This is a genomic window from Allochromatium vinosum DSM 180 (genome assembly GCF_000025485.1).
GTDB lineage: Bacteria > Pseudomonadota > Gammaproteobacteria > Chromatiales > Chromatiaceae > Thermochromatium > Thermochromatium vinosum.
In genome coordinates, this window is record NC_013851.1 from 457,297 (window position 1) to 570,267 (window position 112,971).

The window sequence follows — 112,971 nt, forward strand, 5'->3', positions numbered from 1 at the left end:
GCCGAGACCCTCGACGAGACTCTGCACGAACGCGTGGCGCGCTTCGATCTGCATCCAACGGGTCCGCTCTGGGGCCGGGGTGAGCTGCCGAGTCGTCTGGACGTGCAGGGATTGGAACACACCGTCGCCGCTGGGCTCGACCCCTGGCCTGAACGACTGGCCGGGCAGGGTCTGGAACAGGAGCGCCGTTCACTGCGTCTGATGGTGGCGGATCTGACGGCGGATCTGGCCGATGGCTGCCTGAGACTCGAGTTCGGTCTATCATCAGGCGCCTATGCAACCAGTGTGTTGCGCGAGATCGTCGACACTTTCGAGCAGCTTCAACGACGGGACGGTTCTGATGGCTAAATTACTGGTAGTGGACGATGAACCGATCAACCTCGAGATCATCGGTCATTGCCTGGAAGACGAGCATCAATTGGCCTTCGCCGAAGATGGTCTGGAGGCCTGGGCCATGCTGGAGGCCTCGCCACAGGCTTACGATGGCGTGATCCTCGATCGCATGATGCCGCGCATGGATGGCATGGAGGTGCTCAGGCGACTCAAGGCCGACAAGCGCTTTCGGGACGTGCCGGTCATCATGCAGAGCGCGGCCGACAGCTCCGAACAGGTCGCCGAGGGGCTGGCCGCCGGTGCTTGGTACTATCTGGCCAAGCCCTATGCACCCAAGGCGCTGCGCAGCATCGTCAGCGCCGCCCTGGACGATCGGCGCAATCGCAAGGATCTGGCCCAGATCGGCGGCCGGCTCCAGACGATCCTCGATCTGGCTGATCGGGCCAGTTTCCGCTTCCGCACGCTCGAAGAGGTCTCGGTCCTCTCCTCGACCCTGGCGCAGATGTGTCCCAATCCGGAGACAGTCGCCATGGGGCTGTCCGAACTCATGCTCAATGCCGTGGAGCATGGCAATCTGGGGATCGACTACGCCCAGAAGGGCCGCCTGATCGAGGATGGGCTCTGGCAGGATGAGGTCGAGCGTCGACTGGCCGAACCGGCTCAGAGCACGCGCCATGCCAGTGTCGAGCTGGAACGCGATCCCGAATGCCTGATTTTTACTATCCGTGATCAGGGGCTGGGTTTCGACTGGCAGCGCTATCTCGATCTGGACCCGGCGCGCGCCTTCGACAGCCATGGACGCGGCATCGCCATGGCGCGTCATCTGGCCTTCGCGCACATGGAGTATCGCGGCGCGGGCAACGAAGTCCGGGTCAGTGTGGCGCTGACCGATCCCACTGATAGCACGGCATGTGACGATGACTCGATCTGACGCGCGTCGTGCGCCCTGGATCGCCACACGCGATGACCATGGTGCTCCGAATCTGGCGCGGCTCGCCGACATCGCCCAGACGTTCGTCGCGCACGCGCCAGTCTGTGACGCCTGGACCCTGCGCCTGGTCGCCGAGACCACGGATCATCTGGAAGTCCGTCAGGGCGTGGTCGAGCCGAGCCTGATCGGCTGCTCGCTCGGCGCCATGGTCACGGTCGTCGAGGGCGCGGGCAGCGGCTATGCGGCCACTAGCGACCTGAGTCGGGCCGGACTCTGCGCCGCCGCCGAGCGTGCACGCGACTGGGCGCGCGTCCAGGCCCGGCTCGGACTCTTCGACGCCCGGCTCCAGCCGCCCGGCGCCACGGTCGCCGACTATCGCACCCCGGTCGAGGAATCCTGGGAGTCGCGTCCGCTGGCCGACAAGCTGGCGCTGCTCCAGGCGGCCAATCAGGCGCTGGACATCGACGAGCGCATCCAGGACTGGTCAGCCTGGCTGACCCACCGGCGCGTCGAGCAACTCTTGATCGGCAGTGCCGGCGCCCGCGTGACCCAGGTGCTCGACTATGTCCATCCGGGCGTTCAGGTGGTGGCCAATGCCGGCAGCCAGACCCAGCGTCGCCATGGCGGCGGGGCCGATGGCGGGCTTCAGGGCGGACTGGAGAATCTGGTCCGGCTCGGTTTCCTGGAAGACGCCACACGTCTGGCCGAGGAAGCCATCGCCCTGCTCGATGCGCCCGAGTGCCCGAGCGACGTGCGCGATCTCATCCTCATGCCCAATCAGATGGCGCTCCAGATCCACGAGAGCATCGGCCATCCGCTCGAACTCGACCGCATCCTCGGCGATGAGCGCAACTATGCCGGTACCAGCTTCGTCACGCCTGAGATGTTCGGTCACTATCGCTATGGCTCCGAGCTGTTGAACGTCACCCATGATCCGACCCTGCCGGGCGAGCTGATCTCGGTCGCGGCGGATGACGAGGGCACGCCCGCCGCCCGTGAGGTGCTGATCCGTGCCGGAATCCTGGAGCGTCCGCTCGGCGGTGCGCTGTCGCAGGCACGCTCGGGGCTGCCGGGGACGGCGACCAGTCGCGCCAGCGGCTGGGATCGTCCGCCGATCGACCGCATGGGCAATCTCAATCTGGAGCCGGGGCAGGGGAGTCTGGCCGATCTGGTCGGGCAGGTGGAGCGCGGCATCCTGATGGACACCAACCGCTCCTGGTCGATCGACGACAGTCGCAACAAGTTCCAGTTCGGCTGTGAGCTCGGACGCCTGATCGAGGATGGTCAGCTCAAGGGGCTGGTGCGCAATCCCGGTTATCGCGGGCTTTCGGCCGAGTTCTGGCGCAGTCTCGCCGGTGTCGGTGGACCCGAGACGCTGGGTGTCGGTGGTGTGCTCAACTGCGGTAAGGGTGAGCCGAATCAGGCCGTCTATGTCGGCCATGCCGCGCCGCCCTGTCTGTTCCGGCGGGTCGCGGTGTTCGGGGGTGGCGAATGACGCCGGAGGCCTTCTTCACGCTGGCCGAGCGGCTGTCGGCGGGGCTGACCGGCGACGAGGTGCTGTTCTGCAACCTGGGCGGTGAGGTCTCGGATTTCGTGCGGCTCAATCACAACCGGATGCGTCAGGCCGGTAATGTCCGTGCCGCCGGGTTGACGCTGACCCTGATCGACGGCGCGCGTCAGGCCGAGGCGGCGTTCGATCTGAGCGGCGATCCCGAGACGGATCTGGCGCTTGGCCGCACGCTGATCGGACGGCTGCGCGAACGGCTCGCCGTGCTGCCCGATGATCCTTATCTCCAGTATGCGACCGAGCCGAGTACCGGGATGGCGCACCAGGAGCCTCGGGCGCTGCCGCCGGCTGAGGAGGCCGTCGCGACCCTGATCGAGGCGGCCGAGGGGCTGGATCTGGTCGGGATCTGGGCCAGCGGACTCATCCGGACGGGGCTGGCCAGCTCGCTCGGTCATCGTCACTGGCATGAGCGTGCGAGCTTCAATCTCGACTGGAGCCTCTATCTCAGCGGCGACAAGGCGCTCAAGTCGAGCTACAGCGGTTTCGACTGGAACCCGGATGTCGTGCATGAGCGTCTGCGCACGATGCGCGCCGGTCTGGAGATTCTGCGCCGTCCGGCGCGCCGTCTCGATCCGGGGCGCTATCGGGCCTATCTCGCGCCCCCGGCGGTCGAGGAACTCATGGGGATGCTGGCCTGGGGCGGCTTCGATCTGCGTGACCACCGCACCCAGCAGACCCCGTTGCTCAAACTGGTCCGGGGCGAGTGCGCTTTCGACCCGCGCATCACGCTGCGCGAGGACCATGCACGGGGTCTGATGCCGGGATTCACGCCCGAGGGCTTCATCCTGCCGCCGTCCGTGACCCTGATCGACGCTGGGGCTTTCGGTGACTGTCTGGTGGATGCACGCAGTGGGCGGGAGTACGGCGAGCCGGTCAATGCCGCGTCCGGTTCGCCCGAGTCGCTGAGCCTGGAGCCGGGCGACCTGCCCGAATCCGAGGTGCTCGCCCGGCTCGACACCGGACTCTGGATCGGTCATCTCTGGTATTGCAACTGGTCGGACCCGAACGAGGCGCGCGTCACCGGCATGACGCGCTTCGGCACCTTCTGGGTCGAGGACGGCGAGATCCAGTGCCCGATCGATGTGATGCGCTTCGACGACAGTCTCTATGCACTGCTCGGCACGCGACTGGAAGCGCTCACGCGCGAGCGCGAGCTGCGGCTCTCGCCCGAGACCTACGAGGGGCGTTCGAGCGCCAGCGTTCTGCTGCCGGGCGTCCTCGTCTCCGGGATCGCGTTGACGCTCTGAGCGGATGCCATCCCGATTCCCCTCAACCAGCCGTATCCCCACAACGCCTTGAACCCACTCAAACGTCTCGCCTCGCAGACCGCCGTGTATGGTGTCAGCAGCGTCCTCGGGCGCTTTCTGAACTATCTGCTGGTTCCCTTCCTGACCTATACCTTCGCCCCGGCCGAGTATGGCGTGGTGGCCGAGTTCTATGCCTACATGGGCTTTCTGGCCGTGCTCCTGGCCTTCGGGCTGGAGACGGGCTATTTCCGCTTCCGTGCCGGCGGCGAGTGGCGGCCCGAGACGGTCTATGGAACGGTGTTCTCGTTCCTGGTACTGGTCAACGCGCTCTGCTTTCTGGCCTTCCTGCTCTGGAGCCAGCCGCTCGCCGCACTGCTGCGCCATGCCGAGCATCCCGAATACATCGGCTGGTGCGCGGCCATCCTGGCGCTCGACTCGATCGGAGCACTGGCCTTCGCCCGGCTGCGCGCCGAGGAGCGCGCCGGTTATTTCGCGACCATCAAGCTGATCGAGATCGGCGCCAATGTCGGTCTGACGATCTTTTTCATCTATGTCGCCCGTCAGGCGCATGAGGCCGATCCCGGGTCGCTGCTTGGCCGGCTCTGGGATCCGGACATCGGCATCGGCTATGTCTTCATCGCCAATCTGGCGGCGAGTGCGCTCAAGCTGCTGCTGCTCACGCCTCAGTTCGTCAGCGGACTCGGCGCCTTCGACACTGGACTCTTCAAGCGGCTCATCCGCTATTCGCTGCCGATGGTGGTCATCGGCATGGCCGGCATCGTCAACGAGATGCTCGACCGGGCGGCGCTCAAGTATCTGCTGCCCCACGACGACGCGACCAACATGGCGCAGCTCGGCATCTACAGCGCCTGTTACAAGCTCTCGATCCTGATGTCGCTGTTCATCCAGGCGTTCCGCTATGCCGGCGAGCCCTTCTTCTTCAGCTATGCCAAGCGGCACGACGCCGGGCGGACCTATGCCGTCGTGCTCAACTGGTTCGTGCTCTGCTGCGTCTTCCTGTTCCTGCTGGTGACGCTCTACATCGACGTCTTCCAGTACTTTGTCGGCGCTGATTATCGCTCCGGGCTGGACGTGGTGCCGGTGCTGCTGCTGGCTAATCTGCTGCTCGGCGTCTATGTCAATCTCTCGATCTGGTACAAGCTCACCGACCGCACCCTCATGGGGGCGGGCGTCTCACTGATCGGCTCGGCGATCACCATCGGACTGCTGTTCTGGTGGGTGCCGGTCCACGGTTACATGGGCGCGGCCTGGGCGCATCTGGTCTGCTATGGGACGATGGTGGTCCTGTCCTACGCACTCGGGCGACGCTACTACCCGGTGCCCTACGATGTCTGGCGCGTGCTGGGTCATATCGCCTTTGGCATCGGACTCTATCTGGCCAGCCGCTGGCTGGTGACGGAACAGGGCTGGCACTGGCTCGTGGCGGGTACGGTCTGTATGGCGGCCTTCTTGGTCGTGGTCGGCTGGGAGGCGTGGCGGTTGCGGCGAGGGGCGTCGGCCATCCCTGGCGTCTGACGCCGGTGCTCAGATCTTGTATTGATGCACCAGTCCCATCAGTCTTCCGGCGAGATCCTCCAGATGACTGGTGGCGCCCACCACGTCGTCGGTGCTCTGGAGCGTCTGGACCGAGAGATGACGGATGCTCTCGACGTTGCGGTTCATCTCCTCGACCACGGCGCTCTGTTCCTCGGCGGCGGTGGCGATCTGGTCGCTCATGTCGTTGATGTGCTCGACCGACTGGGTGATGGCCTCCAGTGAGTGATCGGTTTCATTGGCCTCCAGCACGCTCTGCTCGGCCTGTTCCTGGCCGCGCTGCATCATGGACACCGCACTGCGCGCGCCCTGCTGCAAGCGCGCGATCATGTCCTGGATCTCCTGAGTCGATTCCTGGGTGCGTTGCGCCAGGGCGCGCACTTCGTCGGCGACCACGGCGAAACCGCGTCCCTGTTCACCGGCGCGCGCGGCCTCGATGGCCGCATTCAGAGCCAGCAGGTTGGTCTGACCGGCGATGCCGCGAATGACATCGAGGATCTTGCCGATGTTCGCCGACTCGATCTCGAGCTGGTGAATGGTCTGGGCCGCCTCGCCCACGCCTTCGGCCAGTTCGCGGATACCGTCGACGCTGTGACGCACCACCATGCGGCCTTCCCGTGCCTTGTGACTGGCTTGGTGCGCGGCATCGGCGGCGGCCGTGGTGTTGTTGGCAACCTCGGCGACCGTGGCCGACATCTCGTTCATGGCCGTGGCGACCATGTCGGTCTCCTGGTGCTGCTGTTCCATCAGGTTGTGGGTCGAATTCGACGCCTGAGCCAGTTGCGCGGCCGCCGAGGCGACACCGGTCGCCGACTCCTGGATGTTGCCCATCACAGTAGCGAGGCGCGCCTGGAGCATCTTGATCGCCTGCAGGATCTCGGCGGTCTCATTGTTGTCCTGGACCAGGATCGGTGAGCTGAGATCGCCGGCGGCGATCTTTTTGGCCACGTGCACCGCCTCGTGGATATGCTTGAGGATGGCGTGGGCGCTGATCCGGGCCAGGATCAACGCCAGAATCAGCGTACCGATGCCGACCCAGAGATTGCCCAGCCAGGCGGCCAGGATCGCCCCCAGTCCAACCACGCCAAAGGCGGCGCTCAACCAGGCTGTATGACTGAACTCCGGGATGAGCCGGTTTGGCAGATCCTCCAGATTGCGCGCACGCACGCGGGCATAGAGCCGTTCGGCGGTCTCGATCTGGGCGCGCGTCGGCTTGGTGCGTACCGACTGATAACCGACCAGGGTCTCACCCTCGTAGACCGGGGTGACATAGGCGTCCACCCAGTAGTGATCGCCGTTCTTGCAGCGATTCTTGACGATGCCGCGCCAGGGTTTGCCCTTCTTGACCGTATCCCAGAGATTCTTGAAGGCCGCCGGCGGCATGTCGGGATGCCGGATGACGTTGTGATTGACGCCGATCAACTCATGCTCGCTGAAGCCGCTGATCTCGATGAAGGGTTTGTTGCAATAGGTGATGACACCCTTGATATCGGTTGTGGAGACGATGATCCAAGACGCTGGGTAGTCGTATTCTTTTTGCGTGACCGGCAGATTGATCTTCATGTGGGGTGCAGGCGCGGCTGAGCGTTGGTTGATGGATGTTGAGCGCCATCCCTGAGTGAGCGTTGTCCGTCGCGACCAAATCACGCATCCCGTTCCCCGAACAATGGGGGGCGGGATGGGGCGGACCGTGAGTTTGGCGTGGGCCGAATGGAACGCATGTTAGCGCAACCAGGCTTAGGCCGTTAGTCGGACGTAGGACTTTGGATCTCTGGCGTGGCGCTCGCGTCGCCGACGGGTTTTCCGGATGCGTTCATCCCGGAGCGGTTTACAATGGAGGGGCCATCAAATACCGGAACCCTCGCTTCATGAACCCAGAAAAGGTCGTCTTCGGCTTCTTCATCGTACTCGCCCTGACGCTCAACTTCGGCTTCTTCGTCGGCGAGATCGACAACCCCGATCACCATCACGCCTGGGAGCTGTTCTTCGTGGTGGTCGTCAACATGATCGCCACCGTGCTCAAGTTCGGCGACCGCACCCAGATGGGGGCCGTGCTGCTGGCGACCAGTCTGGTGGCCATGCTGCAACTGCTGGCCGCGTCGCTGATCTGGACCATCGCGGCCCATGCCACCGAGACCGGCCTGACGCCTTCGATCATGGCCAGCATCGTCTCGCTCTCGGGCGGCGCCATGATCGCCAACGTAGTCTCGGTGGTGCTGCTGGTCATCGAGACCGTGCTGCTGCGGCGCTGAGCGATCGAATGTCGAGCGGCTGAACCTTGGACACCATCTTCTTTCTCGTGCTGCGGCGTATGCGTACGCCGCTGCTGACGCTGATCGTGGTCTATGCGATCGCCATGGCCGGGCTGGCGCTCATCCCGGCCCAGGATGCCGATGGGCAGCCGACGGCGATGAGTCTCTTCCATGCCTTCTATTTCGTCAGCTACATGTCGACGACCATCGGGTTCGGTGAGCTGCCCAACGCGTTCACCGATGCCCAGCGGATCTGGGTCTCGCTGTCGGTGTTCTTCACCGTGGCGGTGTGGATCTATGCCATCGGCAACCTGATCACGCTTCTGCAGGACAGCACGCTCCAGCGCGCCATCGCCGAGCGGCGCTTTCGCACCCTGGTGCGACGGCTCGGTGTGCCCTTCTATCTGGTCTGCGGCTATGGCCAGACCGGCAGTGCCCTGGTGCGCGGTCTCATGGAGCGCCACATCCAGTCGGTCGTGATCGATGTCGATCCGGAGCGCATCAGCCTGCTGCAACTCGACAACCAGCGCGAATACGTACCCGCGCTCTGTGCCGATGCCCGCAGTCCGCAGGCGCTGGAGGCGGCCGGACTCAAGCATCCGCTGTGCCGGGGCGTGGTGGCGCTCACCAACGTCAACGAGGCCAATCTCAAGATCGCCATCGCTGCCAAGCTGCTGCATCCTGAAGTCAAGGTCATCTGTCGCGCCGACTCCCACGAGGTCGAGGCCAACATGGCCTCTTTTGGCACCGATCACATCTATGATCCCTTCGATGCCTTCGCGTCCTATATCGCGTTTTCGATCCAGTCGCCGTGTCAGACTCTGTTGATCGACTGGCTCTCGGGGCGTGGCGGTGAGGAACTCGATGAACCCAGGTATCCGCCGCGCCAGGGGCGCTGGGTCATCTGCGGCTACGGGCGCTTCGGCAAGGCCATGTACAAGCACCTCAAGGCTCGGGGATTCGAGCTGTCGGTCATCGAGGCCGAGCCGCACAAGACCGGCATCCCCACCGAGGGCGTGGTGCACGGACGTGGCACCGAGGCCGTCACCCTCGAACAGGCCCGGATCCGTCAGGCCGTCGGGCTGGTGGCGGGAACCGATCAGGACGCCGACAATCTATCCATCATCATGACCGCGCTGGCACTCAATCCCGATCTGTTCGTGATCGCGCGCGAGAACCACATCCAGAATCAGGAGCTCTTCGATCGGGTCGGCGCCCAGGCGATCATGAATCCGAGCACCATCATCGCGCACCGCATCCGCATGCGTCTGATCACGCCGCTGCTGTCGGATCTGTCCCGGCTGGCGCGTCTCCAGCGCGACGAAGCCTGGGCCAGTCAGCTCATCAGCCGCATCATCGCCCTGGTCGATGGGCGCAAACCCTATGTCTGGGAGGTGAGCCTCGACACGATGCAGGCTCCGGCGATCCAGGACGCCACGCGCCGGGGACAGACCATCACGCTCGGAACCCTCCTGCGCGACCCGCTCGAACGTGAACGAACCCTGCCGGCGATTCCGCTGCTGTTGATCCAGGGCGAAGAACGCCGACCGCTGCCCGCGCTCAAGGCGCCGATCGGTCCGGGCGACCGCCTGCTCTTCTGCGGGCGTGAAGAAGCACGCTGGCGCATGGATTGGGTGCTGTGCAACATCCATGCACTGCGTTATGTCATCGACGGCGAGAGCCGGCGCGAAGGACCGGCCTGGCGCTGGCTCGCCGCCTGGCAGTCGCGGTTGAGGGGCGTATAGACCACTAAAACGAAGAGGATGGAGTAATGCACGCAATCATGACACGACTCGGCCAGGACCATGCGCGACTGAGCCGGGTACTCGACCTGCTCGAAGAATTGCTCGACCGTTTTCACGACGGTCAGGAACCCGATTACGAGCTCATGGACGAACTGCTCGAATACATGGACAGCTATGCCGACATCGTCCATCACCCGATCGAGGATCTGATCTTCCAGCGTCTGCTCGACAAGGGCGTCGAGCCGTCTGAGGTCTTCAGCATCCCCATGCGCCAGCATGCGGGACTGAGCCAGTTGGCCAAGGATTTCCGCCAGTCGCTGCTGGGAATCCTGAGTGAGGAGGTGTTGCTGCGCGAAGATGTCGAGGCCGCCGGTCGCGCGCTGGTCGGCAACCAGCGCGGCCATCTGATCCAGGAGGAGCGCGAAGCCTTTCCGCTGGCGATCGAACACCTGACCGAAGCCGACTGGGCCGAGATCGAGGCTGCGGCGCCGGCGGTCGAGGACCCGTTGTTCGGGGCGCCCGATCCGCAGCGTTTCAAGGCGCTCTATCGTCAACTCGTCGAGCAGGTTCAACCCTGATCGCCTCGGCGGCGATCGCCGACGGCGACAGGAGCACGACATGCACGCGACCACGACCGCACTGAAGTCACCGCCCTGGCTGGAGAACGCCGAAGGCCGGCCGAGGCGCATCGGCGTCGAGATCGAGATGAGTGGTCTCAAGCTCGATGCGCTGGCCGCCGAGGTGGCCGATTTCTTCGGACTCGACATCCGCGAGCGCGGCCGCTACGAGCGCGTGCTGCACGGCGACCCGGCGGGCGACTGGGTGGTCGAACTCGACTACGACCTGCTCAAGCGGCTCGGCCGTCAGGAGCGCACCGACGCGACCCTGGCCGACGAAATCGGTCGCTCGGCCGAGGAGATGCTGGCCTGGGCCGCCGAGGCCATGGTTCCGGTCGAGCTGGTCGGCCCGCCGCTGCCGCTCCAGCGGCTGGGTGAGGTCGAGGCGCTGATCGCGCGGTTGCGCGCGGCCGGGGCCAAGGGCACCTCCGACGCCCTGGTCAACGCCTTCGGACTCCAGTTCAACCCCGAGGTGCCGGACACCGGGGCGCCCGTTATCACAGCCTGTCTGAAGGCGTTCCTGTGTCTGTCCGACTGGCTGGTCGCACGGGCCGACATCGATCTCACGCGCCGCGTCACCAGCTATGTCGATCCCTTTCCGCTCGATTATGTGCGTCGCGTGATCGCGCCCGACTACTGGCCCGATCTGGCCACGCTGATCGACGACTATCTGGCCGACAACCCAACCCGCAACCGGATGCTCGATCTGCTGCCGCTGTTCCTGTTCCTCGATGAAGAACGGGTGCGGCGGGTCACGCAGGATAGTCTGATCAAGGCGCGTCCGACCTTCCACTATCGCTTGCCCGATTGCGAGATCCATCGGCCGGACTGGGGGCTGTATCTGGCCTGGAACGACTGGGTGGAGGTCGAGCGTCTGGCGGCGGACGCGGCGCGCCTGAACGCCTGTTGCGCGGCCTATCAGGCGCATCTCGACCGTCCGCTCGACCGTTGGCTCGGCGACTGGGCGGCGATCCTGGAGGCCGAATGGATCGGCCCGTGATCGCCATCACCGGACCGGCGCGCGGGGCTTTCGGTCCGCGCGCCCTGGTGGCGCTGGCGGTTCGTTTATATGGTGGTCAGCCGCTCCAGGTGCGTCCTGGCGACGACCTGGAGCGGCTGACCTATCACGGCGTGGTCGTGACCGGCGGGCACGATGTCGAGCCGGTGCTCTATGCCGCCGAACCTGAGGTCGAGCCGAACTATGACCCGGCGCGCGATGCGCTGGAGATGGCGATGATCCGGGCGGCACTGGCCGAGGGATTGCCGCTGCTCGGGATCTGTCGCGGGGCGCAGTTGCTCAATGTCTGCCGGGGCGGCACCCTGTTCCAGGAATTGCGCTCGCGCCGCAGCAAGACCTCGCACCGCTGGACGGTGCTGCCGCTGAAGACGCTGTGCGTGACGGAGGATTCGAGGGTGCTGGGCCGAATCCTGGCGCCGTGTTGCCGGCGGCACATCAACAGCCTGCACAATCAGGCCATCGATCGCGTCGGCGAGGGCTTGCAGGTGAGCGGGCGCGATCTCGACGGCATCGTCCAGGCGATCGAGGACCCGGAGGCCGGCTTTCTGCTCGGCGTGCAGTGGCATCCGGAGTTTCTGCTTTATCTGTCGCGCCAGCGCGCCCTGTTCGGCGCGCTTGTGGCACAGGCCCGCTGCGTACTCGTCGCCGGAACCTCAGCGAACTGAACCGATCTGTGCAGCCGCCGAATGGATTCGACTGGAACAGTCAGCGGCTATACTGTCTGATCAGGTACAGTGATCGACACACCGCATTCGCGGAGCCTGGGGGTTTTTATGAACGAAATCGGTTTATCCGGCAGCATGCCGTCTACAGGCGCGACCAGGGCCTATACGCCACCGCGTGTCGACTCCGGGTCTGAAAGCACGCCGGCCACTCCCGGTGTGACCACGTCGACGCCGGATCGCGGCTCCAGTTCCATTCCATCGACGCAAACGGTCGGTTCCGCCAGCGAAACCATCTCGATTTCCTCGGACGCCTATCGTCTGCAGCAAGCCGGCGCATCCACGACCGAAGCTGTCGATTCGGCATCCGACACCGGTCTGAACTCCGAGCAGGCGATGGCACTGGCTCAGTCTGCCCGGGATGCGATGACGCAGAATCCACCACTCGCTTTTCAGGCGCAGAGCGGCCAGATCAGTGCGCAGCAGGTGGCGAGCGTCCTCAGGGCTTGAGGTTCGCAGACCCATGCCGTGGAGCGGCGACCGTCTCTGCCATACGGCAGGGCCGCGCCGCCACGTCCTTCTTCGCGCACTGGGCGCCATTCCTGCCCCTGCCTTGAGTGCGATACGCTCAGCCGACTACACTTCAGTCATCCGAGCTGCCGGAAGTCTTTCTTATGTCCCCCACATCACCGCCTCCAGACGCAGAGCGCCGCACCCAGGCGCGTTTGCCTGTCCAGGTGCCTGTGCAAATGCGCTACGGACATACGTCCTCGCCCAGTCAGGCGACCTTGCTGGATCTCTCCTGGGGGGGGGCACTCTGCCAAACGCCAAGGGCGCTCCCTATCAGTGATCGACCGCTGTGGCTGATCCTGCCTTGGGCGCTAGGGGAAACCATCGAGATCGAAACGACGCTGTTACGTCAGAAAGATCTGGCGAATGGGCGTCATTTGCTGGCCTTGCGCTTTCAGCGTTTATCGCTGCTCCATCAAGCCCGACTGGAAAAATTGCTCGGCCGTCTGCAAGCGGACGATGTCCAGAGCAACGCACCGATGGCGCCGGTGCTGGTGGCGACCCTGGAGGTTTCGATCCAGACGGTCGACGAGTGGCGCTGGGCGCTCGGTGAGATCGCCAAAGGACGTCTGCGGATCAGGGCCCCGGCCGACTTTACACCCGGCCAGAGTGTCGGCCTGCAATTCAACGGTGTCCCGACACGCGCGCGCCTGCGGTTGCGGGCACGGGTCTTGGCCACTGAGTCCAAAGCCATGCTTGGAATCCGTGTCATGCGTTCAACGATACTGACCCTGGAGTTCGAGCACCCCCTGGAAGTCTTGCGCCAGTGGGTCGAGTGGCTTCTGAGACAGATACCACCCGATGTCAAACCATCCTCGCCTCTAGCCGACCTCCAGCAACAGACCTCACAATCAGCGGTCATCCCGGCACGGCTCGTGCTGTCTGAAGGTGAACGCTGTGCCTTGGAAATCGGCTTCCCGGAAGCTCTTGACTATCTGATGACGGCCTGGGGGGATGTCAGCACCTTTGAGATGGTGTTTCGTCAGCTCCTCTTTGGCGACACGGGTGCATCCGGAACCTGGACGCCGGAGGCCTGGGAGGAATTGCAGCTGCTACAGGATGTGCATGATCAAGTCTTTGGCCTTTCCGAAGCGCGTCGTATTCGGCTAAAAGTCGGCCGCGACGTGCGCTGAAGCGCCGGACGACCCGGCTGATGGGCGCGATTTCACAGAACACTGTGGAAATCCAAACCCGCGAACAGCATCTGCTCATCCAGTGTGTGTGATTCTCCGTATAGAGCCACATAGTCATGCAAGAAAAGCGCTTACAGCGGCGGGTTGGCATCGAGGTTCCCATTCGGGTCTGCCGGCCTGACTCGGACGTTACCATCATGGCACGCTATCAGGATCTCTCCTGGGGCGGGGCCAGCTTCGTCACCAATGATCTTACGATTCAATGTGACCATCGATTGATCATGCGTCTGCCCTGGACTAACGGGCAATTTTTTGCGATCGAGGCTGATGTCGTGCGGTGCGAACCGCTGGAGTCCGGGCACCAGCGCGTGGCGGTGCGATTTTCTAGGGTCGGGCACCAGGACGACCGACGGCTCGCCAAGCTGATCGAATTGCTGTCCAGCACTCTGCACGAGACGGCGCAGGCGACCGCGCCGGCCATGCCCTTGCTGGAGTTGGTACTCGACGACCAGGATGAGGTGCGCGAAAAGCTGTCCCAGGTCGCTGAGGGATATCTGTTCATAACCGCCTGCGGAACCTATCGGATCGGTCAGAGCCTATTGCTGCTGATCGAATATACCGATGATTTCCCGGGCCTGCGCCTGCGCGCCCGTGTCAAATCCCAATCCATCGATGATCAGGGTGATGGCGAGCGTCCGTGTCTGGTCACACTGGAATTGGGGTTCGAGCATCCCCTGGATGAACTGCATAAACTAGCGCATCTCTCGATGCGCTATCAGCGCAAGCGGGCGCGTTTCATGGGGCCGTATCCCGGTCCATCCTCATATCAGTGAGGATCAAGCCGGGACGGCCTCTGGAGCGATCAGCAGCCTCTTCGTTGCAACAGAAAGTCCCGGCCGCTCAACGACAGCTGCGCTCACAGGATCGGGCGCGCGCGACACGCTTGGCCAGTTCATCGGCCTCGGCGGCGGGGCGCTCGATCTCGGGCCAGCCGCTGCAATGACACACCACCAGATCGGCGATCAGTTCCATGTGATCGGCGTTGTCGTTGAGACAGGGGATGTACTCGTAGGACTGGCCGCCCGCTTCGAGGAACAGCTCGCGATTCTCGACCGCGATCTCTTCGAGCGTCTCCAGACAGTCGGCCGAGAATCCGGGCGAGAGCACCTGGACCGATTTCACCCCGGACCGCCCCCAGTCTTCGAGCGTCGCGTCGGTATAGGGCTTGAGCCATTCCTGTTTGCCCAGGCGCGACTGGAACGACAGCCCCCAGCGCTCGGCGGGCAGTTCCAGCGCCTCGGCGAGCAGGCGCGCGGTTTTGTGGCAGTGGCAGAAATAAGGATCGCCCTGGTCGAAATAGTCCTTGGGGATGCCGTGGAAGGACAGCAGCAACCGCTCGGCCTGACCGTGCTCGGCCCAGTGGGCGCGAATGCTCGCGGCCAGCGCGGCGATATAGCCCGGCTCGTCGTGGTACTGGTTGACGAAACGCAGCTCGGGCAGCCAGCGCCAGCGCATCAGCTCGCGCGCCACGGCGTCGAAGACGGTGCCGACGGTGGTGGCCGAATACTGCGGATAGAGCGGCAGGATCAGCACCCGCCGCGCATTGGCCGCGCGTAGCTCGGCCAGCCCCGAGGCGATCGACGGCTGACCATAGCGCATCCCGAGCGCGACCGTGACCGGCCCGCCCAGACGCGCGTCGAGCCGGCTCTGGAGCGCGGCGGCCTGACGGCGCGAGATCTCCAGCAGCGGTGAGCCTTCCGGCGTCCAGATCGACTGATAGGCATGCGCCGAGCGTGCCGGGCGGGTGCGCAGGATGATTCCATGCAGCAGCAGCATCCAGGGCAGACGCGCCATCTCCACCACACGCCGGTCGGAGAGGAACTCGGCCAGATAACGGCGCACGTCCGGCACGCTCGGGCTGTCCGGCGTGCCGAGATTGACGAGCAGCACCCCGAGCCGTTCCGGGGTGTCGTGACGATAGTCGGGCGTGTTCATGAAAGTCATCGGACGAGGCATCACTACTGGCAAGGGTGGCAGGAGGCGGCGCTCGGGCCGTCGGTGGGTATGAGCCGGAATGGTACCGGAGATCCGCCGCGGATGCGCCTCTCTGGTCGTGCCATGGAGCCGAGGGGGCGGCTTGGCCTATACTAGCGCGCTTCGTTCAGCGTTCAGGTCCGATCCAGCGGCCGACGCCTCCACTCAGGTTTTGATGGCTATCGATGAATCCGGATCTCGGCCGACTCCAGTCCTATCCCTTCGAGAAGCTCGCCGCGCTCAAGCAGGGCATCGATCCGCCGCGCGAACGCGACCCGATCGGTCTACAGATCGGCGAGCCAAAGCATCCGACGCCGAGTCTGATCGCCGAGGCGCTGATCGCGCATCTGCACCGGCTGTCGGTCTATCCGACCACGCGCGGTCTGCCCGAGCTGCGCGGGGCCATCGCCGATTGGCTGGGCGCGCGCTTCCGGCCGGAAAGCGGCGCGCCGCTGGCGGTCGATCCCGAGCGCCACGTCCTGCCGGTCAACGGCACCCGCGAGGCGCTGTTCGCCATCGCCCAAGCGGTCGTCGATCGCACGCACCCCGCGCCGCTGGTGCTGATGCCCAATCCCTGCTATCAGATCTATGAGGGCGCGGCGCTGCTGGCGGGCGCTGAGCCGCAGTATCTGGCCTGCCGGCCCGAGAACGGCTTCATCCCGGATTTCGACGCTGTGGACGCCGCGATATGGGATCGCTGCCAGTTGCTCTATCTCTGCTCGCCCGGCAATCCGACCGGAGCGGTGCTCGACCGGCCGACCCTGACCCGACTGATCGAACTGGCCGAACGACACGATTTCGTCATCGCCTCCGACGAGTGCTATGGCGACATCTACCAGGACGAGGACGCCCCGCCGCCCGGTCTGCTCCAGGCCGCCGCGGCGCTGGGCAACGACGGCTTCGAGCGCTGTCTGGTGTTCCATAGCCTGTCGAAGCGCTCCAATGCGCCCGGACTGCGCTCGGGCTTCGTCGCCGGTGACGCCCGACTCATCCGCGACTTCCTCGCCTATCGCACCTATCACGGCTGCGCCATGCCGCTGCCGACCCAGTACGCGAGCCTTGCCGCCTGGCGCGACGAGGCCCATGTCCGCGAGAATCGGCGTCTCTATCGCGAGAAGTTCGCCGCCGTGACCGAGATCCTCGGCCCGGTGATGCCGGTTACAACGCCCGCCGGCGGATTCTTCCTCTGGCTGGAGACGCCGATCCCGGACACCGACTTCGCACGCGATCTCTACGCACAGGAGAACGTCACCGTGCTGCCGGGACGCTTCCTCTCGCGCGAGATCGACGGCTACGATCCAGGCGCCGGCCGGGTGCGCATCGCCCTGGTCTCCCCGCTCGACGAGTGCGTCGATGCCGCCAAGCGCATCCGCGCCTTCGTCGAACGTCTCTGAATCCAACCGCACCCCACAGACCCAACAGGTATCAGCCCATCATGAGCGACCAGCAGAACATCATCCTCGAAGCCTTCGAGCGCCGCGCCGAGATCACCCCGCGCAATGTCGAGACCCATGTCCGCGACGCGGTGCAGGACGTCATCGAGCGTCTGGATCAGGGCACGCTGCGCGTGGCCGAGAAGCGCGACGGCGACTGGGTGGTCAACGAGTGGGTGAAGAAGGCGGTGCTCCTGTCCTTCCGCATCGAGGACAACGCCTTCATGAAGGGCGGTTTCACCAACTACTACGACAAGGTGCCCTCCAAGTACGCCGACGCCAACTCGCGCGAGTTCCGCGAGGGCGGGGTGCGCGTGGTGCCGCCGGCCACGGCGCGCAAAGGTTCCTACATCGCTTCCGGCTGCGTGCTCATGCCGTCCTATGTCAACATCGGTGCCTATGTCGACTCGGGCACCATGGTCGACACCTGGGCCACGGTCGGCTCCTGCGCCCAGATCGGCAAGAACGTCCATCTCTCGGGCGGTGTCGGCATCGGCGGCGTGCTGGAGCCGGTGCAGGCCGCGCCGACCATCATCGAGGACAACTGCTTCATCGGCGCGCGTTCCGAGATCGTCGAAGGCGTGATCGTCGGCGAGGGCGCGGTCATCTCGATGGGCGTCTACATCGGCCAGAGCACCAAGATCTACAACCGCGAGACCGGCGAGATCACCTATGGCCGCGTCCCGCCCGGCGCCGTGGTGGTCTCGGGCAACCTGCCGGCGAAGGACGGTAGCCACAGCCTCTATTGCGCCGTCATCATCAAGCAGGTCGACGAGCGCACGCGCGGCAAGGTCGGCATCAACGAACTGCTGCGTGATATCTGATCGCTCTGAGGTCGCCGCAATGTCGCCCACGCTCGAACTGGCCTGTGAACTCGTCCGCCGTCCCTCGGTCACGCCCGAGGATCAGGGCTGTCAGGAACTCATCGCCGAGCGTCTGGCGGCGATCGGCTTCACCGTCGAGCCGATGCCCTTCGGCGAGGTCACGAATCTCTGGGCGCGGCGCGGAAGTGAAGGCCCGCTGCTCTGTCTGGCCGGACATACCGACGTGGTGCCGGCCGGGCCGCTGGATCTCTGGGACTCGGACCCCTTCGACCCGGTCATTCGCGACGGGATGCTCCATGGTCGGGGCGCGGCGGATATGAAGGGTTCGGTTGCGGCCATGGTGACGGCGGTCGAGTCCTTCGTCGCCGCGCACCCGGACCATCCGGGTTCGCTCGCCTTTCTGCTCACCAGTGATGAGGAGGGACCGGCGGTCAATGGCACGGCCAAGGTCATCGAGCGGCTCCAGCAGCGCGGCGAGCACATCGACTATGCCCTGGTCGGCGAGCCGTCGAGTCGCGAGCAACTGGGGGATTCGATCAAGAACGGACGGCGCGGCAGTCTCTCGGGCTTCCTGACCATCCACGGCAAACAGGGCCATGTGGCCTATCCGCATCTGGCCAAAAATCCCTTCCATGCGGCGGCGGATGCACTGGCGGCACTCTGCGCCGTGGTCTGGGATCAGGGCAACGCCTACTTCCCGCCGACCAGCTTCCAGATCGCCAATCTCAACATGGGCACGGGCGCCGAGAACGTCATCCCCGGCCAGCTGGAGGCGCAGTTCAACCTGCGTTTTTCGACCGAACTCGACCCCGAAACCATCAAGCGCCGCGTGCGCGCCATCCTGGACCAGGGCGATTTCGACTACGAACTCTCCTGGCGCCTGTCGGGCCATCCCTTCCTGACGACGCCCGGCGAGCTGGTCGACGCTGCGCGTTCGGCCATCCGCGAAGTCTGCGGCATCGAGACCGAACTCTCGACCAGCGGCGGCACCTCGGACGGACGCTTCATCGCTCCGACCGGAGCCCAGGTGCTCGAACTCGGGCCGCTCAACGCGACCATCCATCAGGTCGATGAATGTGTCGCGGTCGCGGATCTCGATCAGCTGCACCGGATCTACGGTCGAATGATCGAACGGCTCCTTCTGCCGGCCGCTTGAGCGGCGTCCATGATCCAGTCGGCCTCAGGCACTCGATGCCGAGGCCGACTCGGGCAGGATGATGTTGAGTTCCAGCACCTCGTGCGACTCTTCCTGCTCGTACGTCACCGAGACGGCGTCCATGTCGACCTCGACATACTTGCGGATCACCGCCAGGATCTCCTGCTGGAGCTGTGGCAGATAAGAGGGCTTGTCCCGCGCGACGCGATCATGGGCGACGAGGATCTGCAAGCGCTCCTTGGCCACACTGGCATTGCCCGTCGTCTTGGCGCGCGAGGATACGAAATAGTCGAGCAGACCCATGGTTCACCCCTTGAAGATGCGGCTCAGCAGGCCTTTTTTCTCCGGATGCAGGAAACGGTGTGGAACATCGTCACCCAGATAGCGCGACACCATGTCGCCATAGGCTTGGCCGGCGTCGCTCTCGCGGTCGAGGATGACCGGGATACCGGCGTTGGAGGCATTGAGCACCGCCCTGGACTCAGGCACCACGCCGAGCAGCTTGAGTGAGAGGATCTCCTGGACGTCGTCGACGCTCAGCATCTCGCCATTGGCCACGCGCATCGGGTCGTAGCGGGTCAGCAGCAGATACTCGCGGATCGGATCCAGATTCTCCTCGGCACGCTTCGAGCGGCTGGAGAGGATGCCGAGCATCCGGTCGGAGTCGCGCACCGAGGAGACCTCGGGGTTGGTGACGACGATGGCGTCGTCGGCGAAGTACATGGCCATGTAGGCGCCATGCTCGATGCCGGCCGGCGAATCGCAGACGATGAAGTCGTAGTTGTCCCCCAGATCGGTGAGCACGCGCTCCACACCCTCCCGGGTCAGGGCGTCCTTGTCGCGCGTCTGCGAGGCCGGCAGCACGTAGAGGCTGTCGCAGCGCTTGTCGCGGATCAGAGCCTGATTGAGGTTGGCCTCGCCGTTGATGACGTTGATGAAGTCATAGACGACGCGCCGCTCGCACCCCATGATCAGGTCCAGGTTGCGCAGACCGACATCGAAGTCGATGACGACGGTGCGCTTGCCGCGCTGAGCCAACCCCATGGACAGCGCGGCGGCCGTGGTCGTCTTGCCGACCCCGCCCTTGCCCGAGGTGATCACGATGATTCTTGCCAAGGTCACACCCTCCTTCGGGGGTTCCGCTCCGTTCGACGGCGTGGCGGATATTCAAAGTTTCTCGATACGCAGAATCTTCTGGTCCAGGAAGATCTGGACCGGGACGCCGCGCAATTCGTGTGGGATACCTTCGCTGACACGATAGTGCCCAGCGATCGAAATCAGTTCGGCCTGGAGATCGTGGCAGAAGATACGCGCCTCCATGTTGCCGCTCATCCCGGCGAGCGCGCGTCCGCGTAGCGGTCCGTAGACGTGGATGTTGCCGTCGGCCATCAACTCGGCGCCCGAGCTGACCGGCGCGATGATCGACAGATCCCCGCCGGCGGCATAGATACGCTGGCCGGAGCGCACCGGCCTGGTGACCAGCATGAAGCCGGACTGTCCCGTGATGTGCGGCTGGGCCGTCTCGGTCGGTGCCTGGGGCTTTCCGGGTGCCTGAGATGCCCTGGAGACCGTCGCGGGAACGGGTTCGGGTTCCGTCTCGGTTGCCAGCTCGCCGACCGATTTGGTGCGTCGCACATAGGACTCGCGCAGGATCGCCAGTTCGAGTGCTTCGGCGGCGGCCGTCTGTTCGGCATTCGCGCCACGCACACCGAAGGGGATCATGCCATAGCCACGCAGCAGGCCGACGAGCTGCGGGAGCGCGATCGGCTTCTGGTCCCTGGCCAGATCGCTCAGGTCGATCACCACCGGGGTGTTGCGAAAGAAGTCCGGCGCCTTCTCCACCTTGGCCCCCAGCCGCGACGCCACGGTCTCGATGTCGTTGTCGAGCAGGCGAATGATGGGCAGGGTGAAGCTGGCCGCCTTGAGTTCGAAGGTGCCGGCGCCATCGGAAGCGTTCGTTGAAGAAGTCGGTTTCTCGGCCATGTCGTTGGGATCGAGCGACGAGCGCTGTTGGTCTCCGGCTGTGTTCGACGCACATCCGGCCGTCAGCACGGGGGCTGAGCCGGATCTGGACGGAAGCGTCTCGGGACGTCCGCCACGTCCTCCATCCTGAGGACGCTTAAGATAAGCAAATCCTACCTAAAGCGAAATACGGACGATGCCGTCGGCACGCGATCAACCCGGCGGCCACTGCATGGGACGCCCGCCGAGGACGTGCAGATGCAGGTGGAAGACGGTCTGTCCGGCCTCCGCGTTGCAGTTGATGACAGTGCGGTAGCCGCGCTCGGCAATCCCGGCCTCGCGCGCGACCTGGGCCGCGACCAGCAGCAGCTTGCCGAGCAGCGCGGCATCCTCCGGGCCGGCGGCATCGAGCGTCGGGATCGGCTTGCGCGGGATCACCAGCAGATGCGTCGGAGCCTGCGGGCTGATGTCACGGAAGGCGACGACATCCTCGTCCTTGTAGACGAGATCGGCCGCGATCTCACCGGAAGCGATCTTGCCAAAAATCGTATCGGACATGGGTTCGTTCCAGTTGGAGGTGGTTCAGAGTGCGTGCCGCCCGGAGAAGGCCAGCGCCAGGGTTCCGCCGTCGACGTATTCCAGCTCGCCGCCCAGTGGCACGCCGTGGGCGATACGGGTCACGCGCACGCCGTGACGCGCGGCGCGATCGGCGATGAACTGCGCCGTGGCCCCGCCCTCGACCGTCGGACTGATGGCGAGGATGACCTCGGCGATGGACTCGTCGCGCAGACGCGCCTCCAGTACATCGAGTCCGAGTTCGTCCGGGCCGATGCCGTCGAGCGGCGAGAGCCGCCCGCCGAGCACGAAATAGCGCCCACGATAATCGGTCGCCTGCTCGATGGCCACCACTTCCGATGGCTGCTCGACGATGCACAGCAGCGAGCCGTCGCGGTTGGGGTTGGCGCAGAGCGCACAGACCTCGTGCTCGGTCAGGGTCCGGCAGCGCGAACAGCGCCGGATCGCGACCATGGCCTCGGCCATCACCCGCGCCAGACGCGCGCCGCCCTCACGATCGCGCTCCAGCAGATGGAAGGCGATGCGCCGCGCCGACTTGGGACCGACGCCCGGCAGACAGCGCAGGGCCTCGATCAACTGGTTCAGCAGCGAACGCTCGCCCACCCGGCTCAGGACCAGGGCAGCTTCATGCCCGGAGGCAGCGGCATCCCGGCAGTCAGCTCGGACATGGTCTCCTTGGTCTTCTCGGCGATGCGCTGGCTGGCGGCATTGATGGCGGCCGTGATCAGGTCTTCGAGCATCTCCTTGTCGTCGCCCATGAGCGAGGGGTCGATCTCGACGCGCTTGGCCTGATGCTGGCCGTTCAGCGTCACCTTGACCAGACCGCCGCCGGCCTCGCCGGTGGTCTCTTCCTGCGCCAGACGCGCCTGCGCCTGCTGCATGTCTTCCTGCATTTTCTGCGCCTGCTTGAGCAGGCCACCCAGTGCCTTCATCGTGGATATACCTCAAGGGTTGTGACAAGGCGCCCGACGGCTCCGGGCGCTCGTATTCGACCGATCGATCCCGTCGGGGCCAATCATGCCTGAAATTCTGATCGCTGCCATGTCTGAGGTGCAACGCGCGCCTCAGTCGGCTGGACGAATGCTCCCCGGCGCCCAATCCGCGTCGAAGGTCTCGCGCACCGACCGGGCGACCGGGTCGGCATGCATCTGCTCGACGGCCATCTGCTGACGCTCTCCGGCCTCGCGCGTGCGCCGCTGCGCCAGGGTCTCCTGCTCGGGGTGCGCAACCTTGATTTCCAGTTCGATCGAACGGCCGAGTGCCTGTTCGAGCGCGCTCTTCAGGCGCGTCACCGTGCTCGGGGCGCGCAGACGCTCGGCGGCCGGATCGAGCTGGAGGCTGAGCCGTCCGTTGCTGTATTCACGAAAGGCGCAATTGTGGGCGAGCTGATTGGCGATACCGCCGATCGACAGACGCGCGGCGAGCCGCTGCCAGTCGGCGGCCGTCTCGAGTGTCGGCGTGCCGGACTGGATGGGCGCTGACTCCGAAGCGCCGGGTTCAGTCTGTGGCGGTGCGCCGGCCGGCTGAAGCGGCACCGGCGATGCCTGAACGTTCGGGTGCACGCTGGCCGTTGGCGCGTGCTCCGTGGTTGCGGCGGTCCTGGGGCTGTCGCTCATGCGCGTCGCACGGGGCGCAGGCCGGAAGGCGAGTGCGCGCAACAGGACCATCTCCAGCCCGCCGCGCGGATCGGGCGCCAGCGGCAGATCGGCCTGTCCGGTCAGGGCCACCTGATAGAAGAGTTGCACGTCCTCCGGGGCCAGCCGCCCGGCGAGCGCCAGCAGACGTGTGCGATCCGGGTCGTCCGCCGTCAGGGTCGCCGGAACCTGCTGGATCAGCGCCAGCCGGTGCAGGAGTCCGATCAGCTCGCGCAGCAGTTCGGCGAAGTCGGGCGTCATGGCCGCCACGCGCTCGACCGACCCCAGTACGGCAGCGCCATCGCCGTCGGCCAGCGCGTCGAGGATGTCGAGTGCCAGATCGCCGCTGACGGTGCCGAGCATGGCGCGCGTCTCGGACTCGATGACCCGCCCGCCGCCGAAGGCGATCGCCTGATCGAGCAGACTGAGCGCGTCACGCAGACTGCCGTCGGCGGCGCGTGCGAGCAGGGGCAGGGCGGCCGGCTCGAACGCCAGCCCCTCGTGTTCCAGGACGTAGGTCAGCCGATCGGCGATCTCGCCCGGCAGCAGCCGGCGCAGATTGAGCTGGAGACAGCGCGAGAGCACCGTGACCGGGATCTTCTGCGGGTCGGTGGTCGCAAGCAGGAACTTCACATGCGGCGGCGGCTCCTCCAGAGTCTTGAGCAGCGCATTGAAGCTGTGCGAGGAGAACATGTGCACCTCGTCGATGAGGTACACCTTGAAGCGCGCCCGCGCCGGAGCATAGGGGACGTTTTCGAGCAACTCGCGGGTCTGGTCGACCTTGGTGCGCGAGGCGGCGTCGACTTCGAGCAGATCGACGAAGCGACCGCTATCGATCTCGCGACAGGCCGAGCAGACCCCGCAGGGATGGGAGCCGACGCCCTGCTCGCAGTTGAGTGCCTTGGACAGGATGCGGGCGAGTGTGGTCTTGCCGACGCCGCGGGTGCCGGTGAACAGATAGGCGTGGTGGAGCTGATCGCGGTCGAGCGCATTGGAGAGCGCGCGCACGACATGCTGTTGCCCGACCATATCGTCGAACGACCGGGGACGCCATTTGCGGGCAAGCACTTGATAGGACATCACGCGATTATATCAGTCCGGGCTTGGGCCGGGTGGAGGAATCGCGGGCAGGGGGCGAAGTACGGCCTATGGGGGCGGCGACCCGCGCCAGCCACACCCCGGCACACGATTCCACCGCTGCGGCTGCTCCCTTCCGGGCCTGACCGGGTTCACGGTTTCACGTTGCGAGGGGACCGGCACGGGCCACCATAACGCTCGCTCGACAGCCGGGGCCGCCGGAGCGAGCGCGGAGATTAGCAGAGACATCCCCGGAACACAAACGATCCAGGTCGCGCGGCGGCCGGCTCCAGATAGGCGCCGAGGAGTCCGGAGGGTACGCGAGCACCGGTGTTCCATGCGAAGATAGAACGCATCTATCTACCTCGCGACGAGAGGCTTGGTCATGTCCCACGACTCGACTCGATTACTCGGTGCACTGGCGCTCGGTCTGCTACTCCTGACCTCTGGTGCCGGCGCGCAGACGGCGGATTCCACTGAGGCCGGAGCGAACGCCGATCTCTGGTCACAGACGCGCGAGCGCGCGGCTGGTTGGTGGGAGCAGTCACGCGATCTGGCCGGGCAGACGATGCGCGATGCGCGGGGCCTGTTCGACGGCCAGGAACCGGACTTCAATCAGATCTGGCAGCGCGCCCTGCCGACGCTCGACCAGGCATTGCTCCTGGAGCAGCGTCATCAGACGTTGCCGGAGAGCGCCTGGTTCGGTCACGACCAGAAGGCCAACCAGGCCGAGATCGATGCTCTGCTCGACGAAGCGGTCTCGATCCTCTCGGTCTCGCCGGCGCTCAAATACCGTGATCGCATTCAGGCCCAGCAGGAGCAGATCGTCCGCTGGCGCGCCGAGATCGCCGATCATCGCCAGAAACGGGTGACGGCCCCGTCCGAATCGACCTTCAAGAAGACCATCGCCGACTATGACGCCCTGATCGCCGCGCGCGAGGCCGATATCCGGCGTGCTGCCCAGGAGGTCGAGGCACTCAAGCGCGAGTTCGCCCAGTCGCTGCGCGCCATCGGACTGAAGCTGGAGGATGAGCAGCTCGACCTGCTGCTCTCGACCGTGGTCGGCGACAATCTGGTCGACCTCGGCATCCTGTTCGACAACGTCAAATCCATCACTCTGCAACTGGAGGAGCTGCTGGAGCAGAGCGGCGAGGACTTGCAGAGCGCGCGTCGCTACTACGGACTCTATGTCGTGCTGCTCAAGTCGCTCGACCGCATGCACGTCCAGATCGATGAGGCGATCGACGAGCGCTATCTGCCCCAGATCGACGACATCGTCGGCCAGACTCAGACGCTCGCCGCCGACACCGAGCGCCTGCTGCGCGAGACCCCCGACCGGCGCACCCTGCTGGAGGGCAATCTCCAGGCCCAGCAGCTCACGCTCCAGGCGGCCGGATTCTATCGGCAGTATCTGGTCGATCAGGCCGCACAGGTGCGCCAGGCACGCGAGGAACTGGAGAAGGACATCGCCGCCGCCTGGAACACCTATGAGACAGTGCGCGTCTCGGGCGAGCTGGTCGGGCTGGTGCGCTCCAGTCAACTGCTGCTCGAAGGTCTGATGAACCGTCAGGCCCCGGCGTTACGCCCCTTCGAGAGTCTGGAGATGCAGCGCGAGATCCAGAAGCTCACCCGGCAGTTGCGGGGCGAGGTCTCGGGCTAGTCCGCCGGCGGGGTCCAGTGCACATAGGGATAGGGTTCGGCCTGTCCCAGCGCCGTATAGCCGTAGACGATCTCGGCCTGGGTGCCGTCCTCCAGTTCGAGACGCCCGATGCCGTTGCGCCCGTCGAGGGCCGAGGTCAGATCGGCCCAGCCGCGGCGTCCATCGGAACACTGGACGTCGAGGATGGCGTCGGTCGAGCCGGCGAAGGCATCGTAGCCGCCCTGGCAGGACTGGTTGCCGTGAGTGACGCGAAAACGCGTCACCAGGGGCGAGCCGTCGTAGCGACCCAGATAGACCCGTCGATCCAGGACCAGGGCGATCGGCCCGGCGTTCGAGTTGCGACCGTAGGGCAGGTCGTCGGGCCTGGGTTCCTCGAAGTAGCCGAGCACCTCGCTCAGACAGGCCGCATAGTCTTCCAGCTCCAGATGGCGGCACAGACGCCGACCGTACTCGTCAGGAGTGACCGGCGTGGCGAACGAGCCGAAATGACCCGGCGGTGGCGGTAGACAGCCGCTGATCAGGACGGATGCGGCGGCCGTGGCGACGGCGAGGATTCGAAACATAGCTGGCTCTCCCGATAGACCACGTCCAGGGTATCCAGACACTCCCGGCCCATGGTGGAACACGATTGACGGTTGCGGCTGCCTGGAGTCACAGCCGATTTTGCAGGATCAGGAACCAGGGGCGGCGAGGAATCGGCTGCAGGCGCCCCCGGCCGTCGAGTTCGAGCCGGACCTTGGAGACGGAGTTGCGCACGTTGCCGCCGATGACCTCCAGTGTGCGGCCGTGCTTGGCCGTCACCAGATCGCAATGCGCCCTGAGTCCGGTGAGTGTGCCGGCGCGTACAGCGCCGTCGGTCATGATGACGCGCGATGGCTGACGGTAGGCGCAGATCAGGTCGCCGGGCTCAGGGCTGTAGTCCTGGAGACGACGCGGCACGAAATAGCGTCCCGGCAGGCTGGCGGACTCGATCAGGTCCGCGAGGTAGACCCAGTGGGCGATCGCGGGCCGGAACTGATGTGTCGGAACCCCCGCGTTACGCATGATCCAGCTGATGAAGGCCGCCGACCAGGGCTTCTGGCAGTCCATCCCGGTCAGTCTGGACTCGCCGACCGAGCGCCAATAGACATTGACGCGGTTGCTCTGGCGCGCCCCATCGTCCTCCCAGTCGCCGACGAGTGGAATACTCTCCACCGCCCCCTTGAAGACGATCTCCTGCCGGCCGAAGTAGGCCCATTCCTGCTCGGCGCGGGCGATGATGGCGCGCTTGAGCGCCGGATTCGGAGCCGGCGGCGTACCGATGGGATACCCGGACCAGGTGCCGGTGCGCCCCTCGGGTCCGACCGATTCCGGCGGCGCCGCACAGGAGAGGAGGGCCAGACTGGCGACCAGGATCAGCCACCGACCCAGTCGGTCGACAGCGGCGATGCGTCCGGATCGGCATCGGGTCTGGGTATGGAAGCGGCGCATGGGCATCCTCTCAGCGCGGTGGGCGGGTGGTGTCGCGGAACCAGGCGCGGTACGACTCCATCCGCGTCTGTTGATCCGATGGTGCCCGGCGGCCACAGGTCGCGGCCTCGGCGCTGCCCGGTGTCGCGCCCCAGCGGATCTCGACGCAATCGTTGGGATTGTAGCCGACCTCCAGGTTGGCGCGCCGGGCATAGAGTTCGCGCAGACTCAGACGCCAGGGGCTGCCATCGCTGCGCGTATAGGTGATGGTGCGAGCATCGAGTCGCTGCTCGTGCAGGCGTGCGACCCGGTCGGCCGCACTAGCCGTGTCTTCGCCCGCGAGCGCATAGAGTTCGGGATGGCGGCGAATGCGCTCGGGCAGTCCCTCGACCACCTTCAGGGCGATCAGCAGCCGCATGTCGCGCGAGGGGGTCGCATAGTCCTCCCAGGGGCCGACGGTCTCGAAGATCGCCGGACCGCTCGGCATGGGCACGACGGCGCCCGGATGTTCGCGCATGTAACGCTCGCCCGTGTCGACCGAGGTCACGCGGGTCTCCAGTTGCTCCATCAGCGCCTCCAGAACCGAGTCATAGGCACGAACGGGGTCGAGTCCGCGCGGATCGATGATCCGCGCGACGCGCGCGTGGAAGCTGTCTGAATCGAGGTCGGCCTGCTCCAGCGAAAAGGCCGGGCGACCGGAGCGTCCATCGAGTTCGGCGTTGGAGGCCAGTCGCCAGCCCGCGCCTTTGGGCTCCAGCGGGCGGAAGACCTTGAATCCGGGGCCGGCGCTCGCCGTCTGAGCGAAGAGGAAATTGCCCTCCCAATAGCGCTTGCGTGCCACCGAATTGTCCGGCTGGGCATCGACTGCGAGCAATCGACCGGCGGTCCGGCCATCGCCCGGCAGCCACTTGACCAGGATCAGGACATGACCATAGGGATCGGCATAGAGGGTTCCGGGCCAGAGTGTCTCGCGTGAGAGCGCAACCGGATAGACATCCGTGGCCTCGTCGCGCAGCCCGGTGCGCGCGCTGCCCGAGTGCACGGTGTCGACCAGTCGGCGGGTGGCCTCGCGGAAGGTGCCGATCGGAGCGCGCGTGCCGACGAAGCGGGTGTCGACGATGGGCGACTCACAGCGCGGTGGACGGCTGCGGCTGCCGCGGTTGCAGGCACGATAGCTGATGGGCAGACCAAGCTTCCAGGCGAAGTAGGCGCGCAGATAGTAGGGCAGGTCGGCACAATCCGGCTCGGAACGCAGCGAGTTGTCCTCGTTGGCACCCAGATAGCCGAACAGGAAGTTCTGTGCCGGGTCGCTCAGCACCGGCGTGAGCGACTCGAACGTCAGCGCTTGCTCGGGCGGGGCGTTGAACAGATGTTCGATCCAGGCCGCATAGAGCGCCTCGGTGGCCAGATCCCACCGACCACTGCCGCGATCACTCATGCCGTTGCCGATCGTGATCTCGGTGCGCGCGACGACCTGGCCATGGCGCATCGCTTCGAGACGGTAGGTGCCGCGCTCGGGACGAAAGACGGTGCCATAGAGACTCCAGGGTGGGCCGCCTTGGGCGAGGGTGCGCAACGGGCGTGTCTGGCCGGCCGGATCGGTCAGGTTCAGACGCTCCAGCGCGCCATCGGTCGACACCGCGAAGACCTCCAGCGGCTGCCCTGGCCGGGGTTCGAGCGGTGCGGTCCAGATGCATGTCCCGGACTCGGTCGCCAGTCCAGGCTCCCAGGAGCGCTCGGGAGCGGCGGGTGCCGGAGCGCATACCAGGAGTCCGAGCAGGATCAAACCGATGAATGCCTCGCTGCCGTGTCGTCGCATCCCGATCACCTCGTCTGAGCCGTGTCTGGACTAATTCTATAGAATTCGCCTCGAACAGGGCGTTTGGTTTTCTGATGAGGTCGACGCGATGCAACAGTGGGCGACGGATGGGGCTGAACCATGATGACGCGCTTCAGCCGCCTGTCGATGCGCGACAAGGTCATCGCCGTGGTGATGCTGGTCAGCGCCCTGGTGCTGCTGGTTCTGGCGCTGCTGGTCGTGATCGCCGACATCATCGAGCGGCGCGGTGCCTTGGTCGAGCGGGTCGGTGCCCTGACCCGGGTGGCCAGCATCAGCACCTCGGCCGCACTGGCCTTCCAGGATGCTCCGGGGGCTGAGGAGATCCTGGCGGCGCTGGGCACTGAGGCTGAGATCATCGGGATCGAGATCCGCGACCTCGATCGGGTCTCCTTCGCCCGTTACCGGAGTCCGCATCCACATCATCGGACACTCCAGAAACGTATCGAGATCAGCGAGCAACGCGAGCGCGAAGCCGGCGACGCACCCTGGCCGTCGGACACCCAGCCGAATGCGCGTTTCCAGCGTGGTTATCTGGATGTGCACATGACGGTACAGATCGACGGCCGGCCGCTCGGTTACATGGATCTGCAATACGATACGACGGATCTGACGCGACGCATCTGGCTCCAGGTCTGGTTGGCTCTGGTGGTCTTCGCCGGGGGGCTGGGGCTGGCCTTTCTGCTTGCATCGCGCTTGCACCGTCTGATCTCCGAGCCGATCGCCAGAGTGGCCGTCGCCATGGAGCGCATTACCCTGGACGAAGACTACGGGGTGCGCCTGGGATCGATCGGGACCGACGAACTGGCCACCCTGACACGCGCCTTCGATGCCATGCTGGAGCGCATCGAGCAGCGCGACGCCGAACTGCGCGAGGCGCGCGACGCGGCCGAGCGGGCCAATCGGGCCAAGTCGCACTTTCTGGCCAACATGAGCCACGAGATCCGCACGCCGATGAACGGCATCATCGGTATGACGGAGCTGCTCCAGGAGACCGATCTGAACGCCGCTCAACGCGACTGCACGCGGGTGATCCAGGATTCGGCGGCGGCCTTGATGCGGATCATCAACGACATCCTGGACATGTCCCGTATCGAGGCCGGACGGCTCGAGCTGGAGCGACTCGATTTCGATCCCCGTGAATCCATCGAACGCACCCTGGAGCCGCTGCGCGAGATCGCTCAGCGTAAGGGGCTGGAGTTTGCCATCGAGCTGGATCCGGAGCTGCCGGCGCGGCTGCGCGGCGATCCGGGCCGGCTGCGCCAGATCCTGACCAATCTGGTCTCCAATGCCATCAAGTTCACCGAACAGGGCCGGGTGTCCGTAACCCTGGACTGTCTGGAGCGTACCGACGACTGGGTGCGTTTCGTGATCGCGGTGCGCGACACCGGCATCGGTCTGAGTACAGAGGAATGTTCGAGGCTCTTCGAACGGTTCTCTCAGGCCGACGTCTCGACCAGGCGCCGCTATGGTGGAACCGGACTCGGCCTGGCCATTTCGCGTCAGCTCGTCGAGCTGATGGGGGGGGGCATCGACGTCGAGAGCAAACCGGGGCTGGGCTCGGTGTTCCGGGTCGAGCTGGTACTCGAATCGAGCGAATCGCCGCCGGCCGTCGATCGGCGTCTCGCCGGTCTCCAGACCCTGGTGCTGGTTCAGGAGCCGTCGCTCGCGGCTCAATTGGGGGGCATGCTGGAAGACTTGGGGATGAGCGTCGAACACCAGACGTCCCTGGCCGCCGCGATCGAATCGGCACTCACGCGCGCCGCACGCGGGCAGACCTTCGATGTCCTGCTCCTTGAGCACGAACAGTTGCCCGCCCCGACGAGTCCGGCCGGAAGTCTGCTGCACGAAATGAGCGCGCGCGCCCTGGCCGTTCTTCGCCTGCGCGCCCGTGGCGGCGCGGCCGGCGATGACCCGGTCTGGGGGCGGCTGCCGGAGATCGGCTTGCCCCCGACACACGTTGAGCTACAGAACGGGCTGAGTGCTATCATCCGATCCCGTGGCGCGGGCGGTCATGGCGAGGGCGCGAAGCAGCGGCCATCCCTCGGGTTGCGCGTCCTGGTGGCCGAGGACAACCCAGCCAATCAGCGCGTGATCGAGTGGATGTTGACGGCACTCGACTGTGAGGTGGAACTCCACCCCAATGGCCGCAGTCTTCTGGAGTCGTTCACGGCTCGCCCGGCGGATCTGGTGCTGATGGACTGTCAGATGCCTGTCATGGACGGCTATGAGACCACTAGACGTCTACGCAAGCTGGAATCGGCGCTCGGGCGGCGAGTCCCCATCATCGCCGTGACCGCACAGGCCATGGCGGGCGATCGTGAACGGGTCATCGCGGCCGGCATGGACGATCATCTCTCCAAGCCGTTCACGCTCGAGGCCCTGGCCACGCTCCTGACGCGCTGGAAGACAGAACGGACCTGGATATCATCGGAATGAACACATCTTCACCACAGAGGCTCGGTGCCGGACACGCCCCGCTGGCGGATCTGAGTCATGCGCTCCATACCCAGTTGAATGGCCTGCTCGGCATGAGCGAGCTGCTCATGGAGACGGTGCTCGATCCCACTCAGCGCGGCTATGTCGAGACCCTGGCCCGTGCCGGCCGACGTTTGCAGGACGTGATCCGCGATGTGCTGGATCTCGCGCGCATCGAAACGGGCCAGATCCAACTGGCGCCGCGCGAATTCGACCTCATGGGTGCGCTCGAAGCGGTGCTCGACTCCGCCGTCGAGCAGGCCGAAGTCGCCGGACTCGAACTCGCCGGCGATCTCGCGCCGGACCTGCCGTATCGTGTCCTCGGCGATCCGGACCGATTCGGGCGACTCCTGCGTTATCTGATCGAGGATTTGATCGATCTGACCCCCGCCGGGGAACTGCTGGTGCGTGCGAGCTGGCTGGAGGATCGGTTGCGCGTCGAGATCCTGACCGGGCAGGCGAATGGACTCGTGCTTCCAGCCGACAGCGGCGCCCCCTGGACGGGACGCGCCGCCGGTTCGGGGCTGGGGCTGACCGTCGCCTGTGCCTGGGCCGAATGCATGGGAGGGCGGATCTGGTCCGAACCGGAGTCGCTGGATGGCCGGCTCACCTGTGTCGAGCTGCCACTGGCGGTCGCCTCCAGCGAACGGCGTGGACGCCACTTGGGCGGGATACTGGCCGGCGGCCGGGTGCTTCTGCTCGCTCCCGAGGGCCTGATGGCGCAGACGCTCGAAGCACGACTCGACGACCAGGGGCTGAGCGTGAGTCGAGCGACCGAGGTCGAGGCCGCGCGCCGGGCCGTGCGCGAGGCCGCCAGCTCGGGCGCACCCTTCGATGCGCTGCTCGTGGATGCGCGGGTCAAGGGGTTGGAGCCGTTGCTCTCGGAACGGTCGATCCAGTCCGAACCCGCGCTGGCGGCGCTCCAGCGTCTCCTGCTGGTCCCCCGGAGATCCGGATGGCGCGACGATCAGGCCGCCGCGCTTGCGGTCACGGCCCAGTTGACCAAGCCGGTCACGCCGGGCGTCGTGCTGGCGGCTCTGAACGGCTCCGGTGCCGAACCTGTCCGCGCCGAATCCTGGATCGCCGAGGATGAGCCGCCCGTCGCAACGCCTCGTGCGGGGCTTGGACTCAGGGTGCTGGTCGCCGACGACAATGCCATCAACCAGGATACGGTCACGGCCATGCTCAGATCGCTCGGCTGTGAGTCGCGCATCGTATTCGATGGTCAGGCCGCCATCGAGGCCCTGAGCCGCGAGTCCTTCGATCTGGTGCTCATGGACTGCAAGATGCCGCTCATGGACGGTTACGAGGCCGCGCGACGCATCCGGCTCCAGGAAGGTGAGTCCCGTACCCGTCTGCCCATCATCGCCCTGACGGCCCACGCCCTGGAAGGCGACCAGGAGCGCTGTCGCGCGGCGGGCATGGACGACTATCTGACCAAGCCGCTCTCGCGGCGCGCACTCCGCGCGATGCTCGAACGCTGGTCGCCCCGGCGCTGGGAAGGGGGGGCGACCGGACCCGATCCCGAGTTCGGCTCCGGGCCGCTGTATGCGCTCTCGGCCGGCGTCGAAGCCTTCATGGACTGGCCGATCCTGGATCCGGGACCGCTCGACAGGGTGCGCGCCCTCGATGCCACGACGGGGAGCGCGTTGCAGGCGCGTCTGATCGGCGGCTTTCTCGAGGCCGAGTCCGGACTGAGCGCGGCGCTCCGTTCGGCCTTGGAGGCTCGCCGCTCCGCGCCCCTGACCGAGGCGGCGCGTGCGCTGGGAGCGAGTGCGGCGACGCTCGGTCTGAGGCGTCTGGCCGGACTGTGCGAGCACCTGGAACGTCTCCCCGAGTCGGCGCTGACGCCCCGGATGAGCGTCGAGTCCATCGCGACCCTGGACGCACTCCTGGTCCAGAGTCGCGCCGCCGTCGAGTCGCTCGCAGTTCGTTCGACGACGGATGCGGCCTCGACCGCCGATCCCGCCCGGTCCTCGGGTTCGATGGACGCGCCCGATGCCCTGGACGGTTCGCCGCAACGCCACCCGGTCGAGCCGCCTTCGATCCTGATGATCAGCGTCGATCCGGTACTCGAGTCCGGTGTGCGCTCGCAGCTTGCGGAGACTGAATGGCAGATCGTCTTCGCCCATGACGCCCAGAGCACGCTGGAGTCGGTCGCGCGCCGGCGTCCGGACCTGATCCTGCTCGATCTCATGGCGCCTGGGCTGGATGGGCATGAAATCTGCCATCGGCTCAGGCAGTACCCCGGCCTGGAGCTGATCCCGATCCTGGCCCTGATCGAGGACGAGGATCACGCGGCCATCGAGCGCGCCTACGAGGCCGGTGCCACCGATTTCCAGTTCAAACCGCTCAAGTGGCCGCTGCTGCTCCACCGCATCCGGTATCTGCTGCGCGGCCAGGCGACCCTGGAAGCGCTGCACCGCAGCGAAGCCAGCCAGAGCGCGCTGATCGCGGCCATCCCCGATGCCCTGCTGCGGCTCGACAGCCAGGGGCGGGTGTTGCAGTTCAAGTCCGGCTGGTTGCCGGGACAGGCCCGTGCGCGCCCCGAGTCGAGCGTCTCGACCCTGTCGGATCTGCTGCCGGAGTCGGCCTGTGCGGTCATTCGGCGCGAACTGGCCGCGACCCTGGTCGAGCACGGCGTGCGCGAGCTGGAGATCGATGTGACGGACGAACACGATGAGGCGCGCGTCTTCGAGGCGCGGCTCATCGCCATCGACGCCGATCAGATCATCCTGCTGTTGCGCGATATGACCGAGCGTCAGCGTCGTCAGCGTGTGATCCAGCAACTGGCCTATCAGGACAGTCTCACCGGCCTGGCCAATCGTCGCCGCTTCAATCTGGATCTGGCGCGCGCCCTGGCCCACGCGCGCCGGCGCGACGATCGGCTGGCCCTGCTGTGCCTGGATCTCGATCGATTCAAGCGTGTCAACGACTCGCTCGGGCATGGCATCGGGGATGATTTGCTGCGCGTGGCCGCACAGCGGTTGCAGGATGCCGTCGACGAGGTCGGCACCGCGCTCAAGCCGCAGGGCATCGCCTTCGCCGGCACCATTGCCCGGCTCGGGGGCGACGAGCTGACCCTGATCCTCAAGGGGCGCGATGCCGAGCGCATCGCCATGCGGGTCGCTGACGCCATCCTGAACAAATTCCGTCAACCCTTCCGGCTCGGCGGCCACTCGCTCGTCTGCACCGCCTCCATCGGCATCGCCTTGAGTCCGGACGATGGCGACACCCCCGAGATCCTGCTCAAGCACGCCGACACGGCGCTCTATGCCGCCAAGCTCCAGGGGCGCGATACCTATCGGTTCTTCACCGCCCCCATGGGCGCGCGGGTCCGGCAGCGCCTGGAGACCGAGGCGCGTCTGCGCCATGCGCTCGAGCACGACGAGTTCAGACTCCATTATCAACCCATCCTCGACAGTCGCACGCGCGCGCCCATCGCGTTGGAGGCGCTGTTGCGCTGGGAGGATCGCGAGCAGGGACTGCGCGAGCCGGAGAGCTTCATCCCGGTGGCCGACGAGTCGGGACTCATCCTGCCCATCGGTGCCTGGGTGATCGCGGAGATCGGGCGTCAACTGGCGCACTGGGCGAACCAGGGTCATGTCCAGCCGGTCTCGATCAACCTCTCGGAGGCCCAATTCAGCGATCGTGGTCTGATCGAGCGGTTGTTCCGGCTCGCGCGTGCCTGTCCGCCGGGGACGATCGAACTGGACGTCACTGAGAGTCTGCTGCTGGCGCGTGACGCGCGTCTGCTCGACACCCTGGCGCGTCTGCGTGAGCAGGGGATGCGGGTGGCCATCGACGACTTCGGGACCGGCTATTCCTCGCTCGCCCTGCTCAAGCATCTGCCGATCGACACCCTCAAGATCGACCGCACCTTCATCCAGGAGATCGGGCGCGAGCACACCACCGAGCTACTGATCCGTACCATGATCGGTCTAGGGCATGGGCTCGGTCTGCGGCTGGTCGCCGAAGGGGTGGAGACCGAGGAGCAGCTCGCCTTTCTCGCGCGCGAGGGGTGTCACGCGGTGCAGGGCTTCCTACTCCAGCCTCCCGTTCCGGCTTCCAAGGTCGTGCCGGGTTGCGACGGTTCTTGACAGGCCGGCCGCGACCACCAGATCACCCCAGACGTTGACGGCCGTGATCGGATAATCGAAGAAGCGATCGACGATCAGATAGAGTGCGAGATACGTCTGGGGCAGTCCCAGCAGATCCAGCATGAAGGCCATCATGGCGATGCCGCCGCCCGGAATCCCGGCCGTGCCGGCAGAGGAGGCCATGGTCAGCAGCACGATGAACAGCGCCTGCCACGGCGTGAGATCCACTCCGGCCAACTGCGACATGAAGATCAGCAGGATCGACTGATAGAGCGCCGAGCCGTCCATGTTGAGCGTGGCGCCCAGCGGCAGGGTCAGGCTGGTGATGCGCTCGGGGACGCCGAAGCGTTCCAGTGCTCGTTTCGAGACCGGATAGGTCGCCGAGCTGGAGGCGGTCGAGAGCGCCGTCAGCAGCGGTTCGCGGCAGGCGAGCGCCAGACGCCAGGGCGCGCGCCCGGTGAGCAGGTGATAAAGCAGGGGCAGGACGACCAGCGCATGGAGTCCGGCGGCCAGTGCTACGGCCCAGACGAAGGCGTGCAGTTGCAGGATCTCGGCCCAGTCCATGGCGGCGAGACTGGTATAGACCAGGGCGGCGATGCCGATCGGGGCCAGGGTCAGGATGCCGGCGAGCAGCTGCATCAGGAGCGCGTCGAGCGCCCGTGCGCCGCCGAGCAGGGTGTCGCGCTGGTCGGCCTGCAACCGGCGCGAGGCGAGCGCCGCCAGCATGGCCACGACGACGATGTGCAGGATGTTGCCCTCGGCCAGTGAGGCGAAGAGGTTGGTCGGGATCAGGTTGGCGATCAGGCGCTCCAGACTGAAGGCCGCGCCGTCCGGCGCCACCGCCTCCAGATCGAGCAGACCGACCGGGACGTTCTGCGACAAGGTCAGCCCGATCCCGGTTCCGAGCGCAGCGGCGATACAGGAAGTGATCAGGTAATAGAGCAGGGCGCGCCCGCCGATATGCCGCAGATCCCGCCCGCCGGCGAGCGAGGCATAGATGGAGACCAGGATCAGCGGCAGCATCAGGAGCTTGAGCAGCGACAGAAAGATCTGCCCGATCCAGGCCACGGTGGGCGCGCCCTGGGGGAGCAGGAGCGCCAGCGCGATGCCGAGGATCAGACCGCTGGGGATGGAGTAGAGCCGGCGCATGGATCGTGGTTGCCTTGTCTCGGTCAGGAAGCCGATGTCCAGCCGAGTCGTTGCAGATTGGCGTCGACCTGTTCCTGATCGCTGTAGGGCGTCTTGTGTCCGTCGCGATCGATATAGCGCTCGTGGCCCTTGCCGGCGATGAGTGCGACCCAGGGTTCATCGTCCGGCCGGGCGGCGAGCTGGTCGAAGAGCCGGGCGATGGCCTCGGCGCGGTCGACGACGACGCTGTAGTCCTGATCTTCGGGGAATCCGGTCAGGATGTCGTCGATGATGCGCTCGGGCGGCTCGTGGCGCGGATTGTCGGAGGTGACGATGATCGCGTCCGAGTGGCGGGCGACGGCGGCGCCCATCAGCGGACGCTTGGAGCGGTCGCGATCGCCGCCGCAGCCGAAGAGCGTGACCACGCGCGCGTCGGGGAAGCCCTCGCGAATGGCGCCGAGGATGGTGTCGAGCGCGTCCGGGGTGTGGGCGAAGTCGATGACGATGGCGCGGTTGCCGTGGACGCGGCAGTCGAAGCGTCCGTCAACCGGCTGGAGATGGCGCCAGTGTTGGCGTGTCTCGTCGGTCGGCATGGCATCGAGCACACGCTCGGCCAGAGCGACCGCCAGCGCATAATTGGCGCGATTGTGCGCGAGGGCGAGGAAGGGCTTGGCCGCGATCGCCTCGGGCGGGAGCCGGGCCGGCTCCAGCACCTCGACCGGAACCGGCGTCGGACCAAGCGCGGCGAGCCGATCGGCGACGGCGCGGCTGGTGCAGTAGAGCCGTCCGCCGGGCCGGATCAGATCGAGCAGATGCGCCTTGGCCGCAAAATAGCTGGCCTCGTCGCGGTGATAGTCGAGATGATCCTGGGTGAAATTGGTCCAGCCGGCGTCCTGGAACGGGATACCCGCGACCCGACCCTGATCGAGTGCATGACTGCTGGCCTCCATCACCACCACGTCGGCCTGATCCTGATGGGCGTGCAGGAGCCGGCGCAGTTCGATCAGCGGCGGCGAGGTGAAGCCGGTCTCGACCTGACGCACGCCATCGAGGAAGACGCCGAGCGTGCCGATCGACAGCACGCGCCGGCCATGCGCGGCGAGGATGGATTCCAGATACTTCACGGTCGTCGTCTTGCCGTTGGTGCCCGTGACACCGATGAAGCGCAGCGCACCGGGCGCGAGCGGATAGACGACATCACAGAACCGGCGCACGACCTCGGCCCAGTCGCCCGGACGGGTGACATGGAGCGCGACTCCTGGCATCCGGTCGAAGCAGTCGAGCGGACGGTTGGTGACGAGTGCGGCGAAACGTCGTCCGGCGAAATAGCGCCGATGGATCTCGCTGTCCGTCAGGCCATCATCGAAGCGCTGGAAGAGGAGGATGGAACCGTCGTCACAGGCATCGGCGCGCCACTGGATGTTGGTCGGGCGCGGCGCCTCGGGCGCGGGGCGGCTCCAGGCGAAGTCGGTGGTGGCGAGCAGATGGGTGAGGGCGTCGGTGAGCATGTTCGGGTCGTCGCTGGGGGTGGCGAATTTTGGTGCAAGTCGCCTTATACTGGCAGCGCGGTCTGTCCGTCCATCTTCAAGCCTTCGTGAACTCGAATCCGGGAGTCCATCATGCGTCGAATCACCGTCACCGCCGTGGCCCTGTCCGCGTTCCTGCCGACCCTGGTCCTGGCTCAAGCCTGGACGCCCTATGGCCCCTATGCGCCGGGTGTAGCTCAACCCGCGCCCTATGCCGGCTATCCGGGAGCCTATGGACCGCCCGTTCCGCCACCGTCCGGATTCGAATCGGCACCCTGGCCGTCTCAGGGCGCCGCTGAGCGGATGGCACCCCGCGAGCGTCCGGCCTGGCCGCGTCTGAGCCTCACGCGCCGCGCCACCGATGACGCCTATCTGATCGAGATCCAGCTCCAGAACATCCAGCCGGATCAGGTCGAGATCCGCCCGGCCGGTCGCGGTCTGGTCATCACGCACAGCGCCACGGTCCGCTTCAGCCAGAACGACACCCTGCCGGGTGGTGACGGCTATCAGAGCCGTTACAGCATTTCGCGTGACACCAGCGGTCGGCGCGTGGGCTTGCCGCCGGATGCCGATCTGGCCGGCATGACGCGCGAGGTCTACGAGGACGGTCGCATCCTGATCCGCGTGCCCAGAGTCGCCGATGCCTGGCGCGGCGGGCGCTGGTGAGTTCGCGCATGCGCTTCGAGACCCCTCAGGACGTCGAGGACGCCTACTATGACGCGCTCGAAGCCGGCGATGCCGAGGCCATGGCCTCGGTCTGGGCCGACTCGGACGCGATCTTCTGCCTGCTGCCGATGACGCCTCTGGCCGTCGGCGAGCAGGTCGGGCGCCTGTGGCGCATCCTCTTCGAGCAGGGGCGGGGCTTCGATCTCCAGGTCAGGCATCTGCTCTGGATCGAGGAGGGCGATCTGGCGGTGCATCTGGTCGAGGAACGGCCGCAGATCCAGGCCGATCAGTTCCAGCCCGGTGTGCCGCTGCCCCCGCCGCTCTATGCCACCCATGTCTTTCGGCGTGCGGCGGACGGCTGGCGGCTGCTGATGCATCAAAGCTCACCGACTCCGCCGCCGGCGCCCAGCATGCCCTCGGCGGGGCGGACGGCGCTGGCCTGATCGGAGCGGCGATGCGCGTCCGGCTCCAGACACTCGGCTGCCGGCTCAACGAGGCCGAGCTTGAATCCTGGGCGCGTGACTTCCAGGCGCGCGGATTCACGATCGTCGAGGACGAGACGGCTCCGGCCGAGCTGATCGTGGTCAATACCTGTGCCGTCACGGGCGAGGCGGTGCGCAAGTCGCGCCAGATCCTGCGGCGTGCCCAACGGCGTCATCCGGGGGCGCGCCTGATCGTCAGTGGGTGTCTGGTCTCGCTCGACGGGGGCGCGACCAGTGCCGGTACGGCTCAGGCGTTTCCCCTGTCTTCGTTGCTCCCGACATCCACGCCGCCCGCGTCCTCAACGGTGGCCTCCGATGGACTCATCGTCGTCAATCGCGACAAGGATCGGCTGGTCGAACTCGTGCTTGCGGCACTCGGTCTCGATTCGGGCCTTCCACATCCGTCGGCAACCAACGCGATGGATCTGGCCGCGCCGCTTTTTGCGCGCGGACGCCAGCGGGCCTTCGTCAAGATCCAGGACGGGTGCCGCTATCAGTGCACCTTCTGCGTCACCACTCAGGCGCGCGGCCCGGAACGCAGCCGTCCGCTGCCGGAGATCGTGCGCGAGGTCGAGCGCTTCCAGGATTCAGGCATCCGCGAAGTGGTGCTGACCGGCGTGCATCTCGGCGGCTATGGGGCCGATCTCGGGACGGATCTGACGCACCTGATCGAGCGCCTGTTGAACGAGACGGCGATTCCGCGCCTGCGTCTCGGCTCACTGGAACCCTGGGATCTGCCCGAGCGCTTCTGGTCGCTGTTCGCCGACCGGCGGCTGATGCCGCATCTGCATCTGCCGCTCCAGAGCGGTTCGGATCGGGTGCTCAGACGCATGGCGCGCCGCTGCAAGCGCGATGAATACATCCGCTTGGTCGAGGGGGCGCGGGCGGCGATCCCGGATCTCAATCTCACCACCGACATCATCGTCGGCTTCCCCGGCGAGGACGACGACGACTGGCGTCAGACATTTGAACTGGCCGAGTCGCTGCGTTTCGGGCACATCCATGTCTTCGGCTATTCGCCGCGTCCGGGTACGCCGGCGGCCGGCTTTGCGAATCCGGTGGATGCACGCACGCGCCGGAGACGTGTCGGTGAACTGGAGTCGCTGGCGCACCGCTCGCGGCTCCAGATCCTGCGCGATCAGATCGGCAAGACGGTGATGCTGCTGCATGAGCGTCTGCCCGATGCGTTCGAGGGACGGCCAAGATCGGGCTACACGCCCAACTATCTGCCGGTGCATGTGCATTCAGCGGCGCCGATCGGGGAGGGGAGTTTGATACAGGTGCGGATCACGGGACTCGACGCGGCGGCCGGCCTGCTGATCGCTGAGCCGACCGGCGTCGAGCCGATGGCGCCCGAGTGCATCGAGCCGGCTCAGGCGTAGACATCGATGCCGGATTGACTCGTACTCTCCGCGCCCGGTCGCGAAGGCGGCGTCGGCGGCGAAGGTTCCGGCGGCGGCTGCCGGTTCTCGATGTTGCCTCCGGGCGGCGGGGTGGGCGCGGCCGGCTGGCTGGGTTTCATCGGTTGGATGTGGACTGAGCCGATTTCCATGACACACCTCTCAGTGCAGTAGGTTGGCTGGAATCTCTGCTTCAAGCATAAGCGCTTTCGAGGATGATGGTGTGCAGCCTGATGCATTGACTGCGCTGGCGCATGAAGTGCTTGGGTCGTCGCGAGTCATGCGCTATGATTGCCGTCCCGCATCGCTGGGGCGCTTGTCGAGCGCTCCATTCTTCGGAGAGGTGGCTGAGCGGTCGAAAGCGGCGGTCTTGAAAACCGTTGACTCGAAAGGGTCCGGGGGTTCGAATCCCTCCCTCTCCGCCAATCAAATCAGGCATTTGCAAGAGCTTCACCCCGCCAGGCCTGATCCAAAATCCCCGATTTGAGCGCACTACTCAAAAGCTACACTGGCGCCCACCGCAGCACACCAAACGGGGCGCGCGATGGCATCGATTCGCACGTTCGACAATCGCGCCAAACCCTGGCAAGTCAGCATCCGGTGCAAGGGTCAGCGATTCGTCGAATGCTTCCGCACCAAGAAAGAGGCCGATTTCGACCGCTGGTCCAAGATCTTTGGCGGAGAACTCGACCAGCTGGTGAAGCTGGTTTGCCGTCCGATATCGCCTGAGCCAGTCTCTATCTGATCGCGGCTCCTCTCAGCGCGAGCAAGAGGGGTTGCGGCTATCCTAGTTTGGCGATCTGCACGCTTGCGGCTTCGATGTGCTGCGTCAGCGAATGGAGGCAAGGATCGAACCGACGACTAAACACACTCTGACGCTGGATGCGAGCCAGGAAATCGCGTGCCAGTTGCCCAGCCAAGCGCCATGTTTCGTTCGACACGTCCGAATGGATGGTTGCTTTCTGAATCGTGTCGGCCATGCCGCCGCCGCTGCGGGGGGCAAAACACATGGGTGACATGTCATACGCTGGGGCGATGCCGTAAGGGCGGCCGTGCTCCGAAACAAAGGACAAGTTGTAGAGGTGCATGTCAGTGTTTCCAATCAGCGTGCCGAAAGCCCAAAGGAGATCCGCCTCATCGGCAGCCTCCGAGCGGATTTCGCCGGACGCGGACAGGCGCCGCACAACAATAGGCCAGCGATCCCTTCCAGACCCGACGAATTCTGCGTCAAAAGCGCCTAACGAGATGATTGCTCGTCGTCCGGCGGCTCCAACCCGATCGAAACGCTCGACTTCGAGAAAGCGCTGCTGTCCGTGATCGATGACGCGCGTTCTGGCGGCTGCCACCCCGGCCTCTCGCAACGTTTCCAGTGCAAGGTGCTCTGCAAGCAGAAGATCGCTCCATCGCTCGCTCACTAGCCCGTCGACAGGTTCCGTGAACTTCACAATGACATGGCGCGGCCCGTCCGGTGTTTCGGCGAACGTAGTGAACTTCGGTTGCTCACCACCTGCGGACGAACCGGGCGTGTCGCCGCGGGCAGCTTCTGCGGCTAGTTGCACGTAATGGCCCGCCTTCTCAGCCATAGGCACGGGTGTCGGGGGCGGGGCAGACAGGAAGCGCTCACGAGCCATCTCCCCAAGAAGGAGATTGCCTACGACGTCATGGCCGTGCACCAGCAAGGCCCGTAGGGCGTGAGTGTCCGTCCAGTCAGAAAGGCTGCCAGGTAACCCTAGTTCGGCCCCGTAGCGTACAGCATAGGCTCGCCCTAGATAGCCTTGTGGACGCATGTCGAGTAACCACCACGGAAGTCCGTCGCTATGGTGAGCAGCGCCGTTCTCCTGACGCATGACGAACCCCTCAGGGCGCACCGGGATGAGCATTCCGAGCCGCCGAATTTGCCCTTCGACGTCGACACGGTAGATTGCGATGTCAGGTAGCCCTCGTGCCTCGTCGCGCAGGGCATAGTGAATAGCTCGTCCCGAGCCGAACCGAACAACTTCGCCGCCAAGGGCTTTTAGGGCGCGCGACCCAGTCGGCTGACTAACTCCTATTTTTTCAAAAAGTTGTCTGCTGGCCAACGGCCCCCTGGAGAGCTGAAGGCGGATGGGGTCAGCGTGGCGAGACATTAGGTGAATAGATAAGTGAATAGATAAGTGAATAGAGATTCTGTGCTTTTCCTAAGTCTGGCGTCAAGAACAATGCGGTCGCAGCGGTGCGTTAGTTGACCGGCGCAACAAGTCGGCCTCTCTCGTTTGAGTGGGTAAACGTGAAGGGGGCAGGGCGAGTCGGCGACGGCCTAGCGCGGCTGCACGCCGAGAGGAAAGCCGCCTGATCGCTATTGACCCACGGATGGTTCACACTCACATTCGAGACACCGACACCCCGAGAGGGATACCCCATGACCACCTTTGTGCTCGACACCCTGGCCTATGCCGAAACGCTCAAGGCCGGCGGATTCAACGAACAGCAAGCCGCGACACAGGCCCGCGCCTTGGCCGAGATCATTGACCGGCAGATGGCGACCAAGGCCGAGGTCGAGGCCCACGAGAACAACCTGCGGCGCGACATCGAGGCACTGCGCCTGGAGATGAAGCGCGACATCGCGGAGACGAACGCCCGAATTGCCGAGAGTAAGGCCGAACTCATCCGCTGGGTCGTCGGGGCGGGATTCCTTCAGACCACGCTCATCATCGTCGCGCTGATGAAGATGGGCGGAATGGTCTAAGCGAGACCCAAAAGGCCATGATCCCAGACCGCTCAGTGCTACTGGTGTGCGCACGCCGGTATTGACGGAGCCTGGGCAGCCGCACAGAATCCCTTCACTCGATCCTGCTGTGCTTGATCGTGGGAACCCGGTCTCTTCAAGTCGATTATGGCGGAACCTCCAGGGATGCCAAACGATCTCCCCGACCTCGATCAGTGCGCGTCCGAGCCGATTCATCTGGCGGGTGCGATCCAACCGCACGGCGTCTTGCTCGCCCTCCATGAGTCGCCGTGGCGCATCGTCCAGGCGACTGCAAACTGCAAGGATCGGCTCGGAATCGCGCCGGCGGCTCTGCTGGAGCGTGAGCTGGACAGCGTACTGGGAGTGGAACTGCTGACAGCCGCCCAAGCCGGTTTGGCGACGTACCGCGAACAACCCAGCGCCCCGGTCTCGTTCGCTTGGTGCTCGCCGCTGGATGGCGTCGCCTTCACCGGTTATGTGCATGAATCCGAGGCATTGGTGATCCTTGAACTGGAGCCGGTGCCGTCACCTCCCGGTGCCTCCGACGACCTGCTCGCCCGCGCCGTGCGCGGACTCGTCGGGGTCCGCGCCCAAGCCGATCTGCCGCTGAAACTCCAGCAGGCGGCGACCTTGCTGCGCGACCTCACCGGCTATGATCGCGTGATGGTCTACCGCTTCGATCCGGTCGACTGGCACGGCGAGGTCGTCGCCGAGGCGCGGCGTCCCGACCTGGAGCCTTACCTGGGACTGCACTATCCCGCGTCCGATATTCCGGATCAGGCCCGACGGCTCTACCTGATCAACCGTACCCGCGCGATCGTCGATATCGACTATGTCCCGGTACCGATCGAGCCGGAACCGAACCCCATCACGGGCCGGCCGCTCGATCTCTCGCGCAGTCTGCTGCGCAGTGTCTCCCCGGTGCATGTGGAATACCTCCGCAACATGGGGGTCCGTGCCACCCTGACGCTGTCCCTGTTCCACGACGACCGGCTGTGGGGCTTGATCGCCTGCCATCATCTCTCTCCCTATTGGGTTTCAGACGAGATCCGTCGGGTCATGGACTGGATGGCCCAGGATCTGGAGACACAGATCCAGGTGGCCGAGGATCGGCGCCGTCGTCTGTATGAGCAGCATCTGAAGACCTGCCGCGAGCGGGTGATGGCGGCGATGCGTCAGGGGGTGAGACTCCAGAACCTGCTGACGGGTGCGCATCAAGCCGACCTGCTTGGAGCGGTCGGTGCTGAAGGCATGGCCCTGATCGCCGGCTCCCAGGTTTATACGGCCGGCACGACGCCTGAGGCCGAACGGATCTCCCAGTTGGCTGTCGACCTTCGCCGGCACATCGATGATGACCATTCGTCGCTGTTCGCCACCGACTGTCTGAGTGACCATCTGCCCGAGACGGTCGATCTGGGGCCAACGGCGGCCGGGCTGATGTTCCTGCGCCTGGCGTCTGCTCGGGATCTCGGGCTACTGTGGTTTCGGGCTGAGCAGGTGCGGCATGTGACCTGGGCCGGCAACCCGGATAAGGCGGTCAACATCGGGCCGGATGGTCGCATCGGACCGCGACAGTCATTCGCCGCCTGGCAACAGACGGTGCGGTTGCGCAGCTGGCGCTGGGCGCAGGAGGAGCTGGCCTCGGCGACCGAGCTTGGCGCACTCATCGATATCGAGCTGCGCCATCAGGCCGAGGCGGCCTCCCAGGCCAAGTCGATCTTTCTCGCCAATATGAGCCATGAGATCCGCAACCCGCTCAATGCCGTGCTCGGCATGGCGCGCCTCATGCGCCAGCAAGCCCTCATCCCGACACAGGCCGAGCGGCTGGACAAGATTGAGGTGGCGGGGCGTCATCTGCTCGATCTCATCAACGACATCCTCGATCTCTCCAAGATCGAAGACGGTAAGCTGACGCTGGAGGAATCAGAGGTCCGTATCGAAGCGATCATGCGCAATCTCGTGGCCATGCTCTCCGATCAGGCGGCGGAAAAAGGCTTGAAGCTCTGCGTCAAACTCCAGGCTTGGCCGTCGCATCTGCTCGGTGATTCAGCCCGTCTCCAGCAGGCGCTGCTGAACTATGCAAGCAATGCCATCAAGTTCACCCAGTACGGTTCCGTCACATTGCGTGCCTTCCCCGAAGCGGACCTGGGTGACAGCGTCCTGGGGCGTTTCGAGGTCGAAGACACAGGTATCGGGATCGCGGCCGAGCATTTATCCCGTCTGTTCAACGAGTTCGAGCAATTGGACACCTCGATCACCCGTCAGTACGGCGGTACCGGACTCGGGTTGGCCTTGACCCAGCAACTCGCCCGGCTGATGGGCGGTGAGGCCGGGGTCGAGAGTACCCTGGGGGTCGGCAGTACCTTCTGGTTCACCGTGCGCTTGCGGCGCGGGACTCCATCCATAGCGCCTGTGTCGGCACCGGCGCCCATGGAGATGGATGAGCTGATGCAGGTCTGTGCAGGACGCCGCCTCCTGCTCGTCGAGGACGAGCCGATCAACCGCGAGGTGACGCTGGAACTGATCGCCGATCTGGAGCTGCACACCGACACCGCCGAAAACGGGGTCGAGGCGCTGGAGTACGTGCAACGACACCGCTATGACCTCATCTTGATGGACATGCAGATGCCTGTCATGGGCGGGCTGGAAGCCACACGTCGGATTCGCCGACTCCCGATGGACACCCAGCCTCCCATCGTGGCCATGACTGCCAATGCCTTTGCCGATAACCAGACACAATGCCTGGAGGCTGGCATGAACGATTTTCTCACCAAGCCGGTCGAGCCCCAGCAGCTCCTGGCCACCCTCCAGTATTGGTTTTCACGGACTGAGCATCAATCGTAGCGCTCGTCCTTCCAGCGTCTGAGGGCGGTGAAGACCTCGGCGCTCGTGGCCATCCTGTGCCCGGCCTGACGCTCGGCGGCGGCGATGACCTTCGGTTCGCGGGTGCGCAGAAAGGGATTGGTGGCGCGCTCCAGATCCAGACGCGAGGGCACGGTCGGTTGCCCTCTGGCGCGCTGCAACTGGGTCTGGCGTACCCGTTCGGCCAGTGCCGGGCTGTCGGGCTCGACCCATTCGGCGAAACCAAGATTGGCCTGGGTATATTCGTGCGCGCAATAACAGAGCGTGTCGACGGGCAGGGCCGCGATCCGTTCCAGCGAATGAGCGAGCTGCTCGAAAGTGCCGTCGAAGACCCGTCCGCACCCGGCCGCAAACAGCGTGTCGCCGCAGAACAGCCGGCCGGCGCCCAGATAGGCGATATGGCTTGAGGTGTGACCCGGAACCTCCAGCACCTGGAAGGGCGTCGTCAATCCAGCCGGAACGAAGGTCTCGCCCTCGCGCCGACGGTGAGTGAGAGCACGGATGCGATCGTCGTCCGGGCCGTTGATCTCCAGTCCTGGGAAGGCCGCGAGCAACTCATCCAGCCCGCCGGTGTGATCATAGTGATGATGCGTGATCAGCACCGCCGTCAGAGTCAGATGCTCGGCGCTCAACCGTTCCAGCACCGGCTCAGCGTCACCCGGATCGACCACGACCGCGTTTCCGCCCCCTTCGGTCAGGAGCCAGATGTAGTTGTCCTCGAAAGCCGGGATCGGTTGGACAGCGAGCATGGTGTCAGCCCGCGTGTTCGTGCCGTTCGAGTTCGGCCTGGAGACTGGCGATGATGCCCGGCGCATCCAGTCCGACACTGGCGAGCTGCTCATGGTGCTCGGCATGATCGATGTAGCGATCGGGCAGACCCAGATGCAGACAGCGCCTGACCACGCCCTGCTCCGACAGCAGCTCGGCCACGCCACTGCCCGCGCCGCCGGCGATCGCGTTCTCCTCCAGCGTGACCAGGATCTCGTGGCGCGCGGCCAGATCCAGGATCAGCGCCGCGTCGAGCGGCTTGACGAAGCGCATGTCGGCGACCGTGGCATCGAAGACCTCGGCGGCTTCCAGCGCGGTCTTGACCAGCGGACCGAAAGCGAGCAGGGCGATCCGCGATCCTTCGCGCACGATCTCGCCCCGGCCGATCGGCAGCGCCGGAGCATTCGGGTCGATGGCCACACCCGGACCGCCGCCGCGCGGATAGCGCACCAGCGCCGGGCCTTCGTATTCATAGGCCGTCCTGAGCATCCGCCGGCATTCGTTCTCGTTCGATGGGGTCATAATGACCAGGTTCGGGATCGGTCGGCAGAAGCTCAGATCGAAACCGCCGGCATGGGTTGCACCGTCCGCCCCGACCAGTCCGCCGCGATCGACGGCAAAGGTCACGTCCAGGTTCTGGAGCGCCACGTCATGCACGAGCTGGTCGTAGGCGCGTTGCAGGAAGCTCGAATAGATGGCCACGACCGGCTTCAGTCCCTCGCAGGCCAGACCGGCGGCCAGCGTCACGGCATGCTGCTCGGCGATGCCGACGTCGAAATAGCGCTCGGGGAAGCGCTTGGAGAAGGCCGTCAAACCCGAGCCTTCGCACATGGCCGGCGTGATGCCGACCAGACGCGGATCGGCGGCGGCCGTGTCATGGAGCCAGCCGCCGAAGATCTGGGTATAGGTTGGTCCCGCGCCCTTGGCCTTGAGCAGTTGTCCGGTCTGGCGATCGAAGGGCGTGACGCCATGGTAGATCACCGGCTGACCCTCGGCCGGCTCGAAGCCGCGTCCCTTCTTGGTCACGATGTGCAGCAGGCGCTGGCCGGGCATGTCCTTGATATTGCGCAGGGTGCGCAGTAGCCCGTCCATGTCGTGTCCATCGACCGGGCCGATGTAGTTGAAACCCAGTTCCTCGAACAGCGTGCTGGGCATCAGCATGCCCTTCATGTGTTCTTCCCAGCGCCCGACCAGATGGCGCAACTGCGGCATCCCGGCCAGGGCGTGCTTGCTGCCTTCGCGCACGCTGGTGTAGAGCTTGCCCGAGAGCAGACGCGCCAGATGGTTGCTGATGGCTCCGACCGGCGGCGAGATCGACATCTCGTTGTCGTTGAGGATGACCACCAGATCGATGTCCATCGAGCCGGCATGGTTGAGCGCCTCGAAGGCCATGCCGGCGCCCAGCGCCCCGTCGCCGATGATGGCGATCACGGTGCGCCGTTCGCCTCTCTGCTTGGCGGCGAGCGCCATGCCGAGCGCGGCGCTGATCGAGGTGCTGGAGTGGCCGACGCCGAAGGTGTCGTATTCGCTCTCACCGCGCTTGGGGAATCCCGAGATGCCGTCCTTCTGGCGCAGCGTGCACATGCGGTCGCGTCGCCCGGTGAGGATCTTGTGCGGATAGGCCTGATGACCGACGTCCCACACCAGCCGGTCGTGCGGCGTGTCGAAGACATAGTGCAGACCGAGCGTCAGCTCCACCACGCCGAGTCCGGCCGCCAGATGTCCGCCGGTCTTGGAGACGCATTCGATCAAAAAGGAACGCAGCTCGCTGGCGAGTTCGGGAAGCTGGCTCTCGGACAGGGCGCGCAGGTCGGCGGGACTGTCGATCGAGTCCAAGAGGGGACGTCGGTGCGCGCCGACGCCGGAATCGGTCAGGGTGCGATGTGGCATGGTCTCTGGCGGCTATCGTGTGACAAGGCGGGGTATCTTAGTGCAATCGTCGCCGGGCTGCCCAATCGATCGCATCCGGCCAATCGCTGCCGACGAAGATCGATCGCGTCGCGAACCCGCGCCTTTGTTACCATGGGGTCTCGATGTTGGTCATTTCAAACCCAAGCCACCGCGATGCTACAGATCCACAACAGCCTGACCCGCCAGAAAGCTCCCTTCCAACCCATCGAACCCGGCAAAGTCCGCATGTATGTCTGCGGCATGACGGTCTACGACTACTGTCATCTCGGGCATGCGCGGGTGCTGGTGGTGTTCGACGTGGTCTATCGCTATCTGCGTGCGCTCGGCTATGACGTGACCTATATCCGCAACATCACGGATATCGACGACAAGATCATCCGCCGCGCCAATGAGAACGGCGAACCCTTCCAGGCGTTGACCGAGCGTTTCATCCAGGCCATGCGCGAGGACAGCGAGGCGCTCGGCGTGCTGCCGCCGACCGACGAGCCGCGTGCCACGGCGCACATCGGCGAGATCCTGGCCATGGTCCAGACCCTGATCGACAAGGGCTTGGCCTATGTCGCCGACAATGGCGATGTCTACTACGCCGTCAGCCGCTTCCCCGACTACGGCAAGCTCTCGGGCAAGGATCCGGCCGATCTGCGCGCCGGGTCGCGGGTCGAGATCGGCGAGTCCAAGCGTGATCCGCTCGACTTCGCGCTCTGGAAAGCGGCCAAGCCCGGCGAGCCGGCCTGGGACTCGCCTTGGGGACCGGGGCGTCCCGGCTGGCACATCGAATGCTCGGCCATGAGCACCTGCTGTCTGGGCAACCATTTCGACATCCACGGCGGCGGGGCCGACCTTCAGTTTCCGCATCACGAAAACGAGATCGCTCAGTCCGAGGGCGCCACGGGCGAACCCTTCGTCAACGTCTGGATGCACAACGGTTTCGTGCGCGTCAACGAGGAGAAGATGTCCAAGTCGCTGGGCAACTTCTTCACCGTGCGCGAGATCCTGCGTCTCTACCGGCCGGAGGAGGTGCGTTATTTCATCCTCACCAGTCACTACCGCAGTCCGCTCAACTACGACGACAGCGCGCTCCAGAAGGCGCGCGCGGCCCTGACCCGGCTCTATACCGCGCTGCGCGGACTGCCCGAGGCCGCGCCCGCTGAGGGTGAAGCCTTCCGCGCCCGCTTCCAGGCGGCGATGGACGACGACTTCAACACGCCCGAGGCGCTGGCCGTACTCTTCGAGCTGGCGCGCGAGATCAATCGGCTCAGGTCCGATGGCTCGGACCAAGCGGCGGCGCATGGCGCCCTGCTGCGCGAACTGGGCGCCGCATTGGGTCTGCTCCAGGACGATCCCGAGCGCTATCTGCGCGGCGGCGCGGACGCCGACGGTCCGAGCGATGCCGAGATCGAGGCCATGATCGCGCAGCGCCGCGCCGCGCGCGCCAACAGGGATTGGGCCGAGGCCGATCGTTTGCGCGAGGCGCTCACGGCCGCCGGCATCGTGCTGGAAGACGGTCCTCAAGGAACGACCTGGCGGCGGGCTGGCTGAAAAAACGTATCGATCCGGGACGGAGTCGCACGAAATCTTGGCCTAGATCATGGTTTCACAGACCCGATCGGGTCTATGTTTGAGTCGTCAGTCAGCCGTTTTTCGCGCAGGTCTTGCGGGCATCGGAATGCGGCCGTGCTGTCGATTGAGTCGAGCAAGGATCAGCTTGCAAGGCGAGTTGTCTCCAACCCTAATAACGAGATTGATGAGATGAACAAAAACCTGTCCCGTTTCGCTGCCGTTGGACTGCCTCTGATCCTGGTCGCCCTGACTGGTTGCAATCGATCCCCTGAGGTGAGCTTTGCGCAGGACGTGCAGCCCATTCTCAAGAAGCATTGTGTCGAGTGCCATCTGCCCAATGGTCAAGGTCATACCGCCAGTGGCTTCCTGGTCGAATCCTATGACACCCTGATGAAGGGCACCAAGTTCGGACCCGTGGTGGTTCCTGGGGATGCCCTGTCGAGCAGCCTCTATCGCCTGGTGGCCGGCGAGGTCGACGCCTCCATCCGCATGCCGCACGGCAAGGATCCGCTGCCCGCCGCCGAGATCGCCGTGGTCGAAAACTGGATCGCCCAGGGCGCCAAGAACAACTGAGGCACTTCTAGCCCCACACGGATGTGATTCAAAGGTGGGGCGCGCCTGGCGTGCCCTACGGCCCCGCCCCCGTCCCCAGTACGACGTCCCCGCCCTCCGCGCTCGACGCATCATCCCCCGGAATGCTGTTTGGAACTTGACAGCCGACGATTTCGCTCTACCATTAGCACTCGTTACAAGTGAGTGCTAACAGGCCGGCCCGGTGTCGGTCTCGCCGCGACTCGACCCACCCACTTCTCAACCTGTATCGAGGAGCCATCCATGAACATCCGTCCCCTGCATGACCGCGTCGTCGTCCGTCGCATGGAAGAGGAGCGCCTGAGCGCCGGCGGCATCGTGATCCCGGATTCCGCCACCGAGAAGCCGATCCAGGGCGAGATCATCGCCGTCGGCCACGGCAAGATCCTCGACAACGGCAGCGTGCGCGCACTCGACGTCAAGGTCGGCGACCGCGTGCTGTTCGGCAAGTATTCCGGCACCGAGGTCAAGCTCGACGGCAAGGAATTCCTGGTGATGCGCGAAGAAGACATCATGGCGGTCGTCGAGGGCTGATCGGCCTTCCGCCCCTGAGTCTCCAAGCTTTTCCCAATCAAGACAGAAAACGATTCATTCGAGGAATTTAGAAGCATGAGCGCAAAAGACGTGAAGTTCGGCGGTGATGCCCGTGTCCGCATGATGGAGGGTGTCAACATCCTCGCCAACGCCGTCAAGGTCACGCTGGGTCCGAAGGGCCGCAACGTGGTGCTGGAGAAGTCCTTCGGCGCCCCGACCGTCACCAAGGACGGCGTCTCCGTGGCCAAGGAGATCGAGCTCAAAGACAAGTTCGAGAACATGGGCGCGCAGATGGTCAAGGAAGTCGCTTCCAAGACCTCCGACATCGCCGGTGACGGCACCACCACCGCGACCGTGCTGGCTCAGGCCATGGTCCGTGAGGGTCTGAAGGCGGTCGCCGCCGGCATGAACCCGATGGATCTGAAGCGCGGCATGGACAAGGCCGTCGAGGCCGCCACCGAAGAGCTCAAGAAGCTCTCCAAGCCCTGCACCGAGACCAAGGCGATCGCTCAGGTCGGCACCATCTCGGCCAACTCCGACGACTCGATCGGCACCATCATCGCCGAGGCGATGGAGAAGGTCGGCAAGGAAGGCGTCATCACCGTCGAAGACGGCACCTCGCTGCAGAACGAGCTGGACGTGGTCGAGGGCATGCAGTTCGATCGCGGCTACCTGTCGCCCTACTTCATCAACAACCAGCAGAGCCAGAGCGCCGAGCTCGACGCGCCCTACATCCTGCTGCACGACAAGAAGATCTCCAACATCCGTGATCTTCTCCCCGTGCTGGAAGGTGTCGCCAAGGCCGGCAAGCCGCTGCTGATCATCGCCGAAGACGTCGAGGGCGAAGCCCTGGCGACCCTGGTCGTCAACACCATCCGCGGCATCGTCAAGGTCTGCGCCGTCAAGGCGCCGGGCTTCGGTGATCGTCGCAAGGCCATGCTTCAGGACATCGCGATCCTGACCGGCGCGACCGTGATTTCGGAAGAAGTCGGCCTGTCGCTGGAGAAGGCGACCCTGAACGATCTGGGTACCGCCAAGCGCGTCCAGGTCGGCAAGGACGAGACCACCATCATCGACGGCGCCGGTTCCGAGATCGACATCAAGGCCCGTTGCGAGCAGATCCGCGCTCAGGTCGAAGAGACCAGCTCCGACTACGATCGTGAGAAGCTCCAGGAGCGTCTGGCCAAGCTGGCCGGTGGTGTGGCCGTGATCAAGGTCGGCGCCGCCACCGAGATCGAGATGAAGGAGAAGAAGGCGCGCGTCGAAGACGCTCTGCACGCCACCCGTGCCGCCGTCGAGGAAGGTATCGTCCCCGGTGGTGGTGTCGCGCTGGTTCGCGCCATCGCAGCCGTCAAGGATCTCAAGGGCGCCAACCACGATCAGGACGTCGGTATCGCCATCGCCCGTCGCGCGATGGAAGAGCCGCTGCGTCAGATCGTCGCCAACGCCGGTGAAGAGCCGTCGGTCATCCTGCACAAGGTTGCTGAGGGCACGGGTAACTTCGGTTACAACGCCGCCAACGGCGAGTACGGCGACATGGTCGAGATGGGCATCCTGGACCCGACCAAGGTCACCCGTTCGGCTCTGCAGAACGCCTGCTCGGTCGCCGGTCTGATGATCACCACCGAAGCCATGATCGCCGACGAGCCGAAGGACGACGCTCCGGCGATGCCGGGCGGCGGCATGGGCGACATGGGCGGCATGGGCATGATGTAAGCCCGCGCGCTCCGGGACGTTCGCGTCCCGGCTCGACGCCAGAAAAAGCCCCGCTTCGGCGGGGCTTTTTCGTGGGCGCTTTCAGTCCAGGCTCGTCGTGAGCGGTTCGAGGATGGCGCCGAAATCGGCCGGATTCACATACTGCATGACCACGCGCCCATTGGGATCGCGCCCGATGTCGAGTCCGCGCTTGGGATAGAGCCAGTGGACGATGCCGGTCTCGGACTCGGTGAGCCGCCGGCTCGGTGTGCCGAAACGCTGCTCGATCAGTGCCGCGTCGAGCCGCGCCTTGGGCAGATAGACGATGGCGCGGATGGGCCGCTCGGCCAGACGTTCGGTATCGCTCGGGTCGAGCTTGACCTTCTGGCTGCCGCTGCCGGTCTGGCTGATGCGCAGGCCGCGCTCGTACATGGCCGCCAGGGTCGTCTGGTCCACGTCCAGGGTCAGCACGAAATCGGCCCGCAGCCGTTCCAGATGGATCTGCTCGAAATAGACCTCGGCCGCGAGCGTCCCGGATGGGCCGAGTGTGCGGAACAGGTTGACTTCGCCGTCCTCACGAAACACCTGCCGGACCTCAGCAAGCGTCGTGGCGCCCAGCGTGAAGCCGAAGACCTGGGTGCGCCCGTCGGCATCCTGTTCGATCAACCACGGCAGTCGCGCGATTTCGTCTTCGATCGGGTCGGGCATCAGGAGCAGCATCCCGACGAAACCCAGCACGGCGGCGCCGAGAATGGAGAGCACGATGGAGCGGTCCATGGATGTCGCGCGCCTCGCTCAAGCGTTTGTGTCGAGGATGAGTCCGGCGACGACCTCGCGTCCCTCGGCCATCAGGATGTTGTAGGTGCGGCAGGCGGCGCCCGTGGTCATGACCTCGACACCGATACCGCGTTCGATCAGGCTGAGATAGAGCGCCGGATCGAGCAGGGCCGGCTGTGCGCCGGTGCCGATCAGGACCACCCTTGGCTTGAGATCGGCGATGGCCGTCAGATGCTCGCGAGTCAGATCCGCTGCCGTCGCCGGTCCCCAGTGGTCGATGATCTGCGTGGGCGTCAGGATCAGGCTGCGGGTGTAGCGGCGTCCGGAGAGGCCGATCCAGCCCGAACCATAGCCCTCGATCAGATAGCCGCTCCCGGCGTCTGCTTCCGAAAATTTCATTCGTTCATCCCCGAATAACCAAACCAGCCGTCGAGTGTAGCGCCTCGCGTTCGGTGATGGGGCGGGGAAGGGCGGCACGGTTGCCATGCGTCCGGCGTCGGCGTGTAGAATTCGGGCCTCTCATCCACCTGAGCCATATTGGAACATCATGACCGTCCGTACTCGCTTTGCTCCTTCTCCGACCGGCTATCTGCACGTCGGCGGCGCCCGTACCGCGCTCTTCTGCTATCTCTATGCCCGCAAACACGGCGGTCAGTTCGTCCTGCGCATCGAGGACACGGATCTGGAGCGCTCGACGGCCGAGTCGGTCAACGCCATCCTGGAGGGCATGACCTGGCTCGGGCTGGACTATGACGAGGGACCGTTCTATCAGACCCAGCGTTTCGACCGCTACAACCAGATCATCGACGAGCTGCTCGACAAGGGGCTGGCCTATCGCTGTGACTGTCCCAAGGAGCGGCTGGAGAAGCTGCGCGTCGATCAGATGGCGCGCAAGCAGAAGCCGCGCTATGACGGCTGCTGCCGTCACAAGCAGGTCGATCCGAGTCAGCCGCACGTCATCCGCTTCAAGAATCCCGCCGACGGCGTGGTGATCGTCGATGACCTCATCCGTGGCCGGATGCCGTTTGCCAACGAGGAACTCGACGATCTCATCATCCGTCGCAGCGACGGCACCCCGACCTACAACCTGAGCGTGGTGGTCGACGACGCCGACATGGAGATCACCCATGTCATCCGGGGTGACGACCATATCAACAACACTCCGCGTCAGATCAACATCCTGCGCGCGCTCGGTTTCGAGCCGCCACGGTATGCGCACGTGCCCATGATCCTCGGCGACGACGGGGCGCGGCTGTCGAAGCGTCACGGTGCGGTGAGCGTCATCTCGTATCGCGACATGGGCTATCTGCCCGAGGCGCTGCTGAACTATCTGGTGCGTCTGGGCTGGTCGCACGGCGATCAGGAGATCTTCTCGATCGAGCAGATGATCGAGCTGTTCGATATCTCGGATGTCAACAAGGCCGCCTCCAGCTTCAACACCAGCAAGCTCGACTGGCTCAATCAGCAATATCTGCAACAGGCCGAGCCGGCGCGGGTGGCGCGTCTGCTCAGTCCGCACATGGGGCGGCTCGACATCGATCCCTCGACCGGGCCGGATCTGGTCGATGTGGTCAAGGCGCAGGCCGCGCGCGCCAAGACGCTGGTCGAGCTGGCCGAGATCAGCGCCTTCTGCTATCGCGATTTCGAGGAATTCGACGAAGGTTCGGCCAAGAAGCATCTGCGTCTGGTCGCGCGCGAGCCGCTGGAGAAGCTGCGCGCCGCTTTCGAGCTGATGGCGTTCGAGGACTGGACACCCGAGCAGTTGAAGCATGTGGTCGAGGGCGTGGCAGAAGAGTTGCAGCTCAATCTGGGCAAGGTCGCCCAGCCGTTGCGCGTGGCCATCGTCGGGCGCGCGGCGTCTCCCGGTATCGAGGAGACGCTGATGCTGGTCGGCAAGGAGGCGACACTGCGTCGCATCGACAAGGCGCTGGGCTATATCGCCGCGCGCGGCGGCGAGGCTTGATGAGCGCTGCGCCGTGACGGATTCGCGGCGCGTGCGGCGGCGGTCTGCAAGGCTTGTGCAAAGCGTCTGTGGACTGGCATGCTTTGGGTGTATTGCGAGTTGAACAGGAGCGTCATCATGCCAGCCGCCGCGACCGTTCCAGCGATCGATGTCGACGACTATCTCGTCGGCGAACAGCAGAGCGACATCCGTCACGAATATATCGCCGGTCAGGTCTTTGCCATGGCCGGCGCCAGCGAGACGCACAATCGTATTGCCGGCAATCTGTTTTTTCATTTGCGTGCCGCCACGCGCGGTACGCCCTGTGGCGTCTTCATCGGCGATATGAAAGTCCGGGTCGCCGCGCATGATGTCTTCTATTATCCAGACGTTCTCTTGACCTGCGCGTCAGAGGATGCCGAGCCATTCTATAAAACCGCGCCCTGTCTGATCGCCGAGGTGCTCTCGCCGACCACCGAATTGACAGATCGGCGCGAAAAGCTCATCGTCTATCGTGCCCTGGCGTCTCTGCGCTATTACATCCTGATCGCTCAGGATTGCCGCCGGGTCGAGGTCTACAGTCGGGACGAGGCGGGCGAGTGGCGGCATCAGGTCTATGAGCATGGCGGCGAAATCGTGTTCGATTGCCCGCCGCTGCATCCGTGTCTGACGTTGGACGATTTCTATGAAGATGTCGTGTTGGCGACCCCTCCAGCTCCTGTCGATCCACATTGAGACAGGGAGTCACACGGGACGCAACAGTTATGCCTTAAAGGAGAAAGACCGTTGATGTCATTCAAAGAGTTTCTGGCCGAAAATGGTATTGATTACTTTGTCATTGAAGTGCCGGAAGAATTTGTACCGGAAATCGCTCTTCTCAACGAAGGCAAATGGGTCGATTCAGGGAAAAAAGATTATATGCAGCGAGTAGATGCGGAAAATCCATCAATAAAACAAAGAAGACATGTGCATATTGCAAAGTCGAAGCATATAAACAATAAGAATATGCAGGCATCATGGAATGATGATGGAACAAAGCATGACAAGAAAACATTTAATTCAAAAATTGGCTCGATATCTACAGTTCAAGATATTGCGCGGCAAGCATTGGGATTGAAAAATGATTTCAAGCTGGAAGAAGCTGCAAAGGCACCAAATTTACTCCTCCAACTAAACGAGGCACTTGATATTGGTGTCACACCAGTTCTGTTTATCGCCAAATTGGCATAACAATGCCATAAACTCGGACCCCAAAAAGCTACGCTGCGCTCCGCTTTTTGGGTCCGGTTATGGCTGGCGTTAGGCAATGGCGTGATGCATGCTAATTAAGCCGGCGTATACGGCGGCATACTCCCAATGAAATTGCTCGTGAGTCGGGTTCGTGCGTTCTGCATCCATGAGTTGACGCATAGCCAGTCCAGCACCGGCAAGACAAGCATGGACGACGAGCATCAGCGCCAATCGCCCGAAAGCTTCCAGCTGTAACCCGGCCGATGCGAATCCAGCGGCGATCAGCGGCGCACTGTCGAGTGCCAAGCCGAACGCCGCCGCCGCCGTCAGTCCACTGAGCAGGGTCGCTCCCAGAGCGCGAGCATCGAGCCGACGGCGCAGGATCGGCAGCAACACCAGAATCCAGACACTGACATAGGCCGCCTCGGGTCCGGCCAACAGCGGCGCTTCCTGGCTCAGAAGCGCATTCACGACCTGCCGCCAGAACTCCGAAACGAGCAGCGTCAACAGAATCAGCACCAACGCCAGCCGGCTCGTCCAGCGTCCGAGCCAGACGGCTCTCCAGCCGACCAGTCCAGTCAGCGACATCCAGCCAAACAGCAGCAGCGCCGTGCTCATGGCCGTTTCTCCGGGGCCAAAGCCGGCCCCAGCAACCCCGAGACCCGCTCCAGAATCAGCCGCTCGCACCCGTCCGGCAACCGTCCACGCAACCGCTCGGCGCTCGCCAGCGTCGCCCGCGCGCGCTCCGTGTCACCCGACCAGCGATAGCCCAGCCCCGCGATCAGGGCGAGCGCGACATGAGACGGCGTGCCCTGACGCGCGAAGCGGTCGGCCAGATCGCGGAACTGCGTCTGATCCTCGGCCAGGGCGGGCAGAGCGCCCAGATCCTCGATCATGCGCCGGGTGCGATCGAGACAGACGGCCCCGCGCTGACGCGGCCCCGCGAGCCGGCGCGCCAGCACTTCGAGCCGCAGTCGACGCGCCTCCCAGAATCCAGGATCACCCGCAATGGCGGCATTCAGCGCCGTCTCGGCCTCGTCGAGCCGATCCTGCTCCCAAGCACTGTCGGCCAGGATGAACCAGGCGTCGGAGCGCAGCCGTTCGGGCAGCTCCGGCACCGCCAGCGCCGCGCGCGCCGCGATCCGCGCCGACTCGAAATCCTGTAAACGCCGCTGGAGACGCGCGCGTTCCAGATGGGCGCGGAAGCGGATCAACGGCTCTTCGGCCTGCGTCAAGGGTTCGATCAACGCCAGCTTGCGCACGGGATCGCCACTGAGCGCGGCGAGCTGGAAGGCCAGACGCGCCTCGTCGTCGATCCGACCCCAGAGATTGCGATAGCGCATGAAGACCGTATCACCGGCCGAACGGCGCGAGGAATCGCTCGCCGACGGACTCAGGGCCGCGACGCCGCGCTCGCCCAGCTCCGACCACAGCGTTTCCCATGCCTCGACGGCCTGGTGCGCCTCGGCCGAATCACCCAGTCCGCCCGTCTCGGCGGATCGACCCGGAACCTGCATCAGTCCCCAGAGCACACCGACCAGCACCGCCAACAGCGCCGGCGCGGCCAGACGCGGCGCGAGCCGTGGGATTGGGCGCGGCGCCTGTGGCGGACTACCAATAGAGGCCATAGTGCGTGAACTGGGCGACATGACGGCCGATCAGCACGGGTTCGTCCGGCCGCTGGGTGAACCAGCGAAACCGCTGACCCGTGGCCTGTAAGCGTTCGTAGAGCGGCACGAAAGTCTCCAGGCCGTCGGGATGGACAATGAAGACGGGCGCGATCCGGTCGCGTGCCGCGTCCTGGGCCAGCTCATCGACCAGTCGCTCGGTCTGCTCGGCGCTCCAGGGCGGCGACCGGCTCAGGATCGCCTCGCGATCGAGCCGGAACTCCAGCTGAAAGGTATCGATGTCGCGCGTCACCAGTGGCTCGGGCCGCCAGACGAAACGTCCCTGCCAGGTGGCGCCCGAGCGCGTGTCGGGCGCGGCGGCGAGTGCGGCGACCACGGCTTCCTGGTCCCAGACCGCCACCCGATCGGCGAGCACGAAATAGAAGCGCGAGAAGGGCGGAAAGCGTTCGCGCTGCGGCTCGACGAAGCGCGGCCCGGCGCTCGGACGGGCCGGGAGCTGGCTGGCCCCTTCATCGCGCTGACGCGGCGCGGTCAACGCGAAGAGCGTCACGATCAGCAGGATCGCCAGCAGATTGGTGGCGATGTCGAGAAAGGCGCTCGGGGTCGGGCCGTCAGTCTCCATGTCCGCGCCACTCGGTCAGCAGACGGGGCAGGGCCTCGGGCGCCGTCGACAGCGGCCGGAAGCTCAGCCGGAACGCCCGGCGCGTTTCGGCGCGCGGATCGAGCCGGCTGGTGAAGCGGCTGAAGGCGTCCTCGAAGGCGCGGCGGGTGCCGAAACAGTCCTGGGTGAGCGCAAAGACCAGATTGCGAACGCCGTCACCCTGAGCCGCGAGTCGTGCCAGCAGCGCATCGAGTTCGGTCTCGCGATAGACGATCGGCTCGGCCTCGGGTCCGGCATGGAGCGTCACCGCGCCATCGGCCTGACAGACGATCAGATCGTCGATCGCCAGCGGACGCCCGGTCTCGGGCCGGTTGGGGGCTTGCAGGGCGAAGACGACGATCAGGATGCCGACGAAGGCCAGCACCAGATCGAGAAACGGCAGCAGATTCAGCTCCGGCATCAGCGGCATCGATGGACGCCGGCGCATCAGTCGGCCGCGTCCGGAACGAGCCGGTCGAGCAGTCGCCGGTAATAGAGCATGTCGAGCGTCTGCGCCCGTGCACGCAACACCAGCAGGGCCAGCATCAGCGGAATCACCAGCACCAGCCCGACAAAGGTGGTGTCGAAGGCGAACTGGAGTCCGCCGAGCACCCCGCCGAGTCCGCCCCCGTCGACGGCCGTGACCGCGACGCTGTCGGCCAGTCCGCCGATGGCCTGGGTGATGCCGAGCACGGTGCCGATGAATCCGAGCATGGGCAGCACCCAGATGGCGAAACCGATGGGGGCGAAGTTGTGCTGATGCTGCTGGCCGCGCACCAGGAGCACATAGTCGCTCAGATGGACCGAGTCCTCGTGCGCGCGGGTCCGGTCGTGCCAGCGGCGCAGCGCGGCCGGCACCCGCTCGGCGTCGGCGTGCTCGCGCCCGGAGAGAAAGTCGATCCAGTCCTGGAGACGTGAGCGGACGGACTGGCGACCGTCCTGGTCTGGAGTGTCTCGCCCGATCAAGGCGCGACGCTCGCTCTGAAGCCCCAGATATTGCAGGACGGCATAGAGCGCGCTCGCCACGAACAGCGCCAGCATGAAACGGCAGTAGCCGTTGCCCAGATAGCGCCCGATCCAGTCGGGCAGGGTGTCCGGCTCCAGAAAATGCATCAGGGTCGGATAGAGCGCCAGCGTGATGAGCACGGCGACGATCAGCGGCCGGGCGATCTGGCGCTCGGAGAACAGCCCGACGGCCTGATCGAGATCGAGCGATGACTGAGTGGGTGGAGGCATCTATCGATCCGGCCGAGTCGGCTGAGATGTGACGGCACCATCCAGAGCCTGTTCCAGCGCCTGGAGCTGGTGGGCGATGTCGCGCCGCGTGGCCCGCAGTTCCGCGATCCGGGCGCCGATCTCGCCGTAGAGGCGCTCCTGACGCGCACGTTCGTCATGACTGCGGGCCGCGTCGGCGCGGTCGAGCGCCTGCTCGGCCTGGGCGATGAGCTGTGACTCCAGATCATCGAGCCGGCCGAGCAGACGCCGAATGTCGTCGAGCCGGGCCTGGAACGCCGCCCGCTCCGGGTCGGAGTGCGTCGTCGGTTCCGAACCCGGTGTGGTGTCGGCCGTCGCCGGAGCGGCCACGGCCGACAGCCACAATGCCAGACTCAAAGCCGCCGGCCAGACAGACCCGATCATGGCGCGATCGGCACCTGCTGGGCGTCGCTGGCCGTCTTGACGATGGCCTGCATGTTCTCGTTGAGGCTCGTCAGGTTGGCGCTGACCTTCTGGAGGCTCTCGATCGCTTTGTCGGCCTGACCCAGCTCATAGTAAGCCAGCACGATGTCGCGATCGGATTCGATGGCGCGCATCAGTGCGAGCGAGTTGGCGCGCTCGGTGCTGATCTGGTTGCGCAGCTCGCGCCCGGTGTCGAGCCGGCTCTGCCAGGCCTGCGCGATCGGCAGGAAGGCCGGATTGGATTCCGACTTGGTCAGCGTCTCCTGACGGCGCTGTTCCCAGAGTTCGAGCAGGGCATCGAGTTCGGTCCAGATCTCGCTGTCTTCGTCCATACTCGCGTTGACGCGCTTGACGGATTCGAGCATGGCGTCGAGCACCTCGCCGCCCTTCTCGATGGAATCGCGGCTGGCCTGGATGTTGGCCTCCAGCCCGCTCAGATTCTCCTGGAGCTGCGCGGCTACGGAATTGACCTTGTTGAACAGCCGGCCCATGTCGGGCTGATCGGCCGTTTGGGCCAGACCGGCGCTGCCGGCGAGCGTCAGGAGTCCGGCGAGCAGCAGGGCGGATGTCTTCTTCATCATGTGGCAGTTCCTCTCAATTGGCGATGGGGACCGAGGCTTGCAGACTCTGCTGGGTCTTCTGTTCGACGACCGTCATGGCCTGGGTGATGTCGTTCAGACCCTCGACCACCGAACGCGCGGCGGCGATGGCCTCCAGCACCTTGCCGATCTTCATCTCCTGGAGGATCACTCGGTGCTGGCGCATGATGGTCGAGAGTTTCTCCTGGGCCAGGGTGCGGCTCTGGTTCAGGCGCTCGTCGACGATGTCGTATTCCTGGATGGCGCGTTCGAGCTGGGCGATGCTCTGCTCGCGGTTGGGATAGTCGGGCGGCTGGCGCTCGTACCAGCTCTTGAGCACGATGGTGCCCTCCTTGGCGCGGTTGAGCGCGTCGGCGAAGTCGCTGTTGAGATCGAGCTTGTTGAGCACCCCATAGACCTCGTCGCGCAGGGTGAAGAACAGGCTGTCGACCTGGGCCTCCTTCTCCTGCTCCGAGGTCAGGCGCGCGACCTCTTCGAGCTTTTCCATCGCCGTCTGGATGCGCGCGCCGAGCTGGGCGCTGGAGGCGCGGATGTTGGACATCTCGGCTTCGAGGATGACGGTCGGATTGCTGCGGTTGGGGTTGCGGGCGCTGTACTGGCCCTCCTGCGCCCAGCCCGGTGCGCTCAGGAGCAGGGCGCACAGCAGCAGCCCGGGCCGGAGTCGAAGGCGCGTTGGAATGAAACGATCGGGCATCTGGAGTCCTCGTGGTTGGTCGTCGATCTCGCGGTGTCGGCGAGGCTCAGTGGCCGCAGGCTTCGATGTTCTCCTGGAAGCCGTCGAGCAGACGCGCGGTCTTGTTGCGCAGATAGGCCAGATCGCGCGCGATGTCGGTCAGATCCGATTCGAGATTGCGCGCGCGATCGGCCTCGCGCACCAGACGCTGGATGAGAATGGGCCTGGATTCCTGGTTCAGTTCCTTGTCGAGGCGTTTGATCATGAGTCCGGCGCAACCGTTGAGCTTGGTCGCTTCCTCCATCCAGGCCGATACCGGCAACTGGCTCAGTTGCTCGATCTCCTGACGGTTGCCGTCGACGAAGGTCGTCGGGCAGGCGTCGGTCGAGCGGCGCAGTTCCTGACGCCATTTGCCCAGGAGCTTGTTGCTGTGCTCGACGCGTTGCAGGATGCGCACATAGTTCTCGCCGAGGGCGTGATAGCGTTCGAACACCTGCGTGTCGTCCCAGGGGCAGGTCGGCGCCTGATAGCGCATCGAGGTCGGGCGCGACCTGGAGGGCGGCGTCTCCGTTCCGACGCCGGCCGGTGTCGCCGGCTGCGGGGCTTCGAGCGTGGTCGTCGGCGGTGCGCCATAGGCGAGGCGGTCGCGCAGATCCGTCCAGAGTTCGCCGGGGAGCGCCAGCCAGGCGGGCTTGAAGAACCACACCGCGCCGGTCGCGGCGGCGAGCAGGACCGACAGGGTCAGCAACCGGGTCAGCCGGCGCGAGCGGCGTCGGCGCGGCTCGGGTGGGGGCGTCGATTCGAGCGGGATCGGGCGCGGCGGGGTGGGCGCACTGGGTGATGGCTCGATCGGCGGCGGGATGGGTGTCTCAGATGTCGTATCCTCATCGGCGACGGCCACGCCGAAATGCTCGGCCAGCGGCTGGAGCCCGCCGCGAAAGCCCTGGCCGACGGCGCGCAGCTTCCAGCCCGCGCCGTGGCGATAGAGTTCGGCGAAGATGAGCGCCTGTTCGTCCCCGGCCTCGGTCAGTTCGAAGGCGAGCGGCTCACCCGCAGCCGGCGTGGCCGTGAGCCGGGCGCCGATGAGATCGCGAAACGCGCCGTGCGAGAGGGCAGCGGCGATGACGAGACGATCGACACCGGCCGGCAGACGCTCCGGTTGCACCTGAATCTCGGCGCGACCGGCGGCGGGCGTCGACAGCACCACGACCCCGCCGGGCGCCTGGAGCTGGTTGTAGAACACGAACCAGTCGTCGCTTGGAATCCGCCCGTCGGCACCGACGGCGAAGCACACGACATCCAGCGTATCCCGGCTTGGCGGCCAGCACAGTTCGATGCGCACCGTGCCCGCACTCGACAGCGGTGCATTCGCGCCCTTCGGCAGTGTCTTCATCTCGGCGCCTCGCGCGGCAGAGAGTCCATGCACCTTCCTCGATAGTGTGTCGATCGACGCTCGCAAATCGGAACCGTCATGCTGCCGCAAGCGCTTCGGATACGCAACACGGCGCCTACTCCCACATGACGTTTTCGCCCTCGCGCGCGGCAGCCGTCAGCAGCTCGATCAGGGGCAGGGCGCGGTGGGCGAGGCTGACGTGCGGCGACTCATCGCCCTTGCGCGGGTTCGGCATGGCCGTGTCGAGGGTGGCGTGCGGGTGCTCGGCGACGGCGCGCTTGAGGCGTTCGAGCGCTGCCGGTACGTCCTCGGCCAGCAGCGCGCCCGGCACGTTGCCGCTGTGTCCCATCAGCTTGATGAGGGTGACGGCCACGTCGCCGAACATGGTGATGGTGGCGTAGGCCGGGGTCTCGAAGCGGATCAGCATGGGCGATGTCCTCGCTGGCATGGTCGAGTGGACGGGGTTGGGGGCCGAGTGTCCGACGAACCGGCATGATCCATCAAGACGCGCCTCGCCGTGCGGTTTAAAATGCGCCGATCGTTTTCACTCATTATCATCCAGCCCGCCGAGACACCATGACCGACGCCGCCGAGTCGCCACGTACCCATTTCATCCGTCAGATCGCCGAGGCGGATCTCGCCTCCGGCAAGCATGACCGGATCGTCACCCGTTTTCCGCCCGAGCCGAACGGCTATCTGCACATCGGGCACGCCAAATCGATCGTGCTCAACTTCGGTCTGGCCGAGTCGCTGGGCGGGATCTGCAATCTGCGCTTCGACGACACCAATCCGCACAAGGAGAACCTCGAGTTTGTCGAGGCGATCCAGAACGACGTGCGCTGGCTCGGCTTCGACTGGGACGACCGGCTCTATTTCGCCTCCGATTACTTCGAGCGGCTCTATGGCTTCGCCGTCGAGCTGATCGAGAAGGGGCTGGCCTATGTCTGCGATCTGTCGGCCGAAGAGATGCGCGAGTATCGCGGCACGCTCACCGAGCCGGGCCGCGACAGCCCCTGGCGCGAGCGTCCGGTGGCCGAGAACCTGGATCTGTTCGCGCGGATGCGGGCCGGTGAGTTCCCCGACGGCTCGCGCACCCTGCGCGCGAAGATCGACATGGCCTCGCCCAACATCAATCTGCGCGATCCGGTGCTCTATCGGATCAAGCATGGCGTGGTGCATCATCAGACCGGCACCGCCTGGTGTCTCTATCCGACTTACGACTACACGCACCCGCTCTCGGACGCGCTCGAAGGGGTCACACATTCGCTGTGCACCCTGGAGTTCGAGGACCATCGCCCGCTCTACGACTGGGTGATCGCCAACGTCTCGGCGCCGAGCCGCCCGCGTCAGATCGAGTTCAGTCGGCTCAATCTCGAATACACCGTGATGAGCAAGCGCCGCCTGACCGATCTGGTCGGCGAGGCGCATGTCGACGGCTGGGACGATCCGCGTATGCCCACGCTCGCCGGGCTGCGTCGGCGCGGCTATACGCCGGCGGCAATCCGCGTCTTCTGCGAGCGTATCGGCATCACCAAGTCCGACAATCGGGTCGAGATGGCGATGCTGGAGAACGCCATCCGCGAGGATCTGGACGCCAATGCTCCGCGTCGGCTGGCGGTTCTCAATCCGCTCAAGGTCGTGCTCACCAACTATCCCGAGGATCGGACTGAGAGCATCGAGCTGGCCAATCATCCCAAGGATCCCGAGCTGGGCACGCGCACGCTGCCCTTCGCGCGCGAGCTCTACATCGACCGTGCCGACTTCGAGGAGACCCCGCCCAAGGGCTTCAAGCGGCTGGTACCGGGCGGCGAGGTGCGGTTGCGCGGCGCCTATGTGATCCGCTGTGATGAGGTGGTCAAGAACGCGGACGGCGAGATCGTCGAGCTGCGGTGCTGGGCCGATCTCGACACCCTGGGCAAGAATCCCGAAGGGCGCAAGGTCAAGGGCGTGATCCACTGGGTGTCGGCCGAGCAAGCGGTGGCCGCCGAAGTCCGGCTCTATGACCGGCTGTTCAACGTGCCCATGCCGGGCGCGGGCGGGAGCGACTATCGCGCCGATCTCAACCCCGAGTCGCGGCGGGTGCTGACCGGCGCGATGCTGGAGCCGAATCTGCGCGGCGTGCTGCCGGGCGAGCGCTTCCAGTTCGAGCGCGAGGGCTATTTCGTCGCCGATCCCGACTCGACGTCAGAGCGCCCGGTGTTCAACCTCACCGTCGGCTTGCGCGACACCTGGGGCAAGAGTCAGTCCTGAGCGCGACGAGTTCACCCGGCATGAGATGCGCGGCGATCCACATGGCTCGCCGCCTCTCGATCCGGCGCCTCGCCGGGTAAACCCGCGTCGACCGCGATCCGGTTGCGCCCTTCACCCTTGGCCGCATACATCGCCGTATCGGCGCGCCGAAGAATGTCTTCCTCGTCCGCCGCCTCGTTGAACACTGCCACGCCGAGGCTGGCCGTGCAGCGGTGTTCGATCGCCGTCTCGACCTGCGCACGCGCCAGCCTGTAGGGTTCACCAACCCGGTCGAGAATCTTGCGCGCGAGGCGTTCCGCGTGATTGCGTGCCAGTCCCTGATCATCATCCAGATTTCCCAGCAGCACGACGAACTCATCACCGCCGAACCGCGCGACTGTGTCCATCTCGCGCACGCACTCACACAGCCGCCGCGCCACCTCGACCAGCAACAGATCCCCGACCGCATGACCATAGCTGTCGTTGAGCGGCTTGAAGTTGTCGAGATCGAGGAACATCAGCGCGCCATGACCGCCATCGCGCCGCAGCGCGGCCAGCACGCGCCCTAGACGGTCGAGCAGCAGACGCCGGTTGGGCAGCCGGGTGAGGGCATCGAAGAAGGCCAACTGGCGGATCTCATTCTCCAGCCGCTGACGCTCGCTGATGTCGTTGGCCAGTGACACCACCTCGCGCGGCTCCCCCGGCCGCTCGGGCAGCCAGGCATTGAACCACTCGCAGGTGATCACGCGACCATCGCGGGTCAGGTTGTCGTTGATGCCGTGGGGCAGGACGTTTTCACGGATCAGGCGTCCGAGATGTGGTGTCAGGCGTTCCCGGTCGGATATCGGTACCATGAAGTCGATGAAGCTTCGGCCGAGCACCTCCTCGCGCTTCCAGCCGAATACGGCCTCGGCCTGACGGTTCCAGTCGGTGACGACGAAACCCTCGCGCCAGACGACCCCCGCCGAAGCCGTGGTCTGGAAGATGATGCGATGGCGTTCCTCGCTGCGTGACTTCTCGTCGAGCGCCAGACCAAGGCGGCGGTTGATGCGCGCGACATAGACAGCGATGACGCTCACCAGCGTCAGCAGGGCCAGGGCAATATACAGCTTGGTCAGGTCGGGCCGGCTGTCCGGCTCGTACAGAAAACCGTCGAGCGCATAGTCGCGCGGCAGCAGACCCAGATCGGCATAGGTCGCGGCGATATGGCGCCAGCGCCCCCGGTTCATGTAGCCGACTTCGATCAGATCGGTGCGTAGCAGCGGCACCATGCGCTCGGCCTCGAACAGATAGAACGCGCGCGGATGCTGTTTGGAATACTTGGCGAGGATGAGATCGGCGATCTCCACGGGATGCTCCATCGCATACTGCCAGCCGCGCAGACTAGCCTCGCGGAAGGCGCGCACCCGCTGCGGATGTTTCTTCAATTCCTGCTCGGTGGTGAACAGATTGTCGCCGTAGAAATCGATGCCGACGCTGCGGGGTGTGTAGGTCTGGTAGGCCATGCCGGCGTCTTCCAGATAGTACAACTCGTTGGTGACGTAGGCCGACATCGCGTCGATCTGCCCGGCGATCAAATCCTTCGGCTCGAAGCTGTGGGGTACCTGGACGAGACGGTCGAGACGGATGCCTTCCTGCTTCAGATAGGCGACCAGTTCGTCGGACTGGGGCTCGATCATCACCCGCTTGCCGACGAGGTCATGGATGCCCTGGGTGCCCGGCCTGGTGAGATCCTGACGCGCCACCAGCACCAGCGGCGAATGCTGGAACACCACCGCCAGCACCACGACCGGCTGCCCGGCGGCACGGGCCAGCAAAAGGCTACTGGTGCCGACGCCATACTGAGCCTGGCCGGAGAGTACGGATTCCAGCGGATCGAGGCCAGGAACGGCTTCCAGCAGGCGCACGTCCAGGCCGGCCTCGCGGTAATAGCCCTGTTCCAGGGCGGCGTAATAGCCGGCGAACTGAAAGGCGTGGCTCCATTTGAACTGAAGGCTGACGGTTTCAAGCGCTTGGGCCGGTTCGCCGGCCTGGGCCAGCGCGCAGGCGAATAGGAGGCTGTACCACGTCGAGCGAGCACAATTCGAAATTTTGCAGCGGATCGACATGCGTGCTGTCCTTCGGTGGCGGATAGGGACGCCGGAATCTGTTTCGCCGGCTCTCCCGCAACACTCGGCTTGTGCCGAGCAGGGCATCCAGATCCAGTTCGACGGCCTCGAAGGGCCGGATGCAACAAAGGCTTAAATGAGCTGTACTCTATGACACTGGACTGGCCTGCACGAATCTCACCAAAGACGCTCAATCATACGATGACCACTGGACTGCCGAACACGAAAAATGAACTCGACACGCGCCAAGCGGCGCTCCTTACCCTGCACGCCGAATTGGAGACCTGCTGCCGCTGCCCCAAGATGTACGGACCGGCCGTGCACAGCGAGTCGGTACTCTCGCCCGTGATGCTGATCGGTCAGGCGCCCGGCACGCGCGAGATCGAGCAGCTCAAGCCCTTCTGCTGGACAGCCGGCAAGACGCTGTTCAACTGGTTCGCCCCGCTCGGACTCGACGAGACCGCCTTTCGCGCCCGCATCCTGATGAGTGCGGTCTGTCGCTGCTTTCCGGGCAAGAATCCCAAGGGCGGCGACCGGGTGCCGGATCGCGACGAGGTCGCGCGCTGCGAGCGCTGGTGGCGTGGCGAGCTGGAACTGCTGCGTCCGCGTCTGCTGCTGCCGGTCGGCAAGCTCGCCATCGCGCAGCTCATGCCTGTGCCGCGCCTGAACGACGTCATCGGCCGCCAGTGGAGCTATCGTTCACCCGAGGGCTGGGAGGCCGATGTCATCCCGCTGCCGCATCCGTCCGGCGCCTCGACCTGGTTCAAGATGGAGCCGGGGCGCACGCTCCTGGCCCAGGCGCTCGATCTGATCGCCGTGCATCCGGCCTGGCGCGCCGTGCTGGACGCCGAACCGGACCAAGCCGCGCGCGCCTGAACGCGTGTTGGATGCGACTTCGGCCGCGTGCCTTCAGTCGCCCGCCGCCTCGGCATCCATCAGCACCTCCAGACGACCGGACGTGACGATCCTGGACACCGGCAGATCCGCCCCGGCGCGCCAGCGCGCCAGCGCCTCGTGCTTGCCTCGACCCGTGACCAGGATCAAAATGGCCCGACTCGACCCCAAGGCTAAAGGCGTCAGGGATACGCGATCCGGTGGCGGCTTGGGCGCATCATGGACAGGCATCACCAGGGCCGCGTCCCGGATGGCGTGGTCTGGAAAGAGGCTGGCCGTATGCCCATCTTCACCGAGCCCCAGCAGCACCAGATCGAAGGGGAGCCGGTCGCGGATCAGGCCCGCATAGCGCGCGGCGGCCGGCCCGGCCCCCAGCTCGGCGCGGATCGGGTGGATGTTGTCCGGCGGAATCGGCACCCGGTCGAGCCAGACCGCACGCGCGGCCAGACTGTTGCGCTCCGGATCGTCCGCCGGCAGACAGCGCTCGTCGCCGAAGAAGACATGCCAGCGCGCCCAGTCCGCCGGCCGGTCGACGAGGCGCCGATAGACCGCCAGCGGTGTACGTCCGCCGGCGAGTACGATCTGAAAGCGTCCGCGTTCGGCGATGGCGCGTTCGGCGGCGGCGAGCAGACGCCGGGTCGTCGTTTCCGCGACCTGCTCGGCCGACGCGAAAGACTGGAAGTCGGGGCTGGTATCGGGCATGGTTTGGTTATCCTAATTGCGCGATCGGCGTGGTTATGGCTCAGCGAGGAACCGTCCTCGGTCAACTGGGTTCGCGTCAACCCGTTCATCTGATCATGGGAACGATGGGCTAATGAAGATACTCCTGGTCGACGACTCCAAATCCGCGCGTTACGCGCTCAGGCTGCAACTCCAGAAACAGGGCGCCGAAGTCGAGATGGCCGAGTCGGCCGAGGCGGCCTTCGAGACGCTCAAGGGCGAGCTGCCCGATGCCATCCTCATGGACCACATGATGCCGGGACTCAACGGCTTCGAGGCGCTGGAGGTCATTCGCGACGATCCGCGCACGGCCGCCATTCCGGTCATCATGTGCACCTCGCACGAGGAACCCGAGTTCGTCGCCACGGCACAAAAGAAGGGTGTCTTCGGCATCCTGCCCAAGTCGGCCGCGCCCGAGCTGCTGCCCGAGATGATGGCCCGCTTGCAGGCCGAACTCAGCACCGCCGTCCGTACACCGGCACCGACTCCCGCACCCGCGCCGGTCGCCGAAAAACCCGCCGCCCCTCCGCCCGGTCTGTCGGAAGACGCCATCATCAGGCTGTTCGAATCGCGTCTGGAAGAGCGTCTGCCCCGCTTGCTCTCGCCGATGGTGGACGAACTCAGACGCGACCTGAGCGAGGTGGTACTCAGCGAAACCAGGCGTCTGATCGAGGAGCGCCAGGCCGCCGAGCAGTCGGCCAGACAGGCCGTGCCGACCATGGCCGATCTCCAGGCCATCTCGACACGGCTGGCCACCGAGACCCTGCCCGATCTCATCAAGCGCGCCCTCCAGACCGAGCGCGTCCAGCTCCAGGAATGGGTCGACAAACGTGTCGGCGAGTCGCTGGCACAGACAACGGCGAGCGAAGCCCAGGAACGCTCCGACGCCGACGAGATCGCGCGCAAAGCCGTAGCCATGGCGCGGCGCGAATCCAAGGAGGCCGTGGAAGCGGCGCTGGCGACCGCGCAACAGTCCATTCAGTCGCTGGAGCAGCGGCTCCCGTCGCTGGGGCCGATCTATGCGCTCATCGTGCTGGCGATCGTGCTCGGACTGGGGGCGGCGGGCGCGGTCTACTCTCTGCTTGCACCGATGTGAGACGAGCGCTGCGGAACACCGTCGATGCCTGATTCTGAATCGTCTTCGTCAGACTTGATCCTGGGCTGGCGCGAATGGCTGGCTCTGCCCGAGCTGGGTCTGCCCGCGATCAAGGCCAAGGTCGATACGGGGGCGCGCACCTCGACCCTGCATGCCTTCTATGTGGATACCTTCAGGCGTGACGGACGGCTGTATGCGCGCTTCGGCGTGCATCCGCTCCAGCAGCGTGCCGATCTCGTCATCCACGGCGAGGCGCCCGTGATCGACCGGCGGCAGGTCTCGGATTCGGGCGGGCATCGCGAGGAACGCTATGTGATCGAGACCCGGCTCGCCCTGGCCGGCCAAGTGTGGCCGATCGAGCTGACCCTGACCAACCGTGAGACCATGCTGTTTCGGATGCTCTTGGGACGGACCGCCATCAATGGGCGTGCCTTGGTCGACCCCGAGAAATCTTTCCTGACCGGCCAGGTGCAACGGCCCTGGGAATCCTATGGAGTGACTGATCGATGAGCATCGACTGGAACGACTATGCCTGCGAGGGCTTCTACGACGAACTGGTCGAGGCGCCGGGTCAGGCCCGCGACTGTGTCGACGGCCTGCTCCAGGATCTGGAGGATCTCGGCCATGACGAGCTGGTCGCGCGTCAGGAAGCGGCGGATGTCGCCATCAAGGAGATGGGCATCACCTTCACCGTCTATTCGGAGGAGGGCGGGGCGATCGACCGCACCTGGCCGTTCGACATCATCCCGCGCATCATCCCGCAGTCCGAATGGACGCGGGTCGAAGCGGGTCTGCGTCAGCGCGTCCAGGCGCTCAATCTGTTCATCGACGATCTCTACCACGATCAGCGCATCATCGCCGACGGCGTCTTTCCGGCGGACGTGCTGGCCAAGTCGGTCAACTTCCGCCCGCAGTGCGTCGGCGTGAATCCGCCGCTCGGGATCTGGGCGCACATCTGCGGCTCGGATCTGGTGCGCGATGGCGACGGCACCCTCTATGTGCTGGAAGACAATCTGCGCGTGCCCTCGGGCGTGTCCTACATGCTCGAAAACCGGCTAGTGGCCAAGCGCGTCTTCCCCGAGCTGTTCGAGCACTATGCCCCGCTGCCGGTCGACGACTATCCCTCGCAGCTCTTCGACACCCTGGCGGCGCTCTCGCCGCGTCCGGCCGACTATCCCGAGGTCGTGGTCCTGACGCCGGGGATCTACAACTCGGCCTATTTCGAACACGCCTATCTGGCCCAGCAGATGGGCTGCGAGCTGGTCGAGGGGCGCGATCTGTTCGTCGACGATGACGATTGCGTCTATATGCGCACCGTCGATGGTGCGGCGCGGGTCGATGTCATCTATCGGCGCGTCGACGACCTCTTTCTCGATCCCGAAGCCTTCCGGCCCGACTCGTCGCTCGGCGTGCCCGGTCTGCTGCGGGCGTGGAAGGCCGGCAAGGTGGCGCTGGCCAATGCGCCGGGCGCGGGCGTGGCCGACGACAAGGTGGTCTATGCCTTCGTCCCCGAGATCATCCGCTACTATCTCGACGCCGATCCCATCATCCCCAATGTGCCAACCTATCGCTGCATGGACCCCGAGTCGCTGGCCTATACGCTCGAACACATGGAGGAACTGGTGGTCAAGCCGGCCAACGAGTCCGGCGGCTACGGGATGCTGGTCGGCCCGGCCTCGACCAAGGCCGAGCGCGAGCGCTTCGCCGAGCTGATCAAGAAGGATCCGCGCAACTACATCGCCCAGCCGGCGCTCAAGCTCTCGACGGTGCCGACCATCATCGGGCGCACGCTCGAACCCAGGCACGTGGATCTGCGGCCCTTCATCCTCTCGGCGGATCGTCAGCAGGTCACGATGGGCGGACTGACGCGGGTGGCCATGCGCAAGGGGTCGCTGGTGGTCAACTCATCGCAGGGCGGCGGGAGCAAGGACACCTGGATTCTGCCGGATTGCACCAAAGAGTGAGGAAGTCGGGTCTATGCTGTCGCGTGTCGCTGAAAACATCTACTGGCTGTCGCGCTATGTCGAGCGCGCGGAGAACACGGCGCGCATCGTCAGCGTCAATGCCAATCTCCTGCTCGACCTGCCGCGCGGCATCGCCCCCGGCTGGCGTCCGCTGATCGACATCACGGGCGCCAATGCGCTGTTCGAGGAGCATTACAAGGACTATGGCGAGCGCCAGGTGGTGCGCTTCCTGATCGGCGACGAGCGCAATACTGGCTCCATTCTCTCGGCCCTGGGCGCGGCGCGCGAGAACTGCCGCACCATCCGCGACTTCGTGCCGCGCGAGTCCTGGGAGCTGCTCAACGAGCTCTATCTCCATGCCCGCGACGATCTGTCCAAGGGACTGACCAAGGGCGGGCGCCATGTCTATCTCAAGTCGCTCATCCAGGGCGTGCAGACCATGGCCGGCATGCTCTCCGGGACCATGCTGCACGATCAGGGCTACGACTTCCTGCATCTCGGGCGTTTCATCGAACGTGCCGACATGACCACGCGCCTCATCGACGTGCGTTCGGCCAATCTGCTGCCCGAGGAGACCACGGAACTGCGGCCGTTCGAAACCATCCAGTGGATCAGCGTGCTCAAGTCGCTCACCGGCTATCAGGCCTATCGGCGCAGTGAACAGGTGCGGGTGCAGCGCGATCCGGTGCTGCGTTTCCTGCTCCAGCATCCGGCCTTTCCGCGCTCGGTCGGTTACTGTCTGGAATCGCTGCGCAAGAGTCTGGAGAAGCTGCCGCGCAACGAGTCGACGCTGCGCGTTACCGGACGGCTCAAACGCACCCTGGAGGGCGTGGCGCCCGAGCGGTTGGATCAGCGTCAGCTCCATGCCTTCCTCGACGAGTTCCAGATCGGCATCGGCGAGCTGCATGGCGAGATCGCCCGCACCTGGTTTCCGCCGGTGCCCGAGCTGGAATCGCCGTCCCAATCCCAGTCGCAATCACAAGTACAAACGACGGCCAAGACCGACGACAAAGAGGAGAGAGGACGATGAATGTCGCTTCACTGCCCGCGATTCTGCTGACCCTGGCCGGCTGGACACTGACCGCCCTGAGTGCGGCGGCCATGCTCTCCGGTCCCTATGATGGACGGACCTGTCAGACCGACTGCGTCCAGACGCTGTTCTTCTCCGGCCTGGCGACCGGCGTCCTGGGGCTGATCCTGGGCATCGTCGGCCTGCGTTTCGCCACCGGGCGCCGGCTCAGTCAGGTCTCGCTGTGGCTGGCCGGGCCGCTGTGCGCCATCTTCGCCGCGCTCTTTCTGATCGGCAATCTGGCCTGAGAGTCACTCAGCCGCCAGATCGCGCAGGCTCAGATCCTTCAGGCTCTCGGCCAGGGCCGTCTCGATCCGGGACTCGATCGCGGCGATCGCCGGCTCGACCGGTCGATCGGCCGCGACCACCCGATGCTCGCCCCACTGACGCACCCGCTCCAGGATGTCCAGCACCGCGATGGCCTCGGGCGGGCGCGTCAGCACATAACCGGCCGGCGCCTCGGCCGTGCGCACGATATAGCCGGCCTGCTCCAGCAGATCCAGGGTCGTCTGGATGGTGCGTGCCGGCTGGCGCGCCGCCTTGGCCAGGGTCTCGCGATCCAGGGGCGGCTCGGCGGCGAGATGGGCGCGCGCGATACGGGCGGCGATGCTCAGGGCCAGACGTTCGCGCCGGCGCGGACTCGGCTCCGGTTCGCGCTCGGGTGAGTCGAGCAGTTCCGGGTGCTGATGGTAGAAGGCGAGGCTGCTGCCGACGAGCAGGATCAGCCAGCCGAGATAGATCCAGATCATCAGCAGGATCAGGATCGCCAGACTCGAATAGATGGCGGTGTACTGGGTCGAGCCGGCCATGAAGTGCGCAAACAGCGCCCCGACCGACTGCCACAGCAGGCCCGCGACCAGACCGCCGATCAGCGCCGAGACCAGCCGCACCTGGGTGTTGGGCACGAAGCGGTAGATGAAGGCGAAGGTGGCCGAGATCATCAGATAGGGCGCGACCAGCCGCGCCAGCTCCATCAGCCAGCTCACCGGCTCGTAGTCCAGCACCGAACGCAGCAACGGATTGCCGCCGAGCGAGGCCGAGACGCCGACGGCCGAGAAGAACAGCACCGGCCCGATGGTCAGCACGCTCAGATACTGGGTGAAGCGCTGGGCGAACGGGCGGACTTCGTCGACGCGCCAGACATGGTTGAACGACTGCTCGATCTTCTGGATCAGCGACACCACGGTATAGAACAGCATCCCCACGCCCAGCGCCCCGAGCACCCCAACCTGCATCCGGTCGACGAAGCCGATGAGCTGCTGTGTGATCTCCACGCCCGATTCGCCGAGCGGTTCGAGCGCGTTGGCCAGCAGCGGCTCGATCTGGTTGTGCACGCCGAAGCCCTTGAGCACCGAGAAGCTGACCGCCAGGAGCGGCACCAGCGAGAGCAGCGTGGTGTAGACCAGGCTCATGGCATAGAGCGTCAGGTTCCCCTGCGTCAGATCGCGCGCCACGGCATGGACGAGCCGTCCGAGCCGGATGGCCTGGGCCTTCCAGCGCGGCAGTTGGCGTGGATTCTGTCCCCAGAGCAGGGCTTCGAGGCGGGTCTGAAGGCTGGTGTTCGGCGTCATCGTGTGCGGCCTGACGGGTCGAGGCTTGGATGTCATCGGTCCAGCCTAATCAGAGTCTTGGGCCATTTCAAATGCCGGAGCCGTTCGGCTGCGGATCATTTGAGCCGCCGACCTGAGCTGACCCGACCCAAGTCACGGATCTGGCGAGGCTTTCCGCGACCGCTTGTCAGACACCGATCCCAAACCCGTTTTCGATGGATTTTTCCGTTTCGGACAGGTGCGGGTCTGGCCGTTAGACTAGCGTCCCCCGTTCGGGGTCGCCCCCTTCTCAGCCGCCGCACAGGACTCCCGTGGACCCAACCTTCGTACATCTGCATCTGCATTCCGAGTATTCACTGGTCGATGGCTTGGTGCGCATCAAGCCGCTGGTCAAGACGGTCGCGGCGGCCGGGATGCCGGCGGTCGCCGTCACCGATCAGGGCAATCTGTTCTCGCTGGTGCGCTTCTACAAGGCCGCCGTGGGCGCCGGGGTCAAGCCGATCGCGGGTGCCGATCTCTGGGTGCGCAATCCCGAGGACGCCAATCATCCGCATCGACTGGTGCTGCTGGCGCAGGACGAGCCGGGTTATCGCAACCTGACGCGGCTGATCTCGCGCGGCTTCGTCGAAGGCCAGCATCTGGGCGTGGCGCAGGTCGAGCGCGACTGGATCCTGGAGGCGCATCAGGGGTTGATCGCGCTCTCGGGCGGGCCGCGCGGTGACGTGGCCGAAGCGCTGCTCAAGGGGCGGGACGCGATCGCCGAGCAGCGGCTCGATGCCTGGCTGTCCGTGTTCGAGGATCGCTATTACCTGGAGCTGATGCGCACCGGGCGCGCGCTGGAAGGCGAGCTGATCGAGTCGAGCGTGGATCTGGCGATCCGGCGCGGCGTGCCCGTGGTGGCGACCAATGACGTGCGCTTTCTGGCCGCCGGCGACTTCGAGGCCCATGAGGCGCGTGTCTGCATCCATCAGGGTCGCACGCTCGATGACCCGCGCCGCCCGCGTGACTACAGCGAGGAGCAGTATCTGCGCACCCCGGCCGAAATGGCCGAGCTGTTCGCCGATCTGCCCGAGGCGCTGGAGAACACGGTCGAGATCGCCAAGCGCTGTAACCTGGAACTCAAGCTCGGCAAGAACTATCTGCCGGTGTTCCCGGTGCCCGAGGGCATGACCACCGACAGCTTCTTCGCCGAGCAGTCGCGCCGGGGGCTGGAATGGCGTCTGGAGCGCATTCTCGACCGCGACGCGCCCGATTATGCCGAGCGGCGCCGGGTCTACGAGGAGCGGCTCGAAACCGAGCTTGCCGTCATCATCCAGATGGGCTTTCCCGGCTACTTCCTGATCGTGGCCGATTTCATCCAGTGGGCCAAGGACAACGGCATCCCGGTCGGGCCGGGGCGCGGTTCGGGCGCGGGATCGCTGGTCGCCTATGCGCTCAAGATCACGGATCTCGACCCGATCGAGCATGAACTGCTGTTCGAGCGCTTTCTGAACCCCGAGCGCGTGTCCATGCCCGACTTCGATATCGACTTCTGCATGGAAGGGCGCGATCGGGTCATCGACTATGTGGCGCGCAAGTACGGGCGCGAGGCGGTGTCGCAGATCATCACCTTCGGCACCATGGCGGCCAAGGCGGTGGTGCGCGATGTCGGGCGCGTCATGGGGCATCCTTACGGCTTCGTCGACAAGATCGCCAAGATGGTGCCCTTCGAGCTGGGGATGACGCTGGAGAAGGCGCTCAAGGAGAGTGAGGATCTCAAACGTGCCTATGATCAGGACGAGGAGGTGCGGGCCATCCTCGACATGGCGCGCAAGCTGGAGGGGCTGACCCGCAACGCCGGCAAGCACGCGGGCGGCGTGGTGATCGCGCCCACGGTGCTGACCGATTTCGCGCCGCTCTATTGCGAACCGGGCGGGGCGAACCTGGTCACGCAGTACGACAAGGACGATGTGGAGCAGGTCGGGTTGGTCAAGTTCGACTTCCTGGGATTGCGCACGCTCACCATCATCGACTGGGCGCTCAAGACCATCAATGCCGGGCGTGCGGCCAAGGGCGAACCGCCGCTCGACATCGAGCGCATCGATCCGCGCGATCAGGAGGCGTTCGACCTGCTCAAGCGCTGCGAGACGACGGCGGTGTTCCAGCTCGAATCGCGCGGCATGAAGGAGCTGATCAAGAAGCTCCAGCCCGATTGCTTCGACGAGATCACGGCACTGGTGGCGCTGTTCCGGCCAGGGCCGCTGCAATCGGGCATGGTCGACGACTTCATCGAGCGCAAGCATGGACGTGCCGAGGTCGCCTATCCGCATCCGGACCTGGAGCCGATTCTCAAGCCCACTTACGGCATCATTCTGTATCAGGAGCAGGTGATGCAGATTGCGCAGGTGTTGGCGGGGTATTCGCTTGGTGGGGCGGATATTCTGCGTCGCTGTCTGGCCGGCTCGACCGAAGTGGTCGATGCCGCGACCGGGCGGCGGGTGACGCTGAGCGAGATCGCCGCCGCGCCCGAGGTCTGGATCGGACGCGAGGTGTTCGCGCTCGACCTGAAGACTCAGAAGATCGTGCATCAGCCGATCGACGCTGTTTATCACAATGGCGTGCAGGAGGTCTTCGAGGTCACGACCCGCACCGGACGCCGGATTCAGGCCACAGCGACGCATCTGTTCTATACGCTCATGGGGTGGAAGCCGCTGGGGGCCTTTCAGCCGGGTGATCGGATCGGGTTGGCTGGGACGCTGCCGATCGAGCATGGGTGTGGGATTACGGATGCTCAGATCAAACTCACGGCTTATCTATTGGGCGATGGCCATCTCTCGACCCGAAAGCCAGCGAACTGTTATTTCTGCAATAGCGATCCGGCGCTGATCGCCGATTTCAACCGCTGTGTGGCCGAACTGTTCGGTCGGTCGGCCCCCGTCGATTATCAGCTCCATCCGGGGCGGCAGTCGGTCGGTTATGTGCGCGTCGGCTGTCTGTCGGAGTTCAATGCCTGGATCGATTCGCACATCCAGCGCGCCCATTCGCACGACAAAGTCATCCCTGACTGGGTCGATGCGTTGTCCAGGGATCAGTTGCGTCTGTTCATCGGCACGCTCTGGTCGACGGATGGGACGTTCGATACCAGCATCGGTCACGCCGATTACACCTCGACCTCGCGCAGAATGATCGAGCAGCTTCAGCATCTTTTGCTGCGGCTCGGCATCGTTGCGCTGTTCAATATCAAGACCATTCAATATCAGGGGCAACCGCATCGTTCTTATCGAGCGCAGATCACCGGCCGCGAGGAAATGCTGAAGTTCTATGACAGGATTCAGCCGTTCTTGAGTCGCCGCAAGCAGGATAAGGCTGAAATCTGTTATCGGATGATTCGTGACAAGGCCAGGAACCAATCCAAGCATACGATTCCGGCTGAAGTCATTGGCCTGATTGCCAATGCCAAATATGCCAGCGGCATGACCTGGGCTGAGATCGATCAGGCTGTCGGCATGCGGCCTGGAACCATGTCGTCGGGTCTTAATTTCAAGATCCCACCACGTCGCGCGCTCGCCAGACATCGCGTCCTGAATTTTGCGACGGCCTTTAAAAGCGACGAACTACGCGCTATCGCTGACTCAGAGGTCTTTTGGGATGTGATCGAGTCGATCCGTCCCTTGGGTCAGATGGAGGTATTCGACCTCACTATCCCCAAACATCACAATTTTATCGCCAACGATTTTATTGCCCACAATTGCATGGGCAAGAAGAAGCCCGAGGAGATGGCCAAGCAGCGGGATACCTTCGAACAGGGGGCGCTGGCGCGTGGAATCGATGGCCAGCTTTCATCGCATGTCTTTAATTTGATAGAGTATTTTTCAGGTTACGGATTCAATAAGTGTATTGTTGGCGAAACACTCGTTGCCGACCCGGCGACCGGCGAGCGTCGCAAGGTCAAGGAGATCTACCGTAACGGTATCGCCTCGGTCGCCAGTCTGATGCCGGATCACCGCATGGGCCGGAGTTCGGTGGTCCAGGTGATGGAGAACGGCATCAAGCCGGTCTTTCGGCTCAGAACCTCGCTGGGCAAGACGCTGCGTGCGACCGGCAATCATCCGCTCCTGACGGCGAGTGGCTGGAAGCGTCTGGATGAGCTGAAGGAGGGCGACCGCATTGCCTCACCGTCACGGCTGCCGATCGAGGGCCAGGAACGCTGGTCCGAGCACGAACTCATCACGCTGGGCTGGGTCTTGTCGGAGGGCAATACCTGTCATCCGAGCGGCTTCTATTTCTACAACAAGGATGAAGTCGCCAGAGATGATTTCCTGGCTGCCGCGAGCGCCTTTCCCGATACGCAACCCACGGTGCGTCTCAGGCCGGAACGGGCTGATACCTGGTGCGTCTATGTCGGAACCGGGCGCGATACGCGCATTCGTGTCGGCGGTGGTTATAGCTTCACACCGCGCTCGGGCGCGCGTCTGTGGCTCGAAGATCTGGGCATGATCGGTCACAAGGCGCCGGACAAGCATTTTCCCGCCAGTGTGTTTCGCCTCGACAACGCCTGCCTAGCGGTCTTACTTGGACGGCTCTGGTCTGGGGATGGCTATATCGCCAGTACCTCAGGGAAAGACATGATCCCCTATCTGGCGAGTGCTTCTCAGCGTCTCGCCGGCGAGACTCAGCATCTGCTGTTGCGCCTGGGTATCGTCAGTCGACTGACCGAAAAGCGCTTTGCTTATAAGGATGGACGCATCGGTTATACGCTCCATCTCGTCGGGCGACGCAGTATCGAAGCCTTCGTCCAGGTCATTGGTCCGCATCTGGTCGGACGAGATGTCCAGCTCAATGCCTTGCGTGACTATCTAGCTCAGACACCTGCCGATCGGGAGTCGGTCGACACGCTTCCGCCAGAGGTCAAGGACAGCGTTCGGTGTCACAAGGAGGCTAGCGGTCTGACTTGGGATCAAATCGCCGAACGCAGTGGCGTATGCGTCAAGGAGTTCTATGGCACGCCCAAGACGCACAAAAAAGGCTTTCGTCGCGCCACGATCCGCAAGCTGGCTGATTTCTTCGGGGCCGACGATCTGAGACAGGCCGCCAACGCCGAGATCTTCTGGGAGCGTATCGTCGCCATCGAACCCGATGGCGCGGCCATGACCTATGACCTGGAAGTCGACCACACTCATAACTTCGTTGCCGACGACATCATCGTCCATAACTCACACTCGGCCGCCTACGCCCTAGTCAGCTACCAAACCCTCTGGCTCAAGGCGCACTATCCGGCCGCCTTCATGGCCGCCGTGCTCTCGGCGGACATGGACAACACCGACAAGGTCGTCACCCTGATCGACGAATGCCGGACGATGAAGCTCAGGGTCGATCCGCCGGCCATCAATCGCTCCGACTATCACTTCACCATCGCCGACGACAAGACCGTCGTCTATGGCCTGGGCGCGGTCAAGGGCGTGGGCGAGTCGGCGATCGAGGCCATGCTGGAGGCGCGTCGAGCCGGCGGTTCCTTCCGCGATCTCTGGGATTTCTGCGGACGCATCGACCTGCAACGGGTCAACCGCCGCGTGCTGGAGTCGCTGATCCGCGCCGGTGCGCTCGACGAACTCGGACCCAACCGCGCCACGCTCATGGCGCATCTGCCGCTGGCGCTCAAGGCCGCTGAGCAGTATCACAGCACCCGCGCGGCCGGTCAGGTCGATCTGTTCGGCGCGCTCGAACCCAGCGGCCCGCCCACGCCCGATCCGCAGCTCGCCCGCGAGACCCTCGCCGACTGGGAGGACGAACAGCGTCTCCAGGGTGAAAAGGAGACGCTCGGACTCTATCTCACCGGACATCCGATCGACCGCTACGAGGACGAACTCAAGGCGATGGGCGGGGCGCGTATCGCCCGCTTGCTGGAGACCGATCGCGAACTCGGACGCCGCGACCGGCGCGATCGCGAAAAACGCACCGTCGTCGGGCTGGTGGTCGGTGTGCGGCATGGCAAGACCCAGCGCGGACGCATGGGATCGGTGGTGCTCGACGACCGCACCGGACGCATCGAGGCCACGGTCTTCTCCGAACTCTATGAACAGGCGCGTCATCTGCTGGTCGCCGACCAGATCCTGAGCATCACGGGCGCGCTCAACTTCGACGAGTTCCGCGACGCCTGGTCGCTGCGCGCCGACAGCGTGCGCACCTTCGAGGACGCGCGCGCGACCGCCGCCGATCATCTGCTCCTGACGCTGGATCTGTCCGATCCGGCCGTCCATGCGCGTGGACCGGAGCGGGTCGAGGAACTGCGCGCGGTGCTGCTCGCCCATCGCGACACAGCGCGCGAGACCAGTGTGCCGATCCGGTTGATCTACCGTCGTCCCGGTGCAGTCGGCGAGCTGATGCTGGGAAGCGCCTGGCGCGTTCGGCCGGCCGATGCCCTGCTCAAGCAGTTGCGCCAGTTGTTGGGAGCCGAGAGTGTCCGCGTCTCTTACGAGCGCCCGGTCCAACAGGCGGCCATGTCTGAGTTACAGTCGCCGCCGCGATTGCGGGTGGTGTCCTGATACCTCGCTTTTCGAGTGCACGGAAAGCAGAGCATTCAATCGATCAAAGCAAGACATCCAAGGGGCTGCGCACTCCCTGGTTGCCACGGTTGAGGACATGGGTATAAATCATCGTGGTCGACACATCCGCGTGTCCCAGTAGCTCCTGCACGGGTTTCTCCAAACGCGACGGTAGCGGCACCACGGGCAGCCGCTTCGGTCGCTTGGCGCGAGCGAAATCCCCAAGCGCTTCCAATGAGTGTCCAGGCACCTGTTTGTACAGAAACACCAGGGCATTCAACGCTTGGTTCTGGGTACTGGCCGAAACCTGACCACGCACGGCCAGGTCTTCGAGAGCATTCCAGAGGCGGTCCGCGCCGAAGCCCGCCAGAACTCCCAATCCACCTCCGCCGCCGGCACCTTCGCGGTCTCCAGCAGATTCTGTATAGCTTTGATGGTCTGCACAAACTGCCAGTCCGCTATTCCGTCTAATCGACCCACTTGCTCCAGATAACCGTCCATGTCTTCGCGGGTGTGTTGCTTCAGATGCTTGTTCGGAAAAGCTGCCAGGATACGCTTCCGCTCGGCGCACCTGTCATCGAAGCGCATTCTCTTTGACGCCAGACTGACGAGTTCTGACGATGAACTGGTTCTAAAAACGCTCCTTGGCGGCGTTTTCTGTTGTTTGATGTTCTTGCATGTGCTATGAATTAAATTCGCAGGCAGGACGTGTGGGTTTTGCCTGGCGTCGCTTGGACAGTTTGGTCTAACTTTGAAGGCAGCGAACAGTGAGTGAGACTACGTGCTAACAATGCCATAAACTCGGACGGCAAAAAGCTGCGCCGCTCGTTTCTCGCTCTGCAGTTTCTTGTCTCCGGTTATAGCTGTCGTTGGGCGAGCAAGAAGGAGCACTTCGAATGACAACTAACACTTGGCCTCGCGATCAATATGTGGGCCCTGGTGGTGGCATGTACGTTGGCCCTGGTGGGGGGATGTACGTCGGACCAGGTGGCGGAGCGTATGTTGGTCCCGGAGGAGGTATGTACGTCGGGCCTGGCGGTGGTATGTATGTTGGCCCTGGTGGTGGTCTTTATGTCGGGCCAGGTGGCGGCATGTACACCGGCCCCGGTGGTGGCCTCTACACCGGCCCCGGCGGTGGCTTGTATACCGGACCGGGGGGCGGTCTATACAACGGTCCTGGTGGCGGCATGTACACCGGCCCTTGTAGCGCGCCATATCAAAGCAACATTCCACCGTGGCCCGTTTTTATCGAAGAGCTTGAGAAGAACGGCATGCATGACATAGCAAAATTAATTAGGTCACATCTTCCGTAATCCATGTGGTACACGCCCACCAACCGCTTCCACTGGACGTCGGTGCTACCGGCCGCCGCCAGTGAAGCGGCGCGTTAAATTTTTATAAAATAGATACTATGGATATACAACTCAAAATAGCAGGGTCATCAGAAATAGATGAAGTTTTGAAGCTTCATTATAGATATCAGATTGATTCTATAGCGAAAGAAGACAAGTCAGATGGTTTTGTGACAACGTCATTCACCAAAGACCAGATGGTGGATTTGATCAATAAAGAAAACGGTCTTTTTATCGCTAAAAAAGGCGGGGCTGTTGTGGCTTATGTAATGGCTGCTTCATGGGAATTCTGGTCGGCATGGCCAATGTTTGCATTTATGATAAATGAATTGCCAAACCTTGAATACAAAGGCCAAATGTTGAGCGTTGAGAACTCGTATCAATACGGCCCGATATGCATTGACAAAAGTGTTCGAGGAACTGGCGTTCTTGAGGCGATTTTTGAGTTTGCAAAAAACAAGATGTCAGAGCGATACCCTATTCTGGTCACTTTTGTTAATAAAGCCAACGAAAGATCATATCAAGCGCACAAAAGAAAGCTCGGCCTTGATGTTATTCATCAATTTGAATTCAATTCAAATAGCTATTATGAAATGGCTTGCAAGACCAATGAAGCTTGAGTGGGACCGCTAACCGCTGCGAATTTAGTTCCCTCGCCACGCTCGGCGGCTCCTTCGTTTCGGCGTTAGCACCCGGACACCCCAACCCCGTAGCATAGGAGAGCTCAGTTGCGGCTCGTTACGTATCAGGTCCGTTCGCAGCGCTCTTGGATTTTGGCGTCCTAATCGCGCCAACTGGCGCTGTTGCAAACTTGGTAGTTGATCCGGGGAACGAAGACTTTCTGGTCGGCGGCGAAATTCCCGGATGGACAGCTCTGACTTTACTTCTCTGAAGCCGGGGGCCACCACAGCCAGCGGCGAACATGCGGTTGCTGATTCTCTGCGATGCCAGCGACTACCAACGCCTCAAGCATCAGTCATCCACCGGTCGACGCCGCTGCTGCTTGCGCCGACTCTGCACCTGCTTGGTCTGGAGCCGCCGTTCGCGCGAGGCCCGGGTCGGCTTGGTGGCGATGCGCCGCTTGGGACGGTGGAGCGCCTGACGGATCAGACCCGCCAGCCGCTCGCGCGCATCCTCGCGATTGCGCTCGCGTTCGCGGAAACGATGGGCCTCGATGGTGATGACGCCGTCCTGGTCGGCGCGCCGTCCCGCCAGCTGCACCAGACGGCGGCGGACGTCCTCAGGCAAGGCCGATGAGCGGGCGGCATCGAAGCGCAGTTGCACGGCGCTCGCAACCTTGTTGACGTTCTGACCGCCGGGTCCGGGCGCGCGGATGAAGCGCTCGGACAACTCGGCATCTGGGATAAACACTGTGGGCGTGATCTGGAGCATGATGTGGATTGTGACAGGCACAGACGAAGCGCGACAGGGTGTGGTGAGTCGGCGGTTATACTTTTCTGCCAAATCAAACAGGGATGAGTCCGCCAGCGCCTATGACGACGGGGATCCCGGCCTTTCATGACAAGCAGCGGAGGTACCTGATGTTCGGTGCTCTGACATCCGAAAACCTGTTCCACGATGGTGTGGCCATGATGGCGTTTCGGCATTCGACGTTTGAAACCATTACAACCTCGATGGTCGTCCGGATCTTGGCTGTAGGCTGGCTTGGCTTGAGCCTGCCGGTCCAGGCCGACGACTGGGGCGCCCGACTGTCGGATGGCTCCGGCGTCGAGGTCGATGCCTCCACCCATCGCGCCTGGCGCTTGGAGGACGGCCGACGCACCCCACTTTGGGATGGTGTGCATCGCCTGGAAGACGGCTCGGTCGTCATCGTGCGCGACGGCGTGGCGGTGCCGAATCCCGCGATGCTGGAGACCTGGAGCGAAGCGCCGCCGCGCCAACCACGCGAAGCAGGGCGTGAGTCCGATGTCTGTCGCGAACTGGTCCGGCGTGTCTGCGGCGAAGGCGAGGGCGATAACGCGGCCTGTGCCGGCGGCGAGCCGTGCCGGCTGGCGCGCGACCTGCTGAAGATGTCCGCTGAATCGCTGCCCCTGGAGGCTGAGATCCAGGCCGAGTCATCCGTCGGCACCCAGTGTCGCGAGGCTATGACCAACCCCTTCTTCGCGCCCTGCCGCTGAGGCGTCCAACCCTCGAAACGCGCTATTCATATTCGGAATCGATTCATGGCATTACGCATCAAGAGTCACTGGAAGGACGACGCGCGCGCGCGCTCGCTGCCCGAGATCGCCAGCGCCCTGGCCTACATCGCCTGGCGCATCGCACTCGACAAGGCCATCAATCTGCACTGCGAGCGCTTCGTCTATCGCGACGACGCCCAGCGTCTGGCCGTGATCCAGGAATATCTGGTGTTCCTGGTCCAGATCGCCGACCGTCTGGCACACGCCGAACTGGATGAGGCCGAGCGGCGCACCCTCATCGTCGAGTTCGCCAAGAAGCTCTTCGGCCATGTCCAGGACAACAGCCAGGATCTGCTCGGTCCGGGCGACTACGGCGGCCCCTTCATCGCACTGCTCGACACCCGCTCCGGCGAGTACGCCGAGTTCCAGTTCGCCGGAGATGGCCCCAGTTACGCCTTTCTGCGCCATCTCGGCCATGAGATCCAGTGCGTCATGGGCGAGTCGGAGGCGAACCGCTGGGTGATCGATCAGGTCATGGACAAGGACGGCTGGGACGCCTACAAGCACTTCGCACGCGCCTATCACAACCTCTTCGAGTGATTCGCTCTTGCATTTCGCGCGCTCGGACGCCATGATCCGCCTGCCGTCGCGCGTCTCATGCCGTGCCCCCCTTGCCTCCAGAGACACTTCAGCGACGTGTTCAATCGACGAGGCGCTTGCCCTCAGAGTCAATCCGCTCGATCTCCGTCGTCGCGATCACACGCGCCCAGACCGGCGACCGAGTCCATGGAGAATGTCACGTATGGTCCTAAAGATAGGCGGCGATATGCTGGCGCTGGACGCCGCTATCCGTCGTCAGATCGAAACGGAAGCCCGCAAACTCACGGATCGCTTCCCCGGCGAGCCGATCGAGGCCCAGGTCAATGTCCAGGAAGAGTTCGACCAGTTGCACGGTCATCGCGTGCGCTGCGAGCTGAGCGCCAAGCTCGGTGCCGGTCGTCAGGTGGTGGTGCGCGAGGCGCGTAAGGTGGCCTCCGAAGCCATCAGCGAGGTCTTCACCGCCGCCCGCCGCAATGTGCGCCGTCTGCGCTGTCAGAGTGTCCTTGCGCTCGCGCCGGCCCCCAAGACGGTCGTCGCGCGTACCGGCGCCCAAATCGCGACCCGTTGACGCCCACCTTGAGCGCGAGGTCTCCGCACCCATCTAGTTGGCATTCGGCCATGAGCGGTCGGGCGCGTGTCCATCCATTCGAAGCCGACACGGATTGGATTCAAACAGAGGAGAGCCTCCAATGAAGGTTGCGATCATCGGCGGGACCGGCTTTGTCGGTCTGTATATCACCCGTCATCTGCTGGCGGCCGGCCATGTGCCGCGACTGCTGGTGCGTCCGGGCAGCGAGTCCAAGGTCGAGCGCCCCGAGTCGTGCGAGATCGTCCACGGCGACGTGAGCGATCCGTCCTCACTCGTGGAGTGCGTGCGCGGCTGTGATGCGGTCATCTATCTGATCGGCATCCTGCGCGAGTTTCCCGCTCAGGGCATCACCTTCGAGGCGCTCCAGTATCAGGGTGTGGTCGACACCATCGCCGCCGCGCAGGAGAACTGTGTCGGGCGCTTCGTTCTGATGAGCGCCAACGGCATCCGTCCCGACGGCACCGCCTATCAGCGCACCAAGTACCGCGCCGAGCAGGCGCTCAAGGACTCGGGACTGCGCTGGACGATCTTCCGTCCGTCGGTGATCTTCGGCGATGCCGAGGGGCGGATGGAGTTCTGTTCGCAGCTCAAGAAAGACATCATCAACAGTCCGCTGCCGGCGCCGTTGTTCCATGCCGGTCTGCTGCCGACCAAGGCCGGACTCTTCGAGCTGGCTCCGGTCAGCATCGAGGACGTCGCCGATGCCTTCGTGCTGGCGCTCAGCGAGTCGCGTACCGAGTCCCAGACCTATTCACTGTGCGGTCCCGAGCGGCTGAGCTGGAAGGCGATCCTCAGCACGATCGCCGCCGCTTCAGGGCGCACCAAGCTGATGGTTCCGGCCCCGGCACTGGCGATCAAGGCGGCCGCCGGTCTGTTCGACCGCTTCCCCTGGTTCCCCATCTCGCGCGATCAGATCCGGATGCTGATGGAAGGCAATGTCTGCACCGAGAACGACGGCTTCGCGCGTCTCGGGTTGACGCCGACCCATTTCGGCGTCGACCAGCTCGGCTATCTGGCACGCGGCGACTGAAAGCCGTGGGCCGCCGGGTCAGCGCGTTGATGGAGCCTTGTAGCCGAGGATCAGATCCATGACGTTGGTTCCGGTCGGCCCGGTGCGGATGAGATCGCCGCTCGCCTCCAGGAAGCGCCCGGAGTCGGCCCGTTCCAGACCGGTGCGGGCATCGAACCCGATGCCGCCAAATTCGGCCCGTTCCAGGGTGCCCCCATCGACCAGAGCGCCGGCGTCCTCGGTCGGCCCGTCGCCGCCATCGGTACCGGCACTCAGCAGCCAGACATCATCGCGTCCAGCCAGCTCGATCGCGGCGGCCAGTGCCAGGTGCTGATTGCGACCGCCGCGCCCCGGATGCGCGGGGAGTCGAACCGTCGTTTCTCCGCCCCAGACATGCAGACCCGGTGCGCCGTCGATGAGCGTCCGGGCGAGCGCGCGGCCCTGGTCGGCGGCCTCACCCTCGATTGGGTCCGGATGCAGCCGGACGTGCCACCCCCTGGACTCGGAGGCTTTCACGACCGCCGCCTTGGCCAGCGACAGCGTGGCGACCAGTTCCATCTCGGGACCATGCTCCGGTAGCGTGCCGCGCTCGGCGAGTCCGCGCGCGACCCGGCCCGCCAGCCAGTCCGGCAGCACGAGTCGCCCGACCTGATCGCCCAGATCCGGCCTGGGCACCAGCGGCCCCGAGCCGATGACGCCCGGCGTATCCCCAGGTACATCCGAGATGGCCAGCTGCCGGACGGGACGTCCGCCAAGATGCCGCAGGAGTCCACCCGCCTTGAGACGCGAGACCGACTGACGCACGCGGTTCATGGCGTCGATCGGCAGTCCGCTGGCGAGCAACCAGGCATTGATGGCGCGCAGCTCGGCCAGTTCCAGACCCGCGATCGGCGCCTCGATCAGCGCCGAGGCGCCACCGGAGAGCAGGAACAGGAGCCGTGTCTCGGCGGGAAGGTCATCCAGATTCGCCAGCAGCCGCTCGCCGGCCGCGAGACTGCCGGCATCCGGCAGTGGATGGCCGCCGAAATGGACCTCGATCCCCAGCCCTCGCAAGCGCCCCGGATCGGCGTGTCCAGGCTTGGTGACGAGCATTCCGCCCCGGCAGGCGTCGCCGAGCACGTCGAGTGCGCCCAGCGTCATGGATTCGGCCGCCTTGCCGATGGCGGCGATCCAGACCGGACCTGCAATCGGGCGCGCCATGAGCGCGCGTCGGACCGCGTGCGCCCCATCGACGGCGTCGAGCGCGACGGCCAGCAGTTCGAGGAGTGCGTGACGTGGGGCGTGCAGGAGCGTCATCGATCGCCGTCAATTGATTGATTTCAATGTGTCCGCATCGATTCCGGACGCAAACTGCCTGCTCCTGGGCGATCGGACGTCGCTCGTCTCGTCGCGCCGCACGCTCCTGTCATTGGGATATCCGTGGCGGCCGTCTTTTCGCCCAATGGAGCCGTACCCGGATGAATCTCTGCCCCAAATGCGACCGTCCGCTCTGGCCATTCGCCATGATCCTGACCATCACCAGTGTCATCGCTTTTCTGACCTGGCTGATCCTGGGGCTATCGGCGATCGAACCCTGGCAGCGCCTCCTGGTGACGCTGATCGCCTTCATCGCGGTCGGTGCGACTCTGTTGCACTATGTCGTCAGTTGTCTGAGGCGTCACTGCCGGCACGGCCATCCCGTCGTCCAGGGACGCTCCTGACGCATTCTACGCGGGCGCGCGCGTGACCTGATCGCGCAGATAGACCGGAAGCGCCTGTTCGGCCGGAACCCAATGACCGGCCGTCAGCTCGGCGGCGGCCAGGAGCGCGATATCCTGAGCCTCGCAGACTCCATCGGGGTTCATCCCGCTCAAGGCCGGTCCGACCCGCCGGCTCAGTATCTCGCCGTGCACCCCCCAGCCCGGCCCCACGCCCTGCCAGCCATCACCCGTGGGGCGCGTGACCCGATCGGGCGCACAGACCTGCTCGGCGCCGCCCAGCTCGGCCAGATCCCGCTCGCCGATCTCGTAGCACCCCCAGTAGACCTCGTCCATGCGTGCATCCAGCGCGGTCAGCAGCCGGCGCTGCCCCTCACGCCGAAACTGTCCCTGAGCCATGGCCGCGAGTGTGGAGACCGGCACCACGGGCAGTTCGGCACCGAAGGCCGCGCCCTGGATCACCGAGGTCGCGATCCGGATGCCCGTGAAGGAGCCTGGACCACAGCCGAAGGCCAGGGCATCCAGGTCTCGCAGCTCCAGGCCGGCCTGCTCCAGCAGACGCTGCATCATGCCGAGGATGAGTTCGCCATGGCGGCGCGGGGCGAGGGTGAGTTCCTGAACGACGCTCCGGTCGACGAGGAGTGCGGCCGAACAGGTCTCGTTGGATGTGTCGATGGCGAGTAATTTCATGGAATTCAAAATGTTTCGAGTCCAAGTGGTCGGCCGCCAAAGGCACCCAGTCCAAACGGACCGCTTTCGAGTTCGTGGAGGTAGGGGTAGGGCGGTTGCAGCACCCAACCCCGGAAAGCCATGTCCAGACTGCCCTGGAGCTGGCGTGGCGGCTCGTCGGCCGAGACCTCGACAGTGAACAGCCGCAGCCGGCCAAGCCTGGTGTGCGGATCTTCCAGTCGGGTCTGAGCGGCCCAGGCCGGTAGCCCGTCCATGAAGTATTCGCTCTGCGGCGCCGCATCCTTGAGCTTGGCCGCCAGCCCCAGCAGCAGCAGGGTCTTGTACTCGATCTCCTGATCGAATTCGCCGACCGTCGGGCGTTGGGCGTCGAGATCCCAGAGCGAATTGGACCGGCGCGAGCTGAGATAGAGATGCAGCTCGTGCAGGTCACGCCAGGTGCCTGCCGGCAGGGCGGCCTTCCACAGGATCGCATAGCGGATCTGACGGTTGGCGAAGCGGAACAGGTTGCGGATCAGCCACAGACGTTTGTGTTGCTGGCGCTCGCTGGGGACCGGATGCTCCTTGTCGAGCTGGTGCAGCGCGCGATCGAGGTTGACGAACATCAGCCGCCCGAGTCGCTGCTCCATGGTGAGACCGGGCGCGGTCTCCGTGGCGGTCGCCTCGCCCGCATAGGGCTTGGGCAGGCCGGCGCAGGTCTTGAGCACCGGAGCCTTCAGCAGCGACAGGACAGTGAGACGCCGGCTGGCCGAGAGTTCGGCCTTGCGCAGGTTCTCCAGCGTCAACACGAGCGCGGGACCGGCCTGACGCACCCCGCGTGTCCTGAGGCTGGCCAGCCAGTCCTTCAGGGCGTCCAGATCCGTGTCGAAGCGCGGCCGGGTGCACTCGCGGATGGCGAGCGGCGACGGGATCGATTGGGCATCGAAGCTCAGCATTGATTCCTCCTGTCACGAAACATCCAGCCTGTGGCAAGGCAGGAGTCCATGGCCGGGACGTCTATACCTGATGGCAATGCTAGCTTTATTCCGCCCTGTGATCTGTCGACTCGATTCCAGTTTCACGATCGAGCCGGCTGAAGCCGGAGCCCTGGTTTCAAAACGCTTTCAGGATGTTGCGCGTCTCCTCGGCCGTGATGCGCGGCCCGAGTGAAGTGACGAGCTTGGCCGAGGCCGCCGAGGCCAGATCCCCCGCGCGCTGATGCGTCCAGCCCTGGCTCAGTCCGTAGAGGAAGGCGCCGGCGAACATATCCCCCGCGCCGACCGTATCCACCGCCTCGACTTCGACCGGATCGATCTCGATCAGCGCCCGACCGTCCCAGACCAGCGCGCCCTTGGGACCGCGGGTGATGGAGAAGTGGCGCGCGATGGTCTTGAGATAGTCGACCGCCTGATGCAGATCGTCCGAGCCGGCCATGCCCATGGCCTCGAACTCGTTGGCAAACAGCAGATCCACGCCCGAGCCGATCATCTCCAGCAGTCCGGGCTTGAAGAACTTGACCATGTTGGGGTCCGACAGCGAGATGGCGGTCCTGACGCCCGCCGCCTCGGCGATCCGCTTGGCCTCGATCGATGCCGCGCGCGCCGAGTCGGACGTGACCAGATAGCCTTCGGTATAGAACCAGTCCGAATCGCACAGTGCCTCCTCGACCAGCTCCTTGGTCGAGAGGTTGCCGCTCACGCCCAGGAAAGTGCACATGGTGCGGTCGCTGTCCGGCGTCACCAACACCACGCAGCGTCCGGTGTGACCCTGATCCTTCTCGGTGTGGTGATTGGTGTCCACGCCGCCCTCGATCAGATCCTTCATGTAGAAGTGGCCCAGCTCGTCGTCGGCGACCTTGCAGGAATAGAAGCCCTTACCGCCGAACTGGCTGAAGGCGATGATGGAGTTGGCCGCCGAGCCGCCCGAGCCGCGCTGAGGATGGTGCGCCTTGAGATGCTCCATGATGCTGAGCTGCTGGTGTTCGTCGACCAGGGTCATGACGCCCTTGTCGATGCCGAGGATGCCCAGATCCTCGGGCGTGACTTCGTATTCCATGTCGACCAGGGCATTGCCGATGCCGTAGATGTGATATTTCGCCATGATGGTTCCATGAGTGCACAAAAAAGTGGACCATTGTACCGAGCCATCGAGCCGCTGGCGCGTTCCGGCGGCGATTTACCATCTGAACGGAGCGGTTTTTCGCGCAAGACTGATGAAACGTAAGATGAATCTGTTGATGATCATCGGGTTGGTGGGCACCCCGATCGCCGGGACTCAGTTCGGCCTGGACTATGGCCGTGCCATCTGGGGCGCGCCCCAGGTCGAATGGACGCCCATCGAAATGGCCCTGCCGCTGGAGCAGACCAGCGGGAACTTTCAACTCTTGCTCGACAATGAGCCGCTTGCCGACCATTTGGCGCGTAACTCGCTCACGGCGCTGGGATCGGAGGGACTGGCCTATTTCGTCACTCCCCAGATGGTCCGGGTGCGTCTCAACAACTGGCCTCAGATCCAGGCGTGGAAGGCCCATTTGCTGCACATGGGGGTGTACTCCGCGCTCGGGCTCGGCGTGTCGCTGACCTGTCTGATCGTGGGGCTGGTCGAGTTCTTCCGCCAGACGCCCGTGCCGCGACGACGACCGCCCGAGGCACAGGTGGCGCGTCCCGTCCGTCGTCGTGATCCGGGTGTGTTCTAGCCTCGAAACTCAGCGCGTCTCGGCCTCGGCGCGCAGCGGCAGCAGGGCCGCCTGCATCGCCTGCGGAATGACCGAGACATCACCGCGCGCCAGCTCGCGTCCCTGATCGAGCACCAGCACCTGATCGACCCAGTCCAGACCGGCCGGACGATGGGTGATGAGCAGCACGGTGCGTCCGACCATGAGGGTATCGAGCGCCTGCATCAGATCGCGCTCGGTGGCAGCGTCCAAACCCTCGGTCGGCTCGTCGAGCAGCAGGATGGGCGCGTCCTTGAGCAGGGCGCGCGCCACGGCGATCCGCCGCCCCTGACCGCCCGAGAGTCGCACGCCGGTCTCGCCGACCCAGGTGTCATAGCCCTCGGGCAGCTCGGCGATGAAGTCGTGGATCTGGGCCACGCGGCAGGCCGCTTCGATCGCCGCCTGCGGAGCGTCCGGGTTGGCGATCAGCAGATTCTCGCGGATGGTGGCGTCGAACAGATGGGTGTGCTGACTGACCACGGCGATGTGGCGGCGCAGATCGTCGCCATGGAAGTCCAGGATGTCATGACCGCCGACGCGGATGCTGCCCGAATCCGGTGCCCAGAAGCGCAGCAGCAGATTGAACAGCGTGCTCTTGCCCGAGCCGGTCGCGCCGATCACCGCCGCGCGTGTGCCTTGGGGCACCTGGAGCCGGATGCCTGAGACGGCCGGGCGTGGCGCGTCCGGGTAGCTGAAGCGCACATCAGCGAACTCGATATCGAAGCGTTCGGGCCGGGGCGAGGGGGGGCTCGGTTCGGCGACGGCCGGCTCGGTATCGACGATGGCAAACAGCCGGTGCGCGGCGGCCAGGGTGCGCCCGAGCATCTGGAACGCCTGGGGCAGGGGGGCGACGGCCTCGAAGCTGGCGAGCGTAAAGAGTGCCAGCATCGCCAGTTGCGGCGGCATCAGCCGCCCGTCGTCGACCAGCGGGATGGCGATCCACAGCAGCACCCACAGGCTCAGGCTGGCGCAGAGTCCGACGGCGGCCTGAGTCAGGCCATGATCGCTGGAGAGACGGGTCTGATCGGCGATCAGACGCCGGCTCAGGCTGTCGATATGCCGGGCCTGGCGCTCGGCGGCGCCATAGAGCGTGAGTTCGGCCAGGCCCTGGACACCATCGATGACCGCCGTGCGCAAGGCCGCCTCGTCCTCGGCGATGCGCCGTCCAGGGGCCAGACCGCGTGCCTGCGACCAGATCGGCAGTCCCACCCCGGCCAGTACCAGAAAGGTCAGGCCGGAGAGCGCCAGCAGTGGATGGTAGAAGAGCAGAAAGATCGTGAACAGCACGATACTGACATTGGCCACCGCGACCGGCACCAGCACCCGCACATAGAGATTGTCGAGCGCGTCGATGTCGGCGCGGATGCGGCTCAGCAGATCGCCGCTGTGATACTGCTGGAGCCGCGCCGGGGCGAGCGGTTCGAGATGCTGATAGAACCAGACGCGCAGACTGGCGATCAGCCGGAAGGTCGCCTCATGGTTGACGAGCCGTTCGCCATAGCGCCCGGCGGTGCGGATCATGGCACTGCCCCGGATCAGCGCCGCCGGGGTGAAATAGTTCATGGCCACGCCCGCTGCGCCGGCAGCGGCCATCGCGGTCAGGAACCAGCCGGCGGCGGCCATGAGCGTGACATTGGCCAGCAGGGTCAGGATCGCGGCCAGGGTGCCGACCAGCATCCAGGTTCGGTAGGGCTGAAAGAGTTGCCACAGACGGCGCAGTTCGTTCATGCCGGCTCACTCCCAGGCCGGCTCGGACTGTGGGCGGCGATCATCCGCGCATAGAGTCCGGCGGCATCGGCCAGTTCATCATGTGTCCCCTGTTCGACGATCCGCCCCCGATCGAGCACCAGGATGCGATCGGCGCGGCGCACTGTATTGAGCCGATGCGCGATCACCAGCAGGGTGCGATCGAGCGCCAGTTCGTCGATGCCTTCCTGGACCAGACGCTCGCTCTCGGGGTCGAGGTTGGCCGTGGCCTCGTCGAGGATCACCAGGGGGGCATCGCGCAGAAAGGCGCGGGCCAGGGCGATGCGCTGGATCTGCCCGCCCGAGAGTCCCGCGCCGCGCTCGCCGACCGGGCTGTCATAGCCCAGCGGCAGGGCGTCGATGAATTCAGCCGCCCGTGCGCGTCGCGCCGCCTCACGCACGGCGTCGAGCTCGGCCTCGGGCTGCCCGAGCCGGATGTTGTCGGCGATCGTGCCCTGGAACAGGCGCGGTTGCTGCGGCACCCAGGCCAGATGACGGCGCCAGTCTTCCAGGTCGATCTCGGCGAGCGCCTGTTCGCCGATCAGGATGCGCCCGCCGGTCGGAACCAGGAACCCGAGCAGCAGATTGACCACTGTGGTCTTGCCTGCGCCGCTGGTGCCGACCAGGGCGATGCGCTGCCCCGGCGGGATGGCGAAGCTCAGACCATCGAGTGCCTCGCGCCCCGGCTCATAGCTGAATCGCACGTCTTCGAAGCGCACCCCAAGCGGCCGGGCGGCCGCCAGCGGCTCGGTGCCCGGATCGATACGGGTCGGTTCGGTGTCCAGCACCTGGATCAACTGTTCGGCGGCCGCCACCGCGCCCATGCGCGCATGGTACTGAGTGCCGAGATTGCGCAGCGGCGCATAGAACTCGGGCGCGAGCATGAGCACGAAGAATCCTTGCAGATAGGTCACGTCCGGGATCGGAATCCAGGCCGGCACCGGCACTGCCAGGCCATAGAGCCGGAAGCCGATCAGGACCGCGACGATGGCGACCCCGACGCTGGCGAAGAACTCCAGCACCGCCGAGGACAGGAAGGCCACGCGCAGCACCTGCATGGTGCTGTGACGATAGTCGTCGGAGACGCGCGCGATGATGGCGACCTCGCGCCGGCTGGCGCCGAAGAGTTTGAGCGTGGTCAGGCCCTGGATGACGTCGAGGAAGTGCGCGCTCATGCGCGCGAGCTGTTTCCACTGGCGCTGATTGCGCACCTCGGCGCCCGAACCGATCAGGATCATGAACAGCGGGATCAGCGGCGCCGTGAACAGCAGCACCAGCCCGGCGAGCCAGTCCATCGGCATCACGGCGGTGAGGATGGCCAGCGGCAGGATCATCACCAGCGTCATGGCCGGGACGAAACGGGCGTAATAGCCCTCCAGGTCGTCGATACCCTTGGTCAGAGTCTCGACCAACGCGCCGCTGCGCTGGCCGGAGAGATAGGCCGGCCCGAGCCGTTGCAGATGCCGATGGATCCGATCGCGCAGCGTGGCACGCACCTGAGCGGCCGCTTGAAAGGCCGATCGCTCGGCGAGCCAGACGATGAGCGCGCGCGCGCCAAACAGCGCCAGCAGCCCCCACAGCCAGGGCTGGACTTCGCTCAGTCCAGCGTCGTTGAAGATCACGGCATCGAGGGTCACGGCCAGCGCCCAAGCCTGGGCGACGGCCAGCAGACCGTTGGCCGTGTTGAGCCAGATGGCCCGCATGAGCGCGGCGCCAGCGAGCGGCCGTTGTGATTTGAGCCAGGCGTTGACTGACATGAACCCTTACCCTATCCGTCCTCGGTCGAGAGCCGATAGCGGAGGATACGGACCCAAGTCCCTCTGGGCAATTTTTGGTTTGGATGCGGCGGATCGGAGGCGGGTACCGGGCATGGGAGCAGCCCTCTGACGGGGTGGGGGTGAATACAAAATGTTGAGTGTTCTGGTCGATTGAATGGCGGCGCCCAATAGTCTTTTTCGATCTTTTGGATCTGACCAAACGATTGGTCTCCGGCCATGTCTGACTCTATCTTGATTCGCAGGCTCGACGATCACGCGAGACCATAACGAACTTCAGTCAACGAAGCCACGAATGGAGAGAGCGATGGACACGAATGCGACGACAGCAGGCAAGTGCCCGGTGATGCACGGTGGTCACACGGCGGCCGGATCCTCGAACATGGACTGGTGGCCGAAGGCGCTCAATCTCGACATCCTGCATCAGCACGACACCAAGACCAATCCGCTGGACCCGGACTTCGACTATCGCGAAGCGGTCAAGACGCTCGATTTCGAAGCCGTCAAGAAAGACCTGCACGCCCTGATGACCGACAGCCAGGACTGGTGGCCGGCCGACTGGGGGCATTACGGCGGTCTCATGATCCGCATGGCCTGGCACGCGGCCGGCACCTATCGCATCGCCGATGGGCGCGGCGGCGCGAGCACCGGCAATCAACGCTTCGCCCCGATCAACTCCTGGCCCGACAACGTCAACCTGGACAAGGCGCGTCGTCTGCTGTGGCCGATCAAGCGCAAATACGGCAACGCGCTCAGTTGGGCCGACCTCATCGTGCTGGCCGGCACCGTGGCCTATGAGTCCATGGGGCTCAAGACCTTTGGTTTTGCCTTCGGCCGCGAGGATATCTGGCATCCGGAGAAGGACATCTACTGGGGCTCGGAGAAGGAATGGCTTGCTCCCAGCGACAACCCCAACAGCCGCTACTCCGGTGAGCGCGACCTCGACAACCCGCTGGCGGCGGTGATGATGGGCCTAATCTACGTCAACCCCGAGGGCGTCGACGGCCAGCCCGATCCGCTCAAGACCGCCCATGACGTGCGCGTGACCTTCGCGCGCATGGCAATGAACGACGAGGAGACCGTCGCCCTGACCGCCGGCGGTCATACGGTCGGCAAGGCGCATGGCAACGGTGATGCCAAGCTGTTGGGACCGGAGCCCGAGGGCGCCGGGGTCGAGGATCAGGGGCTGGGCTGGCTCAACAAGACCGCGCGCGGCATCGGTCGCGACGCCGTGACCAGCGGCATCGAGGGTGCCTGGACCACGCATCCGACACGCTGGGACAACGGCTACTTCCATCTGCTGCTCGATTATGAGTGGGAGCTGAAGAAGAGTCCGGCCGGTGCCTGGCAGTGGGAGCCGATCGACATCAAGGAGGAGGACAAGCCGGTCGATGTCGAAGATCCGTCGATCCGTCGCAATCCGATCATGACCGATGCCGACATGGCGATGAAGATGGACCCCGAGTACCGCAAGATCTCGGAGCGGTTCCGTCAGGACCCGGAGTATTTCGCCGAGACCTTCGCGCGCGCCTGGTTCAAGCTGACGCATCGCGATCTCGGACCCAGGACGCGCTACATCGGTCCCTATGTGCCGCAGGAAGATCTGATCTGGCAGGATCCGGTGCCTGCCGGTCGCACCGACTACGATGTCGCGGCCGTGAAGGCGCGGATCGCGGCCAGTGGTCTGAGCGTCAGCGACATGGTCGCCACCGCCTGGGACAGCGCTCGGACCTTCCGGGGTTCGGACAATCGCGGCGGGGCCAATGGGGCGCGCATCCGGCTGGCGCCGCAGAAGGATTGGGAGGGCAACGAGCCGGCGCGTCTGGCACGGGTGCTGAGCGTGCTCGAACCCATCGCGGCCGAGACCGGGGCCAGTGTGGCCGATGTGATCGTGCTGGCGGGTACGGTCGGCATCGAGCAGGCGGCCAGGGCGGCCGGGTTCGACGTTCAGGTGCCTTTTGCGCCTGGGCGCGGCGATGCCACGGCCGAGATGACGGATGTCGAGTCGTTCGAGGTGCTGGAGCCGCTCCACGACGGTTATCGCAACTGGCTCAAGCGCGACTATGTGGTCAGCGCCGAGGAGATGCTGCTCGACCGCACGCAGCTGATGGGGCTGACGGCGCCCGAGATGACGGTGCTGGTCGGTGGACTGCGTGTCCTGGGTGCCAATCATGGCGGTAGCCGGCATGGTGTCTTCACCGACCGGGTAGGCGCGTTGACCAATGACTTTTTCGTCAATCTGACCGATATGGCCTATAGCTGGGTGCCGACCGCCGACAATCTCTATGAGATCCGTGATCGCAAGAGCGGCGCGGTCCGGTGGACGGCGACGCGGGTGGATCTGGTGTTCGGCTCCAACTCGATCCTGCGCGCCTATGCCGAGGTTTATGCACAGGATGACAACAAGGAGAAGTTCGTTCGGGACTTCGTGGCCGCCTGGACCAAGGTCATGAACGCCGATCGCTTCGATCTGGCTTGAGTGTGAGTGCCGGAAGCTCTGAGGGAACAGGGCTTCCGGTGAGAGTGGTTGCAAAGTGTCTATCCAGCTTTTGAGCTATGCCGGCTCACAGTATTCTTGCTTCAGAGGTCGGATCGTGATCCCGCCTGACAGAGATTTAAAAGGATTTGATGTCTTTATCGCTATATCCTCTTAAAGGCATCGCATTGCATACATTTCCGTAAGCTGTTGAATTTTATGAAGCTCAAGCTGAAGTATGCTCTATAAAAAATCAGTAACTTACAGGTTTATGTGTAATGCGATGTCTTAAAGGTTAGGGTCTTCGATATTGTCTGGCTTTTTTGTTGTTAAAAAAGAAGATATCAAGTTGACTCCAATGCCCATAGCAGTAGCCGGAAAAATAAAAAGCCAAACCGTGCTGCTGTTCTTTATGGCTACCCATGCTGAATCAAGTTTTGGTTTTTCTGCTTGGATTATTTCAATGTGGCTTATGATTTCAATAAATAGTTCTGCCATCCATGTGCCGAGCCCCACAAGCAGGAAGCCGCAAATTAAAACGGACCATCTCCAGCTTTCCCCACGATTTAACCATGTCCAATATATCACGCCCAGTGCAGGAAAGATGCCGAATAACCATCCGGCAATATTTAGAGTTTCTTGAGTTTCGAGCATTAATTTCTCTCTTGCTTGCTTTGGCCAGTGCTTGCGTAATAAACGCAGCTTACGAGCATACTAATTAAATCGCTTGCTGTATTTTGGCTGGTATGCCTTTTCTGCTAACTGAAGAAGTCCATTCTTTAATGCTGCCTATGAAATCCCAAACATCACCGTCTTCTGGTTTTGTGTAGTTTTCTAGTTCTGGATTTTCTCCCATTTTTTCAAAAATTTCAATAAGCCATTTTGGTCCGTGCCCAGATGCTTTCAGGTTTTTTAACCAACACTCAAGCTCTCCATTTGGAACCACAAATAACCCATATTCTCTGAGTTGCCTTAGAAGACTTTCCGCAGCTTCTTTCTCATCGTTTGGAAGTGAAGATATTCCGCCATCTCTTTTCATGTCTATATTCAGTTCGATAAATTTTTTGCTTATTTCTTGGCGAATTGAGATTAGCGATTTCTGTGAAATATGAGGCACAAATCCACTACCTAAGAAATTACTCCATGGCTGGCCGCCTTCCTTTAAAACATCAATATCAACAATAGCTGCAGCTGGAATGCCTAATTCTCGTAAAGGTCGAATTATTTGGTGTACGGTCTGCTTGTTTTGTGCATTTATGAACAGGCAGTTTGTTATCCCTCTTTCTGGGGAGTGTTTTAATAGCCTCTCATTTATTTCTTGATAGAATGCCCTGTCTGCATCCGACTCAGTTACGATAACTGCCTCATAGAACAGGCCGTCTATTACGCCTGTGGAACGTAACAGCGGATTTCGCATTAATTGCAGTAGCTTTTCGCTAGGTAGTAATCTCGCTGTTGCTACGCTTTGCGAGTATGTAAGGCGAACGATGTTTATTGGTGTGCCAGATTGAATGCAGCCCATAATAAAATTGGAGCTGTGTGTAGAGACGAATATTTTTTTGCTTTGCGCAGAAGCCGTAACGGAGATCTCTTTGCCTAACTTGTATGAGAGTGATGGATGCAAAAAAGCCTCTGGCTCATCAATCATTAGAACCATTGGGTCGCCAGCTACAAGCTCAAGAACAATACCTGTAAATGCTTTTGCGCCATCGCTAAGGTCATCTATTTTCTTGGCTTTGCTATGGAATATTACTGCATCAGCATGAACCCCTCTTTCTTGTATGTCGTTTGATGGGGGGGTTTCAGATAATCTTACTTTTAATTTGCCCAAATCTGTCGGATCAATAACAAAATAAAGACCAAAAGCGTCATGTACAATTCTTCTAACTTCAGCTCTTTTTTTGTCATCTCTAAATAGAGCGCTCAAGCTATTACTAGGGGGTAACTGAAGATTACCCCCTTGCTGCTCTTGTGTGAGCTGCATTCTTCCATGCCCGTCAAGCAATAATGTATTAAACTTTAGGAACCACCTGCAGAAATATTGGCGATAATGCTTGTCGTTGAGTTTTTCAACTAACTGCGTAAATATTTCCTTTTCTATCTGTGCGCGTTCTTGATAGTTTCCAACTATCATGCAGCCTTTTGGTAGGGGCTAATTTTCATTGGGTTCTTTTTCTAGGTGAGCTAATTTTTCGATAAGCTCTTGCTTTTCTATATTTTCAAAATAGGCGTCTTCGATAATAACCCCGCGCGCATCAAAGTTACCTTCTCTGCAAAAATGAAGGATTTCTTTGAGGATCTTTGATTTTCCGGAATTGTTTGGCCCAACAAATACCGTAATTGGAGTTACTGATAAATTCAAAGGATTCTCAGTTGCCGCACTGCCAAATTTTAATTTTATTCTTTTAAGCATCTCAAGTTTCCGTGGAAATATAGCCAGTGATTATATTGGTTTCCAGTTTGGCCGCCTTTTATGCAGTGTGAGATTGACGGTATTGCCGTAAACACTGAAGACCCTGTGAGATTTTATCTGCAAAGCACATATTATCCCGCAGAATCCTGTCCATGCGCGGGACTCTCTAGTGACGTGTGGACTTACGACCCGGATCTATCTCTTGCCAATCCCTCGTTTCGCCTCGATTGCGCCAAACCGCTGTGTATCGAAATCCCCGAATCAGCGTCCCACTGCTCAATCCGGCTTCGACAGCCGTTCCGCCAACCCGCCCAACGCCTGATCGACCTGCCCGGCCAATTCCGCCATCTCCAGCTCATCCCCGCTCAAGACCGCGCCCGACCGAATCACACGCTCCAGCTCAGCCGCCGCCCGCTGCAACTCGACCGCCCCCAACGTCCCCGCCGCCCCCTTGAGCGTATGCGCCAGCCGCTGAGCCTCCTCACGCGCGCCCGCCGCCAGATGCGCCCTGAGATGAACCATGTCATCACGATGCCCGTCGACGAGCTTGTGCAGCATACGCACATAGAGTTCGCGCTTGCCGCCGACGCAGCGTAGCCCGAAATCGGCGTCCAGCCCGGCAATCGCGTACAGCCAGTCCTGCTGCTCCGACGGCTCCGGCCGCGTCTCAGGCGATTCGACCGCCCCCGGCGCTCCAGACGCTCGCTCTGTTCCCTCCTGAGCCGCCCGCGACCCCGGCGACGAAAGCCAATGCAGCAGACTTTCGTAGAAAATCACCGGCTCCACCGGCTTGGCGATATGATCGTTCATCCCCGCATCCAGGCACGCCCGGCGCTCCTGCCCGAGCACATTGGCCGTCATGGCCAGAATCGGCACCTCGCCCCAGCCCGGCAGCCGACGGATACGGCGCGTCGCCTCCAGCCCATCCATCTCCGGCATCTGCACATCCATCAGCACCAGCCGATAGCGCCGCTGACCGGCCAGCTCGACGGCGCGCCGCCCGTTCTCGGCCAGATCCGCCACCAGATTGGCCTGACCGAGCAGCTCCAGCAACACCTCCTGATTGATCGGATTGTCCTCGACGGCCAGCAGACGGGCGCCCCGGAACTCGCGTGCCAGGGTCTCCAGCGCATCGATGATGCTCGGCTGACCCTCCAGCGACCCCAGCTCCCGATCCGGCCGCTTGAGCAACCGTGCCGTGAACCAGAAGCGGCTGCCCTGACCGGGCACACTCTCCACCCCGGCACTGCCGCCCATGAGCTCGGCAATGCGCCGCGTGATGGCCAGACCCAGCCCGGTCCCGCCATAGCGGCGGATCGGCGAACCGTCGCCCTGCTCGAAGAGCGTGAACAGCCGCCCCTGCATCTCCTCCGGAATCCCGATCCCGGTATCGATCACCTCGAACGAGATCAGCGCGTCCTCGTTGCCGTCTTCCAGGAGGCGCGCCTGAAGCTGAATGCGCCCGCGCTCGGTGAACTTGAGCGCATTGCCCAGATAGTTGAGCAACGCCTGACGCAGACGGGTCGCGTCGCCATGCAGCACGACCGGCAGCGGCCCTGCGTCGACCCTGTAGTCCAGCCCCTTGCTCTGCACCTGCTCGGCGATCAGGGCGCTGACCTGATCGAGCAGCACGCGCGGTGAGAAATCGCTCGTCTGCAACTCCAGCTTGCCGGCCTCGATCTTGGAGATGTCGAGGATGTCGTTGATGACCGAGAGCAGATGCTTGGCCGCGCCATCGATCTTGAGCAGACGGTCGCGCTGCGCGGGAACACTGATCTCGCGTCCGAGCAGATGCGTGAGTCCGATGATGGCGTTCATCGGGGTGCGGATCTCGTGACTCATGTTGGCCAGGAACAGACTCTTGGCCTGATTGGCGCGCTCGGCCTCCTGCTTGGCGAGCGCCAGCTCGGCGGTGCGGCTGGCAACCAGCGTCTCCAGATGCTCACGGTATTCGAAGAGCTCGTGCTCGGCCTGACGCTGCTCGGTGACATCCGAGAAAATCACCGCGAAGGTGCCCACGCGCGGGCTGTAGGCGTGGACCTGGAAGTGGCGCCCCAACACATTGTCGAACTGCTCGAAACGCATGACCTGACCATGGAGCGCCACCTCGCCATAGCGCTTGATCCAATGGCCCTCGATGCCGGGGATGGCCTCGCGCACGCGCCGCCCGATCAGATCGGCGCGTTTCAGTCCGGTCAGGGTCTCGAACGCCCGGTTGACGTCGAGGAAGCGGTAGTCGATGGGATGGCCCCGGTCGTCGAGGATGATCTCGTGCAGGGCGAACCCCTCGCTCATGGATTCGAACAGCGAGCGATAGCGCGTCTCGCTCTGACTGAGCAGTTGGATCGACTGGGCGCGCTGCACCGCCATGGCGCAGAGTCCGGCCATCTGGAGCGCGAGGTTCTGATACTTGCGCAGATGCCGGGTCATGGCCAGACCATCGATCAGGAACACGCCCAGGGTCTCGGTCTCGTGCTGGAGGCGCAGCAGAAAGCCGTGGCCCGAGGCCGTGGCCCGGATCGTGCCGCGCTCCAGCGCAAAATCACGCGCCTCGGCGAACGACTCGGGCGTGGGTGTGTCACCGAGGGTTTCGGGACGGTTCGCCCGAAGCTCGGCACAGGGCAGATAGAAACACTGGGTCGGCGCGAAGAGCGCGGTAAAGATCTCCAGGATCTGGCCGATGACGCCGCGCTCGCCATCGGCGACCGAGAGACGCCCGACCAGATCCATCGCCATGGCCGTCTCGGCGAGCTGCTGGCGGGCGGCGGCGAGACGCGAGGTGTTCAGGCGGTGCTCGGCCCGATGGCTGGCCTGCGCGGCGAGCTGGATGAGACTGAGCCGCAGATACCCCAGTCCGACGCGCTCGCGCCGGGCCGGAAGCGCCAGATGCTCGGCGAGCGCCGCCAGATGCTCGGCGGCCCTGGGATCATGCCCGGTGTCGAGCAGGAGCAGGTGGCGCGTGCTCTCGCCGAAGAGCGTGCGCGCCAGATCGCGGTCCGCCAGCCCCAGGCGTGCGAGATGCCGCGGCCAGGCGGCGAGCCAGCCCGGTGTGCAGAGATAGGCGCCTTCCGCCAGCCATTCATCGATCCAGGCCGGATCCGTGAGCAGATGGAAGCATTGATCGAGACGGTGGAAGCCGAGTGCGTCTGCCGATTTGGTCTTGCGGGCGATGTTGCGATCGCGTTTGTGTTCGCGCATCAACGGCGCAAGACAGCATCCGCCGATCCAGATCAGAGGTTCGTGACTCGGCACGCTGGCGATGCGCCGATCCAGCTCGACGGCCGTCACGGGCGGGGAGCCGCACCGGGCCGGGAAGGGATGGAGTCGCAAGTGGGTGCCTTCGAGCGCTCCGCTCAGTGCCGCGCGGGCCTCGGTGAAGAGACTGGCGCAAACGAATAGGTGAACCGGCGTCTCCCAACCGGGCGTGCTTGTGTCTAAGGATCTGGCGCGTGGAGTCGTGGACAAGATGATTGCGCGCGGCTGGCGTCCGATGTCAGTGGATGTGATCGTCAGCGAGTGGATAACGCCCCCAGCGCGCGACGGCCTGGGAGATGGTCGTCAGGACCGCGTCCGGCACCTGCCAGGGAATTTCGCCGTGGTTGTCGGCGAGGATGAAACCGCCACCGTGCCCGGCGGCCCGGATGGCGTCCCTGACGGCGGATTCGGCCTGCTCCGGCGTCCAGTGACGCATGGCGATGCCGTTGAGGTTGCCCAGCAGCGACAGTCGCCCCTGGGCGGCGTGTTTCAGCGCGCCGAGATCCTCGTGCGAACTCACGCCGATCACGGCCGCGCCCGTGTCGAGCAGATCCGGCACGCGCGGCAGGATGCGCCCCGAGGCGAAGTGCATGGCGGCCGGCGCCTTGATCTGGGCGAGGGTGCGACGGGCGATCTCGCGTCCGGTGGCCAGAAAGAACTCGCGCGTGGTGATGGTCGTCGACGAGACCGGATCGAAATAACAGATGGCGTTCGCGCCGGCCTCGACCTGGGCATTGGCCCAGTCGACGCAGAAACGTTCGTTGAGCTGCATCAGGCGCTCGAACAGATCGGGCCGCTCGTGCATCAGGATCAGATAGCGCTCGAATCCGAGCTGCATTACCGGCAGCGAGAAGGGCGACATCACCACGCCGATGATGGGCACTTCGCCGCGCGCCTGCTCGGCCATCAGGCGCGTGGCCGTGAGCACGCGCTGTAGGCTGGGTGAATCCTCGATGCGCGGTACGCTCAGGCGCCGGATGTCCTCGGGATCGCGCACGATCGGGGCGCCGGCGTTGGGCGGGCCATCGGCGCGAAACAGCGTGCTGCCGCCCCAGGCTTCGATCTCGATGGCGGCATAGTGGAAGTTGTAGAGACAGTCGTGGCCGAGCTTGGCGCGCAGACGCCATTGCCCCTCGGCCACCTGCTCGGGACGGGCGAAATACTCCTCGATCGATAGACCGAGCTCGCGCGCGCCCTGCATGACCGGGAACAGGAAGAGCGGCACCCGGTCCGGCTCACGCTGACCGAGCGCGGTCAGGACGCGCTGCATGGAGGTCATGGGGGCGACGGGCTGGTCCGGCGTCGGCGCGGACGGAGGCGGCCCTTCTTGGTTCGGGACCGTCACGGTTTCACCTCCAGTCGCTCCAGGATCGCCAGGATGTCGCCTGCGCTCAGCCCCACGGCGTCGGCGCCGACCTCACGCCAGAGCTGGTCGTCGAAACGATAGGGCGCACCGCCCACCACGACCCGTACATTGGGGGCGACCGCGCGCAGTCGCTCGACCAGTGCCCGCACCCGTAACGCCGCCGGCAGCATCAGCGTCGAGATCAGCAGCACCTCGATGCCGTCGGAACGCACCAGCTCGACCAGCGTCTCCACGTCCTGGCGCCCGTAGTCGTGCACCTGGTAGCCGGCGGCGCGCAGCACGGTTCGCACGATCTGCTTGCCGAGCAGGTGATAGTCCTCCAGCACCGCGATGGCCAGTCGCGGCGGGGCGTTCTCGGGGGCCGGCGGATCGTCGGCGAGTACCTCGCCAAGCAGATCCTCCAGCAGCTCCTCGCAGATCCGCCCGCTCATATAGATCTGGGAGAGCGCGCAGTCGCCGCCTTCCCAGAGCTGGCCGATTTCCTCCAGGGCCGGACGGATCAGGCGTTCGATGACCTCCAGGGGTGCATGCTCGGCGCGGGCCGCTGCCAGCAGTTCCTGGGCCTGGAGCCGATTGAGCGTCAGCAGGGCTTGTAACAGCGCGTCCGATGATGACATGAGTGATCGACCGCAGTGAGTTGAGCACGGGGGCATCCGATGCCGGATGACCGAGGCTGTTACCACGGACATCATGGGGGGATCGGGTCGAGGGACGGGTGACTCTACCCAAGCCCAGCGCCGATCAGTATACTGCCTCGACTCACTTCACGCCCTGCCCGGGTGGCGAAATTGGTAGACGCAAGGGACTTAAAATCCCTCGACTTCGGTCATGCCGGTTCGAGCCCGGCCCCGGGCACCATTGATCCTCGAAGGCTCGGGTCGTCGTCGACCGACGTGCTGTGGTTCTGACGCGGCCGAGCGCCGCCGAAGACAGGTAGCCGCAGAACCCGACATGAGCGTCCCCGAGCTGAAAGTCCAGATCCCATCTCCGACGCGCTGGCGCGATCGTCTCTACAACTACTATCTGCTGGTGCGTCTGCATCGGCCGATCGGCATCTTTCTGCTGATGTGGCCGGCGCTCTGGGCGCTGTGGCTGGCCGGCGCGGGACAGCCGCACTGGTCGGTGGTGCTGATCTTCGTGCTGGGTGTGGTGCTGATGCGCTCGGCCGGTTGCGCCATCAACGATTACGCCGATCGCCACTTCGATGGCCATGTGGCGCGCACCAATCAGCGTCCGCTGGCCACGGGCCAGGTGACGCCGCGCGAGGCGATCGGGGTGTTCATGGTCCTGAGCCTGATCGCCTTCGCCCTGGTGCTGCAACTGAACTGGCAGACCATCGCCCTGTCGTTCGTGGCCCTGGCGCTGACCTTCGTCTACCCTTTCATGAAGCGCTTCACCCATGTGCCGCAGCTCTTTCTCGGCGCGGCCTTCGGCTGGGCGATCCCGATGGCCTTCGCCGCCATCACAGGCACCATTCCGTTCTATGCCTGGGTGCTGTTCGTCGCTACCCTGATCTGGGCGCTCATCTACGACACCCAGTACGCCATGGTCGATCGCGAGGACGATCTCAAGATCGGCATCAAGTCGACCGCAATCCTCTTCGGACGCTGGGATCGGCTGACGATCGGGCTGTTGCAGATCCTCATGCTCGGGCTGCTGGTCTGGATCGGCGAGGAGACGGGGCGGGGTGTCTTCTATCAGATCGGATTGCTGGCGGCGGCCGCGCTGGCGGTCTATCAGCAATATCTGATCCGCCAGCGTGATCCGTCGCTCTGTTTCCAGGCCTTCCTCAACAACAACTACTTCGGCATGGCGGTCTTCATCGGTCTGGTGCTCGATTATGCCGTCGCTTGATCAGAAATCCACATCGGCTACGGCATAGATCCCGGGCGCGTTGCGGAAGTAATTCTTGTAGTCGAGTCCATAGCCATAGAGATAGCGGTCAGGCACCCGAATGCCGACCACATCGGCCTCGCAGGCGTGTTCGCGCTCCTTCTCGACCAGCACCGCCGTGGTCACGCTTGCCGCGCCGTCCTCCTGGCAGGCCCGCACGATCTGCTCCAGCGTGATGCCCTCGTCGAGGATGTCGTCGAGCACCAGCACATGCTCGCCGCGAATGGCTTCCGATGGACGATGACGCCAGCCGAGTTCACCGCCGCGCGTGGCCCCCTGATAACGACTGGCGTGGATGTAGTCGAGCCTGAGCTGGAAATCGAGCCGGGGCAGCAGCAGCCCGGCGACGACGGTCGCGCCGGTCATGACGCAGAGCACCAGCGGATCCTTGTCGGCCAGGCGCGCGGTCAGATCGGCCGCCATGCGATCGAGTGCGGCGTCCATGTCATCCGCCGTGGCCAGGCATTCGGCGCGGCCGGCAACGGCGGCGTAAGTCTGTGGGTCGAGCTTCATGGTTTCGTTCTTGGCTCCGGAGTCGTGGGATCCTCGAGCGGCAGCTCGAGCGAGTCATGGGATTCGAGTTCGGCGATATGGCCCAGGGCGCGGTGCCATTCGGGGCTTTCGTGCAGGCGGACGCGATCGAGCGGCTTGCGCCCGCGCATCCGCAGCAGTCGCAGACTGGTCGCCGGGTCGCGATGGTCCCTGAAGGCCGCCAGGGTGGCCACAGCCGCCGGGCGATTGTTGCAGATCAGGAGCATATCGCAACCGGCCGCCACCGCCGCCTGCGCGCGCTCGACATGATCGCCGCCCGCACCGGCCGCCTCCATATTGAGGTCATCGCTGAAGATGACGCCCTGGAATCCGAGCTGCTGGCGCAGGATCTGGCGCAACCAGACCGGCGAGAACCCCGCCGGGCGCGGATCGATGCACGGATAGATCACATGCGCCGGCATCATCGCCTCCAGTCCCTGGTCGATGAGACGGCGGAAGGGTGCCAGATCCTCCAGTTCCAGATCGACGAAGGGACGCTCGTCGCGCGGCAGCTCGGTGTGCGAATCGGCCTCGACCCCGCCATGCCCCGGAAAATGCTTGCCGACGCTGGCCATGCCCGCCTGACGCGCACCGCGCATCCAGCTCGATGCCAGCTCACCGACCGCCTGCGCATCAGGACTGAAACCGCGATCGCCGATCACCCGGCTGATCCCGCGATCCAGATCCAGCACGGGCGCAAAGCTGAAGTCCACTCCGACTGCGCGCAACTCGGCGGCCATCAGCCAGGCGATGGACTCGCAGACGGCGCGCGCCTGGGCCGGGCGCTCGCGATGGAGCCGGCCCAGACGCCCGGCCGGCGGCAGGCGCGTGAAGCCGTCGCGGAAACGCTGCACCCGTCCGCCTTCCTGATCGACGCCGATCAACAGCGCCGGTTCGCGCACGGCATGGATGGCGGCCGTCAGCGCCGCGAGCTGCTCGGGCGATTCGTAGTTGCGTGCAAAGAGGATGACGCCACCGACGGCCGGGTGGCGCAGCAGTTCGCGGTCCTCGGCGTCGAGCGCCGTTCCCGCGAGATCGAGCATGATGGGGCCAAGTGGCATGGGGACAGACCCGTCGCTGAAGCATTCAGCGCCAGCTTAGCGAGCCGATAGACGGGCGGCAACCCGGAATGCGGAACCCATCACAGTTTCCGAACTCCAATCCAGGCTCGAACCCTGATAAGCTCCGGTCGACAGGGAGTCATCGCGAACCACCCCCATTGGATTTACAGCCCCAGACCCGATCTAAACCGTCAAGACAGGCGAGGGTCCAGACACCGCGCCCCGACTCCAGATCCGGTCAACGAGGACAGCTCCGAACCATGAATGCCAAGATCCTGAACATCCTACTCTGGATTGCCGTCACCTTCTGGCTGGTGATGATGCTCAACAGCCTCACCACCTCCGAGCAGATCGAGGCGCGCAATCTCAGTTACAGCCAGTTCCTGCAGGAACTCTCCAGCGGCGCCGTCCAGGAGGTCACGATTCAGGACGAGACCATCAAGGGGGTGCGCAGCGACGGCTCGCGCTTCGAGACCTATGATCCGGGCGATCCGGGGCTGGTGGGCGATCTGCTCAAGCACGATGTGGTCATCCGCGCCAAGCCGCCGGAGCAGCCGAGTGTCTTCATGCAACTGGTCGCCGCCTGGCTGCCCTTCATCGTGCTGGCCGGGATCTGGATCTGGTTCATGCGCCGCAGCTCGGGCGGCGGTACGGGCGGTCTGTTCAACTTCGGCAAGAGTCGTGCGCGTCAGCACGCCGAAGGCGAGGTGCGCGTGACCCTGCGCGACGTGGCCGGCGTCGAGGAGGCCAAGGAAGAGGTCGGCGAGCTGGTCGACTTCCTGCGCAATCCGCAGAAGTTCTCCAACCTGGGCGGGCGCATCCCGCGCGGCGTACTCATGGTCGGCCCGCCCGGTACGGGTAAGACGCTGCTGGCGCGCGCCATCGCCGGCGAGGCCAAGGTGCCCTTCTTCAGCATCTCCGGCTCGGACTTCGTCGAGATGTTCGTCGGTGTCGGCGCCTCGCGCGTGCGTGACCTGTTCGAGCAGGCCAAGAAGAGCGCGCCCTGCATCATCTTCATCGACGAGATCGACGCGGTCGGGCGCAAGCGCGGTGCGGGTCTCGGCGGCGGACACGACGAGCGCGAGCAGACCCTCAACCAGCTCCTGGTCGAGATGGACGGCTTCACCGGCAGCGAGGGCGTGATCGTGATCGCCGCGACCAACCGCGCCGACGTGCTCGATCCGGCGCTGCTGCGTCCGGGGCGCTTCGACCGTCAGGTGGTGGTGGGGCTGCCGGATCTGGCCGGACGCGCCGCGATCCTGGAAGTCCACATGCGCAAGGTGCCGATCGCCGAGGATGTGGACGCGCGCACCATCGCGCGCGGCACGCCGGGCTTCTCGGGTGCGGATCTGGCCAATCTGGTCAACGAGGCCGCGCTGTTCGCCGCGCGTTCCGGGCGCGAAGACGTCGGCATGGACATGTTCGAGAAGGCCAAGGACAAGATCATGATGGGTGCCGAGCGGCGCAGCATCGTGATGTCCGAATCCGAGAAGAAGCTGACCGCCTATCACGAGGCCGGACACGCCATCGTCGGGCGACTGGTGCCCGAGCACGACCCGGTGCACAAGGTCAGCATCATCCCGCGCGGTCGGGCACTGGGCGTGACCCTGTTCCTGCCGGAACGCGATCGTTACAGCATGAGCAAGCGTCAGCTCGAAAGCCAGATCTCCAGCCTGTTCGGAGGGCGTCTGGCCGAGGAGATGATCTTCGGGCCCGAGCAGGTGACGACCGGAGCCTCGAACGACATCGAGCGGGCCACCGACATCGCGCGCAACATGGTCACGCGCTTTGGCTTGTCCGATACCATGGGTCCGCTGGCCTATGCCGAGGACGAGGGCGAGGTGTTCCTGGGCCGCTCGGTGACGCAGCAGCGTCAGGTCTCGCCCGAGACGGCGCTGGCGATCGATCAGGCGGTGCGCGACATCATCGATCGCAACTATCAGCGCACCAAGCAGATTCTGGAGGAGCAGCTCGACAAGCTCCACACCATGGCCGAGGCGCTCCTGACCTACGAGACCATCGGTAAGGATCAGATCGATGACATCATGGCCGGCCGCCCGATGCGCGTACCCGACGAGCATGGCGGTGGGCGCCCGACGACCAAGACCGATGGCGGTAGCGGAGCGACCCAGGGCAAGGGCGCTCCCGGTCAGCCGCCCATTGCTATCGGCGGGGTCTGAGCGCCCCGTGCCTCATCGGGCGGCGTCGAGGCCGCCCAAACACGAAAGCCCCGCTTCGGCGGGGCTTTTTGGTTCTCTCTTTCAGGGCAGCGGGCGAACCGTCAGCGACGGCTAACGATAAGCATGATGGGCCGATTCGTCGCGATAGTGCACGTCGGTCCAGCAGCGTGGCAGGGCTTCATCTGAAGTGAAGGCCAGATCGGCTTTCTCGAACCGCTCCGGATCCTGTAACTCCTCGCCCGCGTGATAGCGGCCGATGACGACCGCGTGCATGGGATTGAGTAGATCCCGCTGACTCAGAACCTCGACCAGCTTGCCGGTCGCGCGATGTTTGAGAAACATGGCACTCCCTCCTGCAATGGCTTGGATGGGACGGACGCCGCCCGGCTCCGTCTGCCTTCAGTATGGCACCTGAGCGGGGTCCGACAAGCGGTTCAGCCTTGAGCCGCCTGCTGAGCCGGCGTGCGGGCCTTGATGGAGAGCGCGTGCAGCTCGCCGCTGGCGACCTGCTCCCGGACCGTCTCCATGACGAGACGCTCACGCTTGATGAGCGACAGTCCTTCGAAGGCGTCACTGACGACGACGGCCTCGAAATGCTCGCCATCCCCCGTGACCTGGACCTCGGCTCCAGGCAAACCCGCGCGAATACGTTGTGCGACGGCTTCGGTTTCCAAGTTCTGACTCCTCATGGTTTGAATGTTCGCTTCACAGCTCGCGGGTGGCCAGGAATCGCACCTCGGGCCAGCGCTCTTCGGCCAGGCTCAGGTTGACCATCGTCGGGGCCAGATAGACGAGCTGATCGTCGCCATCGAGCGCTAGGTGCTCGTAACACTTCTCCTTGAAGCGCTCCAGTATCTTGGGATCGTCGCACTGGATCCAGCGCGCGGTCTTGACGCTGACCGCCTCGACCACGGCATCGACGCCGTACTCGGCCTTCAGCCGATAGGCCGCGACATCGAACTGGAGCACGCCGACCGCGCCCAGGATCAGATCGTTGTTCTTCAGCGGCCGGAATGACTGAGTGGCGCCTTCCTCCGAGAGTTGCAAGACGCCCTTCTGCAACGCCTTCATCCGCAGCGGATCCCTGAGCACCACGCGCCGGAA

101 protein-coding genes, 2 tRNA genes, 1 other RNA gene and 1 pseudogene (2 of these 105 cut by a window edge) are annotated in these 112,971 nt (G+C 64.5%); 53 read left to right on the forward strand and 52 right to left on the reverse strand.

The window, feature by feature from the left end; translation table 11 throughout:
- The 5 genes in view from truD to ALVIN_RS01985 are tightly spaced (at most 48 nt apart) and all read left to right on the forward strand, a layout consistent with a single transcriptional unit that may run on beyond the window.
- Positions 1–348, forward strand: the final stretch of a protein-coding gene (gene truD / locus ALVIN_RS01965) for a tRNA pseudouridine(13) synthase TruD (RefSeq protein ID WP_012969630.1). 738 nt of this gene lie to the left of the window's left edge; only the last 348 of its 1,086 coding nucleotides appear in the window; its start codon lies beyond the left edge, outside the window; it ends in the stop codon at positions 346–348.
- Complete coding sequence (locus ALVIN_RS01970) at positions 341–1,264, forward strand: ATP-binding response regulator (protein ID WP_012969631.1); 924 nt, start codon at positions 341–343, stop codon at positions 1,262–1,264. Before truD ends, ALVIN_RS01970 begins: the two co-directional genes overlap by 8 nt.
- Positions 1,251–2,759: a TldD/PmbA family protein gene (locus ALVIN_RS01975; RefSeq protein ID WP_012969632.1), complete on the forward strand. Its 1,509-nt coding sequence runs from the start codon at positions 1,251–1,253 to the stop codon at positions 2,757–2,759. The genes ALVIN_RS01970 and ALVIN_RS01975 overlap by 14 nt, the downstream gene beginning before the upstream one ends.
- Entirely contained in the window at positions 2,756–4,078 is a 1,323-nt protein-coding gene (locus ALVIN_RS01980; protein WP_012969633.1) for a TldD/PmbA family protein, read from the forward strand. The genes ALVIN_RS01975 and ALVIN_RS01980 overlap by 4 nt, the downstream gene beginning before the upstream one ends.
- A 48-nt stretch (positions 4,079–4,126) precedes the next feature.
- Positions 4,127–5,614 carry a lipopolysaccharide biosynthesis protein gene (locus ALVIN_RS01985; RefSeq protein WP_012969634.1) on the forward strand — a complete coding sequence of 496 codons (1,488 nt, stop codon included), beginning with the start codon at positions 4,127–4,129 and terminating at the stop codon, positions 5,612–5,614.
- Positions 5,615–5,623: 9 nt separating this feature from the next.
- On the opposite strand, the gene ALVIN_RS01990 is transcribed toward ALVIN_RS01985, so the two are convergent.
- Entirely contained in the window at positions 5,624–7,195 is a 1,572-nt protein-coding gene (locus ALVIN_RS01990) for a methyl-accepting chemotaxis protein (RefSeq protein ID WP_012969635.1), read from the reverse strand.
- A gap of 305 nt (positions 7,196–7,500) precedes the next feature.
- Here ALVIN_RS01990 and ALVIN_RS01995 point away from each other — a divergent pair, with 305 nt between their 5' ends.
- The 8 genes from ALVIN_RS01995 (at position 7,501) to ALVIN_RS02030 (ending at position 14,462) form a co-directional block, all read left to right on the forward strand.
- The gene (locus ALVIN_RS01995; RefSeq protein WP_012969636.1) at positions 7,501–7,884 is read left to right on the forward strand and encodes a DUF6394 family protein; all 384 of its coding nucleotides are present in this window, start codon (positions 7,501–7,503) and stop codon (positions 7,882–7,884) included.
- A gap of 26 nt (positions 7,885–7,910) precedes the next feature.
- Positions 7,911–9,629, forward strand: coding sequence for a potassium channel family protein (locus tag ALVIN_RS02000; protein WP_012969637.1), 1,719 nt, complete (start codon positions 7,911–7,913; stop codon positions 9,627–9,629).
- 38 nt (positions 9,630–9,667) lie between these two features.
- Positions 9,668–10,207 carry a hemerythrin domain-containing protein gene (locus ALVIN_RS02005; RefSeq protein WP_223295249.1) on the forward strand — a complete coding sequence of 180 codons (540 nt, stop codon included), beginning with the start codon at positions 9,668–9,670 and terminating at the stop codon, positions 10,205–10,207.
- Between the two features lie 40 nt (positions 10,208–10,247).
- Entirely contained in the window at positions 10,248–11,246 is a 999-nt protein-coding gene (locus tag ALVIN_RS02010; protein ID WP_012969639.1) for an amidoligase family protein, read from the forward strand.
- The gene (locus ALVIN_RS02015; protein ID WP_012969640.1) at positions 11,231–11,929 is read left to right on the forward strand and encodes a gamma-glutamyl-gamma-aminobutyrate hydrolase family protein; all 699 of its coding nucleotides are present in this window, start codon (positions 11,231–11,233) and stop codon (positions 11,927–11,929) included. Before ALVIN_RS02010 ends, ALVIN_RS02015 begins: the two co-directional genes overlap by 16 nt.
- 108 nt (positions 11,930–12,037) lie before the next feature.
- Positions 12,038–12,436, forward strand: coding sequence for a hypothetical protein (locus ALVIN_RS02020; RefSeq protein ID WP_148217434.1), 399 nt, complete (start codon positions 12,038–12,040; stop codon positions 12,434–12,436).
- Between the two features lie 164 nt (positions 12,437–12,600).
- Positions 12,601–13,629, forward strand: a complete 1,029-nt coding sequence (locus ALVIN_RS02025; RefSeq protein WP_081442701.1) for a PilZ domain-containing protein — start codon at positions 12,601–12,603, stop codon at positions 13,627–13,629.
- A gap of 116 nt (positions 13,630–13,745) precedes the next feature.
- Positions 13,746–14,462 carry a PilZ domain-containing protein gene (locus ALVIN_RS02030; protein ID WP_012969643.1) on the forward strand — a complete coding sequence of 239 codons (717 nt, stop codon included), beginning with the start codon at positions 13,746–13,748 and terminating at the stop codon, positions 14,460–14,462.
- A 67-nt stretch (positions 14,463–14,529) separates the two neighbouring features.
- On the opposite strand, the gene hemH is transcribed toward ALVIN_RS02030, so the two are convergent.
- A complete protein-coding gene (gene hemH / locus ALVIN_RS02035) occupies positions 14,530–15,633 on the reverse strand; it encodes a ferrochelatase (protein ID WP_012969644.1) in 1,104 nt (367 codons plus the stop codon).
- Between the two features lie 215 nt (positions 15,634–15,848).
- Here hemH and dapC point away from each other — a divergent pair, with 215 nt between their 5' ends.
- Genes dapC through dapE form a run of 3 tightly spaced genes read left to right on the forward strand, consistent with a single transcriptional unit; the run spans position 15,849 to position 19,076 of the window.
- Complete coding sequence (gene dapC, locus ALVIN_RS02040) at positions 15,849–17,057, forward strand: succinyldiaminopimelate transaminase (protein WP_012969645.1); 1,209 nt, start codon at positions 15,849–15,851, stop codon at positions 17,055–17,057.
- 41 nt (positions 17,058–17,098) lie between these two features.
- Positions 17,099–17,920, forward strand: coding sequence for a 2,3,4,5-tetrahydropyridine-2,6-dicarboxylate N-succinyltransferase (dapD, locus tag ALVIN_RS02045; RefSeq protein WP_012969646.1), 822 nt, complete (start codon positions 17,099–17,101; stop codon positions 17,918–17,920).
- Between the two features lie 19 nt (positions 17,921–17,939).
- Entirely contained in the window at positions 17,940–19,076 is a 1,137-nt protein-coding gene (gene dapE / locus ALVIN_RS02050; RefSeq protein WP_012969647.1) for a succinyl-diaminopimelate desuccinylase, read from the forward strand.
- Positions 19,077–19,100: 24 nt separating this feature from the next.
- Here dapE and minE read toward each other — a convergent pair whose 3' ends face one another.
- The 8 genes from minE to ffs all read right to left on the reverse strand — a co-directional run bounded on the left by minE (position 19,101) and on the right by ffs (position 24,507).
- Positions 19,101–19,379: a cell division topological specificity factor MinE gene (gene minE / locus ALVIN_RS02055; RefSeq protein ID WP_012969648.1), complete on the reverse strand. Its 279-nt coding sequence runs from the start codon at positions 19,377–19,379 to the stop codon at positions 19,101–19,103.
- A 3-nt stretch (positions 19,380–19,382) separates the two neighbouring features.
- The gene (gene minD / locus ALVIN_RS02060) at positions 19,383–20,192 is read right to left on the reverse strand and encodes a septum site-determining protein MinD (protein WP_012969649.1); all 810 of its coding nucleotides are present in this window, start codon (positions 20,190–20,192) and stop codon (positions 19,383–19,385) included.
- Between the two features lie 51 nt (positions 20,193–20,243).
- Positions 20,244–21,059, reverse strand: a complete 816-nt coding sequence (gene minC, locus ALVIN_RS02065; RefSeq protein ID WP_012969650.1) for a septum site-determining protein MinC — start codon at positions 21,057–21,059, stop codon at positions 20,244–20,246.
- A 192-nt stretch (positions 21,060–21,251) separates the two neighbouring features.
- Positions 21,252–21,596, reverse strand: a complete 345-nt coding sequence (locus tag ALVIN_RS02070; RefSeq protein WP_012969651.1) for a histidine triad nucleotide-binding protein — start codon at positions 21,594–21,596, stop codon at positions 21,252–21,254.
- A 24-nt stretch (positions 21,597–21,620) separates the two neighbouring features.
- A complete protein-coding gene (gene recR / locus ALVIN_RS02075; protein WP_012969652.1) occupies positions 21,621–22,217 on the reverse strand; it encodes a recombination mediator RecR in 597 nt (198 codons plus the stop codon).
- A 5-nt stretch (positions 22,218–22,222) separates the two neighbouring features.
- Positions 22,223–22,546, reverse strand: a complete 324-nt coding sequence (locus ALVIN_RS02080) for a YbaB/EbfC family nucleoid-associated protein (RefSeq protein WP_012969653.1) — start codon at positions 22,544–22,546, stop codon at positions 22,223–22,225.
- A gap of 132 nt (positions 22,547–22,678) precedes the next feature.
- Positions 22,679–24,328, reverse strand: coding sequence for a DNA polymerase III subunit gamma/tau (gene dnaX, locus ALVIN_RS02085; protein ID WP_012969654.1), 1,650 nt, complete (start codon positions 24,326–24,328; stop codon positions 22,679–22,681).
- An 82-nt stretch (positions 24,329–24,410) separates the two neighbouring features.
- Positions 24,411–24,507, reverse strand: an RNA gene (ffs, locus tag ALVIN_RS16865) — signal recognition particle sRNA small type.
- Positions 24,508–24,710: 203 nt separating this feature from the next.
- Between ffs and ALVIN_RS02090 the strand changes: the two genes are divergently transcribed.
- Positions 24,711–25,985, forward strand: coding sequence for a hypothetical protein (locus ALVIN_RS02090; RefSeq protein ID WP_012969655.1), 1,275 nt, complete (start codon positions 24,711–24,713; stop codon positions 25,983–25,985).
- On the opposite strand, the gene ALVIN_RS02095 is transcribed toward ALVIN_RS02090, so the two are convergent.
- The 3 genes from ALVIN_RS02095 to ALVIN_RS02105 all read right to left on the reverse strand — a co-directional run bounded on the left by ALVIN_RS02095 (position 25,982) and on the right by ALVIN_RS02105 (position 29,253).
- Positions 25,982–26,548 (reverse strand): hypothetical protein, encoded by a 567-nt coding sequence (locus ALVIN_RS02095; protein ID WP_012969656.1) that lies wholly within the window; start codon positions 26,546–26,548, stop codon positions 25,982–25,984. The genes ALVIN_RS02090 and ALVIN_RS02095 overlap by 4 nt on opposite strands.
- An 88-nt stretch (positions 26,549–26,636) precedes the next feature.
- Positions 26,637–27,455: a DUF2272 domain-containing protein gene (locus ALVIN_RS02100; RefSeq protein WP_012969657.1), complete on the reverse strand. Its 819-nt coding sequence runs from the start codon at positions 27,453–27,455 to the stop codon at positions 26,637–26,639.
- A gap of 10 nt (positions 27,456–27,465) precedes the next feature.
- Positions 27,466–29,253, reverse strand: coding sequence for a hypothetical protein (locus ALVIN_RS02105; RefSeq protein WP_012969658.1), 1,788 nt, complete (start codon positions 29,251–29,253; stop codon positions 27,466–27,468).
- Positions 29,254–29,373: 120 nt separating this feature from the next.
- On the opposite strand from ALVIN_RS02105, the gene ALVIN_RS02110 reads away from it, so the two are divergent.
- Both ALVIN_RS02110 and ALVIN_RS16430 read left to right on the forward strand, forming a co-directional pair.
- Complete coding sequence (locus tag ALVIN_RS02110; RefSeq protein ID WP_012969659.1) at positions 29,374–31,710, forward strand: ATP-binding protein; 2,337 nt, start codon at positions 29,374–29,376, stop codon at positions 31,708–31,710.
- Positions 31,707–35,849: an EAL domain-containing protein gene (locus ALVIN_RS16430; protein ID WP_012969660.1), complete on the forward strand. Its 4,143-nt coding sequence runs from the start codon at positions 31,707–31,709 to the stop codon at positions 35,847–35,849. Before ALVIN_RS02110 ends, ALVIN_RS16430 begins: the two co-directional genes overlap by 4 nt.
- Here ALVIN_RS16430 and ALVIN_RS02120 read toward each other — a convergent pair.
- Together ALVIN_RS02120 and ALVIN_RS02125 are read right to left on the reverse strand one after the other, a co-directional pair.
- Positions 35,793–36,998 carry a dicarboxylate/amino acid:cation symporter gene (locus ALVIN_RS02120; RefSeq protein ID WP_012969661.1) on the reverse strand — a complete coding sequence of 402 codons (1,206 nt, stop codon included), beginning with the start codon at positions 36,996–36,998 and terminating at the stop codon, positions 35,793–35,795. The two genes, ALVIN_RS16430 and ALVIN_RS02120, sit on opposite strands and share 57 nt — an antisense overlap.
- Before the next feature lie 23 nt (positions 36,999–37,021).
- Positions 37,022–38,485 (reverse strand): Mur ligase family protein, encoded by a 1,464-nt coding sequence (locus ALVIN_RS02125; RefSeq protein ID WP_012969662.1) that lies wholly within the window; start codon positions 38,483–38,485, stop codon positions 37,022–37,024.
- A 111-nt stretch (positions 38,486–38,596) separates the two neighbouring features.
- On the opposite strand from ALVIN_RS02125, the gene ALVIN_RS02130 reads away from it, so the two are divergent.
- From ALVIN_RS02130 to ALVIN_RS17460, 5 genes are all read left to right on the forward strand, one after another.
- Complete coding sequence (locus ALVIN_RS02130; protein ID WP_012969663.1) at positions 38,597–39,169, forward strand: Hsp20/alpha crystallin family protein; 573 nt, start codon at positions 38,597–38,599, stop codon at positions 39,167–39,169.
- An 8-nt stretch (positions 39,170–39,177) separates the two neighbouring features.
- Positions 39,178–39,612, forward strand: a complete 435-nt coding sequence (locus ALVIN_RS02135; protein ID WP_012969664.1) for a YybH family protein — start codon at positions 39,178–39,180, stop codon at positions 39,610–39,612.
- 11 nt (positions 39,613–39,623) lie between these two features.
- Positions 39,624–41,033, forward strand: a complete 1,410-nt coding sequence (locus ALVIN_RS02140; RefSeq protein WP_012969665.1) for a MiaB/RimO family radical SAM methylthiotransferase — start codon at positions 39,624–39,626, stop codon at positions 41,031–41,033.
- A gap of 355 nt (positions 41,034–41,388) precedes the next feature.
- Positions 41,389–41,476 (forward strand) — tRNA-Ser (locus ALVIN_RS02150).
- 119 nt (positions 41,477–41,595) lie between these two features.
- The gene (locus ALVIN_RS17460) at positions 41,596–41,796 is read left to right on the forward strand and encodes a hypothetical protein (RefSeq protein ID WP_012969667.1); all 201 of its coding nucleotides are present in this window, start codon (positions 41,596–41,598) and stop codon (positions 41,794–41,796) included.
- A 37-nt stretch (positions 41,797–41,833) separates the two neighbouring features.
- Here ALVIN_RS17460 and yjjJ read toward each other — a convergent pair whose 3' ends face one another.
- The gene (gene yjjJ, locus ALVIN_RS02155) at positions 41,834–43,177 is read right to left on the reverse strand and encodes a type II toxin-antitoxin system HipA family toxin YjjJ (RefSeq protein ID WP_012969668.1); all 1,344 of its coding nucleotides are present in this window, start codon (positions 43,175–43,177) and stop codon (positions 41,834–41,836) included.
- A gap of 272 nt (positions 43,178–43,449) precedes the next feature.
- Between yjjJ and ALVIN_RS02160 the strand changes: the two genes are divergently transcribed.
- Complete coding sequence (locus tag ALVIN_RS02160; RefSeq protein WP_012969669.1) at positions 43,450–43,776, forward strand: CCDC90 family protein; 327 nt, start codon at positions 43,450–43,452, stop codon at positions 43,774–43,776.
- Positions 43,777–43,941: 165 nt separating this feature from the next.
- Positions 43,942–46,620: a response regulator gene (locus tag ALVIN_RS02165; protein ID WP_012969670.1), complete on the forward strand. Its 2,679-nt coding sequence runs from the start codon at positions 43,942–43,944 to the stop codon at positions 46,618–46,620.
- On the opposite strand, the gene gloB is transcribed toward ALVIN_RS02165, so the two are convergent.
- Together gloB and dxs are read right to left on the reverse strand one after the other, a co-directional pair.
- A complete protein-coding gene (gene gloB, locus ALVIN_RS02170; RefSeq protein WP_012969671.1) occupies positions 46,611–47,387 on the reverse strand; it encodes a hydroxyacylglutathione hydrolase in 777 nt (258 codons plus the stop codon). The two genes, ALVIN_RS02165 and gloB, sit on opposite strands and share 10 nt — an antisense overlap.
- Positions 47,388–47,391: 4 nt before the next feature.
- A complete protein-coding gene (gene dxs, locus ALVIN_RS02175; RefSeq protein WP_012969672.1) occupies positions 47,392–49,296 on the reverse strand; it encodes a 1-deoxy-D-xylulose-5-phosphate synthase in 1,905 nt (634 codons plus the stop codon).
- A gap of 174 nt (positions 49,297–49,470) precedes the next feature.
- Here dxs and cysS point away from each other — a divergent pair, with 174 nt between their 5' ends.
- From cysS to groL, 4 genes are all read left to right on the forward strand, one after another.
- Positions 49,471–50,856, forward strand: a complete 1,386-nt coding sequence (gene cysS / locus ALVIN_RS02180; RefSeq protein WP_012969673.1) for a cysteine--tRNA ligase — start codon at positions 49,471–49,473, stop codon at positions 50,854–50,856.
- A 210-nt stretch (positions 50,857–51,066) separates the two neighbouring features.
- Positions 51,067–51,450, forward strand: a complete 384-nt coding sequence (locus ALVIN_RS02185; protein WP_012969674.1) for a c-type cytochrome domain-containing protein — start codon at positions 51,067–51,069, stop codon at positions 51,448–51,450.
- Positions 51,451–51,711: 261 nt separating this feature from the next.
- Positions 51,712–52,002: a co-chaperone GroES gene (gene groES, locus ALVIN_RS02190; protein WP_012969675.1), complete on the forward strand. Its 291-nt coding sequence runs from the start codon at positions 51,712–51,714 to the stop codon at positions 52,000–52,002.
- 75 nt (positions 52,003–52,077) lie between these two features.
- Positions 52,078–53,718, forward strand: a complete 1,641-nt coding sequence (gene groL, locus ALVIN_RS02195; protein ID WP_012969676.1) for a chaperonin GroEL — start codon at positions 52,078–52,080, stop codon at positions 53,716–53,718.
- A gap of 81 nt (positions 53,719–53,799) precedes the next feature.
- On the opposite strand, the gene ALVIN_RS02200 is transcribed toward groL, so the two are convergent.
- Positions 53,800–54,474 (reverse strand): hypothetical protein, encoded by a 675-nt coding sequence (locus ALVIN_RS02200; protein WP_012969677.1) that lies wholly within the window; start codon positions 54,472–54,474, stop codon positions 53,800–53,802.
- 18 nt (positions 54,475–54,492) lie between these two features.
- Positions 54,493–54,873, reverse strand: coding sequence for an Mth938-like domain-containing protein (locus tag ALVIN_RS02205; RefSeq protein WP_012969678.1), 381 nt, complete (start codon positions 54,871–54,873; stop codon positions 54,493–54,495).
- 148 nt (positions 54,874–55,021) lie between these two features.
- Between ALVIN_RS02205 and gltX the strand changes: the two genes are divergently transcribed.
- The 3 genes from gltX (at position 55,022) to ALVIN_RS16870 (ending at position 57,646) form a co-directional block, all read left to right on the forward strand.
- Positions 55,022–56,437: a glutamate--tRNA ligase gene (gene gltX / locus ALVIN_RS02210; protein ID WP_012969679.1), complete on the forward strand. Its 1,416-nt coding sequence runs from the start codon at positions 55,022–55,024 to the stop codon at positions 56,435–56,437.
- A 117-nt stretch (positions 56,438–56,554) separates the two neighbouring features.
- The gene (locus ALVIN_RS02215; protein ID WP_012969680.1) at positions 56,555–57,151 is read left to right on the forward strand and encodes a Uma2 family endonuclease; all 597 of its coding nucleotides are present in this window, start codon (positions 56,555–56,557) and stop codon (positions 57,149–57,151) included.
- A gap of 54 nt (positions 57,152–57,205) precedes the next feature.
- The gene (locus tag ALVIN_RS16870) at positions 57,206–57,646 is read left to right on the forward strand and encodes a DUF6367 family protein (RefSeq protein WP_148217437.1); all 441 of its coding nucleotides are present in this window, start codon (positions 57,206–57,208) and stop codon (positions 57,644–57,646) included.
- A 69-nt stretch (positions 57,647–57,715) separates the two neighbouring features.
- Here the strand turns inward: ALVIN_RS16870 and ALVIN_RS02220 are convergent, their stop codons facing one another.
- The 10 genes from ALVIN_RS02220 to ALVIN_RS02265 form a co-directional block, all read right to left on the reverse strand.
- The gene (locus tag ALVIN_RS02220; RefSeq protein WP_012969682.1) at positions 57,716–58,264 is read right to left on the reverse strand and encodes a hypothetical protein; all 549 of its coding nucleotides are present in this window, start codon (positions 58,262–58,264) and stop codon (positions 57,716–57,718) included.
- Positions 58,261–59,295: a tetratricopeptide repeat protein gene (locus tag ALVIN_RS02225; RefSeq protein ID WP_223295250.1), complete on the reverse strand. Its 1,035-nt coding sequence runs from the start codon at positions 59,293–59,295 to the stop codon at positions 58,261–58,263. The genes ALVIN_RS02220 and ALVIN_RS02225 overlap by 4 nt, the downstream gene beginning before the upstream one ends.
- Positions 59,258–59,896 (reverse strand): hypothetical protein, encoded by a 639-nt coding sequence (locus tag ALVIN_RS02230; protein ID WP_012969684.1) that lies wholly within the window; start codon positions 59,894–59,896, stop codon positions 59,258–59,260. Before ALVIN_RS02230 ends, ALVIN_RS02225 begins: the two co-directional genes overlap by 38 nt.
- A complete protein-coding gene (locus tag ALVIN_RS02235) occupies positions 59,886–60,362 on the reverse strand; it encodes a hypothetical protein (protein ID WP_012969685.1) in 477 nt (158 codons plus the stop codon). The genes ALVIN_RS02230 and ALVIN_RS02235 overlap by 11 nt, the downstream gene beginning before the upstream one ends.
- Positions 60,362–61,150: a MotA/TolQ/ExbB proton channel family protein gene (locus ALVIN_RS02240; RefSeq protein WP_012969686.1), complete on the reverse strand. Its 789-nt coding sequence runs from the start codon at positions 61,148–61,150 to the stop codon at positions 60,362–60,364. Before ALVIN_RS02240 ends, ALVIN_RS02235 begins: the two co-directional genes overlap by 1 nt.
- A complete protein-coding gene (locus ALVIN_RS02245) occupies positions 61,151–61,552 on the reverse strand; it encodes a hypothetical protein (RefSeq protein WP_012969687.1) in 402 nt (133 codons plus the stop codon).
- Positions 61,549–62,172 carry a hypothetical protein gene (locus tag ALVIN_RS02250; RefSeq protein ID WP_012969688.1) on the reverse strand — a complete coding sequence of 208 codons (624 nt, stop codon included), beginning with the start codon at positions 62,170–62,172 and terminating at the stop codon, positions 61,549–61,551. Before ALVIN_RS02250 ends, ALVIN_RS02245 begins: the two co-directional genes overlap by 4 nt.
- Before the next feature lie 13 nt (positions 62,173–62,185).
- Positions 62,186–62,884 carry a hypothetical protein gene (locus tag ALVIN_RS02255; protein WP_012969689.1) on the reverse strand — a complete coding sequence of 233 codons (699 nt, stop codon included), beginning with the start codon at positions 62,882–62,884 and terminating at the stop codon, positions 62,186–62,188.
- A gap of 46 nt (positions 62,885–62,930) precedes the next feature.
- Complete coding sequence (locus ALVIN_RS02260) at positions 62,931–64,256, reverse strand: TerD family protein (RefSeq protein ID WP_012969690.1); 1,326 nt, start codon at positions 64,254–64,256, stop codon at positions 62,931–62,933.
- Positions 64,257–64,371: 115 nt separating this feature from the next.
- The gene (locus tag ALVIN_RS02265) at positions 64,372–64,683 is read right to left on the reverse strand and encodes a DUF1840 domain-containing protein (protein ID WP_012969691.1); all 312 of its coding nucleotides are present in this window, start codon (positions 64,681–64,683) and stop codon (positions 64,372–64,374) included.
- Between the two features lie 149 nt (positions 64,684–64,832).
- Here ALVIN_RS02265 and ALVIN_RS02270 point away from each other — a divergent pair, with 149 nt between their 5' ends.
- Positions 64,833–66,506: a glutamine--tRNA ligase/YqeY domain fusion protein gene (locus tag ALVIN_RS02270; RefSeq protein ID WP_012969692.1), complete on the forward strand. Its 1,674-nt coding sequence runs from the start codon at positions 64,833–64,835 to the stop codon at positions 66,504–66,506.
- Between the two features lie 11 nt (positions 66,507–66,517).
- Here ALVIN_RS02270 and ALVIN_RS02275 read toward each other — a convergent pair whose 3' ends face one another.
- Positions 66,518–68,593: an ABC transporter substrate-binding protein gene (locus ALVIN_RS02275; protein ID WP_012969693.1), complete on the reverse strand. Its 2,076-nt coding sequence runs from the start codon at positions 68,591–68,593 to the stop codon at positions 66,518–66,520.
- 201 nt (positions 68,594–68,794) lie between these two features.
- Between ALVIN_RS02275 and ALVIN_RS02280 the strand changes: the two genes are divergently transcribed.
- On the forward strand, positions 68,795–69,469 hold the full coding sequence (locus tag ALVIN_RS02280; RefSeq protein WP_050750270.1) for a uracil-DNA glycosylase family protein: 675 nt from the start codon (positions 68,795–68,797) through the stop codon (positions 69,467–69,469).
- Positions 69,470–69,502: 33 nt separating this feature from the next.
- On the opposite strand, the gene pgl is transcribed toward ALVIN_RS02280, so the two are convergent.
- Complete coding sequence (gene pgl / locus ALVIN_RS02285; protein ID WP_012969695.1) at positions 69,503–70,189, reverse strand: 6-phosphogluconolactonase; 687 nt, start codon at positions 70,187–70,189, stop codon at positions 69,503–69,505.
- A 112-nt stretch (positions 70,190–70,301) separates the two neighbouring features.
- On the opposite strand from pgl, the gene ALVIN_RS02290 reads away from it, so the two are divergent.
- Genes ALVIN_RS02290 through ALVIN_RS02310 form a run of 5 tightly spaced genes read left to right on the forward strand, consistent with a single transcriptional unit; the run spans position 70,302 to position 74,584 of the window.
- The gene (locus ALVIN_RS02290) at positions 70,302–71,303 is read left to right on the forward strand and encodes a response regulator (RefSeq protein WP_012969696.1); all 1,002 of its coding nucleotides are present in this window, start codon (positions 70,302–70,304) and stop codon (positions 71,301–71,303) included.
- A gap of 24 nt (positions 71,304–71,327) precedes the next feature.
- Positions 71,328–71,813, forward strand: a complete 486-nt coding sequence (locus tag ALVIN_RS02295; protein WP_012969697.1) for an ATP-dependent zinc protease family protein — start codon at positions 71,328–71,330, stop codon at positions 71,811–71,813.
- A complete protein-coding gene (locus ALVIN_RS02300; protein WP_012969698.1) occupies positions 71,810–73,267 on the forward strand; it encodes a circularly permuted type 2 ATP-grasp protein in 1,458 nt (485 codons plus the stop codon). The genes ALVIN_RS02295 and ALVIN_RS02300 overlap by 4 nt, the downstream gene beginning before the upstream one ends.
- A gap of 13 nt (positions 73,268–73,280) precedes the next feature.
- Positions 73,281–74,297: an alpha-E domain-containing protein gene (locus ALVIN_RS02305; protein WP_012969699.1), complete on the forward strand. Its 1,017-nt coding sequence runs from the start codon at positions 73,281–73,283 to the stop codon at positions 74,295–74,297.
- Positions 74,294–74,584, forward strand: a complete 291-nt coding sequence (locus tag ALVIN_RS02310; RefSeq protein ID WP_012969700.1) for a hypothetical protein — start codon at positions 74,294–74,296, stop codon at positions 74,582–74,584. The genes ALVIN_RS02305 and ALVIN_RS02310 overlap by 4 nt, the downstream gene beginning before the upstream one ends.
- A 3-nt stretch (positions 74,585–74,587) precedes the next feature.
- Here ALVIN_RS02310 and ALVIN_RS02315 read toward each other — a convergent pair whose 3' ends face one another.
- Positions 74,588–75,907, reverse strand: coding sequence for a YhjD/YihY/BrkB family envelope integrity protein (locus ALVIN_RS02315; RefSeq protein ID WP_012969701.1), 1,320 nt, complete (start codon positions 75,905–75,907; stop codon positions 74,588–74,590).
- A 290-nt stretch (positions 75,908–76,197) separates the two neighbouring features.
- On the opposite strand from ALVIN_RS02315, the pseudogene dnaE reads away from it, so the two are divergent.
- Together dnaE and ALVIN_RS18180 are read left to right on the forward strand one after the other, a co-directional pair.
- Positions 76,198–78,564: pseudogene (gene dnaE, locus ALVIN_RS18175) on the forward strand (DNA polymerase III subunit alpha); the annotation flags it as partial.
- Positions 78,562–82,407, forward strand: coding sequence for an LAGLIDADG family homing endonuclease (locus ALVIN_RS18180; RefSeq protein ID WP_317623706.1), 3,846 nt, complete (start codon positions 78,562–78,564; stop codon positions 82,405–82,407). The pseudogene dnaE and the gene ALVIN_RS18180, both read left to right, overlap by 3 nt.
- Before the next feature lie 43 nt (positions 82,408–82,450).
- Here the strand turns inward: ALVIN_RS18180 and ALVIN_RS18185 are convergent, their stop codons facing one another.
- Positions 82,451–82,786 (reverse strand): phage integrase N-terminal SAM-like domain-containing protein, encoded by a 336-nt coding sequence (locus ALVIN_RS18185; RefSeq protein WP_317623702.1) that lies wholly within the window; start codon positions 82,784–82,786, stop codon positions 82,451–82,453.
- Between the two features lie 1,032 nt (positions 82,787–83,818).
- Here ALVIN_RS18185 and ALVIN_RS16890 point away from each other — a divergent pair.
- The gene (locus ALVIN_RS16890; RefSeq protein ID WP_012969703.1) at positions 83,819–84,379 is read left to right on the forward strand and encodes a GNAT family acetyltransferase; all 561 of its coding nucleotides are present in this window, start codon (positions 83,819–83,821) and stop codon (positions 84,377–84,379) included.
- A gap of 352 nt (positions 84,380–84,731) precedes the next feature.
- On the opposite strand, the gene arfB is transcribed toward ALVIN_RS16890, so the two are convergent.
- The gene (arfB, locus tag ALVIN_RS02345; protein ID WP_012969704.1) at positions 84,732–85,151 is read right to left on the reverse strand and encodes an alternative ribosome rescue aminoacyl-tRNA hydrolase ArfB; all 420 of its coding nucleotides are present in this window, start codon (positions 85,149–85,151) and stop codon (positions 84,732–84,734) included.
- 149 nt (positions 85,152–85,300) lie between these two features.
- Here arfB and ALVIN_RS16435 point away from each other — a divergent pair, with 149 nt between their 5' ends.
- The 4 genes from ALVIN_RS16435 (at position 85,301) to ALVIN_RS02365 (ending at position 88,116) form a co-directional block, all read left to right on the forward strand.
- Positions 85,301–85,897, forward strand: coding sequence for a hypothetical protein (locus tag ALVIN_RS16435; protein WP_012969705.1), 597 nt, complete (start codon positions 85,301–85,303; stop codon positions 85,895–85,897).
- Between the two features lie 45 nt (positions 85,898–85,942).
- Positions 85,943–86,497 carry a hypothetical protein gene (locus ALVIN_RS02355; protein ID WP_012969706.1) on the forward strand — a complete coding sequence of 185 codons (555 nt, stop codon included), beginning with the start codon at positions 85,943–85,945 and terminating at the stop codon, positions 86,495–86,497.
- Positions 86,498–86,699: 202 nt separating this feature from the next.
- On the forward strand, positions 86,700–87,065 hold the full coding sequence (locus ALVIN_RS02360; RefSeq protein ID WP_012969707.1) for an HPF/RaiA family ribosome-associated protein: 366 nt from the start codon (positions 86,700–86,702) through the stop codon (positions 87,063–87,065).
- 121 nt (positions 87,066–87,186) lie between these two features.
- Positions 87,187–88,116: an SDR family oxidoreductase gene (locus ALVIN_RS02365; protein ID WP_012969708.1), complete on the forward strand. Its 930-nt coding sequence runs from the start codon at positions 87,187–87,189 to the stop codon at positions 88,114–88,116.
- Between the two features lie 18 nt (positions 88,117–88,134).
- Here ALVIN_RS02365 and ALVIN_RS02370 read toward each other — a convergent pair whose 3' ends face one another.
- Entirely contained in the window at positions 88,135–89,391 is a 1,257-nt protein-coding gene (locus ALVIN_RS02370; RefSeq protein WP_012969709.1) for a glycerate kinase type-2 family protein, read from the reverse strand.
- A 161-nt stretch (positions 89,392–89,552) separates the two neighbouring features.
- On the opposite strand from ALVIN_RS02370, the gene ALVIN_RS02375 reads away from it, so the two are divergent.
- The gene (locus ALVIN_RS02375; protein ID WP_012969710.1) at positions 89,553–89,795 is read left to right on the forward strand and encodes a hypothetical protein; all 243 of its coding nucleotides are present in this window, start codon (positions 89,553–89,555) and stop codon (positions 89,793–89,795) included.
- A gap of 6 nt (positions 89,796–89,801) precedes the next feature.
- Here the strand turns inward: ALVIN_RS02375 and tsaB are convergent, their stop codons facing one another.
- The 3 genes from tsaB to ALVIN_RS02390 form a co-directional block, all read right to left on the reverse strand.
- Positions 89,802–90,482 (reverse strand): tRNA (adenosine(37)-N6)-threonylcarbamoyltransferase complex dimerization subunit type 1 TsaB, encoded by a 681-nt coding sequence (tsaB, locus tag ALVIN_RS02380; RefSeq protein ID WP_012969711.1) that lies wholly within the window; start codon positions 90,480–90,482, stop codon positions 89,802–89,804.
- 5 nt (positions 90,483–90,487) lie between these two features.
- Positions 90,488–91,414 (reverse strand): hypothetical protein, encoded by a 927-nt coding sequence (locus tag ALVIN_RS02385; RefSeq protein ID WP_012969712.1) that lies wholly within the window; start codon positions 91,412–91,414, stop codon positions 90,488–90,490.
- A gap of 157 nt (positions 91,415–91,571) precedes the next feature.
- The gene (locus ALVIN_RS02390; protein WP_012969713.1) at positions 91,572–92,558 is read right to left on the reverse strand and encodes an adenosine kinase; all 987 of its coding nucleotides are present in this window, start codon (positions 92,556–92,558) and stop codon (positions 91,572–91,574) included.
- Between the two features lie 124 nt (positions 92,559–92,682).
- Here ALVIN_RS02390 and ALVIN_RS02395 point away from each other — a divergent pair, with 124 nt between their 5' ends.
- Positions 92,683–93,153 (forward strand): hypothetical protein, encoded by a 471-nt coding sequence (locus ALVIN_RS02395; protein ID WP_043795482.1) that lies wholly within the window; start codon positions 92,683–92,685, stop codon positions 93,151–93,153.
- A gap of 9 nt (positions 93,154–93,162) precedes the next feature.
- On the opposite strand, the gene cydC is transcribed toward ALVIN_RS02395, so the two are convergent.
- Both cydC and cydD read right to left on the reverse strand, forming a co-directional pair.
- Positions 93,163–94,899 (reverse strand): thiol reductant ABC exporter subunit CydC, encoded by a 1,737-nt coding sequence (gene cydC, locus ALVIN_RS02400; protein WP_012969715.1) that lies wholly within the window; start codon positions 94,897–94,899, stop codon positions 93,163–93,165.
- Positions 94,896–96,674, reverse strand: coding sequence for a thiol reductant ABC exporter subunit CydD (gene cydD / locus ALVIN_RS02405; RefSeq protein WP_012969716.1), 1,779 nt, complete (start codon positions 96,672–96,674; stop codon positions 94,896–94,898). The genes cydC and cydD overlap by 4 nt, the downstream gene beginning before the upstream one ends.
- Positions 96,675–96,999: 325 nt before the next feature.
- On the opposite strand from cydD, the gene katG reads away from it, so the two are divergent.
- On the forward strand, positions 97,000–99,171 hold the full coding sequence (gene katG / locus ALVIN_RS02410; RefSeq protein WP_012969717.1) for a catalase/peroxidase HPI: 2,172 nt from the start codon (positions 97,000–97,002) through the stop codon (positions 99,169–99,171).
- A 285-nt stretch (positions 99,172–99,456) separates the two neighbouring features.
- Here katG and ALVIN_RS17475 read toward each other — a convergent pair whose 3' ends face one another.
- The 6 genes from ALVIN_RS17475 to ALVIN_RS02425 form a co-directional block, all read right to left on the reverse strand.
- Positions 99,457–99,822, reverse strand: coding sequence for a hypothetical protein (locus ALVIN_RS17475; protein WP_148217439.1), 366 nt, complete (start codon positions 99,820–99,822; stop codon positions 99,457–99,459).
- Positions 99,823–99,886: 64 nt separating this feature from the next.
- The gene (locus ALVIN_RS16895) at positions 99,887–101,302 is read right to left on the reverse strand and encodes an ATP-dependent nuclease (protein ID WP_223295251.1); all 1,416 of its coding nucleotides are present in this window, start codon (positions 101,300–101,302) and stop codon (positions 99,887–99,889) included.
- Positions 101,303–101,320: 18 nt separating this feature from the next.
- Positions 101,321–101,581 carry an ATP-binding protein gene (locus ALVIN_RS17895; protein ID WP_223295252.1) on the reverse strand — a complete coding sequence of 87 codons (261 nt, stop codon included), beginning with the start codon at positions 101,579–101,581 and terminating at the stop codon, positions 101,321–101,323.
- A gap of 276 nt (positions 101,582–101,857) precedes the next feature.
- On the reverse strand, positions 101,858–105,046 hold the full coding sequence (locus ALVIN_RS02415; RefSeq protein ID WP_012969718.1) for an ATP-binding protein: 3,189 nt from the start codon (positions 105,044–105,046) through the stop codon (positions 101,858–101,860).
- A gap of 28 nt (positions 105,047–105,074) precedes the next feature.
- The gene (locus ALVIN_RS02420; protein ID WP_012969719.1) at positions 105,075–106,181 is read right to left on the reverse strand and encodes a uroporphyrinogen decarboxylase family protein; all 1,107 of its coding nucleotides are present in this window, start codon (positions 106,179–106,181) and stop codon (positions 105,075–105,077) included.
- On the reverse strand, positions 106,178–106,819 hold the full coding sequence (locus ALVIN_RS02425; RefSeq protein WP_043795485.1) for a cobalamin B12-binding domain-containing protein: 642 nt from the start codon (positions 106,817–106,819) through the stop codon (positions 106,178–106,180). The genes ALVIN_RS02420 and ALVIN_RS02425 overlap by 4 nt, the downstream gene beginning before the upstream one ends.
- 156 nt (positions 106,820–106,975) lie before the next feature.
- Between ALVIN_RS02425 and ALVIN_RS02430 the strand changes: the two genes are divergently transcribed.
- Positions 106,976–107,060: transfer RNA gene (locus ALVIN_RS02430), tRNA-Leu, on the forward strand.
- A 93-nt stretch (positions 107,061–107,153) separates the two neighbouring features.
- A complete protein-coding gene (ubiA, locus tag ALVIN_RS02435) occupies positions 107,154–108,056 on the forward strand; it encodes a 4-hydroxybenzoate octaprenyltransferase (protein WP_012969721.1) in 903 nt (300 codons plus the stop codon).
- Here ubiA and ALVIN_RS02440 read toward each other — a convergent pair whose 3' ends face one another.
- Both ALVIN_RS02440 and nagZ read right to left on the reverse strand, forming a co-directional pair.
- Complete coding sequence (locus tag ALVIN_RS02440; protein WP_012969722.1) at positions 108,057–108,608, reverse strand: hypoxanthine-guanine phosphoribosyltransferase; 552 nt, start codon at positions 108,606–108,608, stop codon at positions 108,057–108,059. It abuts the gene before it with no gap.
- On the reverse strand, positions 108,605–109,687 hold the full coding sequence (nagZ, locus tag ALVIN_RS02445; RefSeq protein WP_012969723.1) for a beta-N-acetylhexosaminidase: 1,083 nt from the start codon (positions 109,685–109,687) through the stop codon (positions 108,605–108,607). Before nagZ ends, ALVIN_RS02440 begins: the two co-directional genes overlap by 4 nt.
- 260 nt (positions 109,688–109,947) lie before the next feature.
- On the opposite strand from nagZ, the gene ftsH reads away from it, so the two are divergent.
- Positions 109,948–111,867, forward strand: a complete 1,920-nt coding sequence (ftsH, locus tag ALVIN_RS02450; RefSeq protein WP_012969724.1) for an ATP-dependent zinc metalloprotease FtsH — start codon at positions 109,948–109,950, stop codon at positions 111,865–111,867.
- 111 nt (positions 111,868–111,978) lie between these two features.
- Here ftsH and ALVIN_RS02455 read toward each other — a convergent pair whose 3' ends face one another.
- From ALVIN_RS02455 to ALVIN_RS02465, 3 genes are all read right to left on the reverse strand, one after another.
- Positions 111,979–112,209 (reverse strand): hypothetical protein, encoded by a 231-nt coding sequence (locus ALVIN_RS02455; protein ID WP_012969725.1) that lies wholly within the window; start codon positions 112,207–112,209, stop codon positions 111,979–111,981.
- 92 nt (positions 112,210–112,301) lie between these two features.
- On the reverse strand, positions 112,302–112,541 hold the full coding sequence (locus ALVIN_RS02460) for a BolA family protein (RefSeq protein ID WP_012969726.1): 240 nt from the start codon (positions 112,539–112,541) through the stop codon (positions 112,302–112,304).
- A gap of 31 nt (positions 112,542–112,572) precedes the next feature.
- Positions 112,573–112,971 carry the end of a peptide chain release factor 3 gene (locus tag ALVIN_RS02465; RefSeq protein WP_012969727.1) on the reverse strand. 1,182 nt of this gene lie beyond the right edge of the window, so 399 of the gene's 1,581 nt are visible here — the last part of the coding sequence; the start codon falls outside the window, past its right edge; it ends in the stop codon at positions 112,573–112,575.

Excerpts from the sequence above, each read along its gene's own strand:
- ALVIN_RS01970 (WP_012969631.1), top strand. The coding sequence starts at position 341 with ATGGCTAAATTACTGGTAGTGGACGATGAACCGATCAACCTCGAGATC.
- ALVIN_RS01975 (WP_012969632.1), top strand. The coding sequence starts at position 1,251 with ATGACTCGATCTGACGCGCGTCGTGCGCCCTGGATCGCCACACGCGAT.
- ALVIN_RS01980 (WP_012969633.1), top strand. The coding sequence starts at position 2,756 with ATGACGCCGGAGGCCTTCTTCACGCTGGCCGAGCGGCTGTCGGCGGGG.
- ALVIN_RS01990 (WP_012969635.1), bottom strand. The coding sequence starts at position 7,195 with ATGAAGATCAATCTGCCGGTCACGCAAAAAGAATACGACTACCCAGCG.
- ALVIN_RS01995 (WP_012969636.1), top strand. The coding sequence starts at position 7,501 with ATGAACCCAGAAAAGGTCGTCTTCGGCTTCTTCATCGTACTCGCCCTG.
- ALVIN_RS02005 (WP_223295249.1), top strand. The coding sequence starts at position 9,668 with ATGACACGACTCGGCCAGGACCATGCGCGACTGAGCCGGGTACTCGAC.
- ALVIN_RS02010 (WP_012969639.1), top strand. The coding sequence starts at position 10,248 with ATGCACGCGACCACGACCGCACTGAAGTCACCGCCCTGGCTGGAGAAC.
- ALVIN_RS02015 (WP_012969640.1), top strand. The coding sequence starts at position 11,231 with ATGGATCGGCCCGTGATCGCCATCACCGGACCGGCGCGCGGGGCTTTC.
- ALVIN_RS02020 (WP_148217434.1), top strand. The coding sequence starts at position 12,038 with ATGAACGAAATCGGTTTATCCGGCAGCATGCCGTCTACAGGCGCGACC.
- ALVIN_RS02025 (WP_081442701.1), top strand. The coding sequence starts at position 12,601 with ATGTCCCCCACATCACCGCCTCCAGACGCAGAGCGCCGCACCCAGGCG.
- ALVIN_RS02030 (WP_012969643.1), top strand. The coding sequence starts at position 13,746 with ATGCAAGAAAAGCGCTTACAGCGGCGGGTTGGCATCGAGGTTCCCATT.
- hemH (WP_012969644.1), bottom strand. The coding sequence starts at position 15,633 with ATGACTTTCATGAACACGCCCGACTATCGTCACGACACCCCGGAACGG.
- dapC (WP_012969645.1), top strand. The coding sequence starts at position 15,849 with ATGAATCCGGATCTCGGCCGACTCCAGTCCTATCCCTTCGAGAAGCTC.
- dapD (WP_012969646.1), top strand. The coding sequence starts at position 17,099 with ATGAGCGACCAGCAGAACATCATCCTCGAAGCCTTCGAGCGCCGCGCC.
- dapE (WP_012969647.1), top strand. The coding sequence starts at position 17,940 with ATGTCGCCCACGCTCGAACTGGCCTGTGAACTCGTCCGCCGTCCCTCG.
- minE (WP_012969648.1), bottom strand. The coding sequence starts at position 19,379 with ATGGGTCTGCTCGACTATTTCGTATCCTCGCGCGCCAAGACGACGGGC.
- minC (WP_012969650.1), bottom strand. The coding sequence starts at position 21,059 with ATGGCCGAGAAACCGACTTCTTCAACGAACGCTTCCGATGGCGCCGGC.
- ALVIN_RS02070 (WP_012969651.1), bottom strand. The coding sequence starts at position 21,596 with ATGTCCGATACGATTTTTGGCAAGATCGCTTCCGGTGAGATCGCGGCC.
- ALVIN_RS02080 (WP_012969653.1), bottom strand. The coding sequence starts at position 22,546 with ATGAAGGCACTGGGTGGCCTGCTCAAGCAGGCGCAGAAAATGCAGGAA.
- dnaX (WP_012969654.1), bottom strand. The coding sequence starts at position 24,328 with ATGTCCTATCAAGTGCTTGCCCGCAAATGGCGTCCCCGGTCGTTCGAC.
- ALVIN_RS02090 (WP_012969655.1), top strand. The coding sequence starts at position 24,711 with ATGTCCCACGACTCGACTCGATTACTCGGTGCACTGGCGCTCGGTCTG.
- ALVIN_RS02095 (WP_012969656.1), bottom strand. The coding sequence starts at position 26,548 with ATGTTTCGAATCCTCGCCGTCGCCACGGCCGCCGCATCCGTCCTGATC.
- ALVIN_RS02100 (WP_012969657.1), bottom strand. The coding sequence starts at position 27,455 with ATGCGCCGCTTCCATACCCAGACCCGATGCCGATCCGGACGCATCGCC.
- ALVIN_RS02105 (WP_012969658.1), bottom strand. The coding sequence starts at position 29,253 with ATGCGACGACACGGCAGCGAGGCATTCATCGGTTTGATCCTGCTCGGA.
- ALVIN_RS02110 (WP_012969659.1), top strand. The coding sequence starts at position 29,374 with ATGATGACGCGCTTCAGCCGCCTGTCGATGCGCGACAAGGTCATCGCC.
- ALVIN_RS16430 (WP_012969660.1), top strand. The coding sequence starts at position 31,707 with ATGAACACATCTTCACCACAGAGGCTCGGTGCCGGACACGCCCCGCTG.
- ALVIN_RS02120 (WP_012969661.1), bottom strand. The coding sequence starts at position 36,998 with ATGCGCCGGCTCTACTCCATCCCCAGCGGTCTGATCCTCGGCATCGCG.
- ALVIN_RS02125 (WP_012969662.1), bottom strand. The coding sequence starts at position 38,485 with ATGCTCACCGACGCCCTCACCCATCTGCTCGCCACCACCGACTTCGCC.
- ALVIN_RS02130 (WP_012969663.1), top strand. The coding sequence starts at position 38,597 with ATGCGTCGAATCACCGTCACCGCCGTGGCCCTGTCCGCGTTCCTGCCG.
- ALVIN_RS02135 (WP_012969664.1), top strand. The coding sequence starts at position 39,178 with ATGCGCTTCGAGACCCCTCAGGACGTCGAGGACGCCTACTATGACGCG.
- ALVIN_RS02140 (WP_012969665.1), top strand. The coding sequence starts at position 39,624 with ATGCGCGTCCGGCTCCAGACACTCGGCTGCCGGCTCAACGAGGCCGAG.
- ALVIN_RS17460 (WP_012969667.1), top strand. The coding sequence starts at position 41,596 with ATGGCATCGATTCGCACGTTCGACAATCGCGCCAAACCCTGGCAAGTC.
- yjjJ (WP_012969668.1), bottom strand. The coding sequence starts at position 43,177 with ATGTCTCGCCACGCTGACCCCATCCGCCTTCAGCTCTCCAGGGGGCCG.
- ALVIN_RS02160 (WP_012969669.1), top strand. The coding sequence starts at position 43,450 with ATGACCACCTTTGTGCTCGACACCCTGGCCTATGCCGAAACGCTCAAG.
- ALVIN_RS02165 (WP_012969670.1), top strand. The coding sequence starts at position 43,942 with ATGCCAAACGATCTCCCCGACCTCGATCAGTGCGCGTCCGAGCCGATT.
- gloB (WP_012969671.1), bottom strand. The coding sequence starts at position 47,387 with ATGCTCGCTGTCCAACCGATCCCGGCTTTCGAGGACAACTACATCTGG.
- dxs (WP_012969672.1), bottom strand. The coding sequence starts at position 49,296 with ATGCCACATCGCACCCTGACCGATTCCGGCGTCGGCGCGCACCGACGT.
- cysS (WP_012969673.1), top strand. The coding sequence starts at position 49,471 with ATGCTACAGATCCACAACAGCCTGACCCGCCAGAAAGCTCCCTTCCAA.
- ALVIN_RS02185 (WP_012969674.1), top strand. The coding sequence starts at position 51,067 with ATGAACAAAAACCTGTCCCGTTTCGCTGCCGTTGGACTGCCTCTGATC.
- groES (WP_012969675.1), top strand. The coding sequence starts at position 51,712 with ATGAACATCCGTCCCCTGCATGACCGCGTCGTCGTCCGTCGCATGGAA.
- groL (WP_012969676.1), top strand. The coding sequence starts at position 52,078 with ATGAGCGCAAAAGACGTGAAGTTCGGCGGTGATGCCCGTGTCCGCATG.
- ALVIN_RS02200 (WP_012969677.1), bottom strand. The coding sequence starts at position 54,474 with ATGGACCGCTCCATCGTGCTCTCCATTCTCGGCGCCGCCGTGCTGGGT.
- ALVIN_RS02205 (WP_012969678.1), bottom strand. The coding sequence starts at position 54,873 with ATGAAATTTTCGGAAGCAGACGCCGGGAGCGGCTATCTGATCGAGGGC.
- gltX (WP_012969679.1), top strand. The coding sequence starts at position 55,022 with ATGACCGTCCGTACTCGCTTTGCTCCTTCTCCGACCGGCTATCTGCAC.
- ALVIN_RS02215 (WP_012969680.1), top strand. The coding sequence starts at position 56,555 with ATGCCAGCCGCCGCGACCGTTCCAGCGATCGATGTCGACGACTATCTC.
- ALVIN_RS16870 (WP_148217437.1), top strand. The coding sequence starts at position 57,206 with ATGTCATTCAAAGAGTTTCTGGCCGAAAATGGTATTGATTACTTTGTC.
- ALVIN_RS02220 (WP_012969682.1), bottom strand. The coding sequence starts at position 58,264 with ATGAGCACGGCGCTGCTGCTGTTTGGCTGGATGTCGCTGACTGGACTG.
- ALVIN_RS02225 (WP_223295250.1), bottom strand. The coding sequence starts at position 59,295 with ATGTCGCCCAGTTCACGCACTATGGCCTCTATTGGTAGTCCGCCACAG.
- ALVIN_RS02230 (WP_012969684.1), bottom strand. The coding sequence starts at position 59,896 with ATGGAGACTGACGGCCCGACCCCGAGCGCCTTTCTCGACATCGCCACC.
- ALVIN_RS02235 (WP_012969685.1), bottom strand. The coding sequence starts at position 60,362 with ATGCGCCGGCGTCCATCGATGCCGCTGATGCCGGAGCTGAATCTGCTG.
- ALVIN_RS02240 (WP_012969686.1), bottom strand. The coding sequence starts at position 61,150 with ATGCCTCCACCCACTCAGTCATCGCTCGATCTCGATCAGGCCGTCGGG.
- ALVIN_RS02245 (WP_012969687.1), bottom strand. The coding sequence starts at position 61,552 with ATGATCGGGTCTGTCTGGCCGGCGGCTTTGAGTCTGGCATTGTGGCTG.
- ALVIN_RS02250 (WP_012969688.1), bottom strand. The coding sequence starts at position 62,172 with ATGATGAAGAAGACATCCGCCCTGCTGCTCGCCGGACTCCTGACGCTC.
- ALVIN_RS02255 (WP_012969689.1), bottom strand. The coding sequence starts at position 62,884 with ATGCCCGATCGTTTCATTCCAACGCGCCTTCGACTCCGGCCCGGGCTG.
- ALVIN_RS02260 (WP_012969690.1), bottom strand. The coding sequence starts at position 64,256 with ATGAAGACACTGCCGAAGGGCGCGAATGCACCGCTGTCGAGTGCGGGC.
- ALVIN_RS02265 (WP_012969691.1), bottom strand. The coding sequence starts at position 64,683 with ATGCTGATCCGCTTCGAGACCCCGGCCTACGCCACCATCACCATGTTC.
- ALVIN_RS02270 (WP_012969692.1), top strand. The coding sequence starts at position 64,833 with ATGACCGACGCCGCCGAGTCGCCACGTACCCATTTCATCCGTCAGATC.
- ALVIN_RS02275 (WP_012969693.1), bottom strand. The coding sequence starts at position 68,593 with ATGTCGATCCGCTGCAAAATTTCGAATTGTGCTCGCTCGACGTGGTAC.
- ALVIN_RS02280 (WP_050750270.1), top strand. The coding sequence starts at position 68,795 with ATGACCACTGGACTGCCGAACACGAAAAATGAACTCGACACGCGCCAA.
- pgl (WP_012969695.1), bottom strand. The coding sequence starts at position 70,189 with ATGCCCGATACCAGCCCCGACTTCCAGTCTTTCGCGTCGGCCGAGCAG.
- ALVIN_RS02290 (WP_012969696.1), top strand. The coding sequence starts at position 70,302 with ATGAAGATACTCCTGGTCGACGACTCCAAATCCGCGCGTTACGCGCTC.
- ALVIN_RS02295 (WP_012969697.1), top strand. The coding sequence starts at position 71,328 with ATGCCTGATTCTGAATCGTCTTCGTCAGACTTGATCCTGGGCTGGCGC.
- ALVIN_RS02300 (WP_012969698.1), top strand. The coding sequence starts at position 71,810 with ATGAGCATCGACTGGAACGACTATGCCTGCGAGGGCTTCTACGACGAA.
- ALVIN_RS02305 (WP_012969699.1), top strand. The coding sequence starts at position 73,281 with ATGCTGTCGCGTGTCGCTGAAAACATCTACTGGCTGTCGCGCTATGTC.
- ALVIN_RS02310 (WP_012969700.1), top strand. The coding sequence starts at position 74,294 with ATGAATGTCGCTTCACTGCCCGCGATTCTGCTGACCCTGGCCGGCTGG.
- ALVIN_RS02315 (WP_012969701.1), bottom strand. The coding sequence starts at position 75,907 with ATGACGCCGAACACCAGCCTTCAGACCCGCCTCGAAGCCCTGCTCTGG.
- ALVIN_RS18180 (WP_317623706.1), top strand. The coding sequence starts at position 78,562 with ATGGGGTGGAAGCCGCTGGGGGCCTTTCAGCCGGGTGATCGGATCGGG.
- ALVIN_RS16890 (WP_012969703.1), top strand. The coding sequence starts at position 83,819 with ATGGATATACAACTCAAAATAGCAGGGTCATCAGAAATAGATGAAGTT.
- arfB (WP_012969704.1), bottom strand. The coding sequence starts at position 85,151 with ATGCTCCAGATCACGCCCACAGTGTTTATCCCAGATGCCGAGTTGTCC.
- ALVIN_RS16435 (WP_012969705.1), top strand. The coding sequence starts at position 85,301 with ATGTTCGGTGCTCTGACATCCGAAAACCTGTTCCACGATGGTGTGGCC.
- ALVIN_RS02355 (WP_012969706.1), top strand. The coding sequence starts at position 85,943 with ATGGCATTACGCATCAAGAGTCACTGGAAGGACGACGCGCGCGCGCGC.
- ALVIN_RS02360 (WP_012969707.1), top strand. The coding sequence starts at position 86,700 with ATGGTCCTAAAGATAGGCGGCGATATGCTGGCGCTGGACGCCGCTATC.
- ALVIN_RS02365 (WP_012969708.1), top strand. The coding sequence starts at position 87,187 with ATGAAGGTTGCGATCATCGGCGGGACCGGCTTTGTCGGTCTGTATATC.
- ALVIN_RS02370 (WP_012969709.1), bottom strand. The coding sequence starts at position 89,391 with ATGACGCTCCTGCACGCCCCACGTCACGCACTCCTCGAACTGCTGGCC.
- ALVIN_RS02375 (WP_012969710.1), top strand. The coding sequence starts at position 89,553 with ATGAATCTCTGCCCCAAATGCGACCGTCCGCTCTGGCCATTCGCCATG.
- tsaB (WP_012969711.1), bottom strand. The coding sequence starts at position 90,482 with ATGAAATTACTCGCCATCGACACATCCAACGAGACCTGTTCGGCCGCA.
- ALVIN_RS02385 (WP_012969712.1), bottom strand. The coding sequence starts at position 91,414 with ATGCTGAGCTTCGATGCCCAATCGATCCCGTCGCCGCTCGCCATCCGC.
- ALVIN_RS02390 (WP_012969713.1), bottom strand. The coding sequence starts at position 92,558 with ATGGCGAAATATCACATCTACGGCATCGGCAATGCCCTGGTCGACATG.
- ALVIN_RS02395 (WP_043795482.1), top strand. The coding sequence starts at position 92,683 with ATGAATCTGTTGATGATCATCGGGTTGGTGGGCACCCCGATCGCCGGG.
- cydC (WP_012969715.1), bottom strand. The coding sequence starts at position 94,899 with ATGAACGAACTGCGCCGTCTGTGGCAACTCTTTCAGCCCTACCGAACC.
- cydD (WP_012969716.1), bottom strand. The coding sequence starts at position 96,674 with ATGTCAGTCAACGCCTGGCTCAAATCACAACGGCCGCTCGCTGGCGCC.
- katG (WP_012969717.1), top strand. The coding sequence starts at position 97,000 with ATGGACACGAATGCGACGACAGCAGGCAAGTGCCCGGTGATGCACGGT.
- ALVIN_RS17475 (WP_148217439.1), bottom strand. The coding sequence starts at position 99,822 with ATGCTCGAAACTCAAGAAACTCTAAATATTGCCGGATGGTTATTCGGC.
- ALVIN_RS16895 (WP_223295251.1), bottom strand. The coding sequence starts at position 101,302 with ATGATAGTTGGAAACTATCAAGAACGCGCACAGATAGAAAAGGAAATA.
- ALVIN_RS17895 (WP_223295252.1), bottom strand. The coding sequence starts at position 101,581 with ATGCTTAAAAGAATAAAATTAAAATTTGGCAGTGCGGCAACTGAGAAT.
- ALVIN_RS02425 (WP_043795485.1), bottom strand. The coding sequence starts at position 106,819 with ATGTCATCATCGGACGCGCTGTTACAAGCCCTGCTGACGCTCAATCGG.
- ubiA (WP_012969721.1), top strand. The coding sequence starts at position 107,154 with ATGAGCGTCCCCGAGCTGAAAGTCCAGATCCCATCTCCGACGCGCTGG.
- ALVIN_RS02440 (WP_012969722.1), bottom strand. The coding sequence starts at position 108,608 with ATGAAGCTCGACCCACAGACTTACGCCGCCGTTGCCGGCCGCGCCGAA.
- nagZ (WP_012969723.1), bottom strand. The coding sequence starts at position 109,687 with ATGCCACTTGGCCCCATCATGCTCGATCTCGCGGGAACGGCGCTCGAC.
- ftsH (WP_012969724.1), top strand. The coding sequence starts at position 109,948 with ATGAATGCCAAGATCCTGAACATCCTACTCTGGATTGCCGTCACCTTC.
- ALVIN_RS02455 (WP_012969725.1), bottom strand. The coding sequence starts at position 112,209 with ATGTTTCTCAAACATCGCGCGACCGGCAAGCTGGTCGAGGTTCTGAGT.